We start from the raw sequence: 95,341 nt of genomic DNA, 5'->3' as shown, positions 1-95,341 counted from the left end.
TACCGAATCTCTCTCGTTTTTCAGTGGGGCAAAGATAACAACTTATAACAACGCAAAACAACTTTATTTAACATAAATTTTACTTTTACGTAATATTAATCCCTAATCCGCTGGAACGCAGGAACAAAAATTTTAAACAAAAATTTTTAGATTTAAATTTACATATAGTAAAACCAGCAATATTGTTATTATAAGCGATTCTTAAGGTTTAATCTCTTTATAAATAGCGCTCAAAAATTCAGCATATGATTTTTCAAGACCTATGATATCACCTGATTTAAGATTCAATCCTCCTACTCCTGAGTTATCAGGCTTTACTTTTAAAGATGAAACCTGAAAATATAAGTTATCATCATTCGCTTTTGGCTGAACTTTGATAGTAGAACCCAGAAGTTTCTTGGTTGAAATTGTATAAATTTCCCCGGGAACAACTTTTAATTTTAAAAATGATCTGGGAGAGATCATGTAATCTTTACGATTGATGCTTATTTTCTGATCTTTCTCAGAGGATGCAAATATATACATATCGCCATGCTGGGCTGTTAGCTTTTCTTTAGGTGTATAATATAAAGCAATCTTATAATTGGAAGCGTTGAATGACTGGGCTGTACCATCCACACTTTCGAAAGGTTTTAATTCAAAAGTATTGGCACCGATCTCTTTTGCCTTTTTATAAACTAAGGAAAATATAAGTGCATCATCTTTTGAAAAACCCTGAACTTCTACTTCTCCTAAATAAACGGCATCTGCAACGGCTGCTTCTTTTTTATAAAAAAATTTATCTGGGTTATCATTTGTTTTTTCAACCTTAGTGAGATAAACATTCTGTGCGTTCCACAGCTGGATACACAATACGGAAAAGATAATTGCAATATTCTTCATATATCTATTATTGTTGTGAAAGTGTATCAACACATTCTTCAAGACTGTTTTCCCAATGTTTGGGTTCTATTTTGTAAATCTCTTCTATTTTATCCAAAGACATCGTGCTTCTTACAGGTCTTTTGGCAGGCGTTGGATACTGTTCGGTTGTTAATGGATTCAATTTTACTGAAGATTTTGAAAATTCAGCAATTTTTTTTGCGAATTCAAACCATGTTGTCTCAGGATAGTTTGAGAAGTGAAATACTCCATAGGTTTTATGGTGAGCTTTAATGATCTCCATGATTGCTTCTGCCAGATCATTTGCATTGGTTGGCTGCCCGAACTGATCAGCAACAATTCCCAATTCTTTTTTCTGGGAGAACAGGTTAAGCATCGTTTTCACAAAATTCTTATTGAACTCTGAGTACAACCATGAGGTTCTCAGGATAATTGTTTTAGGATTAATTTCCAGAGCAAGTTCTTCTCCTTTTCTTTTTGATTCTCCATATACTCCTATCGGATTGGTAAAATCGTCTTCAGCGTATGGAAGGTTTGTAGTTCCATCAAAAACGTAGTCTGTAGAAACATGAATCAGGGTAGATTTGAAATCTGCACAAGCCTGGGCAAGATGAGCTACCCCGTAAGCATTTACCGCAAAAGCTTTTTCTTTTTCAGTTTCAGCCAGATCTACCGCTGTGTATGCTGAGGCATTAATGCAGTAATCAGGTTTGTTATCATAAAAGAAGTCATTTACCTGGTCTTCATTGGTAACATCAAGAGTGGATGAGTCTGTAAATAAGAATTCATACTGATGTTCAAAATCCGGAGCTATTTTTCTAATGCAGTTTCCCAATTGTCCGTTGCTTCCTATTACTGCTATTTTTTTCATTTATATATTATTAATTTTTAAGTTGGAATTTTCAATAAGATGGGCAGATTAAGAATTTTTTGCATTCTGACTTCTTAAAAACTTCACTCTTGACTGGAAGTCTTTCTGAATCAAATCTACATAAAACTTGTCGAAAATTTCTTTGACATCTTCGGGATGAACTTCAGATTTTCTTGTTTTAACATTGAAATAAATAACAGTTACCCAAAGTACGGCATGAATTGTCTTTTCATCTAAGCTTTTCATCAGGATTTCTACTTTTGCAGTTCTATCCTGTACATCGATGGTTTTGCTGCTGATTACTACCTGCGTGTTATATCTTACTTCTTTTAAATAGGCTATTTCATTTTGAATGGCAATCCAGGTACAGCCGGTTTTCTTGGTATATTCTTCATAGGTAAATCCGTAGAATGTTTCCACATGATCTTCTCTTGCATTGAACATATAATCAAGATATTTTACATTATTCAAATGTCCGATCGGATCGCAGTCGCTAAATCTAACTTTTACCGTAGTTGATACTTCTTTTTCCATTCCGCAAAAATAAAAAAACCACCTCTAATAGAGATGGTTAGTTTTATAAATCTTTGTTAATTTGCTGAAATTATTGAACTCCAAGTTCTTTCTTTACAGCTGCAGTAGCATCTGGTCCTGCTTTATAAAGGAATGCAGTTGAATTAGCATCCATAATATAGTCATATCCGTTAGCTTTAGCTACTTTTTCTACTGCATCGTTCAGTTTTTTCTCAACTGGACCGAAAGCCAAATCCTGCTTAGCTTGTAGATCTTTTTGAGCTTTGTCCTGCATCTGCTGGATTTCTTCAGCTAATTTCTTCATTTCAGCTTCTCTTGCTGCGTTTTCGTCAGCTGTCTTTTTCGGAGCTTCTGTTTGATATTGCTGATATTTAGTTTGAGCTGCGTCAGCTTTTTTCTTAATCTCAGCTTGTTTAGTATCTAAGAATGTTTTAAGATCAGCATCTGCTTTCTTTTTCTCCGGCATAGCGTTAAGAACTCCCATTACATCTAAAGTAGCAATTTTTTGAGCTTTTGCCATACCTACAGATACAACCATCATTACTGCTGCAAATAATACACTTAATTTTTTCATAACTGGTAAATAAATAATTTAATTTGTTTTTAGATTTTAAAATATAGCAAAAGTTAATTTTTAAAACTTATTTTTTGCCTTTGCTATTTGTTTTTTCCTTCTTATCTGTTCCTTTCAACAAAACAGACAATACTTTCTCGGTGTAATCATATTTTGACTGAAGGAAAATAACACTAATGTTATTGCTTTTATCAAGAACTATGCCCAATCCATTTTTTTCGGACATTGTTTTGATGGCTCCCCAGATCTGGTCCTGAAAAGGCAAAACAAGGTTTGTTCTCAGTTTTGTAATTTCACCGTTAGCTCCAAAACGTAAGCTAGTAGTCGTTTTAATATTTTTATCTAGGTCTACAACTTCTTTTTCTCTCAATTTAAGCTGATCACCTATCAATAATACTTTTTCACTTTCAAAAGCAGCTTTTTTTCTTTCATATTCAGATTGAAGGCTTTGAAGTTCTGACTCCCAGGTATCGATCTGAGAATTCAGTCTTGCTTCAGCTTCTTTATACTGAGGTAATTTATTTAAAATTTCGTTGGTATCCACTACTCCTATTTTCTGGGCATTGCTGAATCCAAAAAGCAATAGTAATGCGAACGTGAAAATTATTTTAAAGTGCTTCATATTTGTAATTATAATGTTTGGTTCATCAAGAAGTGGTTTCTCCATCCGGACTTATCTCCTGATAATGTCTTATCAAGACCTAGTGCGAAGTCGAATCCGATCAATCCAAATGCTCCCATATAAACTCTTACTCCGATTCCGACTGATCTTTTCAATTGGAATGGGCTGTAAGAACTCCATGAGTTCCACACGTTACCACCTTCAGCGAATGTCAGTGCATAGATTTTCGCAGTCTGGCTCATTGAGATCGGGTATCTCAGTTCCAAAGTAAATCTGTTATAGATTGTACCACCACCTGTCTGTGTAATATCATCTGCCTGGCCCCCTTCTGTACTGGCATTTTCATATCCTCTTAAAGGAATCAATTCTCTACCGTCATATCTACCTCCGAAAAGACCTGTACCTCCCATATAGAATCTTTCAAATGGCGGAGCTCCCAGTTTACTGTTATACCCGTCCATGAATCCCATTTCTGCAGAAGATCTTAAGACAAGCTTTCCAACAATTTCATTGTATACATCTGCCTTGAATTTGATCTTATAGAATTCCATCCACTTATACTTGTCAATAGCTGACATTGTGGAATAATCTTTCTTTTTAAACAATGAGTATGGAGGTGTCAGTTTTGCTGAAAGCTCAATATTGGATCCCATTGTCGGGAAGATTGGATCGATACCTGCAGAGTTTCTGCTCAGGCCTAAGTTGACACTGAAGTTATTAGCTGAACCATAACTCTCTGTAGTATTTCCAAACTGGAAAGGATAGTTATTGAAGTCATACTTCTGGAACTGTAATCCTGTATACAGAGAAAAATAATCATCCGGCCAGTTCAATAGTCTGTTTAAACCAGCTGAAGCGGAGAAGATATTAAGCTTCTGAGCTGCTCCATATTGATCCGTATATCTTACTCTGGAGTTGTTCAAACTTACAGAAAGGGCTGTTGCTCTTGTACCAAATAACCATGGTTCTGTAAATGATACCCCATAATTCTGGAAGTACTGTCCTGCCTGCACCTGAATAGAGAACGTTTGTCCGTCTCCCTGAGGCACTGGCTTGAAGTCTTTAAATTTAAGGAAGTTCTTTAATGAGAAGTTATTAAAAGTTAATCCTAAAGTACCAATGAAGCTGTTACCACCGTAACCTGCCTGCAGCTGTACCTGAGAAGATCCTTTTTCTACAAGCTTCCAGTTAATATCAACCGTATTATCTACCTGATTGGGTTGAATGTCCTGTCCGATCTGCTGAGGGTCAAAGAATGACATCCCTGCTAAATCGAAATATGTTCTTTTAATTTCTGTTTTCTTAAATAGCTCTCCCGGTTTTGTTCTCAGGGCTCTAAGAATTACGTGGTCATGGGTTGTAGTATTCCCCTGCCATGTTACTTTATTCCAGGTAGCCTGCTCACCTTCATTAATTCTAACCTCAAGGTTTACGGCATCTCCTGATACTGATTTTTCAACAGGTGTAACATTGGAGAAAAGGTAACCGTTGTTCATATAAACAGATTTGATATCTGAATCATCTTCTTTACCTCCATCTTCTCCAACTTTTTTGTTGAATCCTACTGCATCGTAAATATCTCCTTTTTTATATCCTAATAATCTCTGTAAATATTCTGTAGCGTAAACCGTATTCCCCGTGAACGTAACGTCCCCGATATAATATTTTTTACCCTCATTTAGTTTTACATTGATTTCGTAGTTATTTCTTTTATTTCTCCACACAGAATCAGAAACGATTTTTGCATCTCTATATCCCAGGGAGTTATAATAACTGATAAGCCCTTGCTTATCTTCCTGATATTTATCTTCAATGAATTTTGAGGATTTCAAAATACCACCAATACCGAAACGCTTTTGTTTTGTTTCTTTGAAGGCCTTATTTCTAAGCTTTCTATCGGTTACATTCTCGTTTCCTTCAAATTCAATATGATCAATCTTAATTCTTTTTCCCTTTTCTACATTGATCGTCCAGTCTACTAAAGCAGGATCTCCTGCGTTTACTTTATCCTGAATGCTGATTTTGGCATCTGCAAAACCTTTTTTAATATAATCTTTAGGGACATTTGTTTTAAGGCTAGAAACTAAGTTTTGAGTAATCTTGGTTCCTGGCTTAAGGTTGTTATCCTTTGCCAGCTTTTCACTTTTAGATTTACCAATTCCTTTTCCTGCGAATTTCACTTCTCCAAGTTCTTTCAGATCCTGCAGGTGAAATTTCAGAACGATTGTCTGTCCTTCAATGCTTTGAACGTAAACCTCCACTTCAGAAAAAGATTGAGTATCCCAAAGTTTTTTAACAGCATTGCTGATTTTCTGTCCTGGAATGTCTACGCTTTCTCCTTTAGTAAGACCTGTAAATCTTAAGATCTGAGCTGGTGTATATTTTTTTACCCCATCTACAACGATGTCTTTAAGTGTATAAGTGCCTGCCTCATTTTCTGCATGAACAGCATTATTTACTTTTGTGCTGTCTTGTGGAGTTACTTGTCCATAAAAATGTGCAGAAGCAGCAAACATAATGATGGGTAATAGTCTAAACTTCATTTTATCGAGTCTTTCTTTTCTTAAATTTTATTGGCCTTTTACTTGCTCACCGGTTAACCCGTATCTTCTTTCCTTGTTTTGATAATCTACAATACATTGAAAGAAAATATCTTTGGTAAAATCCGGCCACAGAACATTTAAAAACTGTAGTTCTGCATAAGCGATCTGCCAAAGCAGGAAATTACTTATTCTTATTTCACCGCTGGTCCTGATCAGTAAGTCTACAGGAGGAAAATCTTTTGTATAAAGATAGCTTTCAAATAAACTTTCATTAATATTTTCTATCTCTACTTTTCCTTCTTTTACATCAGAACTTATATTTTTAACGGCTTCCAGTATTTCATTTTGTGAGCCATAGCTTATAGCCAATACAAGGTTTCCTTTTGTGTTTTCTTTTGTGAGCTCTACCACACGTTCTAACTGCTCTTTTACTAATGGGGGCAGTTTTTCAAGGTTCCCTATCACATGCATTCTCAATCCCTTGCTGAAGATTTCTTCTGCTTCAAGCAGTAATGTTTCTACCAACAGATTCATAAGGGTATTCACTTCTTCGGTTGGACGGCTCCAATTTTCTGAAGAGAATGTATAAAGTGTTAAGTAAGGGATATTAATCTCATTACAGGCATTAATAGCATTTCTTACTGCATTAATGGCATTTTTGTGACCGAAAGTTCTTTCTTCGCCACGAGATTTTGCCCATCTTCCATTACCATCCATAATGATGGCTACGTGCTTTGGTAAATTCTCAGAATTTATTTTTTCTTTAATCAACGACATATTATTCACAATAACATGGAGGTCTTCCAAACGAATAGGTGAGTCCTAAGCTAAATGTATTCATCCAGTCTTTAGATCTGCTATCTCCAATATTTCTCTTATTAATAAATTCTGCTTCTCTTTCTTTAGAAACCGCATAATAATTTCCTGACTGCAATAATGAACCACCTGTTGCAGGGTCCAGAATATCAGCATTAAAAGAAGTTTTTACATCTTCGGAAAGAATCTTGCTATGATCCAACTGATCCGTCAATGTATATCTGAATGTAGCTTCAGCAAATATTGCCCAAGAGTGGTTGAATTTATACTTCAAACCAACCCCGAAAGGAATATGCATCGTTACTTTTTTCCCTAGTGAATATTCTGTTTTCGTGGTAAAGTCCAATTCATTGATCGGAGCCTGCGCCACCCCATCTGCATCTCTTCTGAAATCATTCACGAGATTTGCTTTAGGAGCATCAAACATCAAAGCACCAACACCTCCGAAGATATAAGGGCTTAGCATGCTGATCTGCTCATTATTTACCGGGAAAAAGTTATACTCAAACATTAAACTCGCCTCATACACGTTATTTTTTCCGTATGAGTTTCTATTTCTTCTGTAATCTTCTTTCGCAGCTTTATCACTAAACTGAATCTGGTTGTATCCTAAATCCAATCTAACGGTCTGATGCGGGTTAAAATTAAATCTATATAACAAACCTCCATAAAATGGGATGCCCCAATCTGACACTCTGTTTAAATCCAACGGCTTCTGTAAAATATAATTTGTCCTTCCTACATCTCCCACTAGGTTACTCATACCTAGACGAACTCCCAATTCGTTTCTTTGTGCTTTAACACTTACCACTCCAAGGAAGGCAAGGAAGCTAAACAATAATTTTTTATTCATAAAAGAATATGGATTTATGGTTATTTTAAAATTTAATTTTTGCAAATATAAAACATTTTTATATTAATGATAATCTTAATGTTTAGTTAAAAATAAACAAAAAAACATAATTTGTTATAAAGTAAACGGCAAAGTGGCAAAAATATTCTTTTTTTCATAGAATGAAAATACATTAAATATGAAAAAACCCCCATTAAATGAGGGTTTAATGCTTTATTTTTTATTAAATAATACCTGTACTTTATTTCTGATTCTTATCAGTAATGGCTCTTTATAATTTTTATCCTCATCAAAATATCCGTAACCATAGCCATATCCGTAGCCATAACCGTAACCGTAGCCTTGTTTAGTATTATAATCATTATAAACAAGTCCCAAATTATCAATCTCATCATTATGATACTTATCCGTAATCATTTTCAGCATATATTTTTCTGTATATTCATGACGCACAACATAAATATTGGCATCAGAATGTTTCATAAGCTCATATGAATCTGCCACTAATCCTACCGGTGGTGAATCTATAATAATGAAATCATATTTTTCTTTCAGTTCTTCTATAAATCTAATATTTCTCTGGCTCATTAAAAGCTCAGAAGGGTTGGGCGGGATAGGTCCTGAAGTGGCAACATCCAGATTTGGAATTTTAGTTTTGTTGACAATCTGATCAATTCCTACTTCCCCGGTCAGGTAATTTGAAATACCATATTTATTATCAATCTTGAAGTCTCCGAAGATTTTTGGCTTTCTAAGGTCCATTCCCAATAGGATTGTTTTCTTATCTCCTAATCCAATTACAGATGCCAGATTAATGGAAATATAAGTTTTTCCTTCTCCTCCGATGGATGATGTGATTAATATGACCTTTCCTTTTTGATCTTCATTATCCATCAAAAATCTCATATTGGCTCTTATTCCCCTGAAAGCTTCTGACACGGATGATTTTGGCTGTTCAAGAACAGTAAGCATGTTTTCATTGTTGTTATTTCCGATAACCCCAAGAAGCGGAATTTTCGTAGCACTTAAGAGTTCTTTGATATTTCGGATCTTGTTGTCAAACACTTCTCCAATCAGTATAAATAATAGAGGAAGAAGCAACATTCCTGAAATAATGCCCATTTTTGCCAATTTAACATTAGGCCCAATTGGTCTTTGTCCCAAATTTTTAGCCGGGTCAATGACTGTTATATCAGATTGATTGGTCGCCATTCTCATCTGGGTATCACTCTGTCTGCCCAAAAGACTGTTATAAGTAGCTTCAATCATATTATAGCCTCTCTCCGCATCCAGATATCTTCTTTCTTTTTCAGGATAAGTCGCTAAATCAGAATTGGCACCAGCCATTTCACGATCTATCTTATTAATTTCTTCATAATATCTGTTATAATAGCTTCTCAAACTATTGGATGACCCCATTCTTGCTTCATCAATAAGCCTGTTGATTTCTCTCATAGGCTCCGATGACGGCTTATAAATAGTGGCCATTTCTGCTCTTTTGATATATAAAGCTTTAAGTTCAGAAACCGTTGCTGTGAACACACCATCTTCAAAACCTGCTGCATTTGTTCCGATCATCTTATCAAAATTCTGAGACTGAAGTGTGTTTTTGATAGTATTCAGAGAACTGATTTTGCTGATGATATCAGCTTTTTTCGCTTCAAGTTCTTTTATTTTTTCGAGAGATTTTTCATCTCTGTCTTTAATATTATAGAGTTTTTCTGAAGTTTTTAAGTAATTAAGCACATTGGCGCTAGAATCAAGCTTTTTACGGATATTCCCAAGATTTTCTTTTAAAAAGATATCTGTATTCTTGTTAACGATATTCTTATCAGCAAGTCTCTTTTTCTGTAGCTCTGCAACAGATTTATTCAGAAAATTCACTGTACTGTTAAGGTTGTATCCTTTTTTAGTAATAATCATAATAGACCTGATTTCTTTATCAAAGTCTACTCCTGTAGTAGAAACAATTTCATCTACACTCTGGTTTACTGAGTTCAGCTTTATAATAATATTATCCAGCTTAATTTTGGTAGCAACAGGATTTTGAAGCAGCCTGAATCTGAGGTTGGGCGAATTATACCACTCGTTAATTTTGATGGTTTTATCTGCTGGCCTGCTGTAAGGGTTAATATCCTGGAATCCCTCTACTTCATAGTTATATAAGTTGGTTGATTCTCCTTCTTCAGGCAAAATCACTTCATACGCTCCATTGCCTTTCGGGATCAGCGTAATTGGATAATTGATCTGCTGAAGGTGGTTTTTATCAATCTGAAGAAAAACGGGTGAATCATCTTTGTCCAGGAAAGTAGATTTTATAAGTCCTTTGGTAGAATAGTTTACAAAAAGATCCAATTCTTTCACCAAAAATTCGTTGTGAGATCTGGATAAAAGCATTTTCTTCAAATAAAGCCCATCCTGATTTCCTGTATCTCCCCAAATGAAGTTAATAGATTGGTTAGACTGAGTTGGCAGAAATTCTGAAGCTTTACTGGAGGTACTTAATGATAAGTCTGATGCATAAATATTTTGCGCATAATATTTACTGTATACCCACGCTATGGCATAACCAATGATAAACATCAGTACAAACCAGTACCAGTTTTTAAGAATCCTTCTTAAAAAGTGCTCTAAATCAAATAATGCAAATGTCCCGGATTTATCTTTTTGAGAATTATTCTTCTCTGCAGTGTTTACTCTTTCTGGAATCATGGCTAAAGATTTTTAAGGAGTAAATAAATAGATAACGCCGTAGTAATTACAGAAACTCCTGTAGTTAAAGTCTGGATAGGGTCTTTTCCGAATCCATTCAAGCTTTTCGCTCTTGTATTCAGATAGATTTCATCTCCGTTCTGCACATAATAATAAGGAGAGTTCATTAGGTCTTCGCGGGTAAGATCTATTTTCGCTATTTTAATTCCTTCCGGAAGTTTTCTGTGGATAACGACTTCTCTTTTATCAATAGTTCTGTTCAATCCACCATTAATGGCTAATGCCTCAGTAATGGTAAGCGTGTTCTTGTGGGCCACTTTTTCGCCTGAAAGTCCTGTAGTTTCCACATCACCAAGAATATAATAGGTAATACCGTCTGTATTCAGTCGTACTTCAGATTTACCTTCCTGAAAATTTTCATTTACTTTATCCTGTATTTCTTTTGTAATATCGTCAAGAGTTCTTCCTTCAGCTTTTACATATCCTATTCCGAACACATTGATATCACCATTGGAGTCCACCTTCAGTCCGTTAAAATAAAAATTCATATTTCCGCCTCGGCCTCCACCAGAATTAGCACTTACCACACCTCCTACACTACCACCTCCTGATATGGCAGAACTTGTTACCCCTCCGCCGGAAAGTCCGCCGGAAGTATTGTAAGAGGAATAAAACTGTGCTGCATCTCCTTTGGGAGTCGTCACAATATTAAGATTGAGGATGTCATTTTTGGTAATCCTGTACACGGGAATATTGTACGGGATAAGACCTTCTTCGTTAATGACAAGACTTTCACTTGGCTGCAAGTACCTCACATCTTTTGTTGTGATACATGAGGTAACTAAAAAAGGGAATATTAAAAATAAATATTTAAAATTCTTCATCATATTTGAATATTGTTTACAAAAGTAATATTTAATTGTTAATTTTTGTTATTTCTTAATCGATATAGCAAATCTGGCAGGTAAGCTCCGAAAAATCCTAACGAAATAATCACCAATAATAACAGATTGACATCAATATGTCTTAAATAATAAGCAACTCCCACAATCATCAGATAGTAAAGAATGATATAAAAAGTAGATCTTCTGTGGGTAAGATTTAGCTTCAACAGCTTATGGTGAATATGGTTTTTGTCAGCATCAAATGGTGACTTCTTATTGTAAAGCCTTATAAATATTACATTTAATGTATCTACGATCGGAAGAATCAGGATCGCTACAGCTACTACAGGAGCTGACTGAAGGTGATACCTTGGTACATCTACCAGGTTTTTATCAATAAAAATATCTATGAAACAAATGGAAGTAAAGGCCAGTAAAAAGCCAAGCAGCATGGATCCGGTATCTCCCATAAATATTTTACGGGTACGATAGTTGGACAGATTATAATACAGGAAAGCCAATACCGTCCCAATGATAACCACAGATAGTACTACCAGCGGATAATTATATTCTCCCAATCTGTAATAGCTTATTCCAAATAAAGCACTGCAGATGACAGAATAACCGCCCGCCAACCCATCTATCCCATCGATCAGGTTGAAAGCATTGATCAGAATGATAAAGGTGATAATACTGAACACTACACTTACAAAATACTCCAGTTCATACACACCCAATATTCCAAATAAGCTTCTTATTCTAATATCTGAACCAATAACCACGAGTGAAGACACTACAATTTGTGCAACAAGTTTCTTATAAGCCCTCATCACCACAATATCATCCATTACCCCTACATACAGCAGGATAATCAACGAGGCAAATAAAAATTTGTAGAGGTCAAACAGCTCATAGGCAAAAATAGAAGCACAGATTCCAATTGAATAGAAAATGGCAATTCCGCCAAGGTTAGGAATTTCTCTAAGATGCGAACTTCTTATCCCAGGCTCATCCATCAGATTCTTCCTTCTTGAGATCTTGACGATAGTAGGAATAGAGAAAAAGGTAATTAAAAAGGCGAATACGAAACCAAGTCCTATTTTTACATAGAAAATAGGTATTCCCGATCCGCTTAAGAACAATTCAAAATTTTTCATTCTTTCTTATTCAGCACTTGTATCTCTCAATAAAAACTCATAATGTAGAACTTATAAAGAACTTCATCATTATTTTTCTATTGCTCGAAACAATAGCACGTACATTTGTGTTTATTAAATTAACTTTCTTATCAATCTTTTCTGTCCTCCAAAAAATAACAGATAAAAAATTTTTTTCTTCAAGGGCAAAGATAAAAGATAATTCTTACCAAAACGACTATACTTCAATATATCTTGAATTTTTATTTGTCTTTCCTTCATAAAAAGGACCAATTGCTCAGACATACTATAAAATATTTCTTCTTTTTTCACAAAGGCCAGATAAGCCAGAAATGAGTAGACTCCTTCAAAAATCTGAAAGTTTTTTAATTCCTCCTTTTTGTGAGAATATTGAGATTCATGGAATACATTTTCTACATCGGCCACTGCTTTCAGCATATCAATTCCTTTTTCCGTATGCGTTTTCGTAATAGAATCGGTACGTTCAAGATACTGATAATGGAAATTCTGAGTCTGAGCAATAGTATCACATTCCAGCAAAAGCTGTGGAATCAGCTGAATATCTTCAAAATGGACTCCTTTTTTAAATCTTCTTTGATTAAAAAGTTCTTTTCTGAACAGCTTATTGCAGGCAAAATAACTGATATCCGAAAACACTGAAAAATTATTTCCAAGGGCAATTTTCTCTGCCATATTAGGAAGCTGAGTCAGTTTTTGGGTAACCTTTCCTCCTTCATCAACTTTCTGAATATTACAGATCACCATTTTCGCCTGATGCTTTTCTCCTAAAAGAAACATTTCTTCAAACATTGTTTCGGAAACATAATCATCACTGTCTACAAAACCTATATAATCTCCTGCAGCTCTGTCTAGCCCAAAATTACGGGCATCACTTAAACCTCCGTTTTCTTTGGTAAAAGCCTTTATTTTTTCCGGATACCTTTGTGCATATTCTTCAATAATTTTTCCGGAATTATCTTTACTTCCATCATTCACTACAAGAATCTCAATATTGGAGAGACTTTGGTTCACCAAAGAATCAAGGCATTTTGTCAGATAATTTTCGACATTATACACAGGAACAATAATGGATACTTTTGGGGGAACATTTGCCATACATTAAATTTTCGTCAGTCTTGCATTCAGCCAGCCTTTTTTAGCTTCATCAAAATCTTTCCTGGAACACGGAATGCAGTTCTCTATATTTTCATCATCGCCAAAATACCACAAATTACTGAAAGTATCACGCTTGAATGCATATTGTCTGTCATCTATCAAAACATAGAACAGTTCATAATGTCTTTCTTTCGGATGGGAATGCTGTATATTGATTCCTTCAATCAGATACCATAACATTTGTGCCAAAAGCTGGTGGTTCAGCTGGTTTTCCGAATAAATATTATAATTAAAAATCCCTACAGACTTCAAATTTTCACTCAATCCGATTTCTTTCATGTAGGCACAAATCTCTCTTCTGTTGAGTCCATTTACCTGTGGGTTCATAGAGAAAGGTTCGCTGAAGCTTTCCACAGCATCACAATTTACGGTCACCAGGTCTGCTTTTCTGAAAAAAGGCTCTGTTTTTTCTGTAGAATTCATCATTTCAGCAAGACGGATGATGTCAAACTCTACTTCTTTGATCAATCTCACAGAATCCATCTCATTCAAATGCTTCTGGTATCCTAAATGGTGGTAATTTTTAATGGAAAAATTCTTGGCTCCGAAAATTTTACCCAAGAAAGTATGTTCATTGATTGTTTCACCCTGTTGAAGGGAAATAATATTACTGATCTGGGTATAATTGATATTTTTCTGATGAAAATTCAAAGCAGAAAATAGTGAGAAAGCAAAGTCATTGGATCCACCTACAATCACCGGAATTGCTCTTTTGTAATGACATGCCGACAGCACTTCCTGCAAAATATAATGGGTATCCTGAACAGATTTTCCAGACACCAGATCCCCGAGATCTACAATGGGAATTTCAAAATCCATCTGAGAAAGTTTATAAAACTCGTTCCTCACTGCGGTAAAATCCTGTACTTCTGCATCTCCGCCCACACCTCTGTAATCAGATACAAACAAAAGAACAATACTGTCTTCTTTGATATCTTTTGTAATCCGATTTCCTATCTGCCAGCTTTCTGTTTTGAAATTTCTTGGTGAAATGATAAAGTCTTCGAAATCCATATTTTAATTTGAATGTAATAATTGATTAATTGCTTGATATAACAAACATACAAAAAACATGGGAACTGAGCAGGACATGTTCTTTTTGTTCATAAAAAAAGCCATTACCATCTGTTCACCAACCTTATCAAAGTTTTAAATTTCGACAAGATTTTCAATTTTCTACAGGCTTCACTTCAAATTTTATATTTTAAAATATCAAAAAACAAATCCGCCTCATACACTGCATGAGGCGGACTTTCTTATTGTGATTCGTATGTTAACTGATTAGCATTTTCCGAATGACTGACTGATAATCGTTATTCCACCGATGATAATAGTAACTCTGATTCCTGTTGGAATTCCCCATGTAGTACATATAGACAAACAAGCCTGGCCAGCTGTTCCATTAGGAATACTTAATGGTATACTGAAACAGTACTTCCCAAAACCTAATGGTAAGTTGATACAAACTTTGTTGTTCTCAACAGTAATTGATATACACTCTGCTGTAACAAGAAGATAACCTGCGCTGGCGTTGGCAAGGCTTAAGTCTGCGTCTGCATCTGATGAACGACGATTTGCCTGACTGTCTTCGTGTGATCTTTTTGCCGCTTCTAATGCGTGCGAGATAGCTTCTTTACTAAAATTAAATTCTGACATGATTTTATAGTTTTGTTTTCTTACTCGTATGGCTTTTCAGAATCCGCCTCGTTTTTAAAGTGGTTTCTGAGCTCCACCGTCTGTAATATTACGATGTAAAACTATTGAATTAAAACACTGAATATCATAGTCTTAGTACTGAATTTTTTATTTGCGTATTTATACTTAGAGCTAAGTAATCATCGTCATCCGCAAATGTTAAATCCCAATATTGGGAAATTTATCAACTGTTATTATGTGTAGTTTTATTTGATTACCAATGAAAAGCACAATCCATAGAACCTATATCATCACTTGGCAGCAAACTTTATAAAAGCAAAAAAGCACAGACCAAAATCTGTGCTTTCCTATTTTATTAAAATTTATTTATTTTTTAGCTACTGGTTTTTTAGCTGCAGGCTTTTTCGCTGTTGTAGTAGCCTTTTTAGTTGTAGATGCTTTCTTAGCTGCAGGTTTTTTCTTTTCTGCAAAAGCTTTAGGATCCTGGTCTGTAATCCATTTTTTAACCTCATCTAAAGAAAGCCCTTTTAACTCATCTGCTTCATATTTTGTATCGTCTGCTTTCTTCGGAATTTTAAACATTGCTTTTCCGAATTTGATGAAAGGTCCCCATCTTCCGTTTTCAATGGAAATTTTTTCTTTTTCCCACTGCTGGATATATCGGTTGGCTTCTTTTTCAAGCTTAGCATCAATTAACTCATTGATATCGCTTTGAGAAAGATTTTCAAAGTCATATTTTTTTGGAACATTTACGAAAATAGCTTTGTATTTGATAAATGGTCCGAAACGTCCTGTTCCTTTCGTTACTGGCTCACCTTTATAAGTTGCAATAGGAGCATCAGCAATTTTCTTTTCATTGATGATTTCTTCTGCACGTTTCTGATCTACAGAAAGAGGATCTTCTCCCTTCGGAATGCTGATATAAGTTTCTCCCCATTTCACATAAGGTCCAAATCTACCAACCCCTACAGAAACCGGCTGTCCGTCAACTTCACTTAAATCGAAAGGTAGTTTGAATAATTCCAGTGCTTCTTCAAAAGTAATGGTTGCAATATTCTGACCTGTCATTAATGAAGCAAAAATCGGTTTCTCTTCATCATCAGTTTCTCCAATCTGGATCATTGCTCCAAATCTTCCGATTCTTGCATGAACATTTTTACCAGTCTTCGGATCTACTCCTAACAGCCTGTCTCCGGTTGCACGGTCTGCGTTTTCTTCTACGTCTTCGATTCTCGGGTGGAATTTTGAGTAGAAATTCGTCATCATTTCCTTCCATTTCTGGTCTCCGCTTGCAATTTCGTCAAAGCTTTCTTCTACTCTTGCTGTGAAACCGTAGTCAAGGATTTCTCTGAAGTTATCTGTCAGGAAATCATTTACCACTTCACCTATATCTGTAGGAATGAATTTATTTTTATCACCTCCGAATTTCTCTTCAAGAACTACTTTTTTGATCTTATCTTTTGCTAAAGACATCTTGATCACTTCGCGTGTATGCGGCTCAATTTCTCTCTTATCCACATATTCTCTGTTCTGAATCGTCTGAATCGTCGGAGCATAGGTAGATGGTCTTCCAATCCCTAATTCTTCAAGCTTTCTCACCAAACCGGCTTCAGTATATCTTGCACTTGGTCTTGTGAATTTTTCAGTAGCGGTAATTGTTTTATAGTTCAACACCTCTCCTACACTTACTTTTGGAAGTAATTTATCGTTGTTCTCCTCATCTTCATCTTCTGTCTTCACAATACCGTAAGCTTTCAGGAAACCGTCGAATATAATTACTTCTCCCTGTGCTTCAAAATGATGGGGTAATGATACGTTCCCTATTTCGATCACAGTCTTTTCAATTTTGGCATTGGCCATCTGAGAAGCCAGTGTCCTTCTGTATATGAGTTGGTATAGCTTATTCAGCTGCACATCTCCTATGCTTTTCACTCCAAAATCCGTAGGACGGATTGCTTCGTGAGCCTCCTGTGCAGAAGCAGATTTTGTAGTATAATTTCTTGGAGAAGAATATTCTGCTCCGTATTCTGATGTAATTTGTTTTTTTGCTCCTTCAATCGCTTCCTGAGAAAGGTTTACGGAGTCTGTTCTCATATAGGTAATGTACCCTTCTTCATACAGCCTTTGTGCCAGACGCATAGTATTGGTTACATTATATCCAAGTCTTGAGGAAGCCTCCTGTTGCAATGTGGAAGTTGTAAATGGAGCTGAAGCGGAACGTGTACCCGGCTTGGTTTCAACATTCAGAACTTTAAATTCTGTAGTTTTTGCCTGCTCAAGGAATTTTTCTGCATCTACTTCTTTTTCGAAGTCTTTTTTCAGTTTGGCAGCTATTTCCTGCTCTGTTTTATTTAGAAAGATTCCGTCAAGTTTAAAACTCGCTTTTGGTGTAAACTCACGGATTTCTTTTTCTCTTTCAACGATTAATCGTACTGCTACAGATTGTACTCTTCCTGCAGATAATCCCGGTTTCACTTTTTTCCATAAAACGGGTGACATTTCAAAACCTACAATTCTGTCCAGCACTCTTCTTGCCTGCTGGGCGTTTACTAAATTCTGATCTATATCTCTCGGATTGTCGATTGCTTTTAGAATGGCGTTTTTGGTAATCTCATGGAAAACAATTCTTTTTCTGTTTTCGGGCTTCAATTTCAGCTCATCCGCCAGATGCCATGCAATAGCTTCTCCTTCGCGGTCCTCATCGGAAGCGAGCCATACCATATCTGCTTTCTTTACTGCAGCCTTTAATTCGGTTACCAATTTCTTCTTGTCTGCGGAAACTTCGTAATCAGGACTGAATGTAGTAAGGTCTATCCCCATCCCTTTTTTAGGAAGGTCCCGGATATGCCCGAAACTGGATTTCACTTCAAAATCCTTTCCTAAATATTTTTGAATAGTTTTTGCTTTTGCCGGGGACTCTACGATTACTAAATTTTTCGACATTCTAACTAAAAATTTTTGCAAAAGTAAAGCTTTTTTATTATATACTTTTTGTAAACCGGGTTTAATTTAACAATCAAGATGGTTTGCACCCCTTTTCAGTGCCCATTTTTTAAAGATTCAAAGCCTTTGTAGTGTAGGTTTTAGAGTGTTATATAGTTATCAACATTCATGATATAGAATTTTTCATCAACCATCATAGATGTAAAAGATATGCTTATATGCAAAAAGCAGAACAAGAGATCTCATCCTGCTTTTTAAATCCTCTTTCCGGGAATTTATCGCTTTATAATTTTGACCACTGCTTCCGAATTATTTATTCTTATCAAATACACACCTGCATTCAAGGAAGACAGGTCTGTTTGATTATTTATAAACTGCCCAGACTTCACAAGCTGGCCCAAGGCATTAAAAATCTGGTAATGATATTCTTTATTTTCTGTAGCCTTAATGTAGAGAACATTAGAAACCGGACTTGGATATAATGAAATCTTATTATCCGCCAATTTAAATTCTGCATTAGCTGTACTTAATGTTGAGCCACTAGGGGGTACTGTGGTTCTGGAAGCAGGTCCTTCTTCATTACCGTTCGCATCATATTCTATTTTCACGCATCGGCATCCGGCACCAAAATAGGGATCATTATTATCATGAAAAACCATTATCCTATTGGTAGTAGAGGCAGCATCAAAAAGCACATTAACCGATCTTCCCAAATAATTTGAATTTAAAGCCGCCGTCCACACAGCAGGATATTGAAAATTGAGAACATTAAAGGTTCCCTGTGCTGTCTGATTGGCAACCACGCTTCTGAAACCTCTTGACCCGGAATCAGGGTAGTTTCCTAAAGGATATGCAGGATTATTAAAGATATATCCTACGGTGGCATTGGCAGAGTTTCTCACTCGGGTTCCTAAATAATCAGTAGCAATACTATATGACGTGGCTATATTTTTATCTTTTTTGTACCAGGGAGTCTGCCCGAAATCGCTGCCTGAAACCAAAGCAACATTCATCAGATCGGGAATTCGCCAGCCTTCCGGGCAAGGATCGAAGGGAGATTTCTCTCCTCCTCTTCCCCATCTGTCAGGAGCCAGATTAGGTTCTGTTGCCAGCCAGTCAGTTCCGTTGGTATAGTTGGGTGTTGCACTGTTATATGGAGCAAACGTACTTGGAATCATATATACCAAAGGGTTTTTAACGGAATAAGACAGTATCTTGGAAATCTTATCTACCGGCTTGTCTGTACTCTGTATATTAGATGCAGCAGCATAGACACTGTAAGGAACGATATAACTGCCGGAAAGATTGTTATAATCAGCCGGAGTAAGTGCGGCATAGGAAACGGTGCCATTGGCAGCAGCAGTTCCTAAAGAAATATTGTAGAAACTTCTGTTATCTGCATTTTGGAATACAGGAATAGGATCTTTTCTTCCCCATTGATAATGCAGCCCTGTAGAAGCTCGTATCTTCAACAGCTCTTCGGAGGTGGGAGCAAGAGGATTCGCAACATTAGGAAAAGCATGTGCTGCCCCAAGATTACGATCCATGAAAGTGGTCTGCAATACCACATCTGCTTTATTCACATAATTCACGTAATTTGTTACTGCTTCCGGTGGTTCTGTGGTATAGGTATAAGATTGTATCGGAGTATCTGTAACCCAGATATGCCAGCTCCAATATACCGGAGATGATATACTACCGTTATGTAAGGTTACTACAGCATTTCCACTCTGGTCAGGAACTATTTCTACAACTATCTTCGAATTAATAATACCCTGCAGTGAAGAAGGGGATGGGTTTACTACTGAAATTTTACTGATCAGACCGGTATTCGTAGTCCAGAGAACATTTCCTTTTAAATTATTAAAATTGGAAGGGTTTAATATTTCGGAATTATTCAACAATTGACTTTGTACTGAAAATGCTTTACTCACCGGAATTTCAATGACAGCAGCGGTTCCGCTTTTAACAATCTGATAGGTATTCGGATTATCAATTCCTTCTTTATATTCTGTAGCTGCAGGCAGATATTCTGTAGGAAAATCATAATCATTGACGAGATATAAAGGGTCTTTTATACATCTGCATCCGTTAGCATCTGAGGTGTACATTACTGACATAGGAAAGTAGTAATAACGCCCTTTGATATTGGGATAATTAGCATCCGGAATATCAGGCTGTGTCTTATCGGGAATCATAGAAAGCCCTCTAACCGTAACAGCCGGAGAAGCATCGAACTGCCGGGCCATAGTAGCCGTCCACAATGCAATATGATGCTGATCACTATACTGTCCCAAATGGGCTCCTCTGATAAGCTGCCCATTTCCGGGAAAGATTCCCATATTATATCCTCCAACTGCTGAAAGATCAAAACCAAGATTAGGATATACCTTAAATCCTGTCATAAATGCTGGAATTCCTGCATTAGTAGGTTTTATAATATGGTATTTATTGGTCTCAAAAACATTTTTTGCCATATTGGTTTTTACGCCGAAAGGTGAAAAGTCTATTCTGATATCATCAATATAAGATCCGGAGGCAAGATTTGCTACCAGCATAGAGGGTATTCGCCATCCGTTGGGACATGGATCATAAGGAGATTTATCCCGATAAGGTTTTGCTTTGTCATCAGTATTGTAAGCAGCTTCTATTTTTCCCTGTGCATTATCGGACCAAAGATTAAGCTCAGAAAGCCGGTTAGTAGGCAAGGTTGTAGATTTTCCAAACCAATTGACAGGCAGATTGACATTATTGTTGTAGTAAGCCTGGCCGGAATTGTCCTCTTTATTGACATAGATAAGACTCAATGGATTTTTTACAGAAAGTCTTAAGTTATTGGTAACTTCTGCACCAGAAAGTAAAACGAATTTTCTAAGATCATCAATACTTACAGCATTGGTCATATTTTTCGCTCCTCTATGTCTGACTCTTCCTATGGATCCCGAAGCTTCATAGAAATCATTTCCCCTGGTGACTAATGGCGGAATTGGATCTTTTCTTCCCCACTGGTAAAGAAGTCCTATACTTTTGTTCCAGTCTGAGGCAGTGATGGAGCTTGTAAGTGCGCCCAGATTCCTGTCCATCCATCTCCAATCTGTGTCCGGAATCACTTCAGTTGTACCATCTGACTTCATCCTTTTAATGGTATTGAAGCTTCGATAAGTTGTTCCGTTTGTAGGATCATCAGTAACCCAGATATGCCAGCTCCAATAGATTTCTCCATTTACCTTGAAAACCACCACGGCATTTCCTTTTTTTGTTTTGTTGATGGGAACTTTGATTTTAGCATCCTGCCCTGTCCCTATTATTTCGAGAGCATAATTGACCCCAGATTTTATCAGACCGTGAGTATCTTCCCACAGCACATCCGCGGTCACTGTTCCCACCGGAATACCATTCCCGTTCAGGTAGCCGCCTCCTTCCCACATCGCATATGCTTTCTTTACAGGGACCAGCAAACCACCACTATTCTGGCTGGGATCAAAGATGTAGCTGTTAGGTGCTTTTTTCCAATCAGGAACTAAGAATTTTGTCCATTCACGCACTGGCCTGGTGAGTGAGTCTATATGGTGAATACTCAATATATCATGCTCAACTGAGGGAAGACGTCCTCTGACATTACCTTTAGAACAAATTCCCAACGATATCAGGCAGATCGCTGCCGCTAATTTTCCAACTAACCTTTTCATATCTTATGGATTTGAGTGTCATTACAGAAATACAATTTTTAAGCCCACATCAACAAAAATAAATTTATTTTATAAATAATTATAAAATATTTAAATTATGTTATTGATAATTTAATTAAAAATCCTATAAATAGTACAAATCCAAACGGTCACTCAATAAAAAAAGACAGCTAAAAAGCTGCCTTTATATTTTTTACTTCCAAAACACTATGGAAGGATATGATTTTTGTAACGCTCTATTGAAAATCGTCCCGCCTTGATATTATTAAAGAGGGAGAAGACAACAAAATTGAAGACAACGAGTGAAATAATAAATGCATAAATCATGTTCTTGGTCCTCGCAGAAACAACATACATGGCATTCGGAATAATGATATACGAAAATCCAATGAATGCTCCTGCAAGCCTCGATGAGAAGATAGGGTTATTTCTAAAGATAAAATACATACAAATCCCAATCACAGCATAGTTTCTATGATATTCATAATAAGGGTAAAGCTCCTTCATCTTAGTATCAAAAACAAAAAGGAAGAAGGTCAGAATCGCCATCATCACCTCCGGGATCCCGACACCACCATTCAATCGCTGTACTGTTTCATCCATATATCCGTTAAAACCTTCTACGAGGGTGCTATTCGATGCCATCCCGTCTAAGAAACCGCCAAAACTTCTGTAGATTTCAAACGGAGACAAAAATACAGAGCCTATGATCATAATCAGCATCACTGTTTTATTCAGTGGAACACGGGCCAGCCAGTACATTGGCAGGAATAAATAACAGACACTATGAATACCTGACCCTATAAATATGAAAAACAAGTAATGCCAGAATTTCCGTTCTTTGATATACCGTATTGCAAAGTAAACGATAAAGGTTCCCAGGTTTTGTCTGATCTGCCCACTTTCTCCGATAAAAAAGTTGGGGATAAACATAAAAAGGGTAAAGGTAAATGGATAGAATGTATTGTCTTCTGTATATTCTACTTTAAAGATCATCGCAAAAATAGCAATGACCAGAGTCAACATATAAAAAGGGGCGTTAAAAAAGTTAAGAAGTATTTTATTAATCAATGTAAACAGCCACTCTACATCCAGATTTTCAGACCCTTCCATATGAAGCATCTTCATAAAGATACTATAATAGCTTTTGGTATCAGAGTAAATATATATGCCTTTGTAACTTCCGTAGTCAGGGCCTACCTCATTTCTAAGCCCGACAATTATGATGAAATAAACAGCAAGGAACCAGAACCATTTTTTATCAACCTTTTTTCCATACACTTCCTGAATACTGAAGAACAGCATATAGACAATTGCAATAATATAATATGGATGTAGTAAACTCATGCTAAATCTCTGATGTTTTTTTAAACTGATGATATGCCGTGATAATTCCGGTCAGAATTAAAGGCAGAAAAAGCCTCACCTCCCAAAAAAGCCCGACTAAAGTGATCATGATAAGATAAGGAATTGAAAAGAAAAAATATTTTCCAAAAACATTCCTGTTTTCTTCATCAGTACAAAGCCTGTATATAAAGTAAATCACGATAATAGCAAAGATCAATCCCGCAAGATTGAAAGGACTGGAAAAGTTCCTGTTGATATAAAAACCTTCTACAAATGTAGTTTCATCCTGAACAAGCAATGCTCTTAATCCCAGATAAGGAACAAGAAAAGCGATAACCAGAGGTAGTATTTTCCAGATCACCTGATAATTTCCTTTTTTCAATTCGGCAATATTGAAAAATACAGCGGCAAAAAAAGCGATATTCAGGCAGGCAGTCTCTCTTACCAATGTAGAGATTCCGATAAGACCAATGAGAATAAAAAAGAAGATATTTTTCCCGGTATCTAAATATTTCAATGTTAAAAATACACCGGCCAGATAGCAGAAAAGTGCAAGAGTATCACAATTTGTTGGTGCATACTGAGTGATAACGATGAAAAAAACAGATAGAAGATGGATAATTCTTCTTGCATTAAGATTGAGCAGAAGACCCGTAGACTTCAATTTAAATACAGCATTTAAGATCAGGGAACACCCAATAAAAAACAAACTATTCATCAGGAAGAGCCCATGATAGAACGGCGTTCCGTTTTTGGACAAAAAATCTTTAAAGAAAGAAAAAGGACCATTGATAAGATCATACATCAGATCTGTCATCTGCACACTCAGATAATTGGGAATCACCCTGTAAGCGTATACCGAGGAAAATAAGAAGTCGGGAGTTGTTTCTGATGTCTTCAGTCTTGTGTAGGAAGATTCAAATCCATAATAAGACATGGCAAACAGCAGAAGCGGAAGTACTATTACAAATAGAAATCCGTTTATTTTTTCATCATTTCTTTTCAACATATCTAAAACAGATTCTTATTTTTTAATAATAATTGTGATTTAAAATACATTTTTTTAAAGGGGAACTTTTGCAAAAGTAGAATATTTTTTCATTCTTCCTAGAATATTTTATTGATTTTCAGTCAAAACTTATCTCTAACTATTTTGAACTAATGCTTAAAAAATTAAATTTGCAGACTTGATTCACATGCAATGCATCGTTTTTTTATATTTTTATACTATCTGATTTCCAGAAATAAAATCCTATCTGTACTTACAGCCTTAGGAATTGCTGTTTTTTGCCTGTTTTTTGCATCAAAGATCAATTTTGAGGAAGACATCAATCAGATCATTCCTAAAAATGAAAAATCTGATCTTACGGCAAAGGTTCTTAAACAGCTTAATTTTTCGGATAAGATTATCGTTATTATAGAGAATAAGTCCGGTGAAGACAGCTTCCAGCTTTCAGAAACGGCAGATACTTTTTTGCAGAAAATAGAACCTTTACAGAAATATATCGGTTCCGTTCAGGGTAAAGTGAATGATAATGAGATTTCAGAAACATTTGATTTCGTCAGCCAAAACTTACCCTTATTCCTTAATGAAAACGATTACAGGGAAATAGACCGCAAACTTCAGAAAGACAGCATTGCCAAGCAGGTAGAGAATAATTATATCTCGTTGGTTTCTCCAACAAGTCTTGTTACAAAGGAATTTATAAAAAAAGATCCTTTGGGACTTACTTTTTTAGGAATTAAAAAATTAAATGCCTTAAACATCAGCAAAGATTTCAAGCTTGAAGACAGCTATATTGTCACCAAAGACGGCAAAAATCTGTTACTTTTTATTGACCCAAAGAATAAAAGCAATGACACGAAAGCCAATGAAGTTTTTGTCGACCAGCTCAACTCAATAAAAGACGGCATTAATAAACAGTTCAAGGGAAAAACAGAAATCAGTTATTTCGGTTCTCCGGTGATTGCCGTGGCGAATGCCAAACAGATCAAAAAAGACATTCAGAATACGGTAGTTATTTCTATGACTGTACTTCTGGTGCTTCTTATTTATTATTTCAGGAATTTCTTTACACCTATCATTGTCTTTTTACCAACGGTATTCTCTGTACTTCTTTCCTTATTGGTTCTTTATTTTATTAAAGACAAAATTTCAGCAATTTCTTTAAGTGTAGGTGCTATCCTGATCGGAATTACAATAGATTATGCCCTGCATATTCTTACCCATTACAAGCACAACAATAATATTGAGGAGCTTTATAAAGAAATCACCCAGCCTATTATATTGAGCAGTGCAACGACAGCTGTTTCTTTCCTGTGTCTGGTTTTTGTACGTTCAGAAGCTTTGAAAGATCTGGGACTTTTTGCTGCCATCACCGTTATTCTCTCTTCAGTTTCAGCATTGATTATTGTTCCTCAACTGTATAAACCCAAAGAAAAAGGAGAGCACCTCAACACGAACTTCATAGACAAGATAGGGTCTTATCCTTATGAGAAAAACAAGCCTTTGATTATAGGGTGTTCTGTCATTATTCTTGCCTGCCTGTTCGGATTCAGACATGTAGGTTTTAATGAAGATATTGGCGATCTTAATTATATTCCAAAAGACCTGAAAATCAGTGAAGCCAAATTACAGAAGCTTTCTGATATTACTTCAAAATCAATTTACACCATCTCTTATGGAAATTCTGAAGAGGAGGCCCTAACCAGAAACTCCGCGTTAAGCAGCTTCCTTGAAAAAGAGAAAAAAGAGGGAAAAATACTAAGCTACAACTCCATTGGAAGTGTTGTTCTTTCAGAAAAAGACCAGCAAAAAAAGATTGAGAAATGGAACAGCTTCTGGAATGATTCTAAAAAGAGTCAAACTATTTCGGAACTGATCAATAATGGGAATAAATTTGGATTCAACGGTTCAGCCTTTGACAATTTCAATGAAGTTCTGCATAAAAACTATACTGCATTGAGCCTGAAAGACTATGAAAAGGTAAAAGCTCTTCAGATCTCAGAATTCATGAGCAATGAAAATGGTTTTTACACCGTTTCAAATGTAGTAAAAGTAGACGAAAATAAAAGAGATGCTTTCATTAAAGATATTGAAAAGAAACATGACGCTCTTGCAATTGACCGCCAGCAGATGAACGAAAATTTCCTCGGCTTGCTGAAGAGAGACTTCAATACGCTGATCAATTATTCTCTTTTAGCCATTGTTCTGACAATTATTGTATTCTTCAGAAATCTTGAACTAACAATTCTCACCATGTTCCCGATTGTTTTAACGGGAATTGTAACAGCCGGAATTCTTTATTTCTTAGGATTAGAACTCAATATTTTCAGTACCGTAGTATGTACATTGGTCTTTGGAGTGGGAGATGACTTCAGTATCTTCCTGACGCAGGCCATGCAAAAAGAACATACAACAGGAAAAAATGAATTACCCACCTACAGAACATCCATTATTCTTGCAGTTTTCACTACCATTCTTTCCATTGGATCTCTGATCTTTGCCAAGCATCCTGCACTCCATTCATTAGCATTAGTTGCCCTGATCGGAATGTTCTCTGTGATTATTATTACTTCTACCCTATATCCTTTTTGGTTCAGATTATTCATCACCAATCGGGCGAAGAAAGGGCTGTCACCTATTACGCTCAGATTATTTTTACGGGCTGTATTTTCATTTTTATATTATGGATTAGGTGGATTGGTATTTTCAGCTTTCGGAAGTTTATTTATTAAAAATGCCAAAGGAAAAACATTGGACATCATCAAACTGATTCTGGCTAAGTTTTTAACATCAGTACTTTATTTAACACCTTTTGTAAAGAAAAGGGTCATTAAGAATACGAGTGAAGATTTCAGTAAACCGGCCGTTATTATTGCCAATCATACCTCTTTCCTGGATACTCTGGCCATTGCCATGGCTACCCATAAAATTATCTATCTGGTGAATGACTGGGTGTATGAATCTCCTGTTTTTGGAAAACTGGTAAAAGCACTGGGCTTCTATCCGGTTTCCCAGGGAATTGAGAACGGAATGGATAAGCTGAAAGAAAAAATTGCACAGGGATATTCTCTTGTTGTTTTCCCTGAAGCAGAACGCTCCTATACCAATGATGTCAAAAGATTCCATAAGGGAGCATTTTATCTTGCGGAGCAATTCAGCCTGGACGTCCTTCCACTTTACATTCATGGCAATTCCGAAGTATTACCGAAGGGGGATTTTATTATTTACAATGGAAGCATTACCGTGAAAGTAGGCAACAGAATAAGCAAAGATGATATGAGCTTCGGCAACACCTATTCTGAAAGAACAAAGAAGATCAATGCTTATTTCAGAGAAGAGTTTGCAAAACTGAGAGAAGAGATCGAAGATGAGAATTATTTTAAAAATAAATTATTCCTGAGCTATCTTTATAAAGACAGTGAGGTGGTAAATGAAGTAAAAGAAGACTTTAACACCAAAAAATCAGTATATTTCGAACTGAATAAGCATATTTCCAATGAAGCCAACATCCTTCATATGGCAGATGACTTCGGACAGAAAGATGCATTATTAACTTTATATCAGGCCAGCCGAAGGATTTTTTCTCTCATAAAAAGTGATGAAAAAAGAGCGATAGCTGCACACAGCTATCTGGTAAAAAGAAGAAAGATACAGTATATAAAAGACCTTTCGGAAGTGACTAAAAAGATTGATGTTCTTTTGATCTCACATGATCATTTTAGCTTCAATGATATTCAGATTCTCCCTGAGACCGTTATTTTTGTCAACACAAAGAATGCTTCGTTTGAAAATGATAATTATATACTGGAATTTAGTTCTGAATCATTAAAAGTATTTAAAACTAAATAATAAATATGAAAAACATACTTTTGTAAACGCTAAAGAAAACTAATGAAGAAAAATATACTTGTCATATATTATTCACAAACCGGACAACTCGAAGATATCGTGAGAAACATAGCCAAACCTTTTGAAGATAAAAAGGAAGCTTATGATATTACGTATTACAACATTCAGCTAAAGGAAGATTTTCCTTTTCCCTGGCCAGGTGATGTTTTTTTCAATACCTTTCCGGAGTCTTATTTACAGATTCCAAAAGAAATCCTCCCTCCTTCGGAAGAGATTCTGACCAAAAAGTATGACCTTATTCTTTTCGGATATCAGGTATGGTATCTCACACCATCCATCCCTATCATTTCATTTTTAAAGAGTGGCTATGCAGAGCGCATCCTTAAAGATACCCCTGTAGTCACCATCTCCGGAACCAGAAATATGTGGATGCTTTCCCAGGAGAAATTAAAGGTATACTTAAAAGATTTACAAGCTAAACTTGTGGGGAATATTGCATTGGTAGACAGACATGACAATTATACGAGTGTCTTGACCATTCTGCGATGGCTCACAACAGGTCAGAAAGAAAAGTCAGGGATGCTTCCCGCTGCAGGGGTTTCCGATGAAGAAATTGCAGGCTCAGTAAAGTATGGCGAGATTATTGAAAGACATTTTAATAATAATGACTTTAATAATTTACAGCCGGATCTCGTTAAAAACGGAGCTATTGAAATTCGTGCGTTTTTAGTACGGGTAGAAAAGGTAGGAAATAAAATTTTCACAGTATGGTCTAATCTGATTATAAAGAAAAAAGAGAAACGCCCATTGCTGATAAAATTCTTTAAGGTATATTTGATGGCAGCGATATGGATTATCTCACCTGTCGTTTTGGTTTTACACCTGCTTACAACCCCTATATTTTGGTTTAAAAGACAAAAACAAAAAAGATATTTACAAGGAATTAATTTAAAATAGAATGTACGACGTATTTATAACAAAAGCATCAAAATACTTACCCAATGAGCCGGTAGCGAATGATGAAATGGAGACTTATCTTGGGCTTATCAATGATGCGCCATCTAAAGCAAAATCACTTATCCTAAGAAATAATAAAATCACGACCAGATACTATGCCTTAGACAAAGAAGGAAATCCTACACACTCTAATGCGCAGCTTACTGCAAAAGCAATTGAAGGGCTTTTTGATGAAAATTTCAAAAAGGAAGATATGAAATTATTATCCGTAGGAACTACTTCACCAGACCAGATACAGCCTTCTCACGCTTCTATGGTGCATGGTGAACTGAACATCGGAAAATCTATTGAAATTAATACTTCTACAGGTCTTTGCAACTCAGGGATGAATGCGCTGAACTATGGGTTCCTTTCTGTAAAAGCAGGCGTACAGGAAAGTGCTGTATGTGCAGGTTCCGAAAGAATGTCTGCATGGATGACTGCTGACAAATTCAACCATGAGGCTGAGAATTTAAAATTACTGGAAGAAAGACCTATCATTGCTTTCAAAAGAGAATTCCTGAGATGGATGCTTTCCGACGGTGCAGGTGCTTTCCTGCTGCAAAACAAACCGAGAGAAACCGGTATTTCTTTAAAAGTAGAATTCATTGATTTCTATTCTTATGCACACGAAATTGAAGCATGTATGTATGCCGGATGTGACAAACTGGAAGACGGAAGCCTGAAATCATGGGCAGATTACCCTTCTGATGAATGGTTGAAGCAATCTATTTTTGCCATCAAACAGGATACTAAAATCCTTGATAAATATATCCTTGTAAAAGGAGCGGAAAGTCTAAGATCTTCTTTTGACAAACATAATTTAGATCCGGAAAAAATCGACCATGTATTGGCTCATATTTCTTCAGGATATTTCAAAGACGGGCTGAAAGAAGAATTTGCTAAAAAAGGAATGGATTTCCCGGCTGAAAAATGGTTCTATAACCTTTCTGAGGTTGGAAATATCGGAGCTGGATCTATATTTATTGCTCTTGAAGAACTGATGAATTCCGGGACATTGAAAAAAGGAGAAAAAGTACTTCTTTGTGTTCCTGAAAGTGGAAGATTCGCCTATTCTTGTGCTTTATTAACAGTTTGCTAATGGAAAACAAACTGCCTACATCTGATAAAGATTTTGTAGAAAGCCTTATTCCACAAAGGTTTCCTTTTGTGATGGTACATGAATTATCAGAATATTCTGAAAGCCATCTTTTATCCGGTTTTGAGATTAAAGAAGACAATCTTTTCATTCAGGACGGATTATTTCAGGCTTCCGGGCTTATTGAGCATCAGGCACAGAGCGTTGCACTCCACACAGGATATAAATATTATCTGCTGGGAAAAGAAGCTCCAACCGGGTATATTGGAGCCATCAAATCTTTTGAAGCTGAAACACTTCCCAAAATAGGAGATCAGTTGAAATCTGAGGTAACCATCCTCAATGAAGTAATGGGTGTAACCCTTGTGGATATTGTTACAAAACTAAACGGTGAAGTGATTGCAAAATCTCAAATGAAAACCGCTGTAAAATAAACTGGAAATGGAAATAAAGGAAGAGAATATCATCAATATACACAACTTTTTACCGCATCGCGAACCGATGCTTATGGCAGACTATATCCTGGAACTGACCAAAGAAAAAGTAGTGACTTCCTTTGAAATAAAAGAAGATAATGTCTTTGTTCACAACAATGAGTTTGTAGAAGCCGGATTAATCGAAAACCTGGCACAAACGTGCTCTTCTATTCTTGGGCAAAGCTTTTTTGAAAATCCTGAAGCAGATACTAAGGTAATAGGGTTTATTACCAATATCAAGAAAATTGAGGTTTTTGCCCTTCCAAAAGTGAATGATAAAATCATTTCCAAGGCATCTCTGATTTCACAATTTGAAAACATATGCCACATCTTCTGTGAAACATTTCATAATGATGAATTATTGATCAGGGCGGAAATCAACCTGTTTATTCAGGAGGTAAAATCGTAAAGATCAATTCAACATATTATAAAAAGCTGTACAAAATGTGCAGCTTTTTTATTCTATATATTAATCTTAAATGGATTTGTGAATATTTGTGCAATTCATTCGTGCCATTTATGTTTAAAATATAGGTTTTGGCTAAAGCCCATACCTATTGAATTGATTACAACTACCTTACAATAAAAAAACATTTTTTTATTTATTTAAAATCAAAAAAAACACAGAAGAATACAACTGAAAACCAATGAAATACAAATTATAAACATCCTCACAATAGGAATTATTTCACGTGAAACATTACTAAAATCCGTGAAACTCTGATCATCAGGAAGAAACAGTTTTAAACTAAAAAACAGACCTTTTCTCTTTCACTATAGATTTTCACTTAAAGATTTTCTATAAAACAGTAAAATAAAATTAGGTTTTACATCATTACATTGGTAGCATAGTCTTTGATATAATTTGATATAACCTCTGTGTCAAGGTAATAACGCTCTCAGATTTAATATGATTTACATATAATGTATTTTCACTATTTTAGCCACCTGATTATAAGAATCAAAAAACAGGTGAAGATTTTTCATCTGGAATCTAAAAAAAATGTACATTATTTAGATGAAAAAACAAGACTTACCTCAAGACGAAAGTAATCTGAAATCCGCCAACATGACTGAAGTTCTGTATGTAACGGATGAGAACGATAATTACACCACAGCAAACAGTACAGGCTGGGATGCCAAGAAAGCTGCTCTGGATGAATCTATGGAACTTATTCATGAAAGAATTGAGGAAGCAAAGCAAAATGTTGCCAATAACACGGCAAGCCCTATCGCCTATTTTATGGAACTGAATAAAATGGATCTGGGTGTTCTTGCTTCTTATGTAGGAATGTGGCAATGGAGGGTAAAAAGACATTTTAAACCCAAGATATTTAAAACATTAAGCGAAACTGCACTGAAAAAATATGCCGATGCATTCGGAATTTCGGTGGATGAATTAAAAAACTTCAACGGAAAATAAATGAAATAAGGCTATATATAATGCCTGTTCCATTTTCCAATGAAAAGATACAATCAGCAAATGAAATTAAACTTTGAACACCATCAGACTGCGCATTGCGAAAACGGTGTTGCTTCTAATCTACTGCTTAATAAAGGCCTGAAACTAAGTGAGCCAATGATCTTCGGGATCGGTTCCGGGCTGTTTTTTGTCTATCTCCCTTTTTTAAAGGTGAATTTTGCTCCGGGCTTCAGCTACCGTCCGATGCCGGGTGCTATTTTCAGTAAAGCAGCCAAAAGATTAGGAATTAAAATTAAAAGAGAAAAATTCTCAAATCCTAAAGACGCTCAACAAGCTCTTGAAAGAAATCTTGAACAAAATATTCCTACAGGACTTCAGGTGGGTGTTTTCAACCTTACCTACTTTCCTGAAGAATATAAATTTCACTTCAATGCCCACAACCTTGTGGTATACGGAAAAGAAGACGGGAAATTCCTGATCAGTGATCCTGTAATGGATTATACAACCACCCTTTCCGAAGCAGAATTGGAAAAAGTAAGATATGCCAAAGGAGCACTTCCTCCGAAAGGTCATATGTACTATCCTATTTATGTTCCTGAAAATGTAAATCTTGAAGAAGCCATTAAAAAAGGAATCAAAGATACCTGCAAAAATATGCTGGCACCGGTACCGCTTATCGGGGTAAAAGCAATGAGATGGGTGGCAAAAAGTATCCCGAAATGGGCAGAGAAGAAAGGAACAAAAGTGACCAACCATTATTTGGGGCAACTGATCAGAATGCAGGAAGAAATTGGAACCGGAGGCGGAGGTTTCAGATTTATCTACGGAGCATTTCTTCAGGAAGCATCTGTGATCCTTAAAAATGAGGAACTGAAAGAATTATCTAAAGAAATCACCTCTATAGGCGACCTTTGGAGAGATTTTGCCGTGGATATTGCACGAGTTTACAAAAACAGAAACTCAAAAAGCAATATCTACAATGAACTTTCAAAAACGATGCTGCATATTGCAGATCTGGAAGAAGCTTTCTATAAAAAACTGAGAAAAGCGATCTGATATGGCAGAAAATATGATCGAAATCAAAAACTTATATAAGAAGTACAAAAATTCTGATGAGTTTTCTGTAAATGATATCTCTTTGAATATCAGCAAAAATGAAATTTACGGAATTCTCGGACCCAACGGAGCTGGAAAAACGACTTTGATTTCTATGCTTTCGGGACTTATAAAACCTACTTCAGGACAATTTACCATCAATGGTTTATCTCCACATTCAGATGGATTCAAAATAAGACAGATTATCGGAATTGTACCTCAGGAATATGCACTATACCCAACTCTTACGGCCAAAGAAAACCTGATGTTTTTCGGAAGTCTGTATGGCTTGAAGCACAACTCGCTTAAAAAAGTAATTGATGAATCGCTGGAAATCATGGGGCTTTCAAAATTTGCCAATAAACAGGTAGGGCAGTTTTCTGGAGGTATGAAACGACGATGCAACCTCATCGCCGGTACACTTCACAATCCTAAAGTTTTATTCTTAGATGAACCCACTGTAGGAGTAGACGTTCAGTCTAAAAAAGCAATTATTGACTACCTTCTGGATTTAAACAAACAGGGAACCTGCATTATTTATACTTCCCATCACCTTTCGGAAGCGGAAGAATTCTGTACAAAAATTGCCATTATCGACCATGGGAAAATTCATGCGGTAGGAACACCTGAAGAACTGGTGAACAGAGTAGCGAGTGCTGAAAACCTTGAAGATGTTTTCATTTCATTAACCGGAAAAGAACTGAGAGATGTTGTTGTATAAACTGTGGAGAAGCTTCATTAAGGAAATTCTTCTGCTAAAGAGAGATATCGGAGGAATTGTCATCATCTTTGTGATGCCTTTGCTTTTGATTGTAACCATTACCCTTATTCAGGATTCTACCTTTAAAAACCTTGAAGGATCAAAAATTCCTATCATTTTTATTGATCAGGATCAATCTGAAGTTTCAAAAAATATAAAAGCTGAGCTGGAAAACAGCAAAACATTCCAGCTGCTGACCAATTTCAATGAAAAATCTGCCCAGGATGCTGTTTTTTCCGGAGATTATCAGATGGCGATCGTCATTCCTGAAAATCTAACGAAAGATTTAAATTCCAATATTGACTCTAAAGTTCAGACCATTGTAAGCTCATTCGGACTGGAAGGAGATTCTGCAAAAGTAAAAACAGCTGCTCCAAAGGCCAAGGAAATTCATTTGTACTTTGATCCTGCCACCAATGCAGGATTCAAAAACTCGGTGATGAATTCTGTCAACAAAATGGTTTTTGAGATTGAAAATAAAAAGATTTACAAAGCATTTCAGGATCAGCTGGGAACAACAGAAAACCTTGATGAAAATAAAAACCTGATCAGCTTTAAAGAAATCACCCCAAAGAAAGGAGAAATGGATGTAATGCCGAATTCCGTTCAGCATAATGTTCCCGCCTGGACTCTTTTTGCGATATTCTTTATTGTAGTCCCTTTATCCATTAATCTGGTGAAGGAAAAAAGCCAGGGAACAAGTGTAAGAGCAAGAATAAGCCCTACTCCGTATTTTGTACATATTTTAGGAAAAACATTTACTTATCTTATCATTTGTATCATTCAGTTTTTACTGATGGTTGCGGTGGGTATTTATCTTTTCCCTTATATGGATCTTCCGGCTTTTGATGTTTCCGGAAAAATGTTCCAGCTTATCACCGTAACGCTGTTTGCAGGATTGGCGGCCATTGGATTTGGAGTTTTATTGGGAACTATTGCTGATACACAAGAGCAGTCTGCCCCATTTGGAGCAACCTCTGTAGTGGTTTTGGCAGCTATTGGTGGAATCTGGGTTCCTGTATTCTTAATGCCGGAATTCATGCAGACCGTCGCAAAATTCTCCCCTATGAACTGGGGACTGAATGCTTACTATGACATTATTTTAAGAAATAGTGGTATTGGTGGAATAGCTAAAGAATTAGCATTCTTACTACTATTTTATCTTGCCACCGTAGCGATTTCCATTTTTTACGAAAGAAAACAAAATGCAGTCTAAAGAAAATATATTAACCTGTACTGAAGAAGTAAGAGTACGATTCAACGAGACAGATCCACTGGGAATTGTCTGGCATGGACACTATATCGTGTACTTTGAAGATGGTAGAGAAGCCTTCGGGCGCCAGCATGGTCTGACTTATCTTGACATTCAGAATGCAGGATATGTGACACCCATTGTAAAAAGTACCTGCGAACATTTTCTTCCTTTAAAATATGGGGAAACCTTCAGAATTGTAACAACGTATGTAAATTCGATATCCGCCAAGCTGATATACAAATATGAAATCTTCAACAAAGAAGATCAATTAGTTTGCAGCGGAGAAACAATCCAGGTATTTCTGGACAGCAACGGAAGCTTATGTCTGTACAACCCGGAATTTTTTCAAAACTGGAAAGATAAAATGGGATTATCATGAGGAAAGAAATTTATATCACAGACTATAATTGTGTAACTCCTTTAGGCTTCAATGTGGATGCTAACTGGAACGCTCTTTTGGAAGGAAAATCGGGAGTTGCTTTACATAAAATCATAGACAATCAGGATGCTTTTTATGCTTCCATGATTGATTCTGAAAAACTAAATGAAGAATTCAACAGATTCTTTGTTCAGAATACGATTGATTTTACAAGGCTTGAAAAAATGCTTCTTTTAAGCTTACAACCTCTTGTTGAAAACCACTCAGTATCAGAAGATACAGCCTTTATTCTGTCTACCACAAAAGGAAATATCAGTCTTTTAAAAAATCAGGCTGTATTACCGGAAGGCGTTTATTTATCAAAATTAGCACAAAAAGTAGCAGATTTTTTTGGATTCAAAACAAAGCCTATTATTGTTTCCAATGCCTGTGTTTCTGGGGTAATGGCAATTTCTGTGGCTAAGAATATGATTCAGGCAGGAAAATATAAAGACGCCTTTGTCATTGCGGGGGATGAGCTTTCTGAGTTTGTTATTTCAGGATTCAATTCATTTCAGGCGATTGGATCAGGACCTTGTAAACCTTATGATAAAAACAGAGACGGAATCAATATTGGTGAAGCTGCAGCAGCTGTTTACATCACTTCATGTCTTTGCGAGGAACAAAGTGACGAAGCTATCTCACAAAACGAAAAATTTAGGTTTAAAGTTCTGGGAGATTCTGCAGTCAATGATGCCAACCATATTTCCGGGCCTTCAAGAACAGGAGACGGTTTGTATGCCAGTATCAGAAATGCTATGGATGAAGCGAAGGTTTCTCCTGAAGAAATCGACTTTATTTCTGCCCACGGAACGGCAACTTTATATAATGATGAAATGGAAGCTATTGCCTTCAACAGAATGGAACTTCAAAACGTTCCGCTCAATAGTATGAAAGGCTATTATGGACATTGTCTGGGTGCATCAGGGCTTCTTGAAAGTATAATTTCTATGGAAAGTGCTATTCATAACACTCTGCTTCCCTCAAAGAATTTTGAAGAAATGGGAGTAACTCAGCCTTTGAATATTATCAAAGAAAATCAATCTGCAGACATCAGATTTATTCTAAAGACAGCTTCCGGTTTTGGAGGATGTAATTCGGCTGTTGTACTTGAAAAATGTTAAATTGAAAGTGATGAAGAAAATAAACAGCTGTACCATAGAACATTCAAAAATAACCGTTGACGGAAATCTTATTTTTGAAAGTCAAAGCGAAACCTTTCAGGAATTTGCCAAAGAAGCTTATAAAAGCTTAGATCTCAGCTATCCCAAGTTTCATAAAATGGATAACCTGAGCAAGCTGGCCTTTCTTTCCGCTGAAACAATTTTGAAAGATGAAGATCACAGCAGAACGGCCATTGTTTTTGCCAACAGATCATCCAGCCTGGATACGGATTTCAAATATCAGGAAAGCATCAACGATCAGAATAATTTTTACCCAAGTCCGGCAGTGTTTGTCTATACTCTACCCAACATCTGTGTTGGAGAAATCAGCATTAAGCACAAAATGCAGACAGAAAATGCTTTTTTTGTTTTGGACGAATTTGATGAAAAATTTTTAAATGACTATTCTGAACAAATCCTGTTATCCGGAAAAGCTGACAAAGTACTATGCGGCTGGGTAGAATTGTATCAGGAAAATTATAAAGCTTTTGTATATTTGCTAACCTTATAGAAATGTAACAATATAACAGTGTAATGATGTAATGATCTTCATGATATACTGAAACACTGATAAACAACTTAATTATGGAAAACTTAAAAACAGAATTGAAACACAAAATTATTGAAGTTCTTAATCTTGAAGATGTATCTGTAGAAGAAATCAAAGATACTGATCCGTTGTTCGGAGGAGGATTAGGGTTAGATTCTATCGACGCTTTGGAACTGATCGTTCTTCTTGATAAAGACTACGGAATAAAATTAGCCGATCCTAAAAAAGGAAAGGAAATCTTCCAGTCTATTGATACGATGGCTAAATTTATCGAAGACAACAGAACAAAATAAATTAATATAACAATCTAACAGTGTAGCAAGTATAAGTAAATTGTTAGTTTGATACATTGTTAGATTATTTAATACCATGAGTCAAAAAATTGCCATAACAGGAATGGGCATCATTTCCTCCATCGGAAACAATGTGGAGGAAAATTTTATTTCATTACAAACCGGAAAACACGGAATTTCAGATATTGAAATGTTTGAAACCCGACATGCCGGAATCATTAAAACGGGTGAGATAAAATTATCCAATGAAGCACTTGTAGAAAAACTTCAGCTTGATGAAGACAATAATGTTACAAGAACGTCTTTACTGGGAATGATCGCTGCAAAAGAAGCTGTAGAAAGCGCAGGAATTTCAGAAATCAACAGCTGCAGAACCGGGCTGATCTCCTCTACCAGTGTAGGAGGAATGGATATTACTGAAAAATATTTCTACTCTTACGAAGACTTTCCTGAGAAACAAAAATATATTGATGCTCATGATGCCGGAAATTCCTCATTGGCAATTGCTGATTATCTGGGATTAAAAGGCATGGTTTCTACCATCAGTACAGCCTGTTCATCGGCAGCCAATGCTATTATGATGGGCGCTAAACTGATCAAAAACGGAGTTTTGGACCGTGTCATTGTCGGAGGAACAGATTCTCTTTCAAAGTTTACATTGAACGGTTTCAATACCCTGATGATTCTTACGGATTCATACAATACTCCTTTTGACAACAACAGAAAAGGATTGAACCTTGGGGAAGCAGCAGCTTTCTTGGTCCTTGAATCTGAAGAAATGGTCAAAAAAGATAACAAAAAAGTCCTGGCTTATCTTTCCGGATATGGAAATGCCAATGATGCACACCATCAGACCGCTTCTTCCGAAAACGGACAGGGAGCGTTTTTAGCCATGCAGCAGGCCCTGAAAATCTCAGGATTAAATAAAGAAAATATAGATTATATCAACGTTCACGGCACGGCAACTCCTAATAATGATTTGTCAGAGGGTATTGCCATGATCAGAATCTTCGGAGAAAACCAGGTTCCTGAATTCAGCTCTACAAAAGCATTTACAGGACATACTTTAGCAGCAGCAGCAGGAATTGAAGCTGTATTTTCAATCTTAGCGATGCAAAACAGCCTTATTTTCCCGAACCTGAATTTCAAAACTAAAATGGAGGAATTTGATCTTACTCCTGTTACCGAGCTGAAAGAGAAAAACATCAATCATGTACTTTCCAATTCATTTGGGTTTGGAGGAAACTGTTCAACTTTAATTCTTTCAAAATCATGAGTACAGTATACATCAACAGTGCATCCTGTATCTCCGTTCAGGACACTTTAAACGAAAATATCCTTCAGAACCTTACCCCTGAGAGTTCTTCAAATATCATCAAAGCGATAGAACCTAACTATAAAGAGTTCATTCCACCAGCCATGATCAGAAGAATGTCCAAAACGGTAAAAATGAGTTCTGTAGCTTCACATTATGCTTTAAAAGAAGCAGGTATCGAACAGCCGGATGCCATTATTGTAGGAACCGGAATGGGCTGCTCCCAGGATTCTGAAAAGTTTCTGAAAAATGTAATAGACAATCATGAAGAGTTCCTTACGCCTACCTTTTTTATTCAGTCTACTCACAACACGGTAGCAGGGCAGGTTGCTCTGGGACTACAATGTCATGCTTATAATTTTACCTATGTAAATACTTCTTCTTCACTGGAATTTTCATTATTGGATGCTCAGCTTCAGATCAATGACGGAGAAGCAGAAAATGTGCTTGTGGGTTCTACAGACGAACAGACAAACAGAACAATGGAGCTTTACTGTTTAAATAATACGATTAAAAAAGAAACAGATCTTCCCGTTGACTACCTAAAGTCCACTACCAATGGAGTGGTTTGGGGTGAAGGCGCCAGCTTCTTTGTTGTAGGAAAAAATAAGACTGAAAGTACATATGCAAAACTTAAAAACATTAGTATCAGTAACAAAGTAGAGTTGAATGAAGTGCAGGATTTTATCCAAAATTTCTTAACTCAAAACAATCTTTCAGCTCATGATATTGATGCTGTTATCTTAGGATTCAGCGGAGATGCAGATTCTAATGTTTATTATACCAAAGCAATGGACGTGTTTCCGGACTCATCTTTGCTTTATTACAAACATTTGAGTGGAGAATTCAATACAGCCAGCGGTTTTTCAACATTTATGGCCTGTCATATCCTTAAGGAACAGCAGATCCCGGAAATTATGATGATCAATTCTGAGAAAAAGGAAAGTGTGAAAAATATACTTCTTTACAATCACCTGGCAGGTAATGATCACAGCTTGGTATTATTGGAAAAGGCATAATTGTTGAAATTGAAAATTATACAGTCTGTTTGTCATTCAGAGCGAAGCGTGGAATCTAGATTAGTCTAGTCTTCTGCGGAGTGGCAATGGTATACAATAAACATTATGACCATACAACTCATAATAACAAGTTCAATATAAATAAACCTCAGCAATGAAACACTACCCCTTCATCCTGTTCTATCTCTTCTGTAATGTTTTTATTTATGCATTCCACGGAAGTTTTTGGGTGTATCTGTTTTGTTTTTTTGCATTTTCTGCATTGGTGGTTTGGGGCTCATTTGACATTGAACTGGGATATTTTGTCAACAGTATTACTCATAAACGCACAAAGACCAAAGAAGTTGCCCTTACTTTTGATGACGGTCCAACCGAGTTTACGCCAAAGTTTTTAGACTTGCTTAAAGAACATCAGGTAAAAGCCACCTTCTTCTGTATTGGAAAGCAGATTGAAAAATATCCGGAAACGTTTCAGAGAATCATTACAGAAGGTCATATTATTGGAAATCATACGTTGTCACATTCCAATTCCACAGGATTTTTATCTACTTCAAAAATGATTGAAGAAATTGAAAAATGTGATGCAGTTATGAAGAATGTTGGAAATACCAGCACCTCTCTCTACAGACCGCCTTTCGGAGTGACGAATCCTAATATTGCAAAAGCGATCAAAAGAACCCAGAAAGTAAGCATCGGGTGGAATGTCCGGTCTTTAGACACCATCATTGATGATGAAAAGAAAATCTACAGCAGAGTCAGTAAAGGCTTGAAAAAAGGAAGTATTATCCTGCTCCACGATACATCAGAAAAGACCTATCGTGTGCTGGCAGATTTATTAGTATTTTTGGAGGACAAAAAATATTCAACCTTTACTGTTGATACAGTGATAAATTCAAATAAAAATGATTAAAAATATTGTTTTCGGAGCATTCTTACTGGTTTCCGGTTTCTTTTTTGCCCAAAACACGGCTATGTCAGGAGCTGAAGCCAAAGCATTTGTATCGAAGGTTTCTTCGGATACGAAAGAAATTAAAACCTTGCAGAGTGATTTTACCCAAACGAAAAAAATGGACTTTCTGGATAAAAGCATTGTTACCTATGGGAAGATGTCATTGCAGACTCCTAATATGCTGAGCTGGAAGTATACAAAACCGTATCAGTACAGTATTGTTTTTAAAAGCAATAAGATTTTCATCAATGATCAGGGAAAAAAATCGTCTGTAGATGCCAAGAGTAAAACATTTGAAAAAATAAATAAGCTGATTGTAGGAAGCTCAAACGGAACGATGTTCAATGATCCTGAATTTACGGTAACGTATTTTAAAAATGGGAATTACAATGTGGCGAAGTTTGTTCCTAAAACATCTCAATTGTTGAAATACATCAAACAGATCGAGCTGTATTTCCTGAAGAACCAATCAACGGTTTCCCAGGTGAATATGACCGAGGCTTCCGGAGATACTACGAATATTGTTTTCAAAAATACAAAAATCAATGCTTCAATTCCTGCGTCAGAGTTTACTTTATAGCCTGATTCTGGTACTGGCTGTTTCCTGTAAAACGTACAAGTTAACAGAAGCTAAACCTGTTCCCTCTTCTGAAAAGATGGTCGAAAACTTATACTTTTCTTCAGGCGAAGATTATGTATACAAATGCCAGATGGACATCTATAAAAACCATGTGAGCGGAATTCTTATTATCAAAAAACTGAATGAAACGACACACCGCGTGGCTTTAACATCAGACTTCGGGAATAAACTGATTGATTTTGAGATTTCTGATGATAATTTCAAGCTAAATTACGTCCTTCCTGATCTGGATAAAAAAATAGTGATCAATTTTCTGAAGAATGACTTTCAGCAGCTTCTGAAAAGAGAGTATCCTGTGAGCGAAAGTTTTGAAAGTAATAATGCTAAAATCTACCTTTCAAAAATTGAGAATAAAAAATATTATTTATTCTTCAGCAAAGAAAACAACTTACTAAAACAGATCATTTACACGAAAAATAATAAGGAAAAAATCGATTTTACTTTTGATGCAAAAAAAACTATCTTCGCGGACAGCTTAAACCTACAACACAAAGACTTTAAGATCAACATAAAACTATTTCAAATAACCGAAACGGAATAAATTTCACATGAAAAAAATATATTTCTTATTTTTTGCACTTTTCACCGGTTTATCTTTTGCCCAGGTAACTTTCAATCCGGGAATCAGAGTGGGTGCGAATATTTCACATATATCTGACGGACCTGCATATGAATCCTTTTATTATAATGATAATCAGGGCTATCACTATGGAACCAATGCTTACGACATCAAATCAAAAGTAGATTTTTATATAGGTTTCCAGGCAAACATCCGATTTGCAAAATTCTACGCTCTTCAACCGGAAATTTATTATACACGCCAGGGAGCAAAATTTGAAAGCCAAAATCCAGCCGTTTCTTCTAAAACAGTTACTCTTTCTTATGTGGGAGGAGCAGTAGTGAATAAATTCTATTTTGATAAGTTTAATATTCATTTTGGTCCTACTTTGGAACTTCTTACAGATCATAAAGAGATCGAATCTCCTATTGATGTAGATTTGGGACTATTATTTGGGGCAGGTTATGATATTACAAAAAATATAGGGGTTGAAGCCAGAATTAAAAAAGGTTTTGTACATATTAATAACGACAATACCAACGTAACATTCCAGGCGGGAGTATATTACACATTTAATCTTAAAAAATAAGATCATGCAAACCATTCTTACAGACTTTTATACGCTAACATCCCATGAGAAAGCAGAAGACGGAAAGTTTACTGCTCACATCCATCTTAATAAAGACCACGATATTTTCAAAGGACACTTCCCTGGAAATCCGGTAACTCCCGGTGTTTGTATGATGCAGATCATTAAAGAACTCACCGAGGAATTTACAGGTTCAAAATTATTCTTAAAAACAGCATCCAATGTAAAATTCATGGCGATCATCAATCCTTTTGAGACCCCTGACTTACAACTCCAGCTGGATATTAACGAAAGTGAAGATGATGTGAAAGTAAAAAACATCACTTCTTTTGGCGAGACTATTGCATTAAAATTGTCTGTAAGCTATAAAAAATTATCGTCATGAATCTTATCTTATCCTTCATAACAGCATTTGTTTTTTTCTTTCAGTCTGACCTTGAAACGCTGAGAAACAGCTATGCTAAAGCCAACGAGTCTAACAGTAATACACAAAGCTTCATTGAAACTGCGGAAAAACAATCCGGTTCTGATGCTGTGACCGTAGGCTATAAAGCGGCAGCGAAGATTATGGAAGCAAAAATTACCAAAACTAACAGAAAATCACTGGTAAAAACCGGCGCCACAAGTCTTGAAGCTGTTATCAAAAGTAATCCCAGCAATGCGGAACTTCGTCTGATCAGAATGAGTGTTCAGGAAAACATTCCTAAAATTGTTGGATATCGCGGAAGCCTGAAGGATGATAAAGCATTCCTTCTGAATAATTACAGCAAACAGAATGCAGCATTAAAGGGCTACATCAAAAAGTTTGCAATGCAGTCTAAAACCATTACAGAGGCTGAAAGAGCCAGTTTAAAATAAAATAATGTCCCTTGCTGAAGTACAAAATGCAATTTCTGAAAAGAAGATATGCGTTTTAATACCTACCTACAATAATGAAAAGACTCTGAATAGAGTTATTGACGGCGTTCTCAATTACACCGAAAGTATTATTGTGGTCAATGATGGCTCCACGGATTCTACCACTCAGATTCTTTCCCAATATCCTCAGATCAAGATTATCTCTTTACCGGAGAACAAAGGAAAGGGAAATGGGCTAAAAACAGGTTTTAGAGCAGCAAAGAAATCAGGGTATGATTATGCCATCACCATTGATTCAGACGGGCAGCATTATCCGGATGATATTCCTGTGTTTGTAGAGGCTCTTCTTCAGGAAAAAGAAGAAGTTCTTCTGATCGGGAACAGAAATATGTCTCAGGACGGTATTCCCAAGAAAAGCAGTTTTGGAAACCGTTTTTCCAATTTCTGGTTCTGGTTTGAAACCGGCATAAAGCTGGAAGACACACAGTCTGGCTACAGGCTTTATCCTTTACATAGAATTCCAAAGAAATATTTCACTCCTAAGTTTGAATTTGAAATAGAAATCATTGTAAGGACTGCATGGAGGCATGTTCCTGTAAAGAATGTTCCGATCAAAGTTTTATATGATCCGGCAGAACGGGTTTCACATTTCAGGCCTTTTAAAGATTTTACGAGAATCAGTATTCTGAATACCATTCTGGTAACCATTACTTTGCTTTACATTATTCCGAGAAATTTCGTGAATAATTTCAAAAAAAAAAGCTTTAAAAAGTTTATCCAGGAAGATGTTTTAGAAAGTGACGGAAGCAACCGTACAAAGGCATTTTCTATTGCACTGGGGGTGTTTATAGGTCTTTCACCGTTCTGGGGATTTCATACCCTTCTGGTCATCAGTTTATCTGTGCTTTTCAAACTTAATAAAGTCCTTGCATTTGTGGCCTCCAACGTAAGTCTTCCACCTTTTATTCCTTTCATTATTGCGGCTTCTCTATTTTTAGGAGCTCCATTTGTAAGTGGTGACAGCGATATTCTAAGCCAGGATTTAAACTTTGAACTGATTAAAAACAATCTGTTGCAATATATCATCGGCAGTTTTATCTTAAGTACCACGCTTTCTGCTATTGCGGGGGTAACTTCTTTTCTGTTTCTGAATAAAGTAAGCCCGGAAAACAAATAAAAAAAGCCCGGAACAAAGTTCCAGGCTCATCACAATTATTTATTATAATTTCCTATTTAGAAACAATAATCTTCTGAGAGTAATCAATTGAATCGTTACTAACTTTTACAATATAAGCACCATTGATCAGTTTTTCTGCACTGATGATATTCTGCTTGTTAAGATTGATGGCTTCCTTAGAAATCAGCTTTCCTGTGAAATCAAAGATAGAAACTGTAGTGATTCCTGATAACTTTAAATCAGATGGAGTTTTTATCGTGAATTCATTTCTTACAGGATTTGGATAGATCGATATTCCTTTAGAATCGTTAATTTCTTTTACGGCTAGTGTAGCACATTCCGCAGGAATAGTAAAGTCTTCTACCTGATCACTCATGTCTGCCAAAGGCTGATTTGCACCAAATTCCAAGCCGTTAAGAGCACCTGCAGAAGCATTTACCCCTAACCCTCTTTTAGCAAAAGTAGTCCAGATCATACATTTATTCTGTCCTCCTGTAGAGGCCTGGTCAGCAGCAAGAATAGCATCTCTCCCCTGTACAAATGTAGGATTACATGGCTGTAATTTAAGAGCATCCATTACCAGCTGTAAAACTCTTGCACTTCCGCTGTTCGGATCTGCAAGAACGTTACTGTTATATCCATATTTATCTACATATTTCCAGTTAAGATCCCAAAGCATAGAAGCCCAGATAAACCCGATACTGTGAACATCCGGCACTGTAATAGGAATTCCGGAGATAGATGTGCTTATCTTCATCCCGTTCGTACGTCCATAAGTATAATCATTGATAGCAAAATCAGGTGAGTATTTTGCTGGTCTTATTCCTAATCCTGTAGTTGATTCCCCTGAAACATAAGTCCCTACACCTCTTGCCATGGTAGAAGTATCACCAGGTCTGGTTGTCATCATCAAAGCGAAGAAATCCGACCATCCTTCTCCCATCTGCTCATTAGATGAAATATAAGATAAACATGAACTTCCAGTTCCGGTAAGACGATTGGAAATACCGTGCCCATACTCGTGGCTGATTACTCCATTATCTAAACTCGCATCTTTATAAACTGCGGTTGTTTTTAATGTTGCATTTCCTACAATACCGTTAGTTAGATCATTCACCAGAAACTGACCTTCTGACAGACCTACCATAATTGTAGGAATTGTAATCGTTGCATCTGTTCCTCCTAATCCTATAGGTGTATTACTTGAAGGATGGTATTGTATAACTCCTACTGCTCCTGCATTTTGTAAATTCTTTGTTTTAACAGAAAAATTACATCCTGCCGCACTTACCACAGCAATCTTTCCAGTAAGACTTCCGGCAGTAACTGCAGTACATGCGTCAGCTGGAGTTGAAAGCGCAAGATCTCCCGTCACAGGTGGATTACCCATAATCTGAGGACCAAAATTCGCAGTAGTAGCTATTGGAGCTCTGGCAGTATAAGTGGATGGTGAATTATAATAAAGATATCTTACATTTCCGGCAGGTGAAAAAAGGAACATCTGCATTCTTCCGCTTGTTCCATCAGCTCCTGGATTAAAGTTAGCATTATTTAGACCGCTGCCATCCCTTGATTCGGCAAGAACAGGATCGTTACCTGCACCTCCGTTTCCAAAATTATTTACCTGATAATTTCTGGCAGATTCGGTAAATCCGAACTTATAAAATACATCATGCATTTTATTTGCGTTGTAGAACAGATTGGTTACTGCTGCTGAAGTATAGGTTGTATGTGCAGCCGTTATATCTAAAGGAAAATCAAATGTTCTGCTGGCCCCTCCATCAGGAGAGAATTGTGGAGTATTGAGATTCGCCTCATCAGTGTATGCAAATGCATTATTCCCTCTTGTTATGGTGTAATGGGTGGTGCCGTCAGAATGCCATCCTTCTGGTGAAGCTGTCAGATCCCATGGATTTGTAAGCAGTGTTCTGGCTCCAAATGTAGGTGCTTCCGTAGGAAATGCAAAAACATTATAAGAAGCATTATCCGGAACTAATAAATTTGCTGAATTCTGAAGGTTTGCAGCTGCTATGTTGGCAGGGAAAACAGCTTGAGTATTTTGTAACGGTGAACCGGCGTGATGGTCGAACGATTCATCGTGAAAACTACATGATAAAGTCGTATTTTCCTGGTATAAAATAGTACCGTCTTCTGTACTTACGATGGTATTCCATACGTTACCAGTTCCTTTTTCTTCAACATAAAACTGATACCCAAGGATCAATTCTCCTCCTTTTGCAAAATAAACAGCATTCACTGCTATCGGACTTTCTTTGCCATCAATATTCTTTACGGAAGACAATCCGTTCAGTTTTTGAATGGTATTTGCTACCAAAGCGTCTTTTCTGTTACTTTCTTTTCCTTTAATAGCAGAAGGATAGTTCTTAATAAAGGTATCCGCAAAGTTTAAAACTTTTCCGTCTCTGATTAAAACATTGGCAGAACTTCCGAAAACAGGAATTCCGTTAATTGTTTGCTGTATGCCTACAACATCCCCATGTAAGCTCTTTGAGGGATCTACGTTAATAACTTTAAATACTTTCAGTTCCGGATTAACTCTCTGGAACGATCCCTGAGCGGAATTAACATAATCCTTAATTGTTTGCTCATATTTTTGAGCAGATACTATACCTGCACCAAAAATTGAACAAAATAGCAACAGCTTAACACTTAGTCGAATTTTTTTCATTTAGATTACTTTTAACAAATATTAATATATTAGATTTAAGAGTTAGTAGAGATTTAATCCAAAATGTTACACATTTATGTAATATTTATTTGAAAATATAAATTCTATCAAACTAACCTATCTATTTTATACCAATTTGCCAAAAGAACCTTAAGTGCTATTGCAGAATAAACCTTGTAAGATCTTTCAAAAACTGTTCATCAACTTTTCCTTTTGTTTCATAATCTTTTGGAGATGGTTTTCCGGAACCTGCAATGAATAAATGGCTTAATAAAGGATAAAACTTAAAAACGGCTGTTTTATCACTCTTCAATGTTTCTTTCCAAAGGTTGAAATCTTTCTCGGTCACCTGATAATCTCTTCCTCCCTGTGCAAAAAACATCGGAGCTTTAATTTTTTTAACCTCATTAAGCTGGTTGTATTTCTTTAAATATTGCCAATATGCTGCTGGCTGACCCAAAGGAAGTTCAGATGCAGGTGAGTTTAGAGTAAAATTCTCTGAGTTTAAAAATGCCACCTGCTTTTTTATTTCCTGAACAGCTTCCGCAGGAACTTTAACGGGATCCATAGTATGAAGATATTCGTACTGTTCTATTAATAAATCCTGTAGTGGTCTTGCGTTCCCAGCCATAAAAACATATTTTGAAACCTGTGCTTTTTTTGCAATTTCAGGCATCATATAAGCTCCTTGGCTGTGTCCCAAAATGATAATCTGATATCCTTTATAATCTGCATTATTTTTAAAATAATTGGCGGCATTTACCGCATCATTAATAGTTTCTTCTTCTACAGTAGACTTTTCATTGAATGTTTCAGGATTTGAATATGATCTTTTATCATATCGGTAGGAAGAAATTCCGTTGCTTAAGAGGTATTCTGCAATGTCTTTGAAAGGTTTATTTTCACCGATGGTTTCATCCCTGTCATGAGCTCCGGAGCCATGAACGAAAATAACCAACTTCTTTTTATCGTTGGAAGGAGGAACCCATAATGTCCCATTCAGTTCAATACCATCACTTTTTATTTTCAATGTAGTTTTTTCATCCGGTTTCTCAAATGTTTTGTGAGGAACTAAGAAGAAACCCAGCATTTTATTATTCTCACCGAAAGTAAGCTGAACATCGAGTTTCGTTTTCTCAAATTCGGAATAGTAATAGTAGATATTTCCTTCATTGTTTACTTCAAGAATATTTTTCAAACTTCCGATCTGTCCCTGAAGTTGTTCTGTAATGGCCTTAAGTTGATCTACCGGAATCTGTCCTGCCACTGAAGCGTCAAAATAAGAATGTGCTTTTTCAATATTTTTATCTACCAATAAAGTTTTGATGAAAGTATTTCCGATCTCTTTTCTGTCCTGAGAAAATGATAGTAGAAAACATACGGTAAAGAATAGGGTTAAAAGTTTTTTCATGGTTAATTATTTATAAACTACATCATAAAATGACAATGGTGTCATCATTATGGTTGCAAATATCGCAATAATTACCAAAGCCAGCTGTGTAATGTGATAAGTTCTTTCTCTTTCGTCTTCGCTGATCTCAAATGTAAATTTTATCTTATCCGGCCGTCTGATAATCAACCAGATAAAAAGCAGAATAACCAAATTCATGATCACAGGCATTATAAGAAATATTTTGCTTCCGTAGTTATCTTTCATATTTCCATAACCATGAATAGGGATAATATCAGGAACTGAGCTATAAACCGTACATAAGTATACTGAATGGCAGATGATAATGACAAAGGGAATGCAGAACAGCAGTTTTATATATTTAGGAATCATTTCAGTTTCTTTAAAGTTTTCTTCAGGTATTTTTCTACATTTCTTCTGTCCGGAACAGTAGTAATCTCTTTTGTGAGAGCTTTTTCAAATTCAGTTTTTGCCTTTGAATATTCTTTTTTGTTAAAATAATATTTTCCTGACTGATAGTAGACCTGCCAAAAATCTGGGTTCATAGATTCATAATAAGGAATGAGGTCATCTGTCAACAATATATCCTTATTTTCTGCTGCCTCATTGATTTCTTTACCCAACATTTTAGATTGTTCATAGTGCTCAAATTCTTCAGAGTCAGCAAATGGATCACGGGCGATATTCAATTCTGATTTTGAAAAGTCATCAGGCCGTAATCCTTTGTCTGAAAAGATTTCATTCAGATCATAACAAACAAATTCTCCCAGCTGATAAGGATTGGAAGATACCCAAACCAGTTTTTTCTGAGGTGAAAATATAACGGCATGGTGCGCCAGAAGCTGATTGAGTGCTTTTTCATTACCATAACCAATGGATTCATCCCTTAAACCTGATTTGTTTCTTAAAATAGAAGCCATTTTTTCCGGGGTTATTTTTTTCTCTTCCTGTAAAAGTTCCTGAAGCCTTTCATACCGATATTCCGAATGACTTTCTTCAATATGCTTCTGATTTCTTTTGTCATCTTTATAGGCTTCAGACTGAAAATGATTGGTACAAAGAACCCTGCTGGTATTCTGAATTCTGTACACTCCGAAATTTTTAGGTGAAACTTCAATAATTACAGCATTTTTATCTGCAGCACTTCCCACAAGAATGGATTCTGAAACAAAAACTTTTCTTTTTTTGGCAATAGCCACCGCTTCCTCTATATTTCTGGCATACTGCAGAATTTCTCTTGTGACGAGGGAAATAGGTGTTTTTGCAGTTAAAGGAATTTTAGATTTCCCAGCGTTAATCGTCACTGTAATTCCTTCTTTATTCATCCCGGACACAACACCGATCATTCCCGGCCAGCTTACTGACATGTATGGAATTCCTTCTTCCGGCTGAACAAATTCTACCAGCTTATTTTTTGCAAAATCATCTCCTACATAAAAATCGAAATTTCTTCCGATCAGCAGATTTCCGTCTTCAGTGTTTTCATTCCATACCGCAAGGGAAGTACAGCCTACCATGGCGAGATCCTGCATCGCATGCCCAATATCATGAGCTCCGTGCAGGTAAAGGTTTCTCAAATATTTCGTTGCAATAAAATCATACTGATCAGATGAATATTGTGACAAGCCATACAATTCTGCCTGATAATCTTCTCTTACATTGAGATACATTTTTCTGTTGTACCATTTTAGAAAACCTCTTAGCAGCCTCTGCTTAAATTTAGATGGTACAAATCCCTCAACTTTCGAAAAGAAGATTCCTTCCTGCTTCTGCATTAAACTTTGAGTCAATGCTCCGTTATTATATCCCAGCTGCAAGGGATTTCCTTTAATGTAAAGCTCCCAGAGCTGCTGTTTATTTTTCGTAAGGTAATTCTGATTATAGCTGAAAGTACTGTCGTTGATCCTGGTTACTTCCGGGACTTCCAAAGCATATTGTTTTACTTCAGGAATATGATGGATAGACTTTGATATTCCACAGGAAATGAGGAAAAAACAAAAAGTAAGATAAAAAAGAGCTCTTGTATATAATAGATGGATATTCGTTTTTTTCACTTTATTTTTTATTAATCATTTGTGTCAGCCTCATGTCAATGGTTTCTTTTCCTAAAATCTCAGCACAGGTGTTAAAAGCTCCGATGGTCACTCCCAAAATCCCGTGCATATTAACGGATTGCCCGGTAAGAAACAGATTGTCTATTTTGGTACGGGGAGAAACCATTGTTTTAAGAGGATTCTCCGAGCTTTTCATGTATCCGTACATATTTCCTTCAAAATTCCCGATATAATCACGGTAAGACAAGGGAGAAGAAGTATATATTGTTTTGATGGCATGCCTTACATTCGGAATTTTCTTTTCCAGAGCGTCAAGCATCCTTTCTGTTTTTTCCAGCTTAAATCTTTCATACGCTTCTCCTCTTTCATGTTCATCCGCTACGGTATTGAATGTATTTTCCCATTCTTTAACCTCATCAAAATCCATATAGGAAATTGCAGTCAGACTTTCTGCAAATTGAGGATGATGTTTTGAGGGCGTGGATGAAAGCATATAGGTTTCCGGCCATGATTCTTTCCGGTAACGGAATGCATTCCAGACCTGTTGTTCTGATGAATAATGGTATCTGTTGTAATTGAAATTCGGAAGACTGTGAGGTCTTAAAACCAGATAAATACTAAAGCATGATGAAACCGGCTTCCAGCTCAATACCCTATTCAGAAAGGATTTCTTAAGTCTTTCCTCTCCGATAAGCTTAATAGTAGAGCGAATCTCTATATTTGAAATAAACTGTTTTGCCAAATATTCTTTTCCTTCTTTCGTTTTTACGGATACCAATACACTATTTTCATTAAAAACAAAATCCGAAACTTCTGAATGCTTGTGAACTTCCGCTCCATATTCCCTAAGTTTTCTGATGAGAAGTTTAGAGATCTGGCTTCCGCCTTTTACACATTTATAAGCACTTTGGATATAGGAATTTACCGTTAAGGCATGTACATAGAAAGGTACATCTTCAGAGTCTCCGGCATATAAAAAGTTGGACCCCAGTAACACTGCCTGAAGTCTTTTGTTCTGGGTAACAGATTCGATGAATCTTTTGGTATTAAGATGCAGAATTTCCTCGTTGTAATTGTCTTTTCCTACCACATGATACCTTGGAAACTGGCTGCAGACATACTGAATCTCTTCACAATAGTTTTCAAGGTTTCCTTTTTCTTCAGGAAAATACTTGGAAAGCTGCTCAACAAAATTCTGATAACCTTGTGCATGTGGATATTCTATTTCATCTTCTCCAAAACTTATCCTATCATATCCGTCTTCATCCATCAGCTGAAGCTCGAGATCATCCATAATTTCCAGATAGGAAAAGAACCGGTTCAGATTCTGTCCTTTGCCCAACCCTCCGAGATAATGTACACCTGTATCAAAAATCAGTTTGTCCCTTGAAAAGGTCTGCAGATTTCCTCCGTATTGATTATTTTTCTCGAGAACACACACTTTCATACCTTCTTTCGCCAAAATAAGAGCCGAAACAAGACCTCCCAATCCGCTGCCGATTACAAGTATGTCATATGCTTTCTTCAAAAGAGAATGTGCTTTAATGATTAAGAAACAGGGAATTTAAGATATTTAAAGATTACTTTGGTACAGTAAACAAAGAAATTTTATTTGGAAAATACTATTTAATGATCTTAATTCTTAGTAAATCTTAATGGTTTTTAGTTTTTCGGTTGTTTTTAAGGGATAAAAATAGAAAAATTAATCTATATCGTCCCAAAAATCAAAATAATTAAACCACTGAAGTGGATATTTTTTGACCATGGTTTCAAGATTCTGAACATATGACTGTAAAAGCCCCTGCGAATCACGGTTTTTGATATTCTGGGCCACTCTTGCATACAAGTGGTAGTGGAGATTATTTTCCTTCATCACGTACACATAGACTACGGGAACTCCCAATCTTGAGGCAATCAAAAACGGACCAGCCGGAAATTTTGCACTTTTCCCCAGCAACTCTGCTTCCAGATATTTAGATCCTTCAAAATAGCGGTCTCCGGTAAAACAGATCAGCTCATTGTCTGACAAAGCTTTGTTAATTTCAAAGATATGCGACATATCTTCTTTTACATAAATGAATTTGATATTACTCTTTTTTACGGCAACACTTTCCAGATATTCTTTAATCACAGTAACTTCCTGATCTGTAGTCACCAGATTGATCTGGCAGTCGAAGTCGATATCTGCAAAAAAATGCTCTGCAATTTCAAAATTGCCGATATGAGCGCTAATCAGGACCCCTCCTTTTTTAGCAGCTAAAAGATTTCTGAGGTTTTCAATACCGTCAAATTCATAAGTGTATTTTCCTCTAAGTCCGGCAGAAATAGCGGTTTTATCGATCAGAACTTTTCCGAAGGTAAAATAGCTTTTAAATATGGAAGCTTTGGATTTCCAGTATCCGTAGTTCAGCCTTTTCTGAAAGTAATAAAGAATATACTGATTACTTTTTTTCTGAAACAGTGAATAATAAGCTGCTACAAAATAAAGCACACCATATGAACTTCTGATCCCGATATTTCTAATACACCAGACGAATATTCTGTATCCGAGTACTGTTCCTTTAGATTTACCTTTCCACTTGTTCATAGATAGAATTTAATATAACAGAGAACCAATGTAATAATACCTTTTTAAAAGTAACCGTTATCGGATCACCCTGATATTATTACATTGGCTCATTTTATAGAATAAAGATGTACTCAATAACTACGCGTTTTTTTCAGCAATCTTATTTTCAATCGTTGTATAGAAATCATCAAATGTTATCATTTTCTTGAAATCTGCTTCTCCTAATTTCACGCCGAAATTGGATTCAATCACGACTACCATGTCGATATAATCCAGGCTGTCCAAGCCCAGTGTATTTTTAAGGTTGGCATCATTACTGATTTCGTCTCCGTCTACCTCGAATTCATTTACCAGAAAATCATTAACGATAGCAACAATTTTTTCCCTTTCCATGTTTTTAATAAAATTTTTTAACTATTAGTGCAGAATTGGTTCCCCCAAACCCAAAAGAATTCGACAAAAATACATCAATTTTTTGATTTTTTGTTTTTGCGACTAAATTTATCTTTTGTGCTTCATTATCAGGATTTTCCAGATTAATATTGGGAGCAACGAAATCATTCTGCATCATCAGAATTGAGTAGATTACTTCACTTGCTCCTGCCATCCAGCACTCATGCCCGGTCATAGATTTGGTAGAACTTACCGGAACTTCACTCCCGAAGATCTCATAGATTGCTTTTGCTTCATTGGCATCACCAATTGGGGTAGAAGTTGCATGGGCATTGATATAGTCAATGTCCGAAGCTTTTAATCCTGACTGTTTAAGAGCTCTGTCCATTGCCAAAGCTGGCCCGTCCACATTGGGTGTTGAAATATGACCTCCGTTTGAAGAAAAACCGTAACCGATAATTTCTGCAATGATTGGAGCTCCTCTTCTTTGGGCAGATTCTAAGCTTTCAACGATCAGGCTGGCAGCACCGCCACTAGGAATCAATCCGTCTCTTTCTGCATCGAAAGGTCTGGATGCTTTTGTAGGCTCGTCTTCTCTGGCTGAGAACACTCCCAGTCCGTCAAAGCTCGCCATAGAATATTTGTTGGTTTCCTGAGCCCCTCCGCAGATGATCATCTCCTGAAAGCCATTCTTGATCATCATATAGGCCAGTCCCAAAGAATGCGAACCGCTTGCACATGCCGCACTGATGGTAAGATTGATTCCTTTCAACTTAAATATGGTAGAAAGGTTCATCGTTACTGTTGAGTTCATTGATTTGAAGATCGCTCCCGACCCCATCAATGTAGTATCTTTCTTTTCCCTTGCAATATCTATAGACTCTACTACTGCCTGGGAAACACTGTCGTTTCCATATAAAATTCCCACTTCATGAGAATCTAAGAATTCTTCATCCAGATTTGCCTGTTTTAATGCATCCATGGTTGCCAGATAAGCATATTCGCTTTCTTCTCCCATACTGACACGCTGGCGTCTGTTTAAAAGGTTTTTCAGATCGGGTTTCGGAACAACTCCTGTAAGGCCAGACCTGAAACCAAATTCTTTTCTATCCGGATCTAAAACAATACCGGATTTTCCTTGATATAGGGATTCCCTGACCTCTTCTAAAGACGTCCCGATGCAGGAATAAATTCCCATTCCGGTAATTACAACCCTATTTTCCATGTTATGAATAAATTCCTCCGTTAATATTAATGACTTCTCCTGTAATGTAGGAAGATTTTTTAGATGCTAAAAATGCTACAAGATCTGCAACTTCTTCTGCTTCCCCGAATCTGTTGGCAGGAATCATTACTTTCAGTTCTTCTTCATTGAATTCCTGGGTCATATCGGTTCTGATGAAACCAGGAGCTACTGCATTTACAGTGACATTTCTTTTGGCAACTTCCTGCGCAAGAGCTTTTGTAGCACCTACCAGAGCCCCTTTCGCTGCAGAATAATTCGTCTGGCCGGCCGTTCCTTTTACTCCGGATACAGAAACCATATTGATGATTCTTCCGTATTTATTACGAAGCAGCTTTTGAATAAAGAAATTGGTCACATTGAAAAATCCATCCAGACTTGTATTGATCACGCTGTTCCAGTCTTCTTTCTGCATCCACATAAAAAGACCGTCTCTCGTAATTCCGGCATTATTGACGATCACTTCTACCACGGCATCAGGATTTTTCTCCTGCCATTCTGTTAAAACAGTTTGCGTTTCTTCCGTATTTCCTACATCAAATTTAAGGATTTCTCCGGTAGCACCCAATTCTTCCACTTTAGCCAACGTTTCTTTGGCTGCGGTTTCGTTTGAAGCGTAGTTGATAAGGATGTGATAGTTTTTCTCTTCAGCCAGTTTTATACAGATTGCTCTCCCGATTCCTCTTGAGCCCCCTGTTACAATTGCACATTTCATGCGTTAGTGTTTATATCGTTTTTAGTTTTTTAAAGTTGATGCTGGATGTCTTTTTTAAAGACAGTTCATAACAGCTAATAGTTACATTCCTTTCAGATATTTCTTTACTTCCTCCAGATACGGATACATGACCATATCATCTGAGAAAGCAGGAATTATTTTTCTGATTTCATCATACAGTTCTTTTGTAGAAGATGAAACCTTATCCTGGAAACCAAGATATTCAACAGCCTGAATAATGGTAATCGCTTCAATGGCTAATACTTCAAAAGCATTTTCAATCACTTTTCTGCAGATCACCGCAGCATTGGTTCCCATGCTAACAATATCCTGATTATCATTATTGTTTGGAATACTGTGAACATACATAGAATTCGACAGCATCTGGCTTTCCGCCGTAGTAGAAGTTGCCGTAAACTGTACGCCCTGCATCCCAAAATTGAAGCCTAATTTACCTAAATTGACAAAAGGAGGCAAAATTTCATTGATTTTGGCATTCAGAAGATAGTTCAACTGTCTTTCCGCAAGCATTGTCAGCTTGGTAACCACAATTTTCAGTTTGTCCATTTCCAGAGAAATATAATCTCCATGGAAATTCCCTCCGTGATAAACATGCTGGTCTTCAACGTTGATGATTGGGTTATCATTCGCTGAATTGATCTCATTTTCAAGTACTTTTTCTGTATATTCCAGAGTATCCAATACAGGGCCTAATATCTGAGGAACACATCTTAAAGAATAATATTCCTGAACTTTTTCCTTGAATACTTTTTCCTGTTCCTCGAAGTGAGTATAAAGATGATCTTCTCTTTTTCTGATCAGTTTACTGTCTGCCAGGTGAGCACGCATTCTTTCTGCCACTTTCTGCTGACCGTAATGTTTTTTTGTTCCGTTCAATGCTTCGGATAAGTGATCATCATAAGCCTGTACAATTTCGTTAATTGCACAAGAAAGTCTAAGGGAAATATCTGTAAGCTGATTCGCTTTATAGGCATTCACAATACCGATTCCAGACATTACAGAAGTTCCGTTCATCAATGCAAGACCTTCACGGATCTCCACTTTTATCGGTGCTAAGCCTTCAGTTTCAAAAACCTCTTTGGTAGATTTTCTTTCACCTTTATAAAAGACTTCTCCTTCTCCAATCAATACCAAAGCCAGGTGAGCCAGCTGAACAAGGTCGCCGCTTGCTCCTACTCCTCCATGTTCAAAGATCAGTGGGGTAATATCTCTGTTGATCAGCTCCTGAAGAAGATAAATAACAGACTGGTGTACTCCTGAATTCCCTAATGACAAAGTATTCAGTCTTGCCAGCATACACGCTTTCACCTCATCTGCAGGCAAAGGGTTTCCGATTCCTGAAGAATGGCTTCTGATCAGGTTATACTGAAGCTGGTGTGTATCTTCATCACTGATTTTGAATTGAGCCATTGGCCCAAAACCGGTGTTTACACCATATATTACTTTATTTTTTGAAAATTCCTTTAAAAACTGAAAACTCTTATCCACTCTTGATAAAAGTGATTCATCCAGTTCTATTTTTTCATTCTCAATGATAATTTTTTGAAAGTCTTTCAGTTCTAAAAAGTTATTTATTTTCATCAATTAAAAGTAATAGTTGATAATTTTGTAAAATATTAATTATTTGTCACTAATTTTGCGGCAAAGATAAAAGTTATTATTAAAATAAAAAATCAAAGATGAGCAAAGAATTTGTTGACGTTCTTGTAATCGGAGCCGGACCTTCCGGATGCGTGTCTTCTTCCTACTTAAAGAAGAATAACGTCAGCGTAAAAGTAGTCGAAAAGACAAAATTCCCCAGACTGGTAGTGGGTGAAAGCTTAATTCCGAGGGTAATGGATCACTTTGATGAGGCTGGACTTTTCCCTGCATTAGACAAAATGGGCTTTGAAAAAAAGTTGGGAGCCCGTTTTCTTCGTGGCAATGAAGTCTGCATTTTTGATTTCAGCAACAAATTCGGGGAAGGCTGGGACTGGACCTGGCAGGTTCCGAGAGCTGATTTTGATAATACTCTTGCTCAGGAAGTCATTAATAAAGGAATTGATCTTGAGTTTGAAACCGAAGTTATTGACATCAAATTTGACGGAACAGATTCTGTGACTACAGTAAGAACCAAGGATGGAGAAACAAAAGAAATTCATGCTAAGTTTGTTATTGATTCCAGCGGTTACGGAAGAGTACTTCCCCGACTGCTTGACCTTGAAAAGCCTTCAAAATTATCTCCTCACTCTGCGATCTTCTCACATGTAAACGATATCAACAGAGAACCGGGAGAGGAAGGAACTTTAATTTCTTTTGACATTATTGAAACCGAAGTATGGCTTTGGGTAATTCCTTTTTCTAATGGAAATACCAGTGTAGGAATTGTAGGCCCTACTGAATATATCGACAAATTATCTGAAAACGGAGATGCAGCTGAAGCTCTAAGAAAAGCGATTTCTCTTTCTGATTATTACGTAAAACGTTTTGGAGAGGTGGATTTCCTTTTTGAGCCTAAACATCTGAAAGATTATTCCTGTTCGGTAAAAAGTTTATTCGGAGATGGATTTGCTTTAACGGGAAATGCTTCAGAATTCCTTGATCCGGTATTTTCTTCAGGAATGGCTTTTGCCACAGAATCCGGAATGCTGGCAGCCAAACTTGCTTTAAGACAGCTAAACGGAGAAAAAATCAACTGGCAGACGGAATATTCAGATTATATTTTATACGGAGTGGATGTTTTCACCACGTATGTAAAAGAATGGTATACCGGAAATCTTCAGGAACTCTTCTTCCATCAGCCGGAAAATCCTGATGTCAAGAAAAAGATCTGTGCTGTTTTAGCAGGATATGTCTGGAACAAAGACAATCCTTTTGTAAAGAAGCACGATACTGTTATTAAAAATCTTGCGAATCTGATCAAGTTAGAAAAACAGGAACAGCAAAACCAAGCATAAAAAAACGGTCTGAATTTTCAGACCGTTTTTGTTTTATTTTAAAACATTTTTAATAGCTTTCCCTAATTCTTTTCCTGTTTTCTCATAGGCAGCAGATATTCTTCCATATTCCATACGATAGCTACCTTTACTTCCTATCCCTTCAATCTTATTGCCTTGAACTTTAGTTAACACTTTAGATGGGTTTTCAGTTTCAACAAATATCATTTCTGAGGATAATTTAGCAGGCTGTGTTACAAATCCTGTCCATCCGGCATAGATCCATTTTGTATCCAGTATTAAGGTATACTTTGTCGAAACACCTTTACTGAATTTTATTTTTTTCGCCTTACCATTTACTCCTTCAATAAACTTATCAAAAAAAAAAGATTCTTTATGCTTTTGCCACTCTTCATCCCATTCTTTCCAGGATTCTTCGCCTTTCTTAGCTAATGTCTCTGTCTTTCTTCTTTCAAGATATTGGGCTTCAGTATAATTATCTGCCTGAAAAAGAGGGTTTTCAAATTTAAACTGAACATTTACCTCAGTCTGATCTTTCAGAAAGTCAAAATTTCCAGATTCAATATTAATTTGATTTTGAGCAAAGGTTGTGGTTGTAATTGCTACAAAAATCAGCAAGAATAATTTTTTCATAGTGTATTAGCTCTAATATTTAAGCGACCAAAGATATATAAAAATGTAGCTCCAGGTCTTTCTTTATATTTAATTTTATCTTAAATCAATAAAAATTATTGGCTTTCTGCTGTTTGGATTGAAAACAGTCTTAGACAGGATATCGAAATCTATGATTTCAATTTTCGGGCTTACTCTCAGTTTTGCACGGAAATGATCTCTCACTTCATTGACAAAACTATCGTGTTCTTCTTCTGTACTGAGTTTAATGATGATTTCATCAAGCCCGATATCGTTAGCCTGAATGACGATCTGGTAGCATAAGATATTGTTGAAGTCATTTAAAATATCATTCATTGCAGGCGGATACAATGTTGTTCCTTTGTATTTGATCATCTGTTGTTTCCTTCCTACTACAGGCCCTAACCTCATTGTATTTCTTCCGCATTGACAAGGTTCATAATGGGCTTTTACAAGATCTCCGGTTTTAAATCTCAACAGAGGAATGGCTTCCACTCCCAAAGTTGTAATCGTTAGTTCACCACTTTCTCCTTCTTTTACCGGATTTCCTTCATCGTCCAGAATTTCTGTAATGATGAGTTCCGGATGATGATGTCCTCCGATCTGGAATTCGCATTCTGTGAAAGCAGTACTCATTTCAGTGGAAGCATACGTTGAAAAGAGTTTTATATCCCACTTTTCTTTGATCTTCTGCGAAAGAATATTATCTGTAAAATCCTGGTTTTTGATACTTTCTCCAATACATACAGCTCCGTAAACGCTGGAGTTTTTATAATCTACCCCATGTTTTTCGGCATAGTCGATCATTTTCAGAAGAAAAGAAGGAACTGTAATCAAATATTTAGGTTTGTATCTGAAAATAGAATCCCATTGCAGCTCAGGAATCCCGGGTCCCATTCTTACAACACTTGCCCCCATTTTCCTTAAGCCTAAGAAGTAAGCAAGGCCTGCCATAAACCTTTTGTCTATGGTAGTAATCATCTGAACAACATCTCCTTTCTGAATTCCTGCACAGGCAAATGATATCGCTTCATTGTAAGCAAGCCTTTCCAGATCACTGTCAGACAATCCAAAAGTAACCGGATCTCCTAATGTTCCTGAAGTAGTACTGTAATCCACAATTTTATCTGGTGTTATGCAGAAAAAATCATGATTGTACTGTTGCAGATCATTCTTTGTGGTGGTAGGGATCTTCTGAAGATCTTCCAAAGTACGAATGTCTGCAATATTGATCTTATTTTCTTTGAATATTTTCTGATAAAACGGTGAATGAGCCTCAAGATAAACCAAAAGTTCATGAAGTTTTTCTTCCTGAAATAGTTTGATTTCCTGAATGTCTGCTTTCTCGATTGACGGATGAAATTCCAATGATTTTAATTTTTAAAGAGCAAATTTATTTATTTAAAATTAAAAGACTTAAAGATTCAAGTATTAAAAGATTATTTATCTCTGGAAGGTAAAGGTTTGTACGTTTGTATTTCCAGCGGTATTCACAGTTGTTACTTTTAGAGTGTGAGGACCTGATCCTTTCGGGCACTTTTCATCAAAGGTATAGACAAAATTATCTTTTACACGGGCAAAGCGAAGCCATTTTCCATCCAGCTCGGCCCGGAATGAAACAATGTCTCCCACTTTCGTTGTTCCCTTTAATAATAAGGAACTGCTATTAACCAATGCTCCTTCTGCCCAGCCTGCTGAAACGGATGGAAGATTATTATCTATCAATAATTTTGCGGTACCCAACCTATTAAACCTCCCTTCTGCCCAGTCATTATTCCATTTTACCTTGACAACATTTTTGTCGCTGCCATAATCAAGGAGAATAACGGTTTTATCTTTTTCAGTATCGGATAATTTTCGGCCAGGTTTTATCTTTAAAGTATATTCATCTTGAACGGGAATATAAGGGCTATGTAAAACAATGCTATTTGAAACAGCAGCTGGATCAGCTTCCGGCTTTTCATAAGCGTTGAAGTTTACAGCGTCATAGACTGCATTTTTGCTAAAATTAATTTCCGTATTTTCGGTAGCAACTGTTTTTCCTTCATTAGGCATTACTGTTTTCCCTGTAGGAGATACTTTGTCGGAAGTTTTATTGAACTGAAGCTTTGTTGTTAGCCGGCTCGTGTTTCCTTTGACATCTTTCAGAACAATTTCAATGGTATGAACATTTTCATCCTGAAGGCTGATCATTCCTGTTTCATTTGAAAGACTATAGTTCTGCAGTTTCATTCCCGGTAAATCAGACAAGTGCTGAATTCCCATTTTATCCCTGATGAATTTAGGGTAATCTATACATCCGTTGATATAGCGGGTATCATCGTAATGTATTTTATCTATTTTAAAACTGTAAATCAGCTTGCCATCCATCAATAATTCTGCGTTATAAATCCCCAGATTAAAACCCTGATTGGCTTTGTCTACAGCTTTAATGGCAAAACTTATTTCCGGAGAATTAACTTGTACAAGATTAGAGGTATAAACATTTCCAGCTTTTTTTACTGCAATTCCGTTCGCTCCAGGTTCATAAGTACTGAAACGCCGGTCATACCAATACAGCCCGCTGATAATGGGTGCTACAGTATCTGGAATAGCGAAACCGAAAAGCAAGGGATTAAGACATTCTTCTGTTTTGGTATCTCTTATTTCAAAATGTAAATGGGGGCCGGCGGAGCCTCCTGTGTTTCCACTCAATGCGATCTGCTGTCCTTTTTCCACAGGAAACTGTCCAGGTTGGAAAGTGATATCCTGTTCCCACTTTTCGTCTTTATATTGCCTTTCTTTTACATATTCATCAAGTTTATTAAAGTACTTGTTCAAATGGGCATACACAGTAGTATAGCCATTGGGATGAGTAATATACACTGCATTTCCAAATCCGTATCGTTCCACTTTTATTCTGCTCACATATCCCTCTGCTGCTGCTACAACCGGCAAGTTCTCCTGGCTGTTGGTTCTTAAATCAAGTCCCATATGAAAGTGATTTGTCCGGACAGCACCAAAATTGGCGGCCAGCTGCATGGGAATGTTGAGCGGATTCCGGAAATAATTCTGAGGGTAGTTATTTTGAGCGTGTACAATGCCCATGTTGATAAAACAAACAAAAAGCATCAGGTGATAAAAGATTTTCATACAGCATTTGAGTTTATACGTCTATTTAAATGTACAAAATTCCCGCCAATATGCGGTTGTTGGCAGAATCTATTTTAGAATCATTTTTATTCTCTTTACCCTATTTCCTCTACTGAGTGAAAAGCCTTTGCGAGCAATTATAAATCATTCACAACATTTTTGTGAACTTTGCGTGACCATCAGGTTTTGGCTAAAGCCATTGAATGGATTCGATCTTTTAAGTGGGCTAAAGCCCAATCCTATTGAATAAAGTGTATAAATCTTACATAAAAAACAGCCAGAAAAATTCACTCATTGATCATTCACCATTCATTTTTTCTCATTTCCATTATTATATTTCTGAAATTGAACTTTTTAATAGAATATATCGAAATAAAACATATATTATAAACCGACAAATTTTAGTAAATTTGCAGACTTAATTAATCAACGATATTGAGATATTTACAATGAGCCAATTTAAAGAATACAAAAACCTCAACCTTATTGACGTAGCAGAGAATGTAGCGGAATTTTGGAAACAAAATAAAACCTTCAATAAAAGTGTTGAGATTCGTCAGGGAAATCCTGAGTTTGTTTTTTATGAAGGTCCGCCTTCAGCAAACGGTATGCCTGGAATTCACCACGTAATGGCAAGAGCATTGAAAGATATTTTCTGCCGTTACCAGACGCAGAACGGAAAGCAGGTTTTCCGTAAAGCTGGCTGGGATACGCATGGTCTTCCTGTGGAACTGGGTGTAGAAAAAGAATTAGGAATCACGAAAGAAGATATTGGCAAAAAAATCTCTATTGAAGACTATAACAAAGCTTGCCGTGAAGCAGTAATGCGTTATACCGATGTATGGAATAACCTTACGGAGAAAATCGGATATTGGGTAGACCTTGATGATCCGTACATCACGTACAAGTCAAAATATATGGAAACCGTTTGGTGGTTGTTGAAACAATTGTATAGCAAAGACCTGTTATACAAAGGATATACGATCCAGCCTTACTCTCCAAAAGCAGGAACAGGACTTTCTTCTCACGAGCTTAATCAGCCCGGGACTTATCGTGATGTTTCAGACACAACGGTTGTAGCTCAGTTTAAAGTAAAGAAAGACTCTTCGGCATTGTTCAATGATGTTGAAGGAGATGTGCACATCCTTGCGTGGACGACTACTCCATGGACACTTCCATCCAATACCGCTCTTACTGTAGGTAGAGATATTGAATATGTTGTAGTGAAAACCTTTAATCAATATACATTTGAACCTGTAACAGTAGTTTTATCAAGCGTTCTTTTACCTAAAGTTTTCGGTAAAAAATATACAGAAGGTACAGATGAGGATTTTGCCAACTATACTCCGGAAACTAAAATAATTCCTTTCAAGATATTAAAAGAATTTACAGGAGAAAAACTTGTTGATACAAGATATGAGCAATTAGTTCCCTGGTTTACTCCAAATGACAACCCTGAAAATGCATTCAGAGTGATCCTGGGAGATTTCGTAACGACAGAAGACGGTACAGGTATCGTTCATACAGCACCTACTTTTGGTGCAGATGATGCGAGAGTTACTAAAATGGCTCAGCCTGAGATTCCTCCAATGTTGGTAAAAGACGAAAATGACAACCTTGTGCCATTGGTAGATTTACAGGGTAAATTCATCAAAGGAGATAATGTTCCTGAAGTATTCTCCGGAACCTATATCAAAAATGAATATTACGATGAAGGAACTGCTCCTGAGAAATCATGGGATGTAGAACTTGCGATCTTATTGAAAACAGAGAACAAGGCTTTCAAAGTAGAAAAATATGTCCACTCTTATCCGCACTGCTGGAGAACAGATAAACCGGTATTGTATTATCCGCTGGATTCATGGTTTGTGAAAATGACGGCTGTAAAAGACAGATTGGTTAATTTAAACAAAGAAATCAACTGGAAACCGAAAGCTACCGGAGAAGGACGTTTTGCCAACTGGCTGGAGAATGTAAACGACTGGAACCTTTCCCGTTCAAGATATTGGGGTATTCCGTTGCCAATCTGGAGAACAGATGACCTGAAAGAAGAAAAGATCATAGGTTCTGTAGAAGAATTATACAACGAAATCGAGAAATCAATTGCAGCTGGGCTGATGGCTGAAAACCCTTTCAAAGGTTTCATCATCGGAAATATGGCTGAGTCTAACTATGAGCTTGTGGATCTTCACAAAAATGTAGTAGACAAAGTAGTACTGATTTCTGATTCAGGAAAAGCAATGAAACGTGAAAGTGACCTGATCGACGTTTGGTTCGATTCAGGTTCTATGCCGTATGCACAATTGCATTATCCTTTTGAAAATAAAGAATTAATTGATAACAATAAAGCATTCCCTGCTGATTTCATCGCAGAGGGTGTTGACCAGACCCGTGGATGGTTCTATACGCTTCACGCCATCGGGACGGCTGTGTTTGATTCTGTTGCTTATAAAAATGTAATGAGTAATGGTCTTGTTCTGGATAAGAACGGGCAGAAGATGTCAAAACGTTTAGGAAATGCCGTAGATCCGTTTGAAACACTTTCTGTTTACGGACCGGATGCTACGCGTTGGTATATGATTTCCAATGCAAATCCATGGGAAAACCTGAAGTTTGACATTGAAGGAATTGACGAAGTAAGAAGAAAGTTCTTCGGAACGCTTTACAATACGTATTCATTCTTTGCCCTATATGCAAATGTTGACGGCTTCAACTATTCAGAAAAAGAAGTGGAAAACCGTCCGGAAATTGACAGATGGATACTTTCCGAACTTAACCTTCTGATCAAGGATGTAAAAGCTTTCTATGAAGACTATGAACCCACAAGAGTAGCAAGAGCAATCAGCAACTTTGTAAATGATAACTTAAGCAACTGGTATGTAAGATTGTGCAGAAGACGTTTCTGGAAAGGAGATTATTCTGACGACAAAATCTCTGCTTACCAGACTTTATACACTTGTCTTGAGACAGTTGCAAAACTTTCAGCTCCTATTGCTCCATTCTTTATGGATCAGTTGTATCAGGACTTAAATAAAGTAACCGGTAAAGAAAACTGTGAATCTGTACACTTAACAGACTTCCCGGTAGCTGATGAAAGCTTAATTGACCAGGATCTGGTTGAAAAAACACATTTGGCTCAGAACATTACAAGTATGGTCTTCTCTTTAAGAAAGAAAGAAAATGTAAAAGTTCGCCAGCCGTTACAAAAAGTATTGGTTCCTGTATTGGATTCTAAAACAGAAGAGCAGATTCTTGCTGTTGCAGATCTGATCAAGCAGGAAGTAAACGTGAAAGAATTACAGTTAATCAATGCTGAAGAAGCATCTCACTTAATTGTAAAACAGATAAAACCCAACTTCAAAGCTCTTGGTCCTAAGTTAGGAAAAGATATGAAGGTGGTAGGTGCCGGGATTGCCAGTCTTACTACAGAACAGATTGCCGGTCTTGAAAAAGAAGGAAAAATAGACGTTCAGGGATATGAAATCACGCTTGATGATGTGGAAATTTCCACAAAAGATATTCCGGGATGGACGGTTACTTCAGACGGTAAAACAACTGTGGCATTAGATTTGACGTTAACCGATGAGCTAAAATCTGAAGGTATCGCAAGAGAATTCATCAACAGAATTCAAAACCTGCGAAAAGATAAAGACTTTGAACTGACAGACAAGATTAATATCTCCATTGAAGAAAACTCACCTTTCCTCAATGATATTAAGAAAAATGAAGAATATATTTCTTCCGAAGTCTTGTCAAATAAAATAGAAATTGTATCTTCACTTTCAAATTTTAACGAAATCGAAATAGATGAGGTTAATTTTAAGATAAATGTTGAAAAAAATTAACATGTAGTTATTATATTTCAAATTCCATTTCATAATTTTATTAAAAAAGAGAACGAATATGTCAGACGAAAGAGTTAGATACAGCGATGCTGATTTACAGGAATTTAAAGCAATTATTAAGGAAAAAATAGAAAAAGCCGAAAAGGATCTTCAGCTTATCAGAGAAAGTTTCATCAACGACCAGAATAACGGAACTGATGATACCTCTCCTACTTTCAAAGCTTTTGAGGAAGGAGCAGAAACATTAAGCAAAGAACAGAACTCTATTTTGGCAGGAAGACAGGAAAAATTTGTGCGAGATCTTAAAAATGCTTTGATCAGAATCGAAAACAAAACGTATGGTGTTTGCAGAGTAACAGGAAAGCTGATTCCTAAGGAAAGACTTTTAGCCGTTCCTCACGCTACACTGAGCATCGAAGCGAAAAACATGCAAAAATAACCGCAAGGTTTGTAAAAAATAATATTGGGTTTATATCGTATTCACGGATACTTTATAAACCTAATTTTTAATGTATACCCATGAGCGAATTATTAATTTTGGGAGTTATCGTCGCGATAGTATTGTTATTTTTCAACAGAGAATGGATTAAAAGCAGATTCTTTCCTGAACCGCAAAAAAATTATACTATTGATGATCAATTCAATTCTGATAAACGCGAGCGGGAGAAAGAGATCGACAGACTTTTAAGCAAAATGGGCAAAAACGGAGTCAATGATTTGTCTGAAAAAGATAGAAAACGGCTCGACGAATTGTCCAAAATGTAAAAATTAAATATAAGAAATGGAATCTATTATAGTACATCCAAAAAATGCAATGGAGCTTAGTGCACTGAAAAGTGTACTGAAAGAAATGAACATTAAATTTGAAAAAGCTCATGTTAAAAGTTCGTATAACGGACAGAAAGTGATCAAGAAAGCAAGTGATAATAAAAATATAAAACCTGCTGCAAAGCCTTCAAAACCTAAAGGACAGTAATGAAAAAGATATTAGCGATAACATTTTTAGTGTTGTTGATTGACCAGGCTTCGAAGATCTATATTAAAACCCATTTTAATCTGGATGATAGTATAACCGTGTTACCAGGTTTTAAACTAACCTTTGTGGAAAACCCGGGAATGGCCTATGGATTTCACTTCGGAGGAATTATCGGAAAATATTTTCTGGTTATCCTAAGAATCTTCCTGATTGGGGGAATGGTATATATGTTTAAAAGATGGCTGAAAGAAGGAGCTTCCAACTATCTCTTGATTCCAATGGCTGTTATCTTTGCAGGCGCTATCGGAAACCTTATTGACGGTATGTTCTACGGAATGATCTTCGACAGCGGAACGGTATACGATCCAAGTATCGACCGATGGATTGGCTATGGAGGGATTTCTAAGTTTGCTCCTTTCGGACACGGATATTCTACTTTTATGAAAGGATGTGTGGTAGACATGCTTCACTTCCCGCTGGTAGACTGGCACGTTCCTGAAAGCTGGCCTTTAATAGGAGGAAAACATCTTGAATTCTTCAAATATATTTTCAACGTTGCAGATTCTGCAATTACTGTGGGGGCTGCGTTCTTATTAATATTCAGAAAAAAAGCTTTCCCGAACGGTCTGGAGTTTTAAATGATATATTTTCGGATGAAAAAAATAATCAAAAATATTTTTAAAATTTTCCTGCTTCTTCTGGTTGCAGGAATTATTTTTATTGCCTGGGCAAATTACAGCATCAAAAAGGACAGTGAACCATTCGTTTCCTATCATATTGCTGATGTGCCGGAAGCAAAAACAGGTTTGTTACTGGGAACCGGAAAACTTCTAAGCAACGGAACTCCTAATGCTTATTTCTACAATAGAATTGAAGCGGCTGCCAACCTATACAAAAGCGGAAAAATCCAATACATTATTGTAAGCGGTGACAACAGCACCAAAGACTATAATGAACCTGAAGATATGCAGCTTGCATTGATACAGAAGGGAGTTCCACAGGATAAAATTATTATGGATCATGCAGGATTCAGAACTTTAGATTCTGTGGTAAGGGCAAAAGATATTTTCAGCCAGACCAAACTGGTGATTATCTCTCAGAAATTCCACAATGAAAGAGCCGTTTTCCTGGCCAGAAAAAATGGAATGGAAGCCTTTGGGTATAATGCAGCTGATGTGAACAAATACGCAGGTTTAAAGACCAATATGAGAGAGTATGCCGCCAAAGCTAAAGCATATTGGGATCTTCTTTTCGGGGTAGAGCCTAAATTCGGAGGGGAGAAGATTGTGATTCCTTAATATTTTTAACCACAGATTTCACAGATCTTCACGGATGATGCGTAAAAGCATATAGATTATTGAAGGGTGATAGGTTTTGGCTAAAGCCAATGGAAGGGTCATTTATCGTTGGCTGGGTTAAAACCCAGCCCTATTGAATGTTAATAACAACATCTTTTATCTTTTATCTTTTATCTTTTATCTTTCGTTATTCCCGGCAAACCTCGTAAATTTGCTATTCATTAATTTTTAAATATAAATTTTAAACAAATGTCAAGAATTCTTACCGGCATTCAAGCCACCGGAACACCCCATCTTGGAAACTTACTAGGGGCAATTATTCCTGCTATTGAATTATCCAAGCAGGAAGGAAATGAATCATTTTTATTTATTGCGAATCTTCACACACTTACACAGATTAAAGATGCGCAGACGTTAAGACAAAATACCTACGAGATTGCTGCGGCTTGGCTTGCTTGTGGATTAGATACTGAAAAAACATTTTTCTACAGACAAAGTGATATCGCTGAAACCTGTGAACTTTCTTGGCATTTATCATGTTTTTTTCCTTATCAAAGATTAACTTTAGCTCATTCATTCAAAGATAAGGCTGACAGACTTCAGGACGTAAATGCAGGTCTGTTTACTTACCCGATTCTGATGGCTGCAGATATTTTACTGTACGATGCAGAGATTGTACCTGTAGGAAAGGATCAGCTTCAGCATTTGGAAATTGCAAGAGATGTAGCTTCCAGGTTTAACAACCAAATGGGAGAAGTTCTTGTACTGCCACAGGCTGAACTTCAGCAGGACACAAAATATGTTCCCGGAACTGATGGGCGTAAAATGTCGAAATCAATGGGAAATATTATCAATATTTTCTTACCTGAAAAGGAACTGAAAAAGCAGGTAATGAGCATTGAATCGGATTCTAAATCCCTGGAGGAACCTAAAGATCCCGAAACGGATAAAACCTTCCAGATCTATGAACTTATTGCAACGCCTGAACAAACTGAAGAGTTAAGAGCAAAATATCTTGCCGGAAATTTCGGATACGGACATGCTAAGAAGGAATTACTGGATCTGATTCTGGTACGTTTTGAGAAAGAAAGAGAAACATTCGCTTATTATATGAACAACCTTGATGAGCTGGAAGCAAAACTACAGCAAGGTGCCGAGAAAACCAGACCTATTGCGCTGGAAACTCTTAAAAGAGTAAGAACAAGCTTAGGATTTTAATGCTAAGTTGTAAACATAAGAAGCCTTTCGTTTGAAAGGCTTTTTTTATTTATTATGATTTTCTGAATATCATTTTCCGTTATTCTTTGTCAGAATAAAGTAATGCATCTGATCTCCGAATTCATAGACAATGTCCCAACCCGGATATTGTTTTATAATGGTCTTAATAATAGACAATCCTAATCCGGTAGAAGTGTGATCTGATCCCTGCTTATAAAACCGGTTAAAGATTCTGGATTTATCCAAAGAAACGGGTGCACCACTGTTTTGGAATGTTATCCGGTCATATTCAACAATAATATTTAAAATTCCCTCATCATTGTTGTATTTAACAGCATTTTTAAGAAGATTGGACAGCAGAATATCTGCCAGATCCTGGTTAAAATCTGCAATGAATTTACCTTTCTCAATGACATTGACCTCTACTTTTTTAAATGCAATAAAGTCTTCATAATTCTGAACTAACTGAGCAATCATTCCGTTAAAGTCAACATCTGACGTTTTATTAAACTGGCTATTTTCAATTTTAGAAAGCATCAATAAGGATTTGTTTAAACCTACCATTCTTCTCAGATCATTTTTAACTTCGGTAAGAAAGGTCATACTCTTTTTATCAAGGTCATCATTCTGAATCAGAAGGTCAATTTTATTAATCACGATAGCCAAAGGAGTCTGAAGTTCGTGAGAGGCATTTTCAATAAACTGTTTCTGCTGATAAAAAACAAGTTCATTACGTTCAATCATTTCATTGATTTCCACATTCAATTCTTCAAACTCGGTAATTTTATAAGTCTGCTTTTCCTGCGAAAAAGGAATTCCGAACTGATATTTTTTAAGTTTACCCAAAATCAGGTAGAAAGGTCTCATTGCTTTATTCAACAAATATCCGTTGATTACAACAATACTTATTACCAAAAGGAGATAAAGCACAATTAAAGCGGTCGTAAGGTCGTAGATCAATTCGTCCTCTTCTACGGTAGACGTTCTTATGACAAGCCTCTGCTGATTTTTAAACTGATCGATAAAATCTGCCTCAAGAACTCTGTAAGGCTGGTCTTTATCGTCATATTCCATGTAATACATCTTATTGTAGAGCCTGCTTTTGTTTTGATAATCTTCGGCTTTAATGGGATTGATTTTAAATTCATTAAAACCAAAATCATTATTCTTCAAAAGCTGAGGGTTAAGATAAACGGCCTTAATGATCTGTATTTTCCGGTCTTTCAATCCGTCATCCACATTATCATGTACTTCATCCAGAATGTAGGCATAAAACAATCCTGCCCATACTGCAATAATAAACAGCAGGATCATGATCAGGTATTTTATGGTATAATATTTTAAAGAGACTTTCATCAGATGAATTTATATCCTATTCCGTACACAGCCTGAAAATCAGCTTCTGCATTGAGTGTTTTTAATTTTTTACGAAGATTTTTAATCTGTGAATAAATAAAATCCAGACTATCAGCCTGATCTATATAATCTCCCCAAATAGCTTCTGCAAGGGTGGTCTTTTGCAGGGTTTTTTCCGGATGGATCACAAAATAATACAATAGGTCATACTCTTTACGGTTGAGAACCATCTCCTCATCTCCTACTTTTACGATTCTGTTTTCCGGATCAATGCTTATATTTTTGTAGCGGATAATATTTTCACCATCCTGATTTTTCCTTCTGATGACAGATTTGATCCTCGCCATCAGCTCTGCAAGATGAAAAGGTTTGGCAAGATAATCATCAGCCCCTATTTCCAATCCGGTTACCTTATCATCTACTGAATCTTTGGCAGAAAGAATAATCACGGGATCTTTCTTGTGCATTTTTTTAATTTCTTTCAGCAGATCTATTCCGTTTCCGTCTGGCAGCATAATATCCAGTAAAATACAGTCATATTCGTAAGAGATAATCTTCTCCAGTCCGCTGCTGTAATTTTCTGCATACTCCACAATGAAATGTTCTGCTTCCAGAAACTTCTGTACCGTATCTTTCAGTTCGGGCTCATCTTCTACTATTAAAATCTTCATACCTGTGGGTCTATATGCTCTGCTGCATGATTAACTAATATCAAATATAGGAAATTATAAGGAGGGAAGCCGGAGATAGAGATACACATCCAAGAGTCTACGAAAATATGATCAATATAAGGGTTATATGATAGATGACCGATAAGATATCTATAAAATGAAAATGCGCTCTGCCCTCTTCCCTCTGGTACTTTTTCATGAATACTCTAATTTGTTTTCACGTTACGGCCATCTGCATCGAAAACAAGACACATACCGTTCATCAAATGAATTTTGTAAGCATTATATTTTTTCTCAATAGAATCAATGACGCTGCAGGGATGATTCCTCGTCATAAATGAGACCATATTCTTTCTAATCTGAGCAGAAGAAATCTTTCTTCCGTTACTGTTTATTAAATTCCAGTTGACCATAATATTAAAATTTAGTGTTTGTATCAGTTAAGTATTAATCATCAATTTTTTTAAAATTTCCATTTCTGTCAAATTCAAGCTCCAACCCGTTGGAAAGTTCTGCTTTATAAGACCATCTTTTCTTTTCGATCTTGAAGATGTAGGTGTTCGGGAAATTCTTTGTGCTGTAGTTTCTGATTGATACAGGAATAAAACCATAAGGAATTTTTTGGTGGTTACCGTCTACTTCTTTCCAGTTTCCGCTGCTGTCGAACTCCATTTTCATTCCATTGGTCAGATATACTTTGTATTCGTCTACTCCATAGATTTCTCTGTCTTCTATTGCTGAGTTTACCGGAATACCTTTAAAATGGGAAGCAAGAAAGTTTTTAGCTGTTTTCGGTAACTGATTAGCAGTGATTGCTCTGTCCTGAGCAGAAACCAGGCCTCCGATTAATAAAAATACGATCATTAATACTCCGGTGATTTTCTTTACATTTTTCATAATATTAAAATTTTCTGTTATTATTATGGAGCAAAGTTCCCAATCAATTTAGGAAAGAATTGGGAAAATTAATCTTGTAAAAAAATAAATAGGTTTATAGTTTAGTTTTAGCCACAGATTTTGCAGATGATCACAGATGTTTGCCGTTGATTTTCCAAGTCTATAAAACAGAAAAGCCACCAAGATGATCTTAGTGGCCTATCTTTAGACTTTACGTTCTTACATTATAAGTATTCTTTAATCTGCTGAAGATGAGTAATGGCTTTTAACCCTTCTTTCTGCTTATCTTCTTTATAGACATCAAAAAAGATGGCATCCATTCCAAAATCAGTTGCACCCAAAGCATCTGCAATCCAGTCGTCTCCAATCAGGATACTTTCTTCCTTTCTGGCTTCAGAAAGTCCCAGAGAATATTCAAAAATCTTTGGATTGGGTTTTCTTACTCCCACGGCATCTGCACTGGTAATGGTCTTAAAATAAGGTGCAATTCCGGACAAGGTACATTTCCTTTCCGTCACTTCCTGAAATCCATTGGAGATAATGTGTAATGTATAATTCTTAGCTTTCAGATATTCCAAAACATCCTCCGCTCCTTCTACCAATTCATTATGACTCACGATATTATCAAGAAAGTGCTCTTCAAAATAAAGGGCAAGTTCTTTATCTTCTACTCCAAAATGTTTAAATGAGTCATAAAAACGGTGTTCTCTCAAATACTCTTTACCGATAATTCCATCTCTGATTTTTTCCCATAAATCTTCGTTGATATCATGGTACACAGAATGAAACTCTTCAAAGTCAATATGATACTTTAAAGTAATTTCCTGTTTTTCAAAAAGTTCCTTGATGGTAAGATAGGCATTTCTACGGTGATCCCAGAGTGTATTATCCAGGTCAAAAAAAACATGCTGCATTTTCATACAGCACAAAGTTAATCATTTTAATTTTTTAAAATTGGATAATTTTTGCTCTTGCTTTTCACAATTTCAAGGCTTTTAGAAAAATTCAGCAAAAAATCAATGGTTTGTTTCTTAGGTTTCAAAGTTTTCACTTTTAAGGAGTCATTTTTTTTCATAAGCGAAGTATGTTTTCCTTAAAACGTGAAATTTCCTGAAATATTATTTATCTGGTTAATATTATATTATTTTCATCCATGATTTTTCTCAGGTTTATCAGCGCATACCGTACTCTTCCAAGAGTAGTATTAATGCTCATATCTGTATGATCCGCAATTTCCTTGAAGCTCAGCCCATCAAAAAATCTTAGCTTGATTACTTCTTGCTGATTTTGTGGTAAAAACTGCAGCATTCTTAAAAGATCTTCCTGTATCTGATTGGTAACAAGCTGATCTTCAATATTCTCAGAAGGCTCTCTGATCAAATCAAAAATAGAATATTCATCAGTTTCAAAAGTAGTTTCTGAAACTTTTATATTCTTTGCTTTTGATCTGAAATGATCGATGATTAAATTGTGGGAAATTCTTTTTGCCCAAAGGATAAATTTACCTTCTTCGTTATAACGCCCTTCTTTCAGCATCACAATAATCTTCATGAATGTGTCCTGAAAGATATCATTCGCTAAATCTTCATCATTAATTTTGTAAAAAATGAATGTAAACAGTTCTCTCTGATGTCGATGAATAAGGGTTGACAACGCACCCTCGTCTCCTTTCTGGTAAAGGGAAATTAGTAAACTATCCGATTTTGATTTCATAACTCTTCTCAATATAAATATTTGCAGACAGGCATTCTACCAGATATTTCTTCTGGCCTTTGCTGTATAAACAAAACAGTTCTAGAGTAGAGTCTCTTCTATAGGCGGTAGTACAATTATTATGATGTAAATATAATAATTTTTTAATAACTGTTAACCTATTATTAAATTTTGTAGAGAAAAATCTAAAAAAAATCATTTAAACATGTCATGAATAAAGACTGTTGGGATATTTAATGTAAAATTAATATTCAGACCTTTCATCTCTTTTCCGTTCAAACGGGTATCTCCAATAGGAAAAGCATAGCCTCCGGTAAGGTCCAGCATTCCAAATAAGGTGACTCCTATTTTAGGGGCAATATATTTATTGGTACCTTCTACTCCCGCCAAAAAATAGTACGAGTGATAGAAGTCTACATTTTTTTCAAAATTAAGAAGAACATCCGCCTGCAGCTTTGGCATGATAGCAAATTTGGAGTCCGAAACTCCCATCAGCGCAGATCCTCCCAATCTGTAAATCACATCATCATTTTTAAGAAAAAGCAATTTCCCTCCTATTTCGCCAAAACTTTGATTCTGATAAGTATATCCTACAGTAATCATTTTATGCATGGTATATTGTGCCTTTGCTAATGTACTTAGCAAAAACAGGGACAGGACAGCAACTACAGTTCTAAAATTCATCATCTTTCTATATTATAAGGTGTAAAATTAAAAAAAACTGCCTTATCCAGAGATAAAGCAGCTCATTTATTATTCTTTAAAGGGAAAATTAAATTCCGAAAGCGGTTTTAATTTCCTCTACTTTGTCCAGTTTCTCCCAAGTAAAGAACTCAAGATCTTTTAATGTAAGCTCATTTTTCTGTCCTTTATTGAAAGTTTTATCAGCTATATAGTGTTCTTTACCCATATGTCCGTAAGAAGCTGTTTCCTGATAAACAGGGTTTCTTAATTTTAAGTTCTGCTCAATAGCATAAGGTCTTAAATCGAAAATTGCAGAAACTTTTTTAGCGATCTCGCCATCATGAAGGTCTACTTTTGCTGTTCCGTAAGTGTTGATGTATAAACCACATGGTTCAGCAACACCAATAGCATAAGAAACCTGCACTAAAACTTCATCAGCTACTCCTGCAGCAACCAGGTTTTTAGCAATATGTCTTGTTGCATAAGCGGCACTTCTGTCTACTTTGGAAGGATCTTTTCCTGAGAAAGCACCTCCTCCGTGAGCTCCTTTACCACCATAAGTATCTACAATAATTTTTCTACCTGTAAGACCTGTATCTCCGTGAGGTCCTCCGATTACGAATTTCCCTGTAGGGTTGATGTGATATTTGATCTGATCATTAAATAAAGCCTTAATTTCCTCTGTCTGCTGCGCCACTACTCTTGGAACCAGAATGCTCTTAATATCCTCACGGATTTTGTTCAGCATTTCCTCTTCAGCTGCGAAATCATCGTGCTGAGTAGAAACTACGATAGAATCAATTCTGATTGGTTTGTGGTCATCAGAATACTCAATAGTTACCTGGCTTTTTGCGTCCGGACGAAGATAAGTGATTTCCTTATTTTCTCTTCTGATTGCAGAAAGTTCTTTAAGAATAGTGTGAGCAAGGTCCAATGCAAGAGGCATATAGTTAGCCGTTTCATTGGTAGCATACCCGAACATCATTCCTTGGTCTCCTGCACCCTGTGCATTAGCTTTCGCTTCAAAAGACTCATCATTTACAGCTCTGTCAACTCCCTGGTTAATATCAGGTGACTGCTCATGGATTGCAGAGATTACTCCACAAGAATCTCCATTGAACATATATTCACCTTTTGTATACCCAATTCCGTTGATTACTTCTCTGGCAATGGTCTGTACATCAAGGTAAGCATCTGATTTTACTTCCCCTGCCAACACCACCTGTCCGGTAGTTACAAGAGTTTCACATGCTACTTTTGAATCTTTATCATATGCTAAGAAATGGTCGATTAATGCATCGGAGATTTGATCGGCAATTTTATCCGGATGTCCTTCTGAAACGGATTCAGACGTAAATAAATAAGACATATAATTCTTTTGTTTTTAAAGATTTAAAAAATTGTATTGAAGAAAAATATGAAATAAATTGCCCAGAAAAAAGAATACTGTTTTAGCATATTTTTATAGAGGTTGCAATCAGGTCAAATTTTTCCTCGTAATAAACGTCAGCAAATTTAAGCACTATTTTCGTAATACTCAAAAATTTTGTTTATTAATTATAATTTTATTTAAATTGATGATTTCTATCACTTTAAAGCATTCTCATTACTGAGGCTTAATGCTTACAAATTCTTTTGGACTTTCGTGATAATTCAGCTTACGTTCTAAAGAAGTTTTGATAGAATGTGATAATTCATCAATGATTTTTTGCTTAAATGTTGGCTTATAATAAATAATACTGATTTCTCGATAAGGGAAAGGTTTTTTGAATCTGAAAACATTTTTCTTCTGTTCTTCTGAAAGCTGACTCAATGCAAGCTCCGGCAGAATACTGATTCCTCCTACTTTATCTACCATATGTACCAAGGTCTGGATATTGGAAGCCAGGAAGTCTAAATTTTTAGGCTTCAAGGTATTTTCTTTCAGATGACAGATGTTCTCAAACTGATTTCTAAGACAGTTTCCTTCTTCAAGTAACCATACCTTTTCTACATTCAGATCTTCCGGAATGATGTAAGAATTCTTTTTGTTGGCTTCTGTATTGGAGCTGTAAATCATCAGCTCTTCATTGAATAAGAAATCCTGATAAAACTCGTCAGCTGTATCGTAAGGAGTTGAGATAATTCCCGCATCCAGTTCTCCGGCTTTTAAAGCTTTAATAATATTATCCGTAGTCATCTCTTTTACATTCATCTGAATCTTCGGATTATCTTCAAGGAATTTGAAAATTTCCGTAGGAAGAATGAAAGAAGAAACCGTAGGGATAATTCCAAGATTAAGAGTTCCTCCTAAAATATTATTCAAAAGGTTCGCCTTGTTTTTCAGCTCATTGACAGACTCTATAATCACTTTTGCCTGATCAATAATCTGAAGACCTACATCTGTGGTACGAATCGGGTGAGTAGTTCTGTCGAAAACCTTCACATCCAGTTCATCCTCAAATTTCTGTATCATGGCACTTAACGTAGGTTGTGTAATAAAACATGCCTGAGCTGCTTTACCAAAATGTTTATACTTATCAACAGCGATAAGATACTCCAGTTGCTGAATGTTCATTTGATTAATATTATCTATTACAAAGATATAACGTTTTTGTTATTAGCAATTAAAAATTCAAGTAAATTTGATATTCACTACCTTTACACTTCGATTTAGAAAAAGGAAAAAGAATTATTCAAATCATCAATTATATGGATTCTAAAAAATTAACGTTAAGCAACGGCGCACCTTACTTTGAGCATCAGGATTCACAGACGGTAGGACCAAGAGGCCCGGTATTGCTGCAAGACTTTATTCTTCAGGAAAATCTTGCCCATTTCGTTAGGGAAAGAATTCCTGAAAGAATAGTGCATGCTAAAGGAAGCGGCGCATACGGAACTTTTACCGTAACCCATGATATCAGCCAGTATACAAAAGCTAAGCTCTTTTCAAAAGTAGGAAATTCATGCAGAATGTTTGCCCGTTTCTCTACTGTAGGAGGAGAAAAAGGAAGCGCAGATACTGCAAGAGACCCCAGAGGTTTTGCTTTAAAATTTTATACAGAAGACGGAAACTGGGATCTTGTAGGAAATAATACTCCGGTATTCTTTATTAAGGATGCGAAAAAATTTCCGGACTTTATCCATACTCAAAAAAGAGTTCCGAAAACCAATTTAAAAAGCGCCACCATGATGTGGGATTTCTGGAGTTTAAATCCTGAATCGCTTCATCAGGTTCTTATATTAATGTCAGACAGAGGAACACCTTACGGATACAGACATATGCATGGATTTGGTTCTCATACTTTCTCTATGATCAATGATAAAAATGAAAGAGTATGGGTGAAATTCCATTTCAAAACCAAGCAGGGTGTGAAAAACTTCACTGATGAAGAAGCTGTAAAAATGGCCGGCGAAAATCCGGACTTCGCTCAGGAAGACCTTTGCAACGCTATTGAAAATGGGGATTTCCCGAAATGGACCCTGTATATCCAGGTAATGACCGAAGAGCAGGCTAAAGATTTCAGATGGAATCCTTTCGATGTAACAAAAGTGTGGTTCCATGATGATTTCCCGTTGATTGAGGTGGGAGAAATGGAACTTAATGAAGTTCCTGTTAATTATTTTGCTCATGTTGAACAATCTACTTTTTCCCCAAGCAGCCTGATTAACGGAATTAGTTTCTCTCCTGACAAAATGCTTCAGGGAAGATTATTTTCATATCCTGATGCACACCGTTACAGAGTAGGTGTCAATGCACATCAGCTGGAAGTGAACAGATGTCCTTTTGCTGTTAACAACTACCAGAGAGACGGCTATATGGCAGATTCAAGCCACTATCAGGATAAACCGAATTATCATCCGAACAGTTTCGATGATATCAAAGCAGATTCTGATTACAAAAGTTTTGAATATGAATTAGACAGTGCTCATGTAGCCAGTTACAACAGAAATGATAATGACAGTGATCATTATACTCAGCCGGGACTGTTATATTCAAAAGCTATGAATACAGAAGACAGAGATCGTTTGATTCAAAACATCATAGGAAGCATGAAAGGCATCACCGGACCGAAGAAAGATGAGATTATCAACCGACAGCTATGTCACTTTTTCCGTGCGAATATTGAGCTTGGCATGAAAGTGGCTTCTCAGCTAAACGTCAATATTGATGCAAATATGATGAATCATTCCAAATAATCATATTGAACAATAAATTAAAAAAAAGGAAAAAAAAATAATATTTTTTCCTTTTTTTTGTAAAAAATTCATAATTTGCAAAGGATGATATTTTAAAGTGGAAAAATGAGTTACGAGAACATATTATTAAAAAAAGAAGATAAATTATCTATCATTACCATAAACAGACCTGAAAGTTTAAATGCTTTAAATGCAAAAACGATTCAGGAAATCAGTACCGCACTGGATGAGCTTAACGCTGATACTTCCTGCAGGGTAATTATCCTTACCGGAAGTGGAGAAAAATCTTTTGTAGCCGGAGCTGATATCAAGGAATTCAGCGAGTTCGGACAGGAAAAAGCTGAAGAACTTGCAAGAAACGGACAAAATACATTGTTCAATAAAATTGAAAATATGTCTAAACCTGTCATTGCAGCCGTAAACGGTTTTGCATTAGGAGGAGGTTTAGAGCTTGCCATGGCATGCCATATCAGATACGCATCGGAAAACGCCAGATTAGGGCTTCCTGAAGTAACTCTTGGATTAATCCCGGGATACGGCGGAACTCAAAGGCTTCCAAAGCTTGTAGGAAAAGGTATTGCCAATGAAATGATCTTCTCTGCCAAAATGATCCCTGCTCAAAAAGCAAAAGAGATCGGCCTGGTGAATGAAGTATACCCTATTGAAGAATTATTAACCAAAACGAAAGAATTAGCAAACACGATTGCCTACAATTCACCAATGGCAATATCCAAGGCTATAAATGCCGTAAATTTATCTGATACGGAGAAAGGTTTTGAAACTGAAATCAAATATTTCGGGCAACTTTTTGAAATGGAAGATAAGAAAGAAGGAGTTACTGCGTTTCTAGAGAAGAGAAAGCCTAACTTCTAAATCTTTCTAAAAGATTTTAATCCAAATTATTTCGAAAAAAAACAATGCTGCGGTATGAATAAGTTTGATAAAGCTTATCTAAAAATGGCTCAGGAATGGGCAAAACTCTCCTACTGTAAGAGAAAACAGGTGGGAGCTCTTATCGTAAAAGATAGGATGATTATTTCAGATGGTTACAACGGAACTCCTTCGGGATTTGAAAACTGCTGTGAAGATGGAGAGGGGAAAACACACTGGTACGTATTGCATGCCGAAGCCAACGCTATATTAAAGCTGGCCGCTTCTACTCAATCTGCAAAAGGGGCAACGTTATATCTGACGCTGTCTCCCTGTAAAGAATGCAGCAAGCTGATTTTACAGGCAGGAATTACGAGACTGGTGTATATAAATGAATATTCGGATGACGATGGAATATCGTTCCTGAGAAACCATAACATTGAAATAGAACAAATATCGGACTGTGAACTAAAAAAATAAGCACAAATGACTTGGGATGAAAAGATCAAAGATTTTGAAATATTTCTTCGTTTCGAAAGAAATTTTTCAGAAAACACTCTCGACGCCTACGTTCGGGACATTAAGAAATTAAAAGATTATGCAAAAGAAGATCTGGCAAACGTCGGCCCAGATTCTATCGGTTACGAAAACCTGCAGGAATACATTTTCAATCTTTCTAAACAGAAATTCAGTGAGCGATCACAAGCAAGATGGATATCTTCCATCAAAGCCTTTTTCAAATTTCTGCTTGAGGATGAATATCGTGAAGACAACCCTGCTGCGTTACTTGAAGGCCCTAAATTGGGATTATATCTACCTGATACCTTAAGCCTGCCTGATATCAACAAAATTATCGCTGCTATTGAAGTCAATACAGATCTTGGAAAAAGAAACCACTGCATCATAGAGGTACTATATGGATGCGGGCTTCGTGTTTCTGAACTGATTGATCTGAAGATTTCCAATATCAACTTTAAAGAGCAATACATCAAGGTAAACGGAAAAGGAAACAAAACCCGTTTTGTTCCTTTGGCTGACTATACTGCTGATTTGCTGGAAAGTTATATCAAAGAGGTACGTTCTAAAGGTAAAATCAATAAGAAATATGAAGACACTCTGTTTTTGAACAGCCGCGGGACCTCTATGTCCAGAGTGATTGTATTTCTTATTATTAAAGAACTTACAGATAAAGCAGGGGTTAACAAAAAAATATCACCACACACCTTCAGACATTCGTTTGCGACCCATTTATTGCAGAATGGGGCAGATTTGCGTTATATTCAGGAAATGCTGGGGCATTCCAGTATTACAACAACGGAAATTTACACGCATCTGAAAACGGAAGAATTAAGGGATGTTATTTTGAGCTATCACCCGAGAAATATTAATATTGCTCAATGAAACTATTGAAATATTGCCCAAGCTGCGGCAAAGAGTCCTTACACTGGGACGGCGAAAAGAAATGGAGCTGTCCGGAATGTGGTTTTACCTTGTATAATAATGTGGCAGGCGCCGTGGCGGTTGTCATCAGATGTGGTAACGAAATTTATCTTACGCGAAGAAACAGAGATCCTAAAAAAGGAAAACTTGATCTTGCAGGAGGATTCGTTGACCCTAAAGAAAGTGCAGAGGAAACCTGTAAAAGAGAACTTTTTGAAGAACTTCAGCTTGATATCGATATTTCTAATCTGAAATACCTTACCAGCCTTCCAAACATCTATCAATATAAAGAAATTGATTACAATACCATCGATCTCTTTTATGAGTATAATGTTTCGGAAAAGTTTGAGGTAAATCTTGAACTCTCAGAGATCTCAGAAGCAGTATGGGTTCCTTTACAGGAGCTTAACTTAGAGGATATTGCTTTTGATTCTCAGAAGAGATTTTTTGAGAGCTATTTAAAGAAATAATTTTTGTAATATATTCTCTCGCAGATTTTGCAGATTAAGCAGATTGTTAGAACACATTCATCTGCCGGATCTGCAAAATCTGCGAGAGTTTTTTATTTTGTTATTGATCTTAAAAAGGAATTATAGCGAAATAATACAGTATTGAAATATACTCTTCTAGCCTTATTTTTACAAACTAATAAGTCTTCGTCTTCAGCATTTCTTCAAAATACTGAATCAGCAATGCTCTTTCTGCTTCTGAAAGATTGGCTTCTTTATGATAGACGATATAACCCGGCATTGGCATTGCCTTGCTTTGGATAGTCTGAATAGATTTAGTAATCATATTCTCCTTCAGATCTTTATTATAAGTTTCCCAGGTAGAAAAGTTAAGATGCTCTCTGCCCTCGTTTACATGGCTTTTTACGGACCATGAAACAGGTGCGATAAAAGCATATTTCGGATAGACTGTTTCATTGGAATGGCAGTCATAACATGCATTTTTAAGCAGTGTTCTGATTTTTTCGGGTGTTTTCCTTGCATCAACGAAGTTCGCAGCAGAGTTAATCGGTTTATTGGTTCTGTCTATAGGAAAAAACTGGATCAGGGCGAAACCCACCAATATCCAAAATATGATTTTCTTAGCCATTTTCATCTGCTTACTTTGCCGGAGTTAGAACAGCATTACCGGATTTAAATTCTTTTTTCAACGGCTGCTTTGTCGTCGTAGGTGTTACAGGCTCCGGAGTTTCAGAGACTGGAACAGAGGCTGGTGTTGGCGCAGAAGCTCCTGATGCTGATTTAGGGCTATCGAGTGTTCTGGTATCCTTCAGATCCCAGTCTTCTCTGGTTTCCCACAATCCTCTTACGATCACTTTTTTATGGAAGATATAGGCATCTTCAGCAAATATATCATTAGCGAAATCTGCTTCATCCCAGTATTTATTACCGTTATTATCTACCAGAATTCTTACAATATATTCCGCAGGTCTCAGTATATCAAATTTTACTTTGTCTCCTTTTATATATTTCTGATAGGCAACTTTGTCTGAAGAATCTATCAGCTGAATCCAATAACTTGCTTCCGGAGCATTTGAAATAGAAAACTCAACGCTTCCAAACTGGTCTGCTTTAGCAACATCAAAGTCAAATCTCTTGGACTGGCTGTTTTTTGCGTAGAATGAAGATACAGTTTCCTTAGGAACAGTAAGCTCATAGCTTTTTCCCATCACAAAATCCGATTGAACATGGATCTGATAAGGATTTGTTTCTGAAATTTTAGCGGTGAATGGTAAAGTTGTTAAACTGTCTCCTTTAATTTTTAATGTCCATTTTGAAGGGTCAATTTTATCAACGATGTAATTTGATGCAAGCTTTAAATCTGCTTTTGGAGCGATTGAAGTTCCATCATTATCGCTCACTACATCCATCGTGTTTTTCTTATTATATCTGTAAAATAGAGAAACACTGTAGGCACTATCTTTTTTCGGCCCTTTATTGTGAGTAAACGTAAGCTTTTCATTCGCTGTCTGCCCCACATCATCTTTTACGGCATCAAACCAGATTCTGACAGAGTCGGATTTTGGGTTGTGCGTTATTTTGATATCCTTTATTTTTTCATTCAGTGACTGAACTTTTACTTCATCAGGATTTCCTTCAAACGACATCAAAATCCCGCCTGCAATTTCTTTCATCTCTGAATATTTCACCGCTTTTCTGGAAGGATATACTTTTAAATTCAATCCTGAAATAGATTTCTCTACATCTACCGGATCTTTCTGGAACCCAACCTTTTCTTTTCCCGGATCATACATAGAATTTCCGTTCTCATCGTCAAAAGCAATAATTTTATATTTTCCCGGGGTCAGATAATTCAGTTCATAATACCCATCTTCATCTACCTTGGTAATATAGTAAGGTTTTTTCTTATAATCCATTGTATCTTTTACCTGATACAATCCAACCACAAGCTTATTTTCCGTTGTTGTTCCCGTTTTCTTTTTAATATCCAATGCATCTTTTACCTCACCACTGATATAAAGATCATCCAGTTTGTCCCCTGTAGAAAAAGCAAAATTAAAATACCTCAGTATATTCGACTCGTTATTATCTACAATAGAATTTCCAAAATTGAAATTATACGTTGTATTGGCCTGAAGAGTATCCGTCCATTGGATCAGCACAAATTTGTTGGCTATATTGGAAGGAAGAATCCTTGTTATCCCTTTGATGGGTGGTGAGATAATCAGGTTTTTATTGATATCCTTCAATGTCACATATTCATCAAAGTCCAGACGGAGTTCGTGAATATCTTTTTTGACATTAATTCTTGTCGTATCAATGTTTGAACTTAAAAACCTTGGCGCTAAAGTATCTTTAGGCCCTCCGACAGGAGATCCCACTCTTGCACATGAATGTACAAGAAAGCAGATAACAAATAATAAAAGAAACCTTTTCATGAAAATGTTTAAGCAAAAATAAACATTATTCTCCAAAAACTTCCTGTCCGGAATTTAAAGTATCTTTATTGTCATGCATAACGGTGTGCAGCTTCTCCTTCTGTAAAGGAAAATCTTCAAATAATCCTGATAATGCAAGGGCTGTATATACTTTGTTTGAATATTTGTTTCCGATAGCCACAATGGTAACTTTAGATTTTAAAAGGTGGGCAAATACAGAGTTGGTACCATGCCACCATCCGTTGTGATACGTCAGCTTTTCACCATTATCAAAAATTTTCATCCTGAATCCTAATCCATAATTATTCATTCCTGCCTTTTCATTACTGTAAGGAGCGAAAACCATCTCCATCAGTTCCGGTTTCAGGAAATTTTTTGAATACATAGCTTTTGAGAAGTTATACAGATCTCTTGGAGTAGTATATACATTTTTATCACCATAAATAAGATCCAGTCTGTCCAGAGGATACAATTTATTTCCTCCATAATAGAAAGACTGTGAAGCTGTAGGGATATCTTTTTCCTGGAAGATGTAAGTATTATTCATTTTCAACGGAGTGAAAACCATCTCTTTCATCGCCTGCGGAAAAGGAGTTTTTGTTACTTTTTCAACCAATAAAGCCAATAGAGCAAAATTGGTATTACAGTACATAAATCCTGTATCGGTATCTCTCGCCAGATCTGGTTTGTATTTGATAATCATATTCAATACATCCTGATTCGTAATAAACGGTTTTGAAAGTTCTGCCGGTGCAGGCTGTATTTTGGTAATAAAATATTCGTATTTCGGAAGACCACTTCTTTGATCTAGCAATGTTTGAACCGTAACGTTAGGATATGGAAATCCTGGAAAAAACTGAGTAAGGTGATCTGTAAGTTTTATTTTTCCTGCTTCAATCAGTTTCATCATTGCCATCGCTGTTAATGTTTTTGAAACCGATGCTACATGCAAAGGTGTATTTTTATCAATCGGCATCTGATTGCCTTCTCTTCCATAACCTCTGTAATTTTCATAAAGAATTTCATCTCCTTTAGCAACAAGGATTCCACCGCTAAGGTTACCTTCTTCCCATATTTTTTTGTAATACTGATCTATATAGCTTACCGTTGTCTGTTTGTTCAAAAGCTGTCCGTCACCTTTGACGAAAATATTTCCGAAGTCTACATTTCCATAGTTGGGTAGATTAGTCGTGTTTTCAGCTGAAACTTCTTTGGCTTCAGACTTTTTTTTACAGGAAAATATCGATAAAAGAACAGTTAGGATAAGTACAAAATTACGCTTCGTCATGAGATTCAAAATGAGCGGCAATTTAATAAAACTCAAAAATAAATAATAAATAAGAGAGGGATATTATGAATTATTTAACATAAATGAAGGGAGATATAAAATTTGGAAGGACAAAATCGCGAAAAAGTGAAAGTCAATAAAAAAGCGAATTCACTTTATTGTAAATCCGCCCTGTTTTATTTTATAACTTCATTAAATAGCCTAACAATGTGAAGCAACAATTTTATCAACAATAAACTGAGCCAGCTTTTCTTTGCTCTGGTGTGTCCACCCGGCAATGTGTGGTGTTACAATTGCTTTTTCAGATTCAAGAAGATATTTCAAATCTTCATTTTCAGTTTCAATATGCTCGAAAGAAGATTTTTCGTATTCTAATACGTCCAGACAAGTCCCTTTTACTTTTCCAGATTTCAACGCTTCTACTAAACTTTTAGTTTTCACATTCTTTCCTCTTGCTGTATTGACAAAATAAAAGTTGTTTTTCATTCCTGCAATGAACGTTTCATCGATAAGATAATGCGTTTCTGAAGTCAAAGGAATATGTAAGCTTACAACCTCTGCAGACTGCTTAAGTTCTTCCAGTGAAACCTGTGTTGCATATTCATCCGAAAGGTCAGGAAGTATATCATGGAAGATCACTTTACATCCAAACCCAGAAAGCCTTTTGGCCGTAGCTTTTCCCATATTTCCATATCCTATCAAACCTACTGTTTTTCCCAACAGTTCATCACCTCTGTTTTCTTCACGTTTCCAGATCCCGTTCTTCACTTCCTGAGAAGCAATAAAAAGCCTGTTCATGATCACAAGCAGCATTCCTACCACATGTTCTGCTACAGAATCTCTGTTTCCTTCCGGAGAATTGATCAGTTGGATTCCCAGTCTTTCAGCCACAGGAATATCTATGTTTTCCATTCCGGCTCCTACTCTTGCAATAAATTTCAGGTTCTTGCCTTTTTCCAGAAAATTCTGATCTAAAGGAATACGGCTTCTGATAATAATCCCGTCATAATTTTCAATTTTATCACAAACCTCATCATAAGACGATGTAAAATCCTCTTCCAATATAAAATTCTGAGCCAAAAGCTGCTCAGTGATAAGAGGATGATTTTTATCTAAAAGAAGTATTTTCATTTTTTATTTAATGATTTTAGAAATAGGAACAGATTCCTAAATGATTACAATTTTATTATATCGCAAAGTTCGCAAATTACTGAAAAAACAAATGCTTTTAAGCTCGCAAAGGCGTTAGCACTCAGCAAAGTTTAAAAGCATTTTTATTGATAAAGTATGTAAAGTCTACTTTTTATCTTTTTTTGACTCCTGCGGTTCCTGGAAGAGTTTTTTAAGCTCTACAGATTCCAGCGGTTTCATTCTTCCGGAAAGGATTAATGAAAGTTCTTTTCTACGGAATGCAGCTGCAAATCTTTCTTTTTCTTCTTCCGTTTCCGGAACCATTTCCGGGATAGGAATCGGACGGTTGAATTCATCTACAGCCACGAAAGTATAAATACCTGCATTGGTATGAATTTTCTTCTGATTGATCGGGTCATCCAACCATACATCCACATAAACTTCCATAGAAGTAGAAAATGCTCTGGAAACTTTGGATTCCAATACCACTACTCCGCCTTCCGGAATCGGATGATTGAAAGACACGTGGTTTACAGAAGCTGTTACTACTCTTCTCTCGCAGTGTCTTGCTGCAGAAATAGACGCGCAACGGTCCATTTTCGCTAAAAGCTCACCTCCAAAAAGATTTCTTAAAGAATTGGTTTCGTTCGGAAGAACGATATTGGTCATAATAGTCAGAGATTCTGACGCTTTTTTTATTTTTGCCATCTAGTCTTAGTGTTGTTTGGAACGGCCGGAGCTGGTTTTACTGCTTTTCCGGCAGGTTTTGCTAATGAATCTTTTTTCAGAGAATCTGAAACGGATGATTTCGGGGTATGTACCATCACCTTAATCGTATCTTTTACAATTCTGTGGGTAGAAGTCTGTACGGAAACCTTATTGAAAGACTTCTTACCAAAAAGAAGTTCCTGCTGGGTGAAAGCCAGGTATAAAATTCCCAAAACCGGAATAACCAAAAGGAAAATCCATAGAATAGTTTTTCTGAATTTAAAATCCTTTTCGTGGTTGACTGAAGGATTTACCTTTTCTCCGTTATTGATATCTGAAAATCTGATCTCTTCCAGTCCATAAAAGTCCGGACGCCCTGATTCTATTCTTTTTCCTTTAAAATGGGTATGTCCTTCTTCAATAAAGACTGTTCCAAGGTTTTGAATCTCAAGAACCTGTTCGGCCTGAAGTTTTTTCTTCCAAAAATCAGTCTGGATCTTCAGATCACTTCTTGAAGCCTCTAAGGACATTTGTTTCTGTCCTGCAATAAAAGCAGTAAGATCTTCAGCCTGTACTTCGTAGTCTATTGTAAATTCAATCTGACTGGCTGGAGGTAAGATGCTCCCATTTTCGGAATTGATAATGGCCTTAGAATTTTTCAGTGAAAACACCCCAAAGCCTGGAACCGTGGCAGTTCCAAATTGTTTTAAGTATTCTAAAATGTATGCTGAAATATTCATTTGGCAGCAAATTTATAACTTTTTCATGACTTTTAAAGATATTTAACCTATATAAAAAAAGACTGCCGAAACAGTCTTTTGATTATTCTGTATCAAAACTGGAATACAGGTATTTAAACTTCTTTTTTTAAGCATCACAATTATAATGAAACAGGTAAAAGGGCAAATTTTCAAATTCACTTATTTACTTTTTCCATCTTTTTATTATTGAATCTTCCAGCTCACTCCAAACATGAAATTGGTTCCCGCCTGTGAAAAATAATACGGCTGTCCTTCGTACACAGATCCGTTGTTGACATATTTTTTGTTGAACAGGTTATTCACCAATAGTTTTAATGCAATTTCATTATTGGCAATTTTAAACTGATACTGAGCGTTGAAATCCGTCAGGAAATAATCTTTAAGCTGCAGGTTTGCATCTTCGGTATTGTCCAGATATTGTTTCCCCACGTACTGATTCATTAAAGCAAACTGAAAATTCTTCGTAGGATTGAATTTCAGACTTAGATTAGCAATGACATTCGGAGAGAATGAAATCTGTGTATTTCCAAGGCTTTTGGGAACATCTCCATTTTGAATATTAAAATCCTGGTTTCTGCTCTGGCTTAAGGTTACATTTCCTGAAACCTCCCATTGTTTGGATAGTTTTGCTAAAGCACCAAGCTCCACTCCTCTTCTGTAGCTCTTCCCGGAATTGGTTCTGATGAATGCTCCTACATTATTAAGGACACCATTTAATACCAATTGATTCACATAGTACATATAATACACATTCGCAGTAAAGGATACAATCCCGAATTGTTTCTCTAAACCAGCTTCAAAGTCGTGAAGTTTTTCTGCTTTAACGTCATTATTGGCCATCAGATCATCTCTGTTCGGTTCACGGTGGGCATGAGCGTATGACAGGAATACTTTACCACCTTCAATTCTGTAATTGACGCCGGCTTTTGGATTAAAAAATAGCCAATTTTTACTTAAATCTGCACCTTCACCATCACCAGCCATCAGGATTTTAGTATTATAATTGATTTTTCTAAGCTGTAAATCACCAAAAAATTCAAAATTATCCACTCTGAACAAAGCTTTTGCAAAACCAGATACTTCATTCTTTATCGAACGGCTTCTGTAATATTCGCTTTCATCAATCTGAGGAAAAAATACTCCGGTAACATTTCCATAGTGTCTTCCGTAATACTGATTGGCAACAACACCAACATTCAGATCTAAGTTTTCAAACTTTCCGTAAAGCGTTGAAACAACCCCATAAAAATCATTATTCAGCCATTTTTTTCTGATAAAGTCTGAATATTTTATAGTCTGTCCTCCTTCAGTCAAATCAGGTAAATTGTATCTGGAAAAAGGATCTCCCTGCTTGTAGTTTTCGTAATATCCTTTCCCTTTGGTATAATGAAAAGTAGTTTCCATATTCCATCTATCACTGAATTTTTGCTCCCAAAGCAACTGATAGTGGTTCTGTCTGTAATTGTCTGTTTCGTTGTCATAGAAACTTACGATATTTTCCCAATTGGCATCATAAATTGCCCCTGAAACATTAAATTTAGGATCGGTTTCCCATGTTTTACGATCAATCCCGTTCCATGCCTGGTAGGTTTTCTCTTTTCCACCGAAAGCCATTAAACGCAGCTTTGTATTTCCTTCTTCAAATAAGGCTGTAAAATTATAAGAATGTAAATTTGATGAAGCTCTGTCGATATATCCGTCAGAATGAATATGTGTATATCTTCCCATTACAGAAAGACGGTTTTTCCAGAACTTACCGGAACCTATCTCAGCTGAATATTTATAGGTATTGAAGGAGCCGTAGCTGTCATCTGTTTTAAAATAAAACTTTTCTTCAGGATCTTTAGAAATCACATTGATACTTGCCCCGAAGGCAGAAACACCATTATTGGAAGTTCCCACTCCTCTTTGAATAACAATCTGAGATGCAGAACTTGTTAAATCCGGAACATTCACAAAAAAAGTCCCCTGGCTTTCAGAATCGTTGTACGGAACACCATTCATCATTACATTAATCCCGCTTCCTGAAACTCCACGAATTCTAAAACCGGTATATCCTACCCCATTTCCTGCATCTGAGGTAGAAATAATGGAGGTTTGATTTTTTAACAGAATAGGAAGATCCTGTCCTAAATTTTTACCGTCTAAATCTTTCTGTACGTTGATGATTTCCTTTGCTACCGGCAGCCTTTTGGTAAAGTTGACGGCTTCAATTTCTCTGATTTTCAGAGAATCCTTATTCTGAGCCTGGATAAAGGCTACAGAGCCTACGCTAAGTCCTAAAAAAAATAATCCTTTCATTCTATAAATCTTTGACATTTAATGAATAAAAGGGGATCGATAAGATATTATACAATAAGCGCCTGATGAAGACGCATCCCTAAACAGCATTACCTGTTCCAGGTTCATTGGGTATAATCTCAGCCTGTTAAAGCACCCCTTTATTTCAGCTGCAAAATTACAAAAAATATATGAATTGAGGTTCGGGTTTTGAGTTATGAGATAGAAAAAAGTAGAATGAAAAATAGGAGTTATTGAATGAATCATTCATCATTCATCATTTATAATTTTCTAATAGGTTTTATTGTCCGCATCAACATAATAGTAGCTTTTTCCATCTTTCGTGACTTCAAACATCTTCCCCAGTTTCCAGCTAAAGTTTCTTTTAATATTGGCATATTCAAAAGGAATAATGATCTTATTGTTAACGTCAATCACTCCAAATTTATCATTATTGGAGGCAACAATCATGGGATTTGCTACATCATCTCCTTCCATAATGTAGAGATACTGATATTGAGGATAGATCTGAAACTGCCTGTAATCTGCAGCATTCACAAACTTTGCTTTTTCAATAATTCCGTAAAAACCATTCATGGTATATGCCTGAAACAACTGTTGTTTATATTCTTCAAATATACATTTCCCAAAATCAGATTCTTTGAACTGGTATACTCTCTTCCCGGACTGATCTATCCGGTAAGAGATCATATCTTTTTCTACTGTAGCATACTCTTTTGTTCCAAATTTTCTGACTTTTTCATTAGGGGAATTCAGAAGGTTACAGTCTTCGTAAAAAAATACGGCAATGTGATATTCCGGCTGAATAATAAATTTCCCGTTCTGGTCAACATACCCAAACTGATCGCCTTTCTTCTTAGGAATCAAAACCGGAAGATCTTTATTAATTACTACTAAATCAGGATTAGTTTTTTTGGCTGCAGGCCCTTTCTTAACCGCTGTTTTCGCACCTTGTTTCACCGTTATTTTCTTCACAGATTTAGTCTGTGAAAAAACGAAAACCGAAGTAAAAATGCATAAAACATTTAGGATATTTTTCATATTCACCATATGTCTACAAAAATATGACCAAAAATAGATATTATAAAATTCATATTTATAAAGAATCTAAATAATTTCGTTTCTATAAAATATTAAAAATTCGTAATTTTGGGAACATTTTGAATTGTTTGATAATTTTAAAAAACTTTTAAGAAAGTGTAGATTATGCTGACTTTATTCGGTTAATGTTGCATCAAAATGCGAGAACTCAAAATGTCATTAACTGTATTTATACAGACCGGTAAAGAAGAAGCAGGCCTACCTTTAATGTTGAAAGACCTTCTATTATGAATATTTATAAGGATTACATCAAAGAGATTGAAGAAAGAAAAACCCAAGGGCTTCATCCAAAGCCAATTGATGGTGCTGAATTACTAAGCGAAATCATTACACAGATTAAAGATTCAGGTAATGCTGACCGATCGGATTCTCTTAAATTTTTCATTTACAACACGCTACCCGGAACGACAAGTGCGGCGGGAGTGAAAGCTAAATTTTTAAAAGAAATTATTCTGGGTGAATCCGTAGTAGAAGAAATTTCCCCGGCATTTGCCTTTGAATTATTGTCTCATATGAAAGGCGGGCCTTCTATTGAAGTATTGCTGGATCTTGCCTTAGGTAATGATGCCGCTATTGCTAAAGAAGCTGCAGCTGTTCTTAAAACACAGGTTTTCCTTTATGAGGCAGATACAAACCGCCTGAAGGAAGCATTCAACAGTGGTAACGAAATTGCAAAAGAAATCCTTGAAAGCTACGCAAAAGCTGAGTTTTTCACAAAACTTCCGGAAGTTGCTGAAGAAATTAAAGTCGTAACATTCATTGCTGGTGAAGGAGACATCTCTACAGATTTACTTTCTCCGGGTAACCAGGCCCACTCAAGATCAGACCGTGAACTTCATGGTAAATGTATGATCACTCCTGAGGCTCAGGAAGAAATCAAAGCTTTACAGGCACAACATCCTGATGCAAGCATTATGCTTATCGCTGAAAAAGGAACAATGGGTGTAGGTTCATCAAGAATGTCCGGAGTAAATAACGTTGCTCTCTGGACAGGTAAACAGGCCAGCCCATATGTACCCTTCGTAAACATTGCTCCGATTGTAGGAGGAACAAACGGAATTTCTCCGATCTTCCTTACGACCGTAGACGTTACCGGAGGTATTGGTGTTGACCTTAAAAACTGGGTAAAGAAAGTTGACGAAAACGGAAACCCGATTCGTAACGAAAATGGTGACATCGTTCTTGAAGAAGCTTATTCAGTAGCAACAGGAACTGTTTTAACGATTAATACAAAAGAAAAGAAATTATATAACGGCGATAAAGAACTGATCGACCTTACCAAATCTTTCACTCCGCAAAAGATGGAATTCATCAAAGCCGGTGGATCTTACGCTATCGTATTTGGTAAAAAACTACAGACATTTGCCGCTCAGCTTTTAGGAATTGAGGCTCCTGCTGTTTTTGCTCCATCAAAAGAAATTTCTCACGAAGGACAAGGACTTACGGCTGTAGAAAAAATATTCAACAGAAATGCTGTTGGAACTACTCCTGGAAAAGTATTACACGCCGGTTCAGACGTTCGTGTAGAAGTTAATATTGTTGGATCTCAGGATACAACAGGTCTTATGACTTCTCAGGAATTGGAATCTATGGCTGCAACAGTAATTTCCCCAATCGTTGATGGTGCATACCAGTCAGGATGCCACACCGCTTCTGTTTGGGATAAAAAAGCTCAGGCCAATATTCCGAAACTGATGAAATTCATGAACGAGTTCGGTCTTATTACAGCCCGTGACCCTAAAGGTGAATACCACGCAATGACTGACGTAATCCACAAGGTTCTTAACGATATCACTGTAGATGAGTGGGCTATCATCATTGGTGGTGACTCTCACACAAGAATGTCTAAAGGAGTAGCTTTCGGGGCTGACTCAGGAACTGTGGCACTTGCATTAGCTACGGGTGAAGCATCTATGCCAATCCCTGAATCTGTGAAAGTAACATTCAAAGGAAACATGAAAGAGCACATGGACTTCCGTGATGTGGTTCATGCAACGCAGGCTCAGATGCTGAAGCAGTTTGGAGGAGAAAACGTATTCCAGGGAAGAATCATTGAGGTTCACATCGGAACGCTTCCTGCTGACCAGGCATTTACCTTTACTGACTGGACTGCTGAGATGAAGGCAAAAGCTTCTATCAACATTTCTGAAGACAATACTTTGATTGAATCACTGGAAATTGCAAAAGGCAGAATCCAGATCATGATTGATAAGGGTATGGATAACCATAATAAAGTTCTTCAGGGATTAATTGACAAAGCAAACAAGAGAATTGCAGAGATCAGATCAGGAGAGAAACCTGCTTTGACTCCTGATGCAAATGCTAAATATTATGCTGAAGTTGTGGTAGATCTTGACGTAATTGTTGAACCAATGATTGCTGATCCGGACGTAAACAACGACGATGTGTCTAAGAGATATACTCACGATACCATCAGAGACCTTTCTTATTACGGAGGTGAGAAAAAAGTAGACCTTGGTTTCGTAGGATCTTGTATGGTTCACAAAGGTGACCTTAAGATTGTTTCCCAAATGCTTAGAAATATTGAAAAGCAGCAAGGAAAAGTAGAATTTAGCGCTCCTCTTGTAGTAGCAGCACCTACTTACAACATCATTGATGAGCTGAAGGCAGAAGGAGACTGGGAATTATTAGAAAAATATTCAGCTTTTGAATTTGATGATAATGCTCCAAAAGGAGAAGCCCGTGTTGAATACAAAAACGTAATGTATCTTGAGCGTCCCGGATGTAACCTTTGTATGGGTAATCAGGAAAAAGCAGCTAAAGGAGATACCGTTTTAGCAACTTCTACGCGTCTTTTCCAAGGAAGAGTAGTTGAAGATTCTGAACGTAAAAAAGGTGAATCTTTACTTGCTTCAACTCCGGTTGTAGTTCTTTCTGCGATCATTGGAAGAATTCCTAATATTGATGAGTACAAAGCTGCTGTTGAAGGTATTGACCTTACCACTTTTGTACCTTCTATTAAAGAATTAACAAGTACAAGTGCTCACTAAGACATTTATACATACGTCGTAAGACTATTGAAAATTATATAAATGGAAGATTTTGGTCCTTTAGGATTTAAAATCTTCCATTTTTTGTTTAGAACGTTTCTATTTTAAGATAGTTACGTTTTTTTTTCGATAAAACCCGGCAAATAAATTCTATTTTTTCTTAAATTGAAAGTTATAAAATCTATTGATTTTGGAATCAAAAACACCCTGTTTATGGATTATAGGAACGTTTTTTGATGCATTAACAGTGATTTTTCTTTTTCAGACCACAGAGAAAGAAGCATTAAACGGAAAAAGAACAAAACTAAATTAAGATATGACTTTTGATATTGATATGATCAAAAAGGTGTATGAGCGTTATCCCGAAAGAATTGCTGCGGCAAGACAAATTGTAGGAAAACCTCTTACCCTTTCAGAAAAAATCCTTTACACCCACCTTTG

Annotated in this window: 85 protein-coding genes (1 of these 85 only partly in view); 37 read left to right on the top strand and 48 right to left on the bottom strand. The window is 36.4% G+C overall.

Annotated elements, in window-relative coordinates; translation table 11 throughout:
• Nucleotides 1-201 precede the first annotated feature (201 nt).
• The 18 genes from FW781_RS20195 to FW781_RS20110 form a co-directional block, all read right to left on the bottom strand.
• Nucleotides 202-882 carry a hypothetical protein gene (locus tag FW781_RS20195; protein ID WP_149389070.1) on the bottom strand — a complete coding sequence of 227 codons (681 nt, stop codon included), beginning with the start codon at nt 880-882 and terminating at the stop codon, nt 202-204.
• Nucleotides 883-889: 7 nt separating this feature from the next.
• The gene (gene rfbD, locus FW781_RS20190; protein WP_149389069.1) at nt 890-1,753 is read right to left on the bottom strand and encodes a dTDP-4-dehydrorhamnose reductase; all 864 of its coding nucleotides are present in this window, start codon (nt 1,751-1,753) and stop codon (nt 890-892) included.
• 48 nt (nt 1,754-1,801) lie between these two features.
• The gene (locus FW781_RS20185; protein ID WP_047377420.1) at nt 1,802-2,287 is read right to left on the bottom strand and encodes an acyl-CoA thioesterase; all 486 of its coding nucleotides are present in this window, start codon (nt 2,285-2,287) and stop codon (nt 1,802-1,804) included.
• Between the two features lie 70 nt (nt 2,288-2,357).
• Nucleotides 2,358-2,861, bottom strand: coding sequence for an OmpH family outer membrane protein (locus FW781_RS20180; RefSeq protein ID WP_149389068.1), 504 nt, complete (start codon nt 2,859-2,861; stop codon nt 2,358-2,360).
• A 67-nt stretch (nt 2,862-2,928) separates the two neighbouring features.
• A complete protein-coding gene (locus FW781_RS20175) occupies nt 2,929-3,483 on the bottom strand; it encodes an OmpH family outer membrane protein (RefSeq protein ID WP_047381939.1) in 555 nt (184 codons plus the stop codon).
• A gap of 8 nt (nt 3,484-3,491) precedes the next feature.
• Nucleotides 3,492-6,026: a BamA/OMP85 family outer membrane protein gene (locus FW781_RS20170; RefSeq protein ID WP_149389067.1), complete on the bottom strand. Its 2,535-nt coding sequence runs from the start codon at nt 6,024-6,026 to the stop codon at nt 3,492-3,494.
• Nucleotides 6,027-6,053: 27 nt separating this feature from the next.
• A complete protein-coding gene (locus FW781_RS20165) occupies nt 6,054-6,803 on the bottom strand; it encodes an isoprenyl transferase (RefSeq protein WP_149389066.1) in 750 nt (249 codons plus the stop codon).
• 1 nt (nt 6,804) lies between these two features.
• Complete coding sequence (gene porG, locus FW781_RS20160) at nt 6,805-7,695, bottom strand: type IX secretion system protein PorG (protein ID WP_149389065.1); 891 nt, start codon at nt 7,693-7,695, stop codon at nt 6,805-6,807.
• Nucleotides 7,696-7,908: 213 nt separating this feature from the next.
• Nucleotides 7,909-10,407, bottom strand: coding sequence for an exopolysaccharide transport family protein (locus tag FW781_RS20155; RefSeq protein WP_149389064.1), 2,499 nt, complete (start codon nt 10,405-10,407; stop codon nt 7,909-7,911).
• Nucleotides 10,408-10,409: 2 nt separating this feature from the next.
• Nucleotides 10,410-11,291 (bottom strand): polysaccharide biosynthesis/export family protein, encoded by an 882-nt coding sequence (locus tag FW781_RS20150; protein WP_394349736.1) that lies wholly within the window; start codon nt 11,289-11,291, stop codon nt 10,410-10,412.
• Nucleotides 11,292-11,329: 38 nt separating this feature from the next.
• Entirely contained in the window at nt 11,330-12,448 is a 1,119-nt protein-coding gene (locus FW781_RS20145) for a glycosyltransferase family 4 protein (protein ID WP_149389062.1), read from the bottom strand.
• 114 nt (nt 12,449-12,562) lie between these two features.
• Nucleotides 12,563-13,564 carry a glycosyltransferase family 2 protein gene (locus FW781_RS20140; protein WP_149389061.1) on the bottom strand — a complete coding sequence of 334 codons (1,002 nt, stop codon included), beginning with the start codon at nt 13,562-13,564 and terminating at the stop codon, nt 12,563-12,565.
• 3 nt (nt 13,565-13,567) lie between these two features.
• Nucleotides 13,568-14,638: a formimidoylglutamase gene (locus FW781_RS20135; RefSeq protein WP_149389060.1), complete on the bottom strand. Its 1,071-nt coding sequence runs from the start codon at nt 14,636-14,638 to the stop codon at nt 13,568-13,570.
• 267 nt (nt 14,639-14,905) lie between these two features.
• Nucleotides 14,906-15,280, bottom strand: coding sequence for a hypothetical protein (locus tag FW781_RS20130; RefSeq protein ID WP_149389059.1), 375 nt, complete (start codon nt 15,278-15,280; stop codon nt 14,906-14,908).
• A gap of 366 nt (nt 15,281-15,646) precedes the next feature.
• Nucleotides 15,647-18,223 (bottom strand): type I DNA topoisomerase, encoded by a 2,577-nt coding sequence (gene topA / locus FW781_RS20125; protein ID WP_149389058.1) that lies wholly within the window; start codon nt 18,221-18,223, stop codon nt 15,647-15,649.
• A gap of 275 nt (nt 18,224-18,498) precedes the next feature.
• Entirely contained in the window at nt 18,499-21,912 is a 3,414-nt protein-coding gene (locus FW781_RS20120) for a T9SS type A sorting domain-containing protein (protein WP_149389057.1), read from the bottom strand.
• A 207-nt stretch (nt 21,913-22,119) separates the two neighbouring features.
• The gene (locus FW781_RS20115; protein ID WP_228720245.1) at nt 22,120-23,259 is read right to left on the bottom strand and encodes an EpsG family protein; all 1,140 of its coding nucleotides are present in this window, start codon (nt 23,257-23,259) and stop codon (nt 22,120-22,122) included.
• A gap of 1 nt (nt 23,260) precedes the next feature.
• A complete protein-coding gene (locus tag FW781_RS20110; protein WP_149389056.1) occupies nt 23,261-24,268 on the bottom strand; it encodes a hypothetical protein in 1,008 nt (335 codons plus the stop codon).
• A 192-nt stretch (nt 24,269-24,460) separates the two neighbouring features.
• On the opposite strand from FW781_RS20110, the gene FW781_RS20105 reads away from it, so the two are divergent.
• From FW781_RS20105 to FW781_RS20000, 22 genes are all read left to right on the top strand, one after another.
• Complete coding sequence (locus tag FW781_RS20105) at nt 24,461-28,114, top strand: MMPL family transporter (protein WP_149389055.1); 3,654 nt, start codon at nt 24,461-24,463, stop codon at nt 28,112-28,114.
• Nucleotides 28,115-28,156: 42 nt separating this feature from the next.
• Nucleotides 28,157-29,071: a dialkylrecorsinol condensing enzyme DarA gene (locus FW781_RS20100; protein ID WP_149389054.1), complete on the top strand. Its 915-nt coding sequence runs from the start codon at nt 28,157-28,159 to the stop codon at nt 29,069-29,071.
• 1 nt (nt 29,072) lies between these two features.
• Nucleotides 29,073-30,212 carry a beta-ketoacyl-ACP synthase III gene (locus FW781_RS20095; protein WP_149389053.1) on the top strand — a complete coding sequence of 380 codons (1,140 nt, stop codon included), beginning with the start codon at nt 29,073-29,075 and terminating at the stop codon, nt 30,210-30,212.
• Nucleotides 30,212-30,643, top strand: a complete 432-nt coding sequence (locus tag FW781_RS20090; protein ID WP_149389052.1) for a hypothetical protein — start codon at nt 30,212-30,214, stop codon at nt 30,641-30,643. Before FW781_RS20095 ends, FW781_RS20090 begins: the two co-directional genes overlap by 1 nt.
• Before the next feature lie 7 nt (nt 30,644-30,650).
• The gene (locus tag FW781_RS20085) at nt 30,651-31,094 is read left to right on the top strand and encodes an ABC transporter permease (protein WP_149389051.1); all 444 of its coding nucleotides are present in this window, start codon (nt 30,651-30,653) and stop codon (nt 31,092-31,094) included.
• A 609-nt stretch (nt 31,095-31,703) separates the two neighbouring features.
• Nucleotides 31,704-32,108, top strand: a complete 405-nt coding sequence (locus FW781_RS20080) for a hypothetical protein (RefSeq protein WP_149389050.1) — start codon at nt 31,704-31,706, stop codon at nt 32,106-32,108.
• A 60-nt stretch (nt 32,109-32,168) separates the two neighbouring features.
• Nucleotides 32,169-33,164 (top strand): BtrH N-terminal domain-containing protein, encoded by a 996-nt coding sequence (locus tag FW781_RS20075; RefSeq protein ID WP_149389049.1) that lies wholly within the window; start codon nt 32,169-32,171, stop codon nt 33,162-33,164.
• Nucleotide 33,165: 1 nt separating this feature from the next.
• The gene (locus tag FW781_RS20070; RefSeq protein ID WP_149389048.1) at nt 33,166-33,924 is read left to right on the top strand and encodes an ABC transporter ATP-binding protein; all 759 of its coding nucleotides are present in this window, start codon (nt 33,166-33,168) and stop codon (nt 33,922-33,924) included.
• Entirely contained in the window at nt 33,911-35,179 is a 1,269-nt protein-coding gene (locus tag FW781_RS20065; RefSeq protein WP_149389047.1) for an ABC transporter permease, read from the top strand. The genes FW781_RS20070 and FW781_RS20065 overlap by 14 nt, the downstream gene beginning before the upstream one ends.
• Nucleotides 35,169-35,597: an acyl-CoA thioesterase gene (locus FW781_RS20060; protein WP_149389046.1), complete on the top strand. Its 429-nt coding sequence runs from the start codon at nt 35,169-35,171 to the stop codon at nt 35,595-35,597. The genes FW781_RS20065 and FW781_RS20060 overlap by 11 nt, the downstream gene beginning before the upstream one ends.
• Nucleotides 35,594-36,760 (top strand): beta-ketoacyl synthase N-terminal-like domain-containing protein, encoded by a 1,167-nt coding sequence (locus tag FW781_RS20055; protein ID WP_149389045.1) that lies wholly within the window; start codon nt 35,594-35,596, stop codon nt 36,758-36,760. Before FW781_RS20060 ends, FW781_RS20055 begins: the two co-directional genes overlap by 4 nt.
• 10 nt (nt 36,761-36,770) lie before the next feature.
• Entirely contained in the window at nt 36,771-37,310 is a 540-nt protein-coding gene (locus FW781_RS20050; RefSeq protein ID WP_149389044.1) for a 3-oxoacyl-ACP synthase, read from the top strand.
• A 74-nt stretch (nt 37,311-37,384) separates the two neighbouring features.
• Nucleotides 37,385-37,642: a phosphopantetheine-binding protein gene (locus FW781_RS20045; protein ID WP_034692439.1), complete on the top strand. Its 258-nt coding sequence runs from the start codon at nt 37,385-37,387 to the stop codon at nt 37,640-37,642.
• A 76-nt stretch (nt 37,643-37,718) separates the two neighbouring features.
• On the top strand, nt 37,719-38,918 hold the full coding sequence (locus FW781_RS20040) for a beta-ketoacyl-[acyl-carrier-protein] synthase family protein (protein ID WP_149389043.1): 1,200 nt from the start codon (nt 37,719-37,721) through the stop codon (nt 38,916-38,918).
• Nucleotides 38,915-39,976 (top strand): beta-ketoacyl synthase N-terminal-like domain-containing protein, encoded by a 1,062-nt coding sequence (locus tag FW781_RS20035; RefSeq protein WP_149389042.1) that lies wholly within the window; start codon nt 38,915-38,917, stop codon nt 39,974-39,976. Before FW781_RS20040 ends, FW781_RS20035 begins: the two co-directional genes overlap by 4 nt.
• 154 nt (nt 39,977-40,130) lie before the next feature.
• Nucleotides 40,131-40,886 carry a polysaccharide deacetylase family protein gene (locus FW781_RS20030; protein ID WP_149389041.1) on the top strand — a complete coding sequence of 252 codons (756 nt, stop codon included), beginning with the start codon at nt 40,131-40,133 and terminating at the stop codon, nt 40,884-40,886.
• Entirely contained in the window at nt 40,879-41,505 is a 627-nt protein-coding gene (locus tag FW781_RS20025; protein WP_149389040.1) for a LolA family protein, read from the top strand. Before FW781_RS20030 ends, FW781_RS20025 begins: the two co-directional genes overlap by 8 nt.
• Nucleotides 41,471-42,106 (top strand): hypothetical protein, encoded by a 636-nt coding sequence (locus FW781_RS20020; RefSeq protein ID WP_149389039.1) that lies wholly within the window; start codon nt 41,471-41,473, stop codon nt 42,104-42,106. The genes FW781_RS20025 and FW781_RS20020 overlap by 35 nt, the downstream gene beginning before the upstream one ends.
• Before the next feature lie 7 nt (nt 42,107-42,113).
• Nucleotides 42,114-42,713: an outer membrane beta-barrel protein gene (locus FW781_RS20015; protein WP_149389038.1), complete on the top strand. Its 600-nt coding sequence runs from the start codon at nt 42,114-42,116 to the stop codon at nt 42,711-42,713.
• A 4-nt stretch (nt 42,714-42,717) separates the two neighbouring features.
• Entirely contained in the window at nt 42,718-43,098 is a 381-nt protein-coding gene (locus tag FW781_RS20010; RefSeq protein ID WP_149389037.1) for a 3-hydroxyacyl-ACP dehydratase, read from the top strand.
• Nucleotides 43,095-43,571: a hypothetical protein gene (locus FW781_RS20005; protein WP_149389036.1), complete on the top strand. Its 477-nt coding sequence runs from the start codon at nt 43,095-43,097 to the stop codon at nt 43,569-43,571. Before FW781_RS20010 ends, FW781_RS20005 begins: the two co-directional genes overlap by 4 nt.
• A gap of 4 nt (nt 43,572-43,575) precedes the next feature.
• Nucleotides 43,576-44,748, top strand: coding sequence for a DUF2062 domain-containing protein (locus tag FW781_RS20000; RefSeq protein WP_149389035.1), 1,173 nt, complete (start codon nt 43,576-43,578; stop codon nt 44,746-44,748).
• Between the two features lie 52 nt (nt 44,749-44,800).
• Here FW781_RS20000 and FW781_RS19995 read toward each other — a convergent pair whose 3' ends face one another.
• The 10 genes from FW781_RS19995 to FW781_RS19950 all read right to left on the bottom strand — a co-directional run bounded on the left by FW781_RS19995 (nt 44,801) and on the right by FW781_RS19950 (nt 57,424).
• The gene (locus FW781_RS19995; protein ID WP_149389034.1) at nt 44,801-47,437 is read right to left on the bottom strand and encodes a T9SS-dependent M36 family metallopeptidase; all 2,637 of its coding nucleotides are present in this window, start codon (nt 47,435-47,437) and stop codon (nt 44,801-44,803) included.
• Nucleotides 47,438-47,594: 157 nt separating this feature from the next.
• A complete protein-coding gene (locus tag FW781_RS19990) occupies nt 47,595-48,848 on the bottom strand; it encodes an alpha/beta hydrolase (RefSeq protein ID WP_149389033.1) in 1,254 nt (417 codons plus the stop codon).
• 6 nt (nt 48,849-48,854) lie between these two features.
• The gene (locus FW781_RS19985) at nt 48,855-49,220 is read right to left on the bottom strand and encodes a hypothetical protein (RefSeq protein WP_149389032.1); all 366 of its coding nucleotides are present in this window, start codon (nt 49,218-49,220) and stop codon (nt 48,855-48,857) included.
• Nucleotides 49,217-50,902, bottom strand: a complete 1,686-nt coding sequence (locus FW781_RS19980; protein ID WP_149389031.1) for a C45 family autoproteolytic acyltransferase/hydolase — start codon at nt 50,900-50,902, stop codon at nt 49,217-49,219. The genes FW781_RS19985 and FW781_RS19980 overlap by 4 nt, the downstream gene beginning before the upstream one ends.
• Before the next feature lies 1 nt (nt 50,903).
• Complete coding sequence (locus FW781_RS19975; RefSeq protein ID WP_149389030.1) at nt 50,904-52,430, bottom strand: phytoene desaturase family protein; 1,527 nt, start codon at nt 52,428-52,430, stop codon at nt 50,904-50,906.
• Nucleotides 52,431-52,604: 174 nt separating this feature from the next.
• Nucleotides 52,605-53,489, bottom strand: a complete 885-nt coding sequence (locus FW781_RS19970) for an LpxL/LpxP family acyltransferase (protein ID WP_149389029.1) — start codon at nt 53,487-53,489, stop codon at nt 52,605-52,607.
• A gap of 120 nt (nt 53,490-53,609) precedes the next feature.
• On the bottom strand, nt 53,610-53,864 hold the full coding sequence (locus tag FW781_RS19965) for an acyl carrier protein (protein ID WP_101240639.1): 255 nt from the start codon (nt 53,862-53,864) through the stop codon (nt 53,610-53,612).
• A gap of 4 nt (nt 53,865-53,868) precedes the next feature.
• Nucleotides 53,869-55,089 (bottom strand): beta-ketoacyl-[acyl-carrier-protein] synthase family protein, encoded by a 1,221-nt coding sequence (locus FW781_RS19960; protein ID WP_149389028.1) that lies wholly within the window; start codon nt 55,087-55,089, stop codon nt 53,869-53,871.
• Between the two features lies 1 nt (nt 55,090).
• A complete protein-coding gene (fabG, locus tag FW781_RS19955; RefSeq protein WP_149389027.1) occupies nt 55,091-55,822 on the bottom strand; it encodes a 3-oxoacyl-ACP reductase FabG in 732 nt (243 codons plus the stop codon).
• A gap of 81 nt (nt 55,823-55,903) precedes the next feature.
• Nucleotides 55,904-57,424, bottom strand: a complete 1,521-nt coding sequence (locus FW781_RS19950) for an HAL/PAL/TAL family ammonia-lyase (protein WP_172625771.1) — start codon at nt 57,422-57,424, stop codon at nt 55,904-55,906.
• Nucleotides 57,425-57,522: 98 nt separating this feature from the next.
• Between FW781_RS19950 and FW781_RS19945 the strand changes: the two genes are divergently transcribed.
• A complete protein-coding gene (locus FW781_RS19945) occupies nt 57,523-58,779 on the top strand; it encodes an NAD(P)/FAD-dependent oxidoreductase (RefSeq protein ID WP_149389025.1) in 1,257 nt (418 codons plus the stop codon).
• Nucleotides 58,780-58,812: 33 nt separating this feature from the next.
• Here FW781_RS19945 and FW781_RS19940 read toward each other — a convergent pair whose 3' ends face one another.
• The 3 genes from FW781_RS19940 to FW781_RS19930 all read right to left on the bottom strand — a co-directional run bounded on the left by FW781_RS19940 (nt 58,813) and on the right by FW781_RS19930 (nt 62,544).
• The gene (locus FW781_RS19940; protein ID WP_149389024.1) at nt 58,813-59,412 is read right to left on the bottom strand and encodes a hypothetical protein; all 600 of its coding nucleotides are present in this window, start codon (nt 59,410-59,412) and stop codon (nt 58,813-58,815) included.
• 75 nt (nt 59,413-59,487) lie between these two features.
• Nucleotides 59,488-60,780, bottom strand: coding sequence for a phenylacetate--CoA ligase family protein (locus FW781_RS19935; protein WP_149389023.1), 1,293 nt, complete (start codon nt 60,778-60,780; stop codon nt 59,488-59,490).
• A 75-nt stretch (nt 60,781-60,855) separates the two neighbouring features.
• Entirely contained in the window at nt 60,856-62,544 is a 1,689-nt protein-coding gene (locus tag FW781_RS19930; RefSeq protein ID WP_149389022.1) for a M23 family metallopeptidase, read from the bottom strand.
• A gap of 449 nt (nt 62,545-62,993) precedes the next feature.
• On the opposite strand from FW781_RS19930, the gene ileS reads away from it, so the two are divergent.
• The 7 genes from ileS (at nt 62,994) to trpS (ending at nt 69,881) form a co-directional block, all read left to right on the top strand.
• Entirely contained in the window at nt 62,994-66,389 is a 3,396-nt protein-coding gene (ileS, locus tag FW781_RS19925; RefSeq protein WP_149389021.1) for an isoleucine--tRNA ligase, read from the top strand.
• A gap of 58 nt (nt 66,390-66,447) precedes the next feature.
• A complete protein-coding gene (locus FW781_RS19920) occupies nt 66,448-66,828 on the top strand; it encodes a TraR/DksA family transcriptional regulator (RefSeq protein WP_002983772.1) in 381 nt (126 codons plus the stop codon).
• A gap of 80 nt (nt 66,829-66,908) precedes the next feature.
• Nucleotides 66,909-67,154, top strand: a complete 246-nt coding sequence (locus FW781_RS19915) for a DUF6576 domain-containing protein (RefSeq protein ID WP_149389020.1) — start codon at nt 66,909-66,911, stop codon at nt 67,152-67,154.
• Between the two features lie 16 nt (nt 67,155-67,170).
• Complete coding sequence (locus FW781_RS19910; protein WP_149389019.1) at nt 67,171-67,365, top strand: DUF2683 family protein; 195 nt, start codon at nt 67,171-67,173, stop codon at nt 67,363-67,365.
• Nucleotides 67,365-68,003 carry a lipoprotein signal peptidase gene (locus FW781_RS19905; RefSeq protein WP_149389018.1) on the top strand — a complete coding sequence of 213 codons (639 nt, stop codon included), beginning with the start codon at nt 67,365-67,367 and terminating at the stop codon, nt 68,001-68,003. Before FW781_RS19910 ends, FW781_RS19905 begins: the two co-directional genes overlap by 1 nt.
• A gap of 15 nt (nt 68,004-68,018) precedes the next feature.
• Nucleotides 68,019-68,663: a SanA/YdcF family protein gene (locus FW781_RS19900; RefSeq protein WP_149389017.1), complete on the top strand. Its 645-nt coding sequence runs from the start codon at nt 68,019-68,021 to the stop codon at nt 68,661-68,663.
• 249 nt (nt 68,664-68,912) lie between these two features.
• Complete coding sequence (gene trpS, locus FW781_RS19895; RefSeq protein ID WP_149389016.1) at nt 68,913-69,881, top strand: tryptophan--tRNA ligase; 969 nt, start codon at nt 68,913-68,915, stop codon at nt 69,879-69,881.
• Between the two features lie 69 nt (nt 69,882-69,950).
• Here the strand turns inward: trpS and FW781_RS19890 are convergent, their stop codons facing one another.
• From FW781_RS19890 to FW781_RS19850, 9 genes are all read right to left on the bottom strand, one after another.
• Nucleotides 69,951-71,237 carry a sensor histidine kinase gene (locus FW781_RS19890; RefSeq protein ID WP_149389015.1) on the bottom strand — a complete coding sequence of 429 codons (1,287 nt, stop codon included), beginning with the start codon at nt 71,235-71,237 and terminating at the stop codon, nt 69,951-69,953.
• Complete coding sequence (locus tag FW781_RS19885; protein WP_149389014.1) at nt 71,237-71,908, bottom strand: response regulator transcription factor; 672 nt, start codon at nt 71,906-71,908, stop codon at nt 71,237-71,239. Before FW781_RS19885 ends, FW781_RS19890 begins: the two co-directional genes overlap by 1 nt.
• A 206-nt stretch (nt 71,909-72,114) precedes the next feature.
• Nucleotides 72,115-72,345, bottom strand: coding sequence for a PepSY-like domain-containing protein (locus FW781_RS19880; RefSeq protein ID WP_394349735.1), 231 nt, complete (start codon nt 72,343-72,345; stop codon nt 72,115-72,117).
• Nucleotides 72,346-72,355: 10 nt separating this feature from the next.
• The gene (locus FW781_RS19875) at nt 72,356-72,805 is read right to left on the bottom strand and encodes a PepSY-like domain-containing protein (protein WP_149389012.1); all 450 of its coding nucleotides are present in this window, start codon (nt 72,803-72,805) and stop codon (nt 72,356-72,358) included.
• Between the two features lie 224 nt (nt 72,806-73,029).
• Nucleotides 73,030-73,725, bottom strand: coding sequence for a YjjG family noncanonical pyrimidine nucleotidase (locus tag FW781_RS19870; RefSeq protein WP_149389011.1), 696 nt, complete (start codon nt 73,723-73,725; stop codon nt 73,030-73,032).
• 202 nt (nt 73,726-73,927) lie between these two features.
• Nucleotides 73,928-74,518 (bottom strand): RNA polymerase sigma factor, encoded by a 591-nt coding sequence (locus tag FW781_RS19865; protein WP_047377368.1) that lies wholly within the window; start codon nt 74,516-74,518, stop codon nt 73,928-73,930.
• 195 nt (nt 74,519-74,713) lie between these two features.
• Nucleotides 74,714-75,205 carry a hypothetical protein gene (locus FW781_RS19860; protein ID WP_149389010.1) on the bottom strand — a complete coding sequence of 164 codons (492 nt, stop codon included), beginning with the start codon at nt 75,203-75,205 and terminating at the stop codon, nt 74,714-74,716.
• Between the two features lie 85 nt (nt 75,206-75,290).
• The gene (gene metK, locus FW781_RS19855; RefSeq protein WP_149389009.1) at nt 75,291-76,571 is read right to left on the bottom strand and encodes a methionine adenosyltransferase; all 1,281 of its coding nucleotides are present in this window, start codon (nt 76,569-76,571) and stop codon (nt 75,291-75,293) included.
• A gap of 237 nt (nt 76,572-76,808) precedes the next feature.
• On the bottom strand, nt 76,809-77,759 hold the full coding sequence (locus FW781_RS19850) for a LysR substrate-binding domain-containing protein (protein WP_149389008.1): 951 nt from the start codon (nt 77,757-77,759) through the stop codon (nt 76,809-76,811).
• 134 nt (nt 77,760-77,893) lie between these two features.
• Here FW781_RS19850 and FW781_RS19845 point away from each other — a divergent pair, with 134 nt between their 5' ends.
• The 5 genes from FW781_RS19845 (at nt 77,894) to FW781_RS19825 (ending at nt 82,161) form a co-directional block, all read left to right on the top strand.
• On the top strand, nt 77,894-79,381 hold the full coding sequence (locus tag FW781_RS19845; RefSeq protein ID WP_149389007.1) for a catalase: 1,488 nt from the start codon (nt 77,894-77,896) through the stop codon (nt 79,379-79,381).
• 105 nt (nt 79,382-79,486) lie between these two features.
• Nucleotides 79,487-80,254, top strand: coding sequence for an enoyl-CoA hydratase/isomerase family protein (locus FW781_RS19840; RefSeq protein WP_149389006.1), 768 nt, complete (start codon nt 79,487-79,489; stop codon nt 80,252-80,254).
• 54 nt (nt 80,255-80,308) lie between these two features.
• Entirely contained in the window at nt 80,309-80,731 is a 423-nt protein-coding gene (locus tag FW781_RS19835) for a deoxycytidylate deaminase (protein ID WP_034692520.1), read from the top strand.
• Nucleotides 80,732-80,737: 6 nt separating this feature from the next.
• Complete coding sequence (xerD, locus tag FW781_RS19830) at nt 80,738-81,652, top strand: site-specific tyrosine recombinase XerD (RefSeq protein ID WP_047377362.1); 915 nt, start codon at nt 80,738-80,740, stop codon at nt 81,650-81,652.
• Nucleotides 81,649-82,161, top strand: a complete 513-nt coding sequence (locus tag FW781_RS19825) for an NUDIX hydrolase (RefSeq protein WP_149389005.1) — start codon at nt 81,649-81,651, stop codon at nt 82,159-82,161. The genes xerD and FW781_RS19825 overlap by 4 nt, the downstream gene beginning before the upstream one ends.
• Before the next feature lie 175 nt (nt 82,162-82,336).
• On the opposite strand, the gene FW781_RS19820 is transcribed toward FW781_RS19825, so the two are convergent.
• From FW781_RS19820 to FW781_RS19785, 8 genes are all read right to left on the bottom strand, one after another.
• Nucleotides 82,337-82,795, bottom strand: coding sequence for a heme-binding domain-containing protein (locus FW781_RS19820; protein ID WP_149389004.1), 459 nt, complete (start codon nt 82,793-82,795; stop codon nt 82,337-82,339).
• A gap of 4 nt (nt 82,796-82,799) precedes the next feature.
• Complete coding sequence (locus FW781_RS19815) at nt 82,800-84,599, bottom strand: Ig-like domain-containing protein (RefSeq protein WP_149389003.1); 1,800 nt, start codon at nt 84,597-84,599, stop codon at nt 82,800-82,802.
• Between the two features lie 25 nt (nt 84,600-84,624).
• Entirely contained in the window at nt 84,625-85,887 is a 1,263-nt protein-coding gene (locus FW781_RS19810; protein WP_149389002.1) for a serine hydrolase domain-containing protein, read from the bottom strand.
• 201 nt (nt 85,888-86,088) lie between these two features.
• Nucleotides 86,089-87,018: a 2-hydroxyacid dehydrogenase gene (locus FW781_RS19805; RefSeq protein WP_149389001.1), complete on the bottom strand. Its 930-nt coding sequence runs from the start codon at nt 87,016-87,018 to the stop codon at nt 86,089-86,091.
• Between the two features lie 165 nt (nt 87,019-87,183).
• The gene (locus FW781_RS19800) at nt 87,184-87,726 is read right to left on the bottom strand and encodes an acyl-CoA thioesterase (protein WP_047381641.1); all 543 of its coding nucleotides are present in this window, start codon (nt 87,724-87,726) and stop codon (nt 87,184-87,186) included.
• The gene (locus FW781_RS19795; RefSeq protein WP_149389000.1) at nt 87,714-88,466 is read right to left on the bottom strand and encodes a hypothetical protein; all 753 of its coding nucleotides are present in this window, start codon (nt 88,464-88,466) and stop codon (nt 87,714-87,716) included. The genes FW781_RS19800 and FW781_RS19795 overlap by 13 nt, the downstream gene beginning before the upstream one ends.
• Before the next feature lie 204 nt (nt 88,467-88,670).
• Nucleotides 88,671-90,788 carry a TonB-dependent receptor gene (locus FW781_RS19790; RefSeq protein ID WP_149388999.1) on the bottom strand — a complete coding sequence of 706 codons (2,118 nt, stop codon included), beginning with the start codon at nt 90,786-90,788 and terminating at the stop codon, nt 88,671-88,673.
• Between the two features lie 270 nt (nt 90,789-91,058).
• On the bottom strand, nt 91,059-91,763 hold the full coding sequence (locus tag FW781_RS19785) for a WG repeat-containing protein (protein ID WP_228720244.1): 705 nt from the start codon (nt 91,761-91,763) through the stop codon (nt 91,059-91,061).
• A gap of 353 nt (nt 91,764-92,116) precedes the next feature.
• Here FW781_RS19785 and FW781_RS19780 point away from each other — a divergent pair, with 353 nt between their 5' ends.
• Both FW781_RS19780 and FW781_RS19775 read left to right on the top strand, forming a co-directional pair.
• On the top strand, nt 92,117-94,900 hold the full coding sequence (locus tag FW781_RS19780) for a bifunctional aconitate hydratase 2/2-methylisocitrate dehydratase (protein WP_149388997.1): 2,784 nt from the start codon (nt 92,117-92,119) through the stop codon (nt 94,898-94,900).
• A 316-nt stretch (nt 94,901-95,216) separates the two neighbouring features.
• Nucleotides 95,217-95,341 carry the start of an aconitate hydratase gene (locus tag FW781_RS19775; RefSeq protein WP_149388996.1) on the top strand. Its footprint extends 2,143 nt past the window's final position, so the window shows 125 of its 2,268 coding nt (coding positions 1-125); it begins with the start codon at nt 95,217-95,219; the stop codon falls past the right edge of the window.

Origin of the sequence: Chryseobacterium panacisoli, from assembly GCF_008274625.1 — a bacterium.
Taxonomy (GTDB): Bacteria; Bacteroidota; Bacteroidia; order Flavobacteriales; family Weeksellaceae; genus Chryseobacterium; species Chryseobacterium panacisoli.
Note: the sequence above shows the minus strand (reverse complement) of the source record. Positions and strands in the feature narration are given on the sequence as shown.

What these genes read in the sequence shown, in the direction of transcription:
- FW781_RS20090 (WP_149389052.1), top strand. Translation starts at nt 30,212, where the DNA reads ATGGAAAACAAACTGCCTACATCTGATAAAGATTTTGTAGAAAGCCTT.
- trpS (WP_149389016.1), top strand. Translation starts at nt 68,913, where the DNA reads ATGTCAAGAATTCTTACCGGCATTCAAGCCACCGGAACACCCCATCTT.
- FW781_RS20020 (WP_149389039.1), top strand. Translation starts at nt 41,471, where the DNA reads ATGCTTCAATTCCTGCGTCAGAGTTTACTTTATAGCCTGATTCTGGTA.
- FW781_RS19915 (WP_149389020.1), top strand. Translation starts at nt 66,909, where the DNA reads ATGAGCGAATTATTAATTTTGGGAGTTATCGTCGCGATAGTATTGTTA.
- rfbD (WP_149389069.1), bottom strand. Translation starts at nt 1,753, where the DNA reads ATGAAAAAAATAGCAGTAATAGGAAGCAACGGACAATTGGGAAACTGC.
- FW781_RS20135 (WP_149389060.1), bottom strand. Translation starts at nt 14,638, where the DNA reads ATGGATTTCGAAGACTTTATCATTTCACCAAGAAATTTCAAAACAGAA.
- FW781_RS20070 (WP_149389048.1), top strand. Translation starts at nt 33,166, where the DNA reads ATGGCAGAAAATATGATCGAAATCAAAAACTTATATAAGAAGTACAAA.
- FW781_RS19815 (WP_149389003.1), bottom strand. Translation starts at nt 84,599, where the DNA reads ATGAAAAGGTTTCTTTTATTATTTGTTATCTGCTTTCTTGTACATTCA.
- FW781_RS20050 (WP_149389044.1), top strand. Translation starts at nt 36,771, where the DNA reads ATGAAGAAAATAAACAGCTGTACCATAGAACATTCAAAAATAACCGTT.
- FW781_RS19860 (WP_149389010.1), bottom strand. Translation starts at nt 75,205, where the DNA reads ATGATGAATTTTAGAACTGTAGTTGCTGTCCTGTCCCTGTTTTTGCTA.
- FW781_RS19835 (WP_034692520.1), top strand. Translation starts at nt 80,309, where the DNA reads ATGAATAAGTTTGATAAAGCTTATCTAAAAATGGCTCAGGAATGGGCA.
- FW781_RS19985 (WP_149389032.1), bottom strand. Translation starts at nt 49,220, where the DNA reads ATGATTCCTAAATATATAAAACTGCTGTTCTGCATTCCCTTTGTCATT.
- FW781_RS20115 (WP_228720245.1), bottom strand. Translation starts at nt 23,259, where the DNA reads ATGAGTTTACTACATCCATATTATATTATTGCAATTGTCTATATGCTG.
- FW781_RS19790 (WP_149388999.1), bottom strand. Translation starts at nt 90,788, where the DNA reads ATGAAAGGATTATTTTTTTTAGGACTTAGCGTAGGCTCTGTAGCCTTT.
- ileS (WP_149389021.1), top strand. Translation starts at nt 62,994, where the DNA reads ATGAGCCAATTTAAAGAATACAAAAACCTCAACCTTATTGACGTAGCA.
- FW781_RS19845 (WP_149389007.1), top strand. Translation starts at nt 77,894, where the DNA reads ATGGATTCTAAAAAATTAACGTTAAGCAACGGCGCACCTTACTTTGAG.
- FW781_RS19900 (WP_149389017.1), top strand. Translation starts at nt 68,019, where the DNA reads ATGAAAAAAATAATCAAAAATATTTTTAAAATTTTCCTGCTTCTTCTG.
- FW781_RS19995 (WP_149389034.1), bottom strand. Translation starts at nt 47,437, where the DNA reads ATGAAAAAAATTCGACTAAGTGTTAAGCTGTTGCTATTTTGTTCAATT.
- FW781_RS20080 (WP_149389050.1), top strand. Translation starts at nt 31,704, where the DNA reads ATGAAAAAACAAGACTTACCTCAAGACGAAAGTAATCTGAAATCCGCC.
- FW781_RS19780 (WP_149388997.1), top strand. Translation starts at nt 92,117, where the DNA reads ATGAATATTTATAAGGATTACATCAAAGAGATTGAAGAAAGAAAAACC.
- FW781_RS20150 (WP_394349736.1), bottom strand. Translation starts at nt 11,291, where the DNA reads ATGAAGAATTTTAAATATTTATTTTTAATATTCCCTTTTTTAGTTACC.
- FW781_RS19965 (WP_101240639.1), bottom strand. Translation starts at nt 53,864, where the DNA reads ATGGAAAGGGAAAAAATTGTTGCTATCGTTAATGATTTTCTGGTAAAT.
- FW781_RS19950 (WP_172625771.1), bottom strand. Translation starts at nt 57,424, where the DNA reads ATGAAAATAAATAACTTTTTAGAACTGAAAGACTTTCAAAAAATTATC.
- FW781_RS20175 (WP_047381939.1), bottom strand. Translation starts at nt 3,483, where the DNA reads ATGAAGCACTTTAAAATAATTTTCACGTTCGCATTACTATTGCTTTTT.
- FW781_RS20035 (WP_149389042.1), top strand. Translation starts at nt 38,915, where the DNA reads ATGAGTACAGTATACATCAACAGTGCATCCTGTATCTCCGTTCAGGAC.
- FW781_RS19850 (WP_149389008.1), bottom strand. Translation starts at nt 77,759, where the DNA reads ATGAACATTCAGCAACTGGAGTATCTTATCGCTGTTGATAAGTATAAA.
- FW781_RS20145 (WP_149389062.1), bottom strand. Translation starts at nt 12,448, where the DNA reads ATGAAAAATTTTGAATTGTTCTTAAGCGGATCGGGAATACCTATTTTC.
- topA (WP_149389058.1), bottom strand. Translation starts at nt 18,223, where the DNA reads ATGTCGAAAAATTTAGTAATCGTAGAGTCCCCGGCAAAAGCAAAAACT.
- FW781_RS19890 (WP_149389015.1), bottom strand. Translation starts at nt 71,237, where the DNA reads ATGAAAGTCTCTTTAAAATATTATACCATAAAATACCTGATCATGATC.
- FW781_RS20100 (WP_149389054.1), top strand. Translation starts at nt 28,157, where the DNA reads ATGAAGAAAAATATACTTGTCATATATTATTCACAAACCGGACAACTC.
- FW781_RS19905 (WP_149389018.1), top strand. Translation starts at nt 67,365, where the DNA reads ATGAAAAAGATATTAGCGATAACATTTTTAGTGTTGTTGATTGACCAG.
- FW781_RS19970 (WP_149389029.1), bottom strand. Translation starts at nt 53,489, where the DNA reads ATGAACAAGTGGAAAGGTAAATCTAAAGGAACAGTACTCGGATACAGA.
- FW781_RS19910 (WP_149389019.1), top strand. Translation starts at nt 67,171, where the DNA reads ATGGAATCTATTATAGTACATCCAAAAAATGCAATGGAGCTTAGTGCA.
- FW781_RS19945 (WP_149389025.1), top strand. Translation starts at nt 57,523, where the DNA reads ATGAGCAAAGAATTTGTTGACGTTCTTGTAATCGGAGCCGGACCTTCC.
- FW781_RS20085 (WP_149389051.1), top strand. Translation starts at nt 30,651, where the DNA reads ATGGAAATAAAGGAAGAGAATATCATCAATATACACAACTTTTTACCG.
- FW781_RS20010 (WP_149389037.1), top strand. Translation starts at nt 42,718, where the DNA reads ATGCAAACCATTCTTACAGACTTTTATACGCTAACATCCCATGAGAAA.
- FW781_RS19795 (WP_149389000.1), bottom strand. Translation starts at nt 88,466, where the DNA reads ATGAATATTTCAGCATACATTTTAGAATACTTAAAACAATTTGGAACT.
- FW781_RS19800 (WP_047381641.1), bottom strand. Translation starts at nt 87,726, where the DNA reads ATGGCAAAAATAAAAAAAGCGTCAGAATCTCTGACTATTATGACCAAT.
- FW781_RS20195 (WP_149389070.1), bottom strand. Translation starts at nt 882, where the DNA reads ATGAAGAATATTGCAATTATCTTTTCCGTATTGTGTATCCAGCTGTGG.
- FW781_RS19930 (WP_149389022.1), bottom strand. Translation starts at nt 62,544, where the DNA reads ATGAAAATCTTTTATCACCTGATGCTTTTTGTTTGTTTTATCAACATG.
- FW781_RS19990 (WP_149389033.1), bottom strand. Translation starts at nt 48,848, where the DNA reads ATGAAAAAACTTTTAACCCTATTCTTTACCGTATGTTTTCTACTATCA.
- FW781_RS19940 (WP_149389024.1), bottom strand. Translation starts at nt 59,412, where the DNA reads ATGAAAAAATTATTCTTGCTGATTTTTGTAGCAATTACAACCACAACC.
- FW781_RS20140 (WP_149389061.1), bottom strand. Translation starts at nt 13,564, where the DNA reads ATGGCAAATGTTCCCCCAAAAGTATCCATTATTGTTCCTGTGTATAAT.
- FW781_RS20000 (WP_149389035.1), top strand. Translation starts at nt 43,576, where the DNA reads ATGTCCCTTGCTGAAGTACAAAATGCAATTTCTGAAAAGAAGATATGC.
- FW781_RS19805 (WP_149389001.1), bottom strand. Translation starts at nt 87,018, where the DNA reads ATGAAAATACTTCTTTTAGATAAAAATCATCCTCTTATCACTGAGCAG.
- FW781_RS19885 (WP_149389014.1), bottom strand. Translation starts at nt 71,908, where the DNA reads ATGAAGATTTTAATAGTAGAAGATGAGCCCGAACTGAAAGATACGGTA.
- FW781_RS20105 (WP_149389055.1), top strand. Translation starts at nt 24,461, where the DNA reads ATGCATCGTTTTTTTATATTTTTATACTATCTGATTTCCAGAAATAAA.
- FW781_RS20155 (WP_149389064.1), bottom strand. Translation starts at nt 10,407, where the DNA reads ATGATTCCAGAAAGAGTAAACACTGCAGAGAAGAATAATTCTCAAAAA.
- FW781_RS19865 (WP_047377368.1), bottom strand. Translation starts at nt 74,518, where the DNA reads ATGAAATCAAAATCGGATAGTTTACTAATTTCCCTTTACCAGAAAGGA.
- xerD (WP_047377362.1), top strand. Translation starts at nt 80,738, where the DNA reads ATGACTTGGGATGAAAAGATCAAAGATTTTGAAATATTTCTTCGTTTC.
- FW781_RS19920 (WP_002983772.1), top strand. Translation starts at nt 66,448, where the DNA reads ATGTCAGACGAAAGAGTTAGATACAGCGATGCTGATTTACAGGAATTT.
- fabG (WP_149389027.1), bottom strand. Translation starts at nt 55,822, where the DNA reads ATGAAATGTGCAATTGTAACAGGGGGCTCAAGAGGAATCGGGAGAGCA.
- FW781_RS19840 (WP_149389006.1), top strand. Translation starts at nt 79,487, where the DNA reads ATGAGTTACGAGAACATATTATTAAAAAAAGAAGATAAATTATCTATC.
- FW781_RS20060 (WP_149389046.1), top strand. Translation starts at nt 35,169, where the DNA reads ATGCAGTCTAAAGAAAATATATTAACCTGTACTGAAGAAGTAAGAGTA.
- FW781_RS19825 (WP_149389005.1), top strand. Translation starts at nt 81,649, where the DNA reads ATGAAACTATTGAAATATTGCCCAAGCTGCGGCAAAGAGTCCTTACAC.
- FW781_RS19870 (WP_149389011.1), bottom strand. Translation starts at nt 73,725, where the DNA reads ATGAAAATGCAGCATGTTTTTTTTGACCTGGATAATACACTCTGGGAT.
- FW781_RS20030 (WP_149389041.1), top strand. Translation starts at nt 40,131, where the DNA reads ATGAAACACTACCCCTTCATCCTGTTCTATCTCTTCTGTAATGTTTTT.
- FW781_RS19960 (WP_149389028.1), bottom strand. Translation starts at nt 55,089, where the DNA reads ATGGAAAATAGGGTTGTAATTACCGGAATGGGAATTTATTCCTGCATC.
- FW781_RS20110 (WP_149389056.1), bottom strand. Translation starts at nt 24,268, where the DNA reads ATGTTGAAAAGAAATGATGAAAAAATAAACGGATTTCTATTTGTAATA.
- metK (WP_149389009.1), bottom strand. Translation starts at nt 76,571, where the DNA reads ATGTCTTATTTATTTACGTCTGAATCCGTTTCAGAAGGACATCCGGAT.
- FW781_RS20170 (WP_149389067.1), bottom strand. Translation starts at nt 6,026, where the DNA reads ATGAAGTTTAGACTATTACCCATCATTATGTTTGCTGCTTCTGCACAT.
- FW781_RS20095 (WP_149389053.1), top strand. Translation starts at nt 29,073, where the DNA reads ATGTACGACGTATTTATAACAAAAGCATCAAAATACTTACCCAATGAG.
- FW781_RS20005 (WP_149389036.1), top strand. Translation starts at nt 43,095, where the DNA reads ATGAATCTTATCTTATCCTTCATAACAGCATTTGTTTTTTTCTTTCAG.
- FW781_RS19820 (WP_149389004.1), bottom strand. Translation starts at nt 82,795, where the DNA reads ATGAAAATGGCTAAGAAAATCATATTTTGGATATTGGTGGGTTTCGCC.
- FW781_RS20180 (WP_149389068.1), bottom strand. Translation starts at nt 2,861, where the DNA reads ATGAAAAAATTAAGTGTATTATTTGCAGCAGTAATGATGGTTGTATCT.
- FW781_RS19810 (WP_149389002.1), bottom strand. Translation starts at nt 85,887, where the DNA reads ATGACGAAGCGTAATTTTGTACTTATCCTAACTGTTCTTTTATCGATA.
- FW781_RS20130 (WP_149389059.1), bottom strand. Translation starts at nt 15,280, where the DNA reads ATGTCAGAATTTAATTTTAGTAAAGAAGCTATCTCGCACGCATTAGAA.
- FW781_RS20075 (WP_149389049.1), top strand. Translation starts at nt 32,169, where the DNA reads ATGAAATTAAACTTTGAACACCATCAGACTGCGCATTGCGAAAACGGT.
- FW781_RS20185 (WP_047377420.1), bottom strand. Translation starts at nt 2,287, where the DNA reads ATGGAAAAAGAAGTATCAACTACGGTAAAAGTTAGATTTAGCGACTGC.
- FW781_RS20055 (WP_149389045.1), top strand. Translation starts at nt 35,594, where the DNA reads ATGAGGAAAGAAATTTATATCACAGACTATAATTGTGTAACTCCTTTA.
- porG (WP_149389065.1), bottom strand. Translation starts at nt 7,695, where the DNA reads ATGAATAAAAAATTATTGTTTAGCTTCCTTGCCTTCCTTGGAGTGGTA.
- FW781_RS19875 (WP_149389012.1), bottom strand. Translation starts at nt 72,805, where the DNA reads ATGAAAAATGTAAAGAAAATCACCGGAGTATTAATGATCGTATTTTTA.
- FW781_RS20165 (WP_149389066.1), bottom strand. Translation starts at nt 6,803, where the DNA reads ATGTCGTTGATTAAAGAAAAAATAAATTCTGAGAATTTACCAAAGCAC.
- FW781_RS20025 (WP_149389040.1), top strand. Translation starts at nt 40,879, where the DNA reads ATGATTAAAAATATTGTTTTCGGAGCATTCTTACTGGTTTCCGGTTTC.
- FW781_RS20015 (WP_149389038.1), top strand. Translation starts at nt 42,114, where the DNA reads ATGAAAAAAATATATTTCTTATTTTTTGCACTTTTCACCGGTTTATCT.
- FW781_RS20045 (WP_034692439.1), top strand. Translation starts at nt 37,385, where the DNA reads ATGGAAAACTTAAAAACAGAATTGAAACACAAAATTATTGAAGTTCTT.
- FW781_RS20065 (WP_149389047.1), top strand. Translation starts at nt 33,911, where the DNA reads ATGTTGTTGTATAAACTGTGGAGAAGCTTCATTAAGGAAATTCTTCTG.
- FW781_RS20120 (WP_149389057.1), bottom strand. Translation starts at nt 21,912, where the DNA reads ATGAAAAGGTTAGTTGGAAAATTAGCGGCAGCGATCTGCCTGATATCG.
- FW781_RS20040 (WP_149389043.1), top strand. Translation starts at nt 37,719, where the DNA reads ATGAGTCAAAAAATTGCCATAACAGGAATGGGCATCATTTCCTCCATC.